The following is a 113,637-nucleotide window of genomic DNA, read 5'->3' on the forward strand; positions in this document are numbered from 1 at the left end:
CCCCGGCTTGCGCCGGGGCAGGGGAAACGGTGGCATCCATGGCGGGTCCCGGGGACACCGGTCAGAACAGCTCGACGGTCCCGGCACCCATGTCCTGCTGGGTCACCGGCTTGTGCGGCGGCGCCTCCCAGGTGCCGCGCATCTCGCGCAGCCGGTGGCCGATGCGCTCCAGTGCCCGGATCATGTCGGCGTCGAAGAAGCCGCCGTTGCGGTGCAGCAGTTCCTGCAGGTCCACGGCCTCGCGGTTGATCGCGTTCAGGCGCTCCAGGTGGGAGTGCACGCCGCCCAGCGCCTGGGTGGCGATGTCCTCGAACTGCAGGGCGCGCACCGCCTCGGCCACGCTGGCGTCGATGTCGCGGCCGCAATCGGAAATCTCGCGCATGCTCTCGCCGAGCGAGCGGTTGATCGCCGCCACCTGGTCGAGCATGGTCGCGGCCTCGGAGCGCGCTTCCCTGGAGCGGTCCATGTCGCGCGAGGCCATGTTGGACACGGTCTCGCGCACCTTGGCGATGGATTCCTTGGAGCTGTGCGCCAGCTTGCGGATCTGCTCGTTGAACGTGGTCGAGCGCTCGGAGAGGTTGCGCACCTCGTCGGCCACCACGGCGAAACCGCGGCCGGCCTCGCCGGCGCGCGCCGCCTCGATCGCGGCGTTCAGCGCCAGCAGGTTGGTCTGGTCGGCGATCGACTTGACGTCCTCGAGCAGCGAGAAGATCCCGTCCAGATGGGTGGCCATCTCGTCGATGTGCGCGACGGTGGTGCCGCTCTGGCCGCTGACCTGCTCCAGCGCCTCGACCAGCTGCTCCATGCGCTGGCTGGCGTGCTGGGCGAAGCGGGCGACGTCGGCGCCGCCGCCGCCGTCCTGTTCGCCGGCCTGGTCGATGATCCGCGCCATCGCCACGCTCTGCTGGCGCGACTTGCGGTTCATCGCCTCGAAGCTGCTGCCCAGGCCGCTCACGGCCTGGCGGATCAGCCCGCGGGCGCGCTCGACCTCCTGCCGCGAGCCCTCGATCTCGGCGCCGACGAACTGGCGCAGGTCGCTCAACAGTTCATCCTGCTCGCGCATCGCCTTGAGGTGTTCGGCGGAAGGGCGGCTCTCGCGCACCACGATCCACCAGGCGAACGCCAGCCAGCTGGCGGTCATCGTCACCAGCACCGCCCAGCGCAGCGGCGCCAGGCCGTCGACCGCGAAGGCGGCGGGCAACAGCAGCGTCAGCACCAGCGGCGCGGCGAGACGGATCAGGATGCGTGGGTACATGGGGGGCTCTCTGCAGATTCTTGATCGCAGTATCGGCCCCACCCCTGCCATCTTTAGGCGCCGGGGACGGCTGTCGCGCGCCTGCGCGGGCTCCTCGCGGGGGGCGTCCGGGGCCTGTGGGCGCGGCGCACCGGGGTCAGGCGAGGCGGCGTTCGATCGCTTCGAGCATGGCGCGCCGCGAGAACAGGAAATCCCACTGGCTGCCGCCGAGCTGACGCCACAGCACCGCCGAACGCATCGCCGCCAGCAGCAGGGCGCGAATCTCGGCCACCACCCCCGGCTGGCCGAGATAGTGCGGGGCGCCTTGGACCATCACCCGCGGCCGCAGATGACTGATGGTCTCCGCGTAGAGCACGCCGAGCGCCTCGAGGACCTCGGGATGGTTGCTGCCCTTGACCTGGGCCTGCGGGGCGACCGCGGCGATCCCCCGGCCGACCGCCTCGACCATGGCGGCCTCGCGCACGAAGCGGCGCTCCAACCGGACCACTGCCAGCGCCAGGCGCGGCAGGGCCTCGTCCTTGCCCTGGCTGGAAAGATGCTCGCGCAGTACGCGCAGCCCCGGGCCGAGCCGCGCGACGCCGCCGTAGACGTCCTCGGTGGACTCGGCGTCGATCCGGAACACGCCGTCGAGCACCGCCTGGGTGGCGTCGCCGGTAGATTGACCGGTCTCGGCGGTGGACCGAACCTGCTGCAGGGACTGCGCCAGCGCCGCCAGCGCCAGCACCCGTTCGTCGAATGGATTGCTCATCCCGGCAGTCTACCTGTTGGCCCGTTCCCGCCGACGGCGGGGGCGTCGGTCCAGTCGATCACCGCGCCGCCGAGACAGACCTCGCCGTCGTAGAGCACCAGCGACTGGCCGGGGGTCACCGCGCGCTGCGGCCTGGCAAATCGCGCCTCGAGCCGGCCGTCGCCGTCCACCACGACCGCGCAGGGCTCGGCGGCCTGGCGATAGCGGCTCTGCGCCGCGCATTCGAAGCGCGCCGCCGGCGCTGCGCCGGCGACCCAGTGGGCCGGCGCGGTGCGGGTCCGCGTCGACATCAGCCAGGCGCTGTCGTGGTCCTGATCGACGAACAGCACGTTGCCCGCCACGTCCTTGCCGACCACGTACCAGGGCGCCTGGGCGAACCCGCGTACCCCGCCCAGCCCCAGGCCCTCGCGCTGGCCGAGGGTGAAATGGAACACCCCGGAGTGCTCGCCGATCGTGCGGCCATCCGCGGTCCGGATCTCGCCGGGGCGGGCCGGCAGGTAGCGGCCGAGGAATTCGCGGAAGTCGCGTTCGCCGATGAAGCAGATCCCGGTGGAATCCTTCTTCGCCGCCGTCGGCAGGCCGGCGCCGCGCGCGAGATCGCGCACCTGCCGCTTGTCCAGCCCGCCGAGCGGGAACACGGTCGCCGCCAGCTGCGCCTGGCCGAGCTGGTGCAGGAAATAGCTCTGGTCCTTGCCGGCGTCGCTGGCACGCAGCAGGCGCCAGCGGCCGCCGGAACGGTCGATGCGCGCGTAGTGTCCGGTGGCGATGCGCTCGGCGCCCAGGTCGCGCGCCGCCTCGAGGAAGTGCGCGAACTTGATCTCGCGGTTGCACAGCACGTCCGGATTGGGGGTGCGGCCGGCGGCGTACTCGGCGATGAAGTGTTCGAACACCCCGCGCCAGTACTCGGCGGAGAAATCCCGGAAGTGGATCGGGATGCCGAGCCGGCCGCAGACCGCCACGGCGTCGCGGCGGTCCTCGTCGGCACGGCAGTCGCCGCTGCCGTCGTCGGCCCAGTTCTGCATGAACAGGCCGGCGACCGATTCGCCGGCGTCGCGCAGCAACAGGGCGGTCACCGACGAGTCGACGCCGCCGGACATGCCCACGATGGTGCGTGCGTTCATGGGGCGGCCGGCAGCAGGGTGGGCGCCATGCGGCCGGCGGGACCGCCGCTCCGCGCGAACGCGCTTGCCCCGCTTGCACGAGAGGAGGGCAGCGGGAACGCGCGCGCGGCCCTCACGCCAGCTGCTGCAGCAGCGCGAGCGGGTGGCGTTGTCCGGCGAGAAAGTCGGCGACCGCCCGCCACACCAGCGGACTGCGATGGCGGGCCTGGGCCTGCTGCAGTTCCTCCGGGGTCATCCAGAGCGCCTGCACGATCCCGGCATCGAGCGCGCGCTGCGGGTCGTGGGACAGCGGCTCGGCGGCGAAGGCGAAGCGCAGGAAGTGGCGGCCGCCGCCGCCACCGTCGGACGCCGCCGGCGCGCGCCACTGGTAGGCGCCGATGAAGGCGGTCAGGCGGACTTCCCAGGCGGTCTCCTCGCGGGTCTCGCGCAGGGCCGCATGCAGCAGGCTCTCGTCCGGCTCCAGGTGCCCGGCCGGCTGGTTGAGCACCAGTGCGCCGCCGACGCGCTCCTCGACGCACAGCAGGCGGCCGTCGCGCACCACCACCGTCGCCACCGTCACGTCGGGCTGCCAGAAACGGCCTTCGCGGTAGCTCATGGTTCAGGGTGCGCCGCGGTCGGCGGCCGGCGGTGCGGCGCAGGGGCGCGCGGGGAGGGGGGCGAGGGCTGCGGCATGGCCGGTTCCGGGGGATGCAGCGTTCTATTCTGGGACCGCCGGCCGCCGTCCGTCCACGAATCCGATGCACCCGCTCCGTATAATCGCGCCATGGCCCGAAAGAACGAAAACGAACGCGACCACGGCGTTGCCGTCGAGACCGGCAAGCCGGAGGTGGCGCGCCCTCCGCTGTACACCGTGGTCCTGCTCAACGACGACTACACGCCGATGGACTTCGTGGTGGATGTGCTGGTGCGCTTTTTCGCCCTGGACATCGAGCGGGCCACCCAGGTGATGCTCCACGTCCACACCCGGGGCAGGGGGGTTTGCGGGATCTTCAGCCGCGAGGTCGCCGAGTCCAAGGTGGCCCAGGTGAACGAATATGCAAGACTCAACCAGCATCCCTTGCTCTGCACGATGGAAAAGGCCTAGAAAGGCGGGCAGGGGCAGCCATGGAAACCGGGCATTCCGGCCCCACCTAGGGCCGTAGGCATACCAGGAGGCATCCGCCCCATGTTCAGCAAGGACCTCGAGTACTCCATCGGCCAGTGCTACAAGCGCGCCCGCGAGGCGCGCGACGAGTTCATGACCGTCGAGCACCTGTTGCTGGCGCTGCTGGAGAACCCCTCGGCCGAGGCGGTGCTCAAGGCCTGCGGCGCCGATTTCCACCGCCTGCGCTCCGACCTGGAGCAGGCCATCGCGACCACCGTCTCCAAGCTCGAGCAAGGCGACAGCCGCGACACCCAGCCGACCCTCGGGTTCCAGCGGGTGCTGCAGCGCGCGGTCTACCACGTGCAGTCCTCGGGCAAGAAGGAGGTCACCGGCGCCAACGTGCTGGTGGCGATCTTCGGCGAGAAGGACTCGCACGCGGTCTACTACCTGAACCAGCAGGACGTGACCCGCCTGGACGTGGTCAACTACCTCTCGCACGGCATCGCCAAGACCGGCGAGGGCGATCCGGCCCCGTCCGCGGACGATGCCGCCGAGGGCCAGGCCGAGGCCGGCGGCGAGGGCAAGGGCGACGCCCTGGCCGAGTACGCCACCGACCTCAACGCGATGGCCCGCGAGGGCCGCATCGACCCGCTGGTCGGCCGCGCCGAGGAGATCGAGCGCACCATCCAGATCCTGTGCCGGCGGCGCAAGAACAACCCGCTCTACGTCGGCGAGGCCGGCGTGGGCAAGACCGCGATCGCCGAGGGCCTGGCCAAGCGCATCGTCGACGGCGAGGTGCCCGAGGTGCTGGCGCACGCGACCATCTACTCGCTCGACCTGGGCGCGCTGGTGGCCGGCACCAAGTACCGCGGCGATTTCGAGAAGCGCCTGAAGGCGGTGCTGGCGGCGATCCGCAAGCACGAGGGCGCGATCCTGTTCATCGACGAAATCCACACCATCATCGGTGCCGGCTCTGCCAGCGGTGGCACGATGGACGCTTCCAACCTGATCAAGCCGGCGCTGGCCTCGGGCGAGCTGCGCTGCATCGGCTCGACCACCTTCCAGGAGTACCGCGGGGTGTTCGAGAAGGACCGCGCGCTGGCGCGGCGCTTCCAGAAGGTCGACATCGTCGAGCCGACCACCGGCGAGACCTACGAGATCCTGCGCGGGCTCAAGCCGCGCTACGAGGCCCACCACGACGTCACCTACGCCGACGAGGCGCTGCTGGCGGCGGTGGACCTGTCGGTCAAGCACATCGCCGACCGGCTGCTGCCCGACAAGGCGATCGACGTGATCGACGAGGCGGGGGCGCGCCAGCGGCTGCTGCCGGACGAGGTACGCAAGAAGCTGATCGACGTGGAGGAGGTCGAGACCATCGTCGCCAAGATGGCCAGGATCCCGGCCAAGCAGGTCAGCGCTTCCGACAAGGACGTGCTCGGCCACCTCGAGCGGAATCTCAAGATGGTGATCTTCGGCCAGGATCCGGCGATCGACACGTTGACCTCGGCGATCAAGCTGGCCCGTTCCGGCCTGGGCAATCCCGACAAGCCGATCGGCAACTTCCTGTTCGCCGGCCCCACCGGCGTGGGCAAGACCGAGGTGACCCGGCAGCTGGCGCTGCAGCTGGGCATCGAGCTGGTGCGCTTCGACATGTCCGAGTACATGGAGCCGCACTCGGTCTCGCGCCTGATCGGGGCGCCCCCCGGCTACGTCGGCTTCGACCAGGGCGGGCTGCTGACCGAGAAGATCGTCAAGACCCCGCACTGCGTGCTGCTGCTCGACGAGGTGGAGAAGGCGCACCCGGACATCTTCAACATCCTGCTGCAGGTGATGGACCGCGGCGTGCTCACCGACACCAACGGGCGCGAGGCGAACTTCCGCAACGTGATCCTGGTGATGACCACGAACGCCGGCGCGGCGCAGGCCGCGCGCCGCACCATCGGCTTCACCCGCCAGGACCACAGCACCGACGCGATGGAGGTGATCCGCAAGAGCTTCACTCCGGAGTTCCGCAACCGCCTGGACGCGATCGTGCAGTTCCAGCCGCTGGCGCTGGAACACATCCTGCGCGTGGTCGACAAGTTCATGATCGAGCTGGAGGCCCAGCTGCACGAGAAGGACGTCACCGTCAGCGCCACCGCGGCAGCGCGAGAATGGCTTGCCCAGCACGGCTTCGACCCGCAGATGGGCGCGCGGCCGATGGCGCGGATCATCCAGGACCGGATCAAGCGCCCGCTGGCGGACGAATTGCTGTTCGGAAAGCTGGTCGGCGGCGGCCGGGTCAGCGTCGACGTCAAGGATGGCGAGCTGGTGGTCGAGGCCCATCCGGAACCGGAGCGGCTGCTGCCGGCGACGGTGGGGTAGCGGCCCGCAGGGCCGCCGGGAATCGAGAATCGGACCCCCGAAAACCAAGATCCCGGGCTGTGCCCGGGATCTTTTTTGCATGCGGGAATCCGGAAGGTCGCGGTCCCGGGGCAGGGCGCCGTGTCGAACCGGCTTCTCCCATTCCCGATTCCCCATTCCCGGCCTTATTTCATCCGGTAAGTGATGCGCCCCTTGGTCAGATCGTAGGGGGTCATTTCCACCTTGACCCGGTCGCCGGTGAGGATGCGGATGTAGTGCTTGCGCATCCTGCCGGAGATATGGGCGATGATCTCGTGGCCGTTCTCCAGCTTCACCCGGAACATCGTGTTCGGGAGTGTCTCGGAAACGGTGCCTTCGAATTCTATGACGTCGTCTTTCGCCATGCGTCCTGATCGGTTGGGGAGGGGGAAAGATTTCCGCCCCCGGAAAAAGCGCGTCATTCTGCCACGCGCGCCCGCGATACGCAAAAGTTCCGTTAAGCAGGGCGGCGCGCGGCGGCCGATGCCGCCAGGTCGGCCGCGGCCAGGGTACCGAACGCGGCGGTCCAGTTCTCCGCGCGCCCGGGCAGGGCGGTCAGCTCCGCCACCGCGGCGAGGAATTCGGGCCGCGGACAGTGCCGCGCGCCGAGCCGCAGCAGGTGCGGGTTCTCGACCTGCGCATCGATCAGCGGCCAGCCCCAGTCGCGCATGCGCGCGGCGAGCCCCGCCAGCGCGGCCCGGGAGCCGCCCGACACGGCGCTGAACATGCTCTCGCCGAAGAACATGCGCCCCACCGCCACGCCGTAGATGCCGCCGACCAGATCCTCGCCGTCGAATACCTCGACGCTGTGGGCATGCCCGAGCCGGTGCAGCGCCCGGTACGCGGCCTGCATCGCCGGGGTGATCCAGGTGCCGTGTTGCCCGGCACGCGGCGCATCGGCGCAGGCCCGGATCACCCGGTCGAAGGCGGTGTCGGCGCGCAGCGCCCAGCCGCTGCCGCGCAGGGCGCGGCGGAACCGCCTGGACAGCCGGACCGTTCCGGTATCGAACACCATGCGCGGATCCGGCGACCACCACAGAATCGGCTGCCCCTGCGAATACCAGGGGAAGATGCCGCGGCGGTAGGCGTTGAGCAGGCGGGTCGGCGAGAGGTCGCCGCCGATCGCGAGCAGCCCGTCGGGCTCGCGCAGCGCCGCCTCCACCGGCGGGAACGCCGCCTCGGGATCGGCGGGCAACAGGGTCGGGAGGGTGCGCATCGCTGGTGTCGAGGGGCGGCGGTCGCGGGCGGTCTGCGGCAAGCATGCCCCATCGCGCTGCGCGCCGGCGCTACGGATTCGGCTCGACGATTCCGGGCTCCCCGTCCCTGAACGGCCCATGGCCGTCGAGCATCGCCTTGTAGGCACGTACGGATTCCGTCTCCTCGGCGCACCAGCGCCGCAGCGCGCCGGAGAAGGCGGGGTCGGCGATCCAGTGCCGGCTGCGGACGAAGGTCGGCAGGAAGCCGCGGGCGAGCTTGTGCTCGCCTTGCGCGCCCGGCTCGAAGCAGCGCAGTCCGTGGCGCAGGCAGTACTCGATGCCCTGGTAGTAGCAGGTCTCGAAATGCAGCCCGGGAATGCCGCGCACCGCGCCCCAGTAGCGGCCGTAGAGGGTGTCGCCACCGCGCAGGCACAGCGCTCCGGCGACGGGACCGCCGTCGAGATCGGCCAGCACCAGCACCAGGGCGCGCGGCATCGCCACCGCCAGGTGGTGCAGGAAATCGAGCGTCAGCGCCGGGGAGTTGCCGTATTCGGCGAAGGTCTGCAGGTAGAAGCCGTGGACCGCGACGAGATCGTCGATGCTCGCCTCGTCGCCGTGCAACACCCGGAATCGCACCCCGGCACGCGCGACCTTCGCGCGCTCCTGGCGGATGTTCTTGCGCCGCTTGTGGGTCATCGCTGCGAGGAAGTCGTCGAAGTCGCGCCAGCCCGGCGCGCTGCGCCAGTGGTACTGCACGTCGATCCGCGCCAGCCAGTCGTCGCCGAACGCGGCGTCCTCGGCGGCGGTGTGGAAGTTGACGTGGGCGGAGGACAGCCCGGCATCGCCGGCGCTCCCGACGATCGCCTCCAGCAGCGCCCGCCGCGAGGCCGCGTCGCGGGCCAGCAGGCGCGGTCCGGTGACCGGGGAGTAGGGCACCGCGCAGAGCCATTTCGGGAAGTACTCGCGACCGTGGCGCGCGTACGCATGGGCCCAGGCGTGATCGAACACGAATTCGCCGTGGGAGTTGTCCTTCAGGTAGCCGGGCGCGGCCGCCACCAGTGCGTCTGCTTCCCAGAGGGCCGGGTGGCGGGGCGTCCAGCCCCAGGCCGGGCGCAGGCACCCGTGGCGCTCCAAGCCCGACAGGAAGGCATGGGACAGGAAGGGATTGCGGCCATCGTGCAGCCCGTCCCAGGCGGCGACGGGGATCTCCTCGAGCGAGTCATGCAGGCGCAGCGTGGGCATCGGGGAGCAGCCGGTAGTCGGGGAGAACACGGCCGCTTATCGCACTCGGCCGTCCGCGCTCGCAGAGCCGAGCCCCTCGGCTGCGCCGGTTCCCGAGCCCCTCGTAGAGCCGAGCTTGCTCGGCTGCGCTGGCTCCGGAGCCAGGAGTAGCGGAGCAAGCTCCGCTCTACGGGGGGGCGGATCGCTTGCCGGCGCGGTCATTCGCCCTTGTCGAGAAACTTCTCGGCGTCCAGCGCCGCCATGCAGCCGAATCCGGCCGAGGTGATCGCCTGGCGGTAGTGCTGGTCGGCGACGTCGCCGGCGGCGAACACGCCCGGCACCGAAGTCTCGGTGGCGCCGCCGCCCAGGCCGGAGCGGATTTCCAGGTAGCCGTTATTCATCGCCAGTTGGCCTTCGAACAGCGAGGTGTTGGGGGTATGGCCGATGGCGACGAAGAAGCCGTGCACCGCGAGTTCGCGGGTGCCGCCGTCCTGCACCGACTCCACCCGCAACCCGGTCACGCCGGCGTCGTCGCCGAGCACCTCGTCGACCACGTGGTGCCAGACCGGCTCGATCTTCCCGGCCTGGATCTTCGCGAACAGCTTGTCCTGCATGATCTTCTCGGCGCGCAGGGTGTCGCGGCGGTGCACCAGGTAGACCTTGCGGGCGATGTTGGACAGGTACAGCGCCTCTTCGACCGCGGTATTGCCCCCGCCCACCACGGCCACGTCGCGGTCCTTGTAGAAGAACCCGTCGCAGGTCGCGCAGGCCGAGACGCCGCGGCCCTTGTAGGCCTCCTCGGACGGCAGCCCCAGGTACTTGGCGGTGGCGCCGGTGGCGATGACCAGGGCGTCGGCGGTGTACTCGCCGTTGTCGCCCTTGAGCCGGAACGGCCGCTGCGACAGGTCGGCGGAGTGGACGTGGTCGAACACCACCTCGGTCTCGAACCGCTCGGCATGGGCCTGCATCCGCGTCATCAGGTCCGGGCCCATCAGGCCGTGCGCGTCGCCGGGCCAGTTGTCGACCTCGGTGGTGGTCATCAGCTGCCCCCCCATCTGCAGGCCGGTGACCACCACCGGGCGGAGGTTGGCGCGGGCGGCGTAGACGGCGGCGGTCCAGCCGGCAGGGCCGGAACCGAGGATCAGCAGGCGGCAGTGCTTGGGGGTGCTCATGTATACTCGCAGGCCATGGAGTCGCGGCGTTTCGAAGCGCATAGCTTGGCGGCGCGACGGCGGCAACACAAGGCGCGCGCGGGATGCGCGGCCGGAACAATCAGTTCGATCCGCGGCCTCCGGCGCAAGCCCGATGCGCGGTCCAGCGGCCCGCGCATCCGATGCGCGGGTTTTTCGTAAGCGTGACGATCGGCGGCCAGCTGCCGCTTCCCGCAAGCCGGAGACAAGTGCGATGCGTATCGGAGTGCCGAAGGAAACCAAGACCCTCGAGGGCCGCGTGGCGCTGGTGCCCGCCGCCGCGGGCGACCTCGTCAACCGTGGCCACGAGGTGTGGCTGGAACGCGGCGCCGGGCTCAAGTCCGGATTCGCCGACGAGGCCTACACCCGGCTCGGGGTGCGGATCGCGCCCGACGCCGCCGCGCTGTACGAGAAGGGCGAACTGATCGTCAAGGTCAAGGAGCCGATCGCCGGCGACCTGCAGCACCTGCGCAAGGATCACCTGCTGTTCTGCTACCTGCATCTGGCGGCCGAACCCGAACTCACCCGCCGGCTGCTCGACATCGGCCTGACCGGCGTCGCGTTCGAGACCGTCGAACTCGAAAGCGGCGACCTGCCGCTGCTGGCGCCGATGTCGATCATCGCCGGCAAGATCGCCGCCCAGGTCGGCACGACGCTGCTGCACCAGCCCAATGGCGGCAAGGGCAAGCTGCTCGGCGGCCTGCCTTCCACCGGCCGCGGCAAGGCGGTGGTGTTCGGCGCGGGCATGGCCGGCGGCGCGTCCGCCGCGCTGCTGGCGGCCGGCGGCGCCAACGTGGTGGTGTTCGAGAAGCGCCAGGACCGCATGGCGCAGATGATGGCGCTGGGCGCCAACGTCACCGCGCTGTATCCGTACGACGACCTGGTCGCGCGCGAGGTCGCCGCCGCCGACCTGGTGATCGGCGCGGTGCTGATCCCGGGCGCGCGGGCGCCGCACGTGCTGACCCGCGAGATGCTCAAGGGGATGGAGGACGGCAGCGTGGTGGCCGACATCTCCATCGACCAGGGCGGCTGCTTCGAGACCTCGCGGCCCACCACCTGGGCCGATCCGACCTACGTGGAGGAGGGCGTGGCCCACTTCTGCGTCACCAACATGCCCGGCTCGGTGCCGCAGACCAGTTCGCAGGCGATCTGCGCCGCGATCCTGCCATGGGTGAGCAAGCTCGCCTCGGGCGAATGGCGCGGCAACCAGGCGCTGGAGCGGGGCATCAACGTCGAGGACGGCCGGCTGGTGCATCCGGCGCTGCAGGACATGGCGCTCTGAACGCGCCGATCATGGCTTCGCCGCCCGTAGAGCGGAGCTTGCTCCGCTACGTGGGCTCCGGAGCCGAGAGCAGCGGAGCAAGCTCCGCTCTACGGGGTGAGGTGGTCGCGGGGATGGGGAAGATCGCTTAAGATCAATCATCTAGGCTGAAGTCCTAAGGTAAAAACGCACGGTGGCACGACCGCTCCAGGAACGCAGCAAGCGACAGCGCGGCACGGCGAAGCAGGCGGCGGCCCCGAACCCGCGCCGGCAGCGGCTGTGGCGCGACATCGCGCTGATCCTGATCGCGCCGCTGCTGCTGTACCTGCTGGCGAGCCTGGTCACCTTCTCGCCGGACGATCCGGGCTGGTCGCGCTCGGGCAGCGTGACCGCGCCGCTCAACAACGTCGGCGGCCCGGTCGGCGCCTGGCTGGCCGACGTGCTGCTGCATCTGTGCGGCTACGTCGCCTATCTGTTGCCGGTGATGCTGGGCGCGATCGCCTGGATCGCGCTGTTCGGCATGGACCAGGACGGCGACGGCAGGGCGGACCTCGGCCCGGCGCTGCGCCTGGTCGGCATCGTCGGCTTCCTGGTCTCGGCCACGGGCCTGCTGGCGCTGCGCGTGCCCAACGCCGTCGACCTGTCGGCGGGCGGCGGCGGCATCCTCGGGCGCCTGGTCGGCAATTCGCTCTACGGCGGCTTCGGCCCGGTGGGGGGCAACCTGTTCCTGCTGGCGCTGCTGCTGGTCTCGATCACCCTGGCCACCGGGCTGTCGTGGCTGGCGGTGATGGATCGCATCGGCCAGGCGGTCCTGCGGTTGCCGGCGCTGCTGCGCCGCGGCAGCAAGCAGGCCGGCGATTGGAAGCGCGCCCGCGACTGGCGCGAGGAGCGCGAGGAGACCCGCAAGGTCGACACCGAACAGCGCTCCAAGCGCGCGCCGGTGCGGATCGAGCCGCCGGCGCCGGCGCAGGTGGAGAAGAGCGACCGCGCGCGCCGCGAGCAGCAGATCCCGCTGTTCCACGTCGGCGACGGCTCGGGGATTCCGCCGCTGGCGCTGCTCGACGACCCGAAACCGCAGCCCAAGGGCTACGACGAGCAGACCCTGGAGACGCTGTCGCGGCAGATCGAGTTCAAGCTCAAGGACTTCCGCATCGAGGCGCAGGTGGTCGGCGCCTACCCGGGACCGGTGATCACCCGCTTCGAGATCGAGCCCGCGCCCGGCATCAAGGTCAGCCAGATCAGCTCGCTGGACAAGGACATCGCCCGCGGCCTGTCGGTGAAGTCGGTGCGCGTGGTCGACGTGATCCCGGGCAAGTCGGTGGTCGGCCTGGAAACGCCCAACACCAAGCGCGAGATGATCTATCTCAGCGAGCTGCTGCGCTCGAAGGAATACGACAAGTCCGGCAGCCCTCTGACCCTGGCGCTGGGCAAGGACATCGCCGGCCGGCCGACGGTGGCCGACCTGGCGCGCATGCCGCATCTGCTGGTGGCCGGCACCACCGGCTCGGGCAAGTCGGTGGCGGTCAACGCCATGGTGCTCAGCCTGCTGTACAAGGCCTCCGCCAAGGACGTGCGGATGCTGATGATCGACCCGAAGATGCTGGAGCTGTCCGTCTACCAGGGCATCCCGCACCTGCTGGCGCCGGTGGTCACCGACATGAAGGAGGCCGCCAACGGCCTGCGCTGGTGCGTGGCGGAGATGGAGCGCCGCTACAAGCTGATGAGCGCGGTGGGCGTGCGCAACCTGGCCGGCTTCAACAAGAAGGTCAAGGACGCCCAGGACAGCGGCCAGCCGCTGCTCGACCCGCTGTTCCGGCCCGAGCCGGACAGCGCCGAGGTGGCGCAGCCGCTGGAGACGCTGCCCTTCATCGTCGTGTTCATCGACGAGTTCGCCGACATGATGATGATCGTCGGCAAGAAAGTGGAGGAGCTGATCGCGCGGCTGGCGCAGAAGGCGCGCGCTGCGGGCATCCACCTGATCCTGGCGACGCAGCGGCCGTCGGTCGACGTGATCACCGGCCTGATCAAGGCCAATATCCCGACCCGCATCGCCTTCCAGGTCAGCTCCAAGATCGACTCGCGCACGATTCTCGACCAGTCCGGCGCCGAGACCCTGCTCGGCCACGGCGACATGCTTTACCTGCCGCCCGGCACCGCGCTGCCCGAGCGCGTGCACGGCGCCTTCGTCTCCGACGAGGAGGTGCACCGCGTGGTCGACCACCTCAAGCAGAGCGGCGGCGGCCCCGACTACATCGAGGGCGTGCTCGAGGAGATGCAGAGCATGGGCGACGGCGTCGTGGTCGGCCCGACCGGCCTGCCGGAGAGCGGCGGCGGGGCGGGGGACGAGTCCGATCCGTTGTACGACGACGCCGTGCGGGTGGTCACCGAGACGCGTCGCGCCTCGATCTCGGGGGTGCAGCGGCGGCTCAAGATCGGCTACAACCGTGCCGCGCGCCTGGTCGAGGCGATGGAGGCCGCGGGCGTGGTCAGTCCACCCGAGCACAACGGCGACCGCAGCGTGCTGGCGCCGCCGCCCCCGAAGTGACCGCCCGCCGCGATTCCGTAGGGGCGCCGTCGATGAGGCGCCGTTCAGCACTGCCTTCGCACACTCGCCGCATCAGAACCGCCGGAGTTCCCCGATGATCCGCATCTCCCGCATCCTCGTCGTGCTCGCCGCGACGTGCTTCGCCGGCAGCGCCTTCGCCGGCGCCCGCGAAGCGCTCGCCAGCTTCACCAGCAACCTCGAGGGCCTGGACGGCCGATTCTCGCAGCAGGTCTACGACGGCCGCGGCCGGGTCAAGGAAAGTTCCAGCGGCCGGGTCGCGCTGTCGGCGCCGCGGCTGTTCCGCTGGGAGTACGTCGAACCCTACCCGCAACTGATCGTCGCCGATGGCCGGCGGGTATGGGTCTACGATCCCGATCTGGAACAGGTGACGGTACAGCCGCAGAGCGCCGAGGAGCAGAACAGCCCGCTCGCAGCGCTGATCGAGCCCGGTCGGCTGGATCGCGACTACCGGGTGGAGGAGTCCGGAACCGCCGACGGCCTGGAATGGTTGGCCGTGGCGCCGAAGGGCGATGCCGAAGCCGGCTTCCAATCCGCGCGCCTGGGCTTCGACGCCACCGGCCTGGCACGGATGGAGGTGGTGGACGCGCTCGGCCAGCGCACCGCCATCGCCTTCAGCGGCTGGAAGAAGAACCCCGACTTCGCCCAAGGCACCTTCACCTATACCCCGCCCGAAGGCGTAGACGTGGTCGGCGACATCTGAGGGAGCCACGCGCGGCCGTCGATGAGCGCCGGCGCTAGAATGCGGCGGTGTCCAGATCCCGGCCCCCGACGAGCGATGGCGACGACCTGCTGAGCGTCGACCGCAGCGCGCTGCGTCCGCTCGCCGAGCGGATGCGCCCGCGCACCCTCGACGAGATGGTCGGCCAGCGCAGGCTGCTGGCGCCCGGTTCGGCGCTGCGGCAGTCGATCGAGTCCGGCCGCGTCCACTCGATGATCCTGTGGGGCCCGCCGGGCTGCGGCAAGACCACCCTGGCGCTGCTGCTGGCGCACTACGCCGACGCCGAGTTCCGCGCCGTCTCCGCGGTGCTCTCGGGGCTGCCCGAGGTGCGCAAGGTCCTGGCCGAGGCCGGGCAGCTGTTCGCGGCCGGGCGTCGCACGGTGCTGTTCGTCGACGAGGTGCATCGCTTCAACAAGACCCAGCAGGACGCGTTCCTGCCGCACATCGAGCGCGGCACGATCCTGTTCGTGGGCGCCACCACCGAGAATCCCTCGTTCGAGCTCAACTCGGCGCTGCTGTCGCGCTGCCGCGTGCACGTGATGGAGGCGGTGTCGGAGGAAGACATCGCCGCGGCGCTGCGCAGCGCGCTCGACGACGGCGAACGCGGCCTGGGCGGCCGCGGACTGCGGATCGACGGCGGCTCGCTGGCGCTGATCGCGCGCGCCGCCGACGGCGACGTGCGCCGCGGCCTGACCTTGCTCGAGATCGCCGCCGAACTCGCCGACGACGGCAGCATCACCCCCGCCACCCTCGAGCAGGTGCTGGCCGACCGCACGCGCCGCTTCGACAAGGGCGGCGAGCAGTTCTACGACCAGATCTCGGCGCTGCACAAATCGGTGCGCAGCTCGCATCCGGACGCGGCGCTGTACTGGCTGGCGCGCATGCTCGACGGCGGCTGCGACCCCGGCTACCTGGCGCGGCGGCTGACGCGGATGGCGATCGAGGACATCGGTCTGGCCGACCCGCGCGCGCTGCAAATGTCGATCGACGCCTGGGACGCCTACGAGCGGCTGGGCAGCCCGGAGGGCGACCTGGCGCTGGGCCAGCTGGCGATCTACCTGGCCAGCACCGCCAAGTCGAATGCCGCCTACGCCGCCTTCAACGCGGCCCGGCGCGATGTGCGCGAGCACGGCACGCTGGAGGTGCCGATGCATCTGCGCAACGCGCCGACCCGGCTGATGAAGCAGCTCGGCTACGGCAAGGGCTACCAGTACGACCACGATGCCGCCGGCGGTGTGGCGCTGGACCAGACCGCGTTCCCGGATGCGCTCGGCGAGCGCATCTACTACGAACCGGTCGAGCGCGGCATGGAGCTGAAGCTCAAGGAGAAGCTGGACCAGCTGCGCCGGGCGCGACGCGAGGCGCAGGCCGGGCCGGACCCCGACACGTGAGCCCGACCTGGTGGGTGCAACTGCTGTGCGTGCTCGGCGGCGGCGCTGTCGGCGGGGTGCTGCGCCACCTGGCGACGGAATGGATCGACCGCCGCGGCGGCGGCGCCTTCCCCTGGGGCACCCTCGGGGTCAACGCGAGCGGCGCATTCGCGGCCGGCTGCCTGCTCGCTGCGCTGGAGGCCGCTCCCGCGCATGCCCGGCTGCTGTGGCTGTGCCTGGGCATCGGGCTGCTCGGCAGCTATACCACGGTGTCCGCCCTGGCCCTGCAGACGCTGCTGCTCGCGCGCGGCGGCGCCCGCGCCAGGGCGGCAGCCTATCTGCTGGCCTCGCTGGGGGCGGGCCTGGCGACCGTGGCTGGCGGCTACTGGCTGGTGGCGGGATGAGCGACGTGTCGCTGCTGGCGGCACTGCGGGTGGGGCTGGGGAGCGCATTGGGGGCAGCGGCGCGCTGGCTGCTGGCGCTCGCGCTTTCGCCCGCCGCTTCGGTGCCGGGATTTCCCTGGGGCACGCTGACCGCGAACGCGACGGGCGCGGCACTGATCGGTGCCTATGCGGCGCTGGCTGCACCGGGGGGGCGCTTCCCGGCCTCGCCGGGGCAGCGGCAGTTCGTGATGGCCGGCTTCTGCGGCGGCTTCACCACCTTCTCCCTGTTCAACACCGAAGTGCTGGCGGCGGCGCAGGCGGGACGGCTTGCGCTGGCCGCGGGAATCGTCGCGGTATCGGTGCCGCTGTGGCTCGCGGGCGTCTGGCTGGGGCACGCGCTGGGGCGGCGAATCGTCACGCGTGGATCCTGATCGCGGCGTTCGGGAACGCGATCGAAGCATCGGCCCCGTGCCGACGATCGGCTCAGCCGATGCTGTCGGCCAGCCCCTGGACACCGGAACTGCGCGCGCAGTGCGCGCAGCAGTACACCGTGTCGCCGTCCTCGACGCCATGGCCGATGACCCGGCAGCCGCAGTGCGCGCACTTCGGCGCGAAAGCCTGGATCGCGCACTCGAAGGAGTCGAACGTGCCGGTGCGTTCGCCCCGGGTCACCTGGAATGCCTTGTCGTAGCGGTTTCCGCACACGTCGCAGGTCGCCATCGGTCGTCTCTCCCGGACTGGTATCGATGGCGAGTGTGGCGCTCGGGGCGCCAGCATGCAGTGAAAGGGAACCCGTTCACCGCCGTCACGAAACCGTGAACGGTGCGACCGGGCGCGGCCGGCGCCGGACCGCATCGCGCACACCGATTCCGGCCGTGCGCCTGTGCGACCCGTCCCGGTTCACGCCGCGACGAGCCGAGCATGCCGATACTCGGAGTCCGCCGCCCATCGGCGTCGTCGACGACTTTCGAGGAGGCTTCCATGAACCTTTTCCACCCACCCGCGCGCTTCCCCCGGCTGCTGCTGGCGCTGGCCGCGGCGACGGTCCTTTCCGCCTGCCAGGGCGATCGCGCCGAGGAACGCGCCGCCGGCGCACCCACGCCCGCCGAGCGCCCGGCCCTCGGCCCGGGCGAGCCGCCCGCAGGGGTCGGCGCCGCGCCGCAAGGCCAGGCAGGGGATGGAAGGGCGACCGTGGTGGCATCGGACACCGAGCCTGCGTACTTGACCGATGCCGCGCGGCAGGCGCTCTACGTGCTCGAGGGCAACGACGACGGCACCCGCTGCGATGCCGAGTGCGAGGAAGCCTGGCCGCCGGTGACCGCCCGCCAGACGCAGCCGACGCCGGGGCCCGGCCTGCAGGCGGACCTGCTGGGCACGATGCCGCGCAGCGACAGCAGCCTGCACGTCACCTATGACGGCAGGCCGCTTTACCGCTACGCCGCCGATGCCGGCGCCGCTCGCACCGCCGGTCATGGCGTCGAGGACCAGTGGGGCAGGTGGGCGCTGGTGTCGGTGCACGGGCCCGCCGTCCCGGAGAGCCAGGACCCGCGCGAGTAACACCGCCGGTCGCTCGCGGGTTCTTCCGCGGTCGCGGAGACGACCGCATGGAGCGGGGCGACGGAGCGGCCGTCGACCGCCGGGGCGGCGCGGCGGACCCCGCGTCGTCCTCCGCGCCGGCCGGGCCGCACGTCGACTTCACGAGTCTGCTGTCATCGTCCGAAGCAGGCCACCGAAGGGAACGGAATGTCCGAACACCTGGACCGGCTGGACCGGTCATCGCGCATCATGCGCTTCGCCTGGCGCCACTATCGTTCCGGCGTGTTCGGCGGCGTGGCCTCGCGCCGGCGTCCCGGCGATGCCGATGCCGCGGCCGCCTTCGTCGACGACCTCGAGCGGCTGGGCCCGACCTTCGTCAAGATCGGCCAGGCGCTTTCCACGCGCACCGACCTGGTCGCGCCCGCCTTCCTCGACGCGCTCAAGCGGATGCAGGACGACGTGCAGCCGCTGCCGTTCGCCGAGCTGCAGCCGGTGCTGGAGGAAGGACTGGGACTGCGCCTGAGCAAGGCGTTCGCGTCGTTCGAAGAGAAGCCGCTGGGCTCGGCGTCGCTGGCGCAGGTGCACCGCGCCGAGCTCCACGACGGCCGCCAGGTCGCGGTGAAGATCCAGCGCCCCGGCGTGGCCGCGACCATCGATACCGACATGGCGGTGCTCGACACCTTCGCCCGCGGCGCCGACCGCTTCACCGCGCTGGGCGAACGGATGCACTTCGCCGACATCGTCGGCGAGATGCAGCGGGCGCTGCTCGCCGAGCTGGACTACCTGGACGAAGCGGAAAGCCTGGAGCGCTTCCGTGCGCGCTTCCGCGTCTATCCGGAGCTGTTCGTGCCGGCCCCGGTCTGGGACTACACCTCGCGCCGGGTGCTGACCATGGAGTACGTGCCGGGCTACAAGGTCACCGAGATCACCGGACTGCAGCGCACCGAGCGTGCGTTCGGCGAACTGGCGACGGCGCTGCTCAAGGGCTACCTGGACCAGGTCTTCGTGCATGGCGAGATCCATGCCGACCCGCACCCTGGGAACGTGCTGCTCACCGACGACGGGCGCCTGGCGCTGCTCGATTTCGGCATGGTGGCCCACGTGCCCCCGCGGCAGCGCGAGCGCCTGCTCAAGCTCGTGCTGGGCGCGGTGGACGGCCGCGGCGAAGACGTGGCGGTGGAGGCGATGGCGATCAGTGCGCGCCTGGAAGGCTTCGACGAGACCCGCTACGTGCACGAGGTCGGCCAGCTGGTGGCGCGCTATGCGGTGCGCTCGGAGCGCCTGGGGCTGTCCGAGGGCCGGCTGCTGCTGGAGATCGCGCGCATCGGCACCGTATGCAGGCTGCGCATGCCGGTGGCCACCACGCTGCTCGGCAAGACCATGCTCAACCTCGAGGCCGTGGCCGGGGCCCTGGATCCTGAGCTCGACGTCAAGCGCGCCGTCGAGGACCACGCCTACGACATCATGCGCCAGCGGCTGCGCTCGTCGCTGTCGCCGCAGCGGCTGGGCATGGAGGCGCTGGAGACGCAGTCGCTGCTGCGCGGCACGCCGCGCAAGGTGTCCGACATCCTCTCGCTGCTGGCCGACAACAAGCTGCGCGTGCAGGTCGGCGGGCTGGAGGAGTCGCACCTGATGGAAAGCCTGCAGAAGATCGCCAACCGCATCTCGACCGGCATCATCACCGCGGCGCTGGTGGTCGGCGCCGCGATGCTGACGCGGGTGGAGACCGGGCGGACCTTGTTCGGCTACCCGGCGTTCGCACTGGTGCTGTTCCTGATCGCCGCCACCCTGGCGATCGTGCTGGTGGTCTCGGCGCTGCTGAGCGACCGCAAGGTGCGCCCGCGCGAGGAGCGCGGGCCGCTGGACTAGGCGCTGCCGGCCCGGGGAGGGCGCAGCCGGCGCACTCACCCGGGCTTTGCGTCCGCCGCGCTAGGGTCCTGGACAGGGCGCCGCCTCGCCCCGGCGCGCGGAGGCCCGCCGCGACCGCAGCGCCCCGAAGTCACCGACCGCTCCAGGAGGATTCCGATCATGGCAAACCTGCTCCGGATCGCCACCGCATTCGCCGCCGGTGCCGCGGCGATGTACTACCTCGATCCGCGCCTCGGCCGCAGCCGTCGCGCACGGCTGCGCGATCGCAGCCTCGCCACCGGCCACGACGCCGAGGCCTATGCCCGCCGCCAGGTGCGGCACGCCGCCAACCACGTCAGGGGCGCCCTCGCCGAAGCGCGCTCCCACCTCGGCGCCCACGTCGTCAGCGACGAGCAACTGCAGGCGCGCATCCGCGCAGAGCTCGGCCACAGGGTCGAACGCCCCCGCGCGATCGAAGTCGCGGTCACCTCCGGCCACGTGCGCCTGCGCGGCGAAGCGCTGGCCGGCGAGATCGAGCCGCTGCTGACGGCGGTGGCGGACATGCCGGGGGTGCACGACGTCGACAACAGGCTCGGCGTGCGGGTGCTCCGGACCGGCTGATCCGGCGGTCCCGGAGCCGCAAAAAAGAAAACGGCCGGCCGCAGGTGCGGCCGGCCGCTGTCGTCGGCGATCCGGATCAGAAGGTGAACAGCACCTTCACCGAACCGTCCACGCTGGCGTCGTCGATATAGCCGATCGCGCCCGGCGTCGAGGCCACCTTGGCCTTGACCGCGGCGTCGTTGGCCACTTCCTCCGGCGCCTTGGCCTTGCCGGTGAACACAAGCCGCGACCAGTACGAGGTCAGTTCCGCACCCGCGCGGCCCAGTACATCCTTGTCGAAGCTGTCGCGCAGGGCGCCGCCGCGCTGGTAGACGACCGAGGCCTGGGCGCCGCCGACGCTGGTCTCGCGACCGAGGAACACCCGGCGCACGGCCTCGGCGTCCATCGCGCCGGCGCCGCTGTCGGCGGCCACCACCACCGAGCCGGCTTCGGCGTCGAACGGGGAGGCGAGGGCGACGGCGAGTCCGAGCGCGGCGATGATCTTGATGTTGGATGTCATGTCGGGCTCCGGATCAGAACGTGAAGACCAGGCCCACCGAGGCCAGGTCGCTTTCGGCACGCGCGCCGGTCTTCGATTCGAAGCGGGTCCAGTCGGCCTTGAACGCGACGTTGGACATGAAGTCCCAGCGCGCGCCGATGCTGGTGTAGGTTTCCTCGTTCCGGGTGCCGGCCACCGCGCCTTCGAGCACCGGGTACAGCGGATTGTCCTGCGGCAACAGGCCGAGGATGTCGCGGCGCGGCTCGCCCTTGCGTTCGCCGTACACCACGTAGGGCATGACCTTGCCGAAGCGGCGACCGGCGCTCACGTACCAGTCGGTCTGCCGGGGCACCAGGGCACCGTCGACCTTGGTGGTGATCCGCTCGCCCACCAGCAGCCAGCCGTTGCGCTCGACCTTGGCGCCGATGCTGCTGAACACGCCCTCGTCGTCGTCCGCGACGATGTTCGCGGCCACCGCATCGAGCCCGTAGGCGGCGAACACGCCGGCCAGCATCTCCAGGTCGTCGATGTGGGCGCTGAAGTCGGAGCGGAACCAGGCCGCGCGCAGCGACAGCCACTCGTCGTACTCCATCTCCCAGGCGAACCCAGCCTGGTTGCGGGTTTCGACCGGCAGCGCGCCGGCGTTGTTGAGCTCGCCGTCGTAGCCGCCGTACTGCACTTGCAGATGCGAGTACCAGCTACCGAAGTTGGCGGCGTGCGAAACGGTCACTCCGTCGAGGGTGTCCAGGCCGAGGTTGTAGACAGCGGTGGGCGGGCGCATCCAGGGGTAGGCGTAGCCCACGTCGAGGAAATCGGAATAGCGGTAGAAGGCCGAGCGCTGGCGGCCGACCTTGGTGGAAAAGCCATGGTCGAGACGAATGTTGGCATAGGCCCAGGCGAGTTCCGCATCGAAGCCGTCGTCGCCGGTGCCGATGATCTGCGCCACCGCCTCGATGCGCTCGCTGATGTCGGCGTTGATCTGCAGGCCGAACAGCGACTCCTCCGCGAAATCGATGTCGGAGTCGTAGTTGCTGCCGGGATAACCGCCGTCGTCGGTGGTCTTGCCGGCCACGACCTGGCCGAACCCGCTGAACCTGACTTCGGCGCTTGCCGGGGCGGCCGCAAGGCCAAGGGCCGCCAGGATGGCGGTTGCGAGAATTTGCTTCACGAATGTCTCCGGACTTGGGGATCGATGCAGCGCACGCGGTGGCTGCGGGGTGACGCCAGCGGCGCTGCACGCAGTAACGGCGCACCGAAACATTTCTTTAACGCAGCATTCGGCCGGCGCGCTCAAGTGGCGCTGGCGGCTGCCGCTAACGGGGCCGGCAGCTCGCGCCTCCCGCAAGCGATCAGCAAAGGTTTCCTCATGACCCGTACGATTCCGCTCGCCCTCGACAGCCTCATCGCGCGTTCCGGCCGGCCGCTGCGCCGCTTGTCCATCCGCGCGAAGGTGATGCTGGTCCCCGTGGCGGCACTGGCCGGGTTCCTGCTCTACGCCGTCTTCAGCGTGATGGTGGCGCAATCGAACGCATCCACGCTCGACCGCTTCGGCAAGCAGCACCTGCCGGTGCTGGACGGCCTGGGCGCGGTGCGCGCCGAAATGACCGCCACCCGCACCCTGTTCGGGCAGGCACTGGGCGACGGCGACGACTTCCTGGTCGAGGAGGCCGTAGAGCGCTCCGCAGCGGTCGGCGCCATTCTCGACTCGCTGCTCGAGGCGGACCCCTCCCTGACGGGCAGGGTGGGGCCGATGCGCGAGCAGTGGCAACGCTACGTCGCGCTCGCCTCCGAGGTGGTGATGGGGCAGATCGAGGGCGCCATCGACATCGCCTCGCTGCAACAGCGCGTCGAGGAGATGAATGCGGGCTACCTCGCCATCGAGCAGGATGCGGGAACGCTGCACGCCGAACGCCGGGAGGAATTCACCGCCGCGCTGCAGAGCGCCTCCGCCTCGGCCAGCCGGGCCGCGATGCTCGGCGTCGCCCTGGTGCTGGTGCTGGCGGTCTGCGTGCTGTTCGCCTCGATCGTGATCGAGCGCGCGATCCGCGGGCCGATCGAGAAGCTGCGGGCCGCGATCCGCGAGGTCACCGCCGGGCGCTTCTCGGTCCAAGTGGAGGCCGAGGGCAGCGATGCCGTGGCGATGATGTGCCGCGACTTCTCCACGCTGCTCGGCAACCTCAACGCCGCGATCTCGGAAACCAACCATGTGCTCGGCGCGGTGGCGCGCGGCGATTTCGGCCAGCGCGTGGGGGCGGACCTGCCGGGCGATCTCGGCGTGCTCAAGCGCGGGGTCAACGCCAGCGCCGAGTCGGTGGCCGGCACCATGGCCGCGCTCGACCGGGTGATGGACGCGATCGCCGCGGGCGATTTCGCCGCGCGCATGGACGAGTCGGTGCAGGGCGAGTCCAGGGCCAAGGTGGACCGGGCCATGGGCGAGCTGCAGGCCGCGTTCGGCGCGCTGCGGCTGACCATGGAGGCCGCCGCCGGCGGCGACTTCGGCCAGCGCATCGAACTGTCGCTGCCGGGCGAGCTCGACGAGCTGAAGCGCGCCGTCAACAGCGCGCTCGGCTCGCTCGACCAGGCGTTCTCGGAGATCCAGGCCACCACCGCGGCGCTGGCCGACGGCGACCTGACCCGCCGCACCCGCGGCGAGTTCGGCGGTTCGCTGGGGGAGGTGACCGGCGCGCTCAACCAGGCCCTCGACACCCTGCAGCATGCGCTCGCCGACGTGGCCCAGGTCGCCGGCGACGTCGGCGCCGGCGCCACCGAGATCGCCAGCGGCAACGCCGATCTCAGCCAGCGCACCGAGCAGCAGGCCGCGGCGCTGGACCAGAGCGCGGCCGCGGTGGAGCGGCTGGCCGGCGCGGTACGCAACGCCGCCGACAACAGCAAGCAGACCCGCGAGATCACCCGCGCCGCCAACGACAAGGCGCAGGAGGGCGCCGACGTGGTGCGCCAGGCCATCGCGGCGATGAACGCGATCACCGACGCCAGTTCGCGCATCGCCGACATCATCGGTCTGATCGACTCGATCGCCTTCCAGACCAATCTGCTCTCGCTCAATGCCGCGGTGGAAGCCGCCAGGGCAGGGGAGCAGGGGCGGGGATTCGCGGTGGTGGCCAACGAGGTGCGGTCGCTGGCCTCGCGCACCGCGGACTCCGCCAAGGAGGTGCGCGGGCTGATCGCCACCGCCGGCAAGCGCATCGCCGAGGGCAATCAGCTGGTCGCCCGCACCGGGCAGTCGCTGGAGGACATGGCCGGTTCCAGCGAGCGGATCGCTGCGCTGGCGTCGGAGGCCTCCGATTCGATCGAGACCCAGGCCCAGGGCCTGCAGCAGGTCAGCCAGGCGATCAGCCAGCTGGAATCTTCGAACCAGCAGAACAGCGCGATGGTCGAGGAAGTGGCCGCCGCCAGCGCCTCGCTCAGCGACCAGGCAGGGCGCCTGCGAGAGGCGGTGTCGCGGTTCCGCGTGGACGACGCCGGGGCGGCACCGACCGCCGCCGCCCCTCGCGGGCGGGCCGCGGAAATCGAGGCGGAGCTGGACGCCGAGTTCGCCTGAGCTCGACCCGGTCGGCCGATGCGGCCGGTGCGACGCTGCTCCATCTCGCCGCGAGGGAAGTCTCCTTCGCGCGACCCGTCTTCGCAGCGGTCGGTCTTTCGATCGTCCGCCTTAGGGAGCGCGCTCGCGCGGCGCTCCGGGAAGGCAGGATGAAGCGGTTCGGCAACGAGGCCGTGCGGAACGCTTCATGCCCGCTGCACCGCAGCCGAGACTCGGCAGGTGGGCGGAGGCAATTCGCGCTCCCGGATTACGCAGGGTCCTTGACCCTGCACCGGAGTAGATGATATTTAGCTTGTTCGCTAATTACATATGCTGCTAAACATGCCCCAGTCACGCGACCCGTTGAGCACGACCCTGGCGGCTCTGGCCGACCCGACCCGGCGCGCCATCCTGGCGCGACTCAGCCGCGGCGCCGCCACCGTAAACGAGCTCGCGGAACCCTTCGACATCTCGCTGCCGTCGGTCTCGCGGCATCTCAAGGTGCTGGAGGGCGCCGGCCTGATCTCGCGCGGACGCGAGGCGCAGTGGCGGCCGTGCAGGCTGGAGGCCGCCCCCCTGAAGCAGGTGGACGGCTGGCTCGTCAGATACCGAAGGTTCTGGCAGGGCAGTTTCGACCGGATGGACGACTACCTGCACGAGATCACCAACGCACCCCCCAAAGGAGGGAAACAATGAGCGAGCTGCGCGACGACGAACTGCTGATCGAGCGCGAATTCGATGCCCCGCTGGCGCTGGTGTTCCGCCTGTGGGCGGACCGGGCGCACGTGATGCGCTGGTGGGGGCCGGAGGAATTCACCACGGTCGAGCTCGACTGGGAGCTCACCCCCGGCCGGCCGTGGCGCGGCGCGATGACTGCGACGCGATTCGGCCTGACGAAATTCGGCGGCACGGTGCTCGAGGTGGAGCCGGAACGGCGCATCGTCTTCACCTTCCAGTGGGACGAGGACTCCGGCCGCGACCGCGACACCGTGGCGACGGTGCGCTTTGCCGAACACGACGGCAGGACCATCCAGACCTTCCACCAGGCGCCATTTTCCAGCGTCGAGGTCCGCGACAGCCATGTCGGCGGCTGGGACTCGCTGTTCAACAAGCAGCAGCTCTACGTCGAGAACTTCGCCGTGGCCGAACGGGCGGGGCTGCACGCATGATCACGCTGACCACCTACGCCTGGGTGCCGGACTTCGCCGCGCCGCTGATGCGGGCATTGCGCGTCCGCTGGGCGCTGGAGGAGGCGGATCTGCCGTACCGGGTGCGCACCGTGGCGCTGGGGCCGGGACAGCGCTCGCCCGAGCATCTGGCGCGCCAGCCGTTCGGCCAGGCGCCGGCGATCGAGGAGGGCGACCTGACGCTGTTCGAAAGCGGCGCGATCGCGCTCCACATCGCGGAACGCAGCCAGGCGCTGCTACCGCGGGACCTGACCGAACGAGCGCGGGCGATCGCCTGGGTGTTCGCGGCGCTCAACACGGTGGAGACCGCGGTGCAGGAGCTGGGCGCCATCGACTTCTTCCACGCCGAAGAACCCTGGGCGCAGCAGCGCAGGCCGCAGGTGGAGGCGCAGGTCCGGGAGCGGCTGGGGCAGCTGGAGGCAGCGCTGGGCGCGCGGGAGCACCTGGAAGGCCGCTTCACCGTCGGTGACCTGATGATGGCCGACGTGCTGCGTATCCTGGACCACAGTGACCTGCTCGATGCGTACCCGACGCTGCAGGCCTACAAGCACCGCTGCGAGGCCCGGCCGGCCTTCCAGCGCGCACTGACCGCGCAGCTGCAGGGATTTCGCGAGGCTGCTTAGCCCGGGCTGCGAGCCCGGTGGGCAGCGGTACACTCGCGGTTCGGGGGTGTCGCATGCGCGATGATCGAGGGGAGTTTCCGTTCTGGTCGATGGTGCTGGCCGTGCTGCTGGCCCTGATCGCGCACGACCTCATTCGCTTGGCGGTCGGCGCATACATGGCTCGCCGAGCCGTGGCCGAGTTCAACCGGCAGGTTCAGTCGACACCAACGCGTCCCGCGCCAGGATCGGCATCATCGGCACAGTCAGCGCCGGCCGAACTCCCAAGGTATCCCGGGCCGGTCAGCGCCCGGGCCTCTGGCGCGGACGTGGCCTGCATCAACGGGACCCAGGCACGCCGCGTTGCCAATGGCTGGGAACAGGAGCCACGGAAACGCTGTCAGGCGTACTCGCCGTGACAGAAGCCGATGCCCCGGATCCCTTCTAGCGCGTCATATACGCATCCAGCGGTGCAATCGAAGCGTCCGGCGTGCCAAGCCGCGAGCCGTGCCGTGGCTCGCGTTCCATGTTCATGACGCAGTCGGGTGGTCGGCTGCGGGCTCGGTCCTACGGCGCCAGCACGTGGCATGGGGGACTCTTTGGGGCGTCGAAATGCGGGCGAGGGACCGGAGCCAGTCGGACGATGAGGGTTTGAACCCCAATCCACAACTTCGCATAATGTACATTATGTAATGCTCGACGAGTCGTCAGGTGCCACATGCTGAGCCAGTCTGTCTGTCGGTAGTACCCAAACTCTGTCGTCTGATCCTTAACCATGACATGAGCCGTAACCGTGTCATTTTCCTACAACCGCTTCTATGTCGATCAACCACTTAGAGCGTACAACCGCCAATGACTGCAGAGCCAGCTCCGGGCGGTATTTCCCTTAACCATGTCGTGCTCCGATACGATGGCGCGTCCCGACAAACCTACAATTGCATCAATCGGCCACTTTGGTACGACGTTGGGGTGGTTCTGGCGGTCTTTGCTGCCTCTTTGGTTCGGTCTGCTTCGCGGCCGCAACTTTGGCTCGACTGCGTGGCTTCCGAGCTGTTGGCCGAGCATCAGAGCGTCGGATTGCCGCCTCAAGCGCCGCGGGTAGATCACCCAACGCGCCCAACTGGCCCTCGAGCGCGTCCGCACGAGCCCGCTGCGCCACGGCATCGCGAGACGCTTCCACCGTCTTCAAGTTGGCTTGGTGAATCTGCTCCCGCAGCGATTTCTCGGCAGCCGCCGCTTGGCGGGAGGCCGCCAGCAGTCGACCCTGCACCTCCTTGGTTTCCTGGCGCGCTCGGTCGATCTCGCTGAGGGCTCGATCCTCGACTGCACGGACATGCAGGCCAAGTGACTCGCGCTCGGCCTGAGCAGCGTCCTGCAACGACTGGTTCCGCGCCTCCAGTGCGTGCCGGGTGGTTCTCCCGTCCAGGCCGGGCTGCTTTGTAAAACGCAACTCACCTTGAGGTGAGGCAGGATTCTCAGTCATTTCCGCCGATATCGATGAAGACGGTCAGTGGAAACCCAGGGCCAGGCTCGTCAGGAGCCCGCTCTAACGGCTCTTCCGGTGGAGAGTTCGCGCCCTCGCCAAACGCTTCCGTCTGAAGCGCATGAGAAAGCGCTTCGCTGCCGCCGCTACCTTCCAGCGGATGCGTGATACTGCCCCTCATCGAAAGACGCGGCCAGTGGTTGTAGAGCCAATGGTTGTAGTGCCATCGGCTGTAAGGCAAGTAATCACTCCTCTCTAGCCCAACAGCAGCGTGGACCGCGGCGAGCTGCAGAGTGGAGAGCTGCATGACTGCACCGGTCGGGTTCGCAGCCGAAGTCGCATGCCCAGTCGTGACTCCACTGGGCTGGGCCATCAGCAGCTCGAACAGCCTGCTCCACTCATCACCTTTCTGGGCGGGGAGCACGACGGGTGCGCCCCTACCGCCGTCAATCACATCGACCAAAGATCCGCAGAGAGATTTGTGCGTAGGCGCAACGATCTTTGAACCCGGCCATCGATCGCGCAAAACCTCCTGCAAGGGTACCTTTGGGTCACGGTGCAAAGTAAGGAACGACCAGTGGAGCGGTCCACCAAAAGCGCCGGACGGAAAAAAACCTATGGATTTTCCGTTCTTGCGCTCGAGCAGATCGAAACCTGGTGTTTGCGATCCAGGTGGCGCCCCCTCGAACAGCTCAATCTCTTTCTTGGATGACGTCCCGCTAAAACTGCTTGTTGGCTTTTCAACTACCTTGGCTTGCAATATCCACATCGACCTGGAGATTACATTGCCTGCCTTCAGGCGCTGCGAAATTACGGCGATATCGGCCAGTTCACGCTGCTTTCCCCCTGTAGGCTTCACATAGATGTGCTTGTCCTGCCACATTGTTCGCAACCGAACTTCTAGCCTCACCTTCGACGACAACCAAGTTGACAGAACATCTAGTGCCTCACAGTTATGTATGCCTCTGAGGTAGTCCAGCTCGTGTGGGACCGTGGTACTGCTCGAATAGGGATCTGTTATCCATTGGTCCAGACCGCGCGACCAGATCCACAAGTCCATCTCCTCTTCCGTACGCATAGCTGGGCCCCCTTTTTGCCAGTAGGAATCGACTTTGTGTTCTACCCTGTCAGGTTAGAAGACGCCACTTCCTACCCCTGATAAACATCCCTAATCGTCACGGCGGCCCGCTCACATGCACGCGAAACCGATGGCTACGTCGCCACCTCATCAGCAGCGTCATTACGACAATACCGAATATCACCAACATCCCTAGCGCGACCAACGCCGTTCCTCGGCCGACTCCAAGTTTCTGCATCAGCAAGTCTAGTTTTCCTTGGGCCATTGCCGGAGGCGGCACTTCCAGCTCCGCATCGATCACTGGCCGCCCCGCAAGGAAGCCGGCTACATGTGCAGCTATGTTCGGGTTGCCCAGCCACAGTTCGTCGTCATGACTGGCGCCGCGCACGAGCAAGTGCGTGGCGGCGCTGAAGCCTGGCACTAGCACCTCCGCGTTCGCCGGCGGTGTGCGGCCATCGAGCGTACCGCTGACGAACAGCGCCGGAACGTCGCTCCGCAGGGGAGCACGGAATGCGTCGCCGAGATCCACGAGTCCCAGGCCCTCGCCGATCATCGGGGAAGGAAAGTTCAGCGCATCGCCGAACAGGCTTTCCTTTGCCTGCGCCTCGGCCGTGGCGCGTCGATGCGGGCTGTGCCCGGATGCCACGTCCATCGCCAGCGGCATGGCGCGGAACTCGCCGAGCTCCTCGCGCACCGCGAGCACCAGGGTTGCCAGCAGGTCGTAGTCCCCCTGTTCGGCGTCACGCAGGAGCAACGGCAGCATCTGCTGGGTAGATCGCCGCCCGAGCGCGGCCGCGATCGCCAGCTGCGCGTCGTAGGCGCCCAGAGCCACTTCCCTGCCCCGGTGCATGACGCTGCGCCCTACTACGGGTTCCTGGCTTAGCCTGGCCAGCATGCGCCGGGGCATCCCGGTCAGGTCTTCGAACCCCTGATCGCGGGCGACGGCGGCGAGGTCCGCCAGCACCGTGTCCGCCGAAAGCGGGAGTTTCAGCGTGTCGTCCGGCCCTTCGACGCCGATCAACACGCCGATCAACACCGCGCGTTCGATGCCCGCACCATGCAGGCGCAGGCTTGCCAGGGCCAGGTGGGTGCCGTAGCTCATGCCCCACAGGCTGATCCGCGGCACGCCAAGCGCGCGCCGCAGGTCTTCGATGTCGGCGGCGCTCTCGGCAGTGGTGTAGGCGGCCAGGTCGACACCCTCCTCCCGCCAATGGGCGATGCATCGGGCGGCCGTGCGGCGCAGCGCCGCCAGCGCAGCTTCGCGGTCCAGTGGCTTGGCGTCATCGAAGCGCTGGATGTATGGGCACGGAGGCTGGCGATCGGACAATCCGGTACCCCGCTGGTCGAACAGCAACACGTCGGTTTCGCGCCGAACCTGGTCGAACACCGGCCAGCGCGGCCCGCGTGCCGTGCTGCCGCCCGATTTCGTGCGCTGCCACCGTTCCTGCCTGGTCAATCTGCGCCATGTCCGGTCCCTCCATGCCGCTTCAGGCAGCCGCTACTGGCTGGTCATGGCGAATGGGAAGGAACTGCCGGTGGGCCGCGCCCATGTCGCCACCATGCGCCGCGAGCTTGCTCTGGGCTAGTCATCGGCCGGCGTCGACGCAGGGGCCGCCTCAGATCGACGAAAGCGTTTCCGATGGCGGTTTAATCCAAGTCACCGTACAGAACGACAATCGCTTTGCGCCCTCCTGATCGACACTGACGTCAAGGAGGCCGACATGCTCATCCTCCCACCGATCCTAGGCCATGAGGAGCGCATGCAGATGACCACCAAGACCCGTCTCGACAGAGAAGCCGGCGGAATGATCGCAGGCGGTGGCATCACGCACAGCGACCTGCGATGACAGACGACTTGGCGCATGTCTCGGAGACACCAATGCGCTAACGAGTGAGGTGCGCGTTGATCGACGGCGATCGCGACCATGCTTCGCGGCGCCCGTCCGACAGCAGGAGAAAGAGCAACGAAATGGCCAAGACATTGGCACTACCCAAAGAGCAGCTGGTCAAGAAAGCACTGACCCAGATGCAAAACAACCTCGCGGACAGCACGTGGACAGATCGGCAAAAACTGGCCCTCACGTGCCGCATCCTGTTCGAGAACGGCCACGACTCCGGTCTGGCCGGGCAGATCACCGCCCGCGGCCCGCAGCCTGGCACCTACTACACCCAGCAACTGGGTCTGGGCTTCGACGAAATCACCGCGGACAATCTGCTGCTGGTGAACGAAGACCTGGAAGTGCTGGAAGGCCACGGCATGGCCAACCCGGCCAATCGTTTCCACAGCTGGGTGTACCGCGCCCGGCCAGACGTGAACTGCATCATTCACACCCACCCGCTCCACATCGCGGCGTTGTCGATGCTGGAAGTACCGCTGCAGATTTCCCATATGGATCTCTGCCCGCTCTACGAAGACTGCGCGTTTCTCCAGGGCTGGCCGGGTGTGCCCGTGGGCAACGAGGAAGGCGACCTGATCGCCGGCGCCCTGGGCGACAAGCGGGCGATCCTGCTTTCGCACCACGGGCAGCTGTCCACTGGCGCTTCCATCGAGGAAGCCTGCGTGATTGCCCTACTGATCGAGCGCGCGGCGAAGCTGCAACTGCTGGCGATGGGTGCGGGAACCATCAAGCCGATCATCCCCAAGCTCGGCCGGGAGGCGCATGACTGGATCGCACGTCCCAAACGCCACGCCGCCGCCTTCAACTACTACACGCGGCGGATCCTGCGGCAACACGCCGATTGCCTGAACTGAATCCAGACCCTTCTTTTACGGAGCGCCACCATGCCCAGTCCCGATATTCACGGCATCATCGGCTACACCATCACACCTTTCACCGCCGATGGCGAGGGCCTCGAACTGGCTGCACTCGGGCGCGCCATCGACCGCCTGATCGACGGCGGCGTGCATGCCATCGCGCCTCTGGGCAGCACCGGCGAAGGCGCTTATCTGAGCGACGCGGAATGGGAGCAGGTCAGCGAATTCAGCATCAAGCGCGTCGCCAAACGCGTGCCGACCATCGTCAGCGTATCCGACCTGACCACCGCCAAGGCAGTGCGCAGGGCCCGTTTCGCCGAAGCCCAGGGCGCCGACGCGGTGATGGTGCTGCCGACGTCCTACTGGAAACTCAGCGAAGCGGAAATCCTGGCCCACTACCGCGCCATCGGCGACAGCATCGGCGTGCCGATCATGCTCTACAACAACCCGGCCACCAGTGGCACCGACATGTCGGTGGACCTGATCCTGCGGATCGTCGGCGCCGTGGAGAACGTGACCATGGTCAAGGAGAGCACTGGCGACATCCAGCGCATGCACCAACTGCAGCATCGCGGCGAGGGACAGGTGCCCTTCTACAACGGCTCCAACCCCTTGGCCCTGGAAGCCTTTGCCGCCGGCGCCAAGGGCTGGTGCACCGCGGCGCCGAACCTCATTCCGCAGCTCAACCTCGACTTGTACGAGGCCGTACGGGCCAACGACTTGAGCAAGGCTCGCGAACTGTTCTATCGCCAGTTGCCGCTGCTGGACTTCATTCTCAAGGGTGGCTTGCCGGCGACGATCAAGGCCGGATTGCGCACCACCGGGCTGGAAGTCGGCGATCCGCGGTTGCCGGTGTTCCCGCTGGACGAGACTGGGCGCGTCAATCTTGAAAAGCTCCTCAAAGCCCTGCGTTGATGCCGTTCCAGGAAATGTCGAGCCTCCTCCTCTGGCACGACTGCTGCTCGCGTCGATCGTGTCAGGGAAGCTGGAGGTCCTTGATCTGCCGGCGGGAGGTGATGTCCAGCTTGTGGAAGATGCTGCGCAGGTGGGCTTCGATCGTGCGGGGGCTCAGGAACAGTTGGGTGCCGACCTCCCGGTTGGTCGCCCCGGTGGCGACCAACCTTGCGATGTGCAGCTCCTGGGCGGTGAGTGCGTCGGTCGGCTGGGCAGTACGTTTGCGCGCGTTCTCCCCGGTGGCCCGCAGTTCGCGGGCGGCACGGTCGGCATAGGCTTCTGTCCCCATTTCCGAGAACAGCTGGTGGGCAGTCCGGAGCTGCTCACGGGCATCCTGGCGGCGGCCTGCGCGGCGTAGCCACTCGCCGTAGACGAGATGGGCGCGGGCGAGATGGGTCGCCATCCGGCAGTTTGCAAGACGCTCGATCGCCTCGCGGTAGTGGTCTTCGGCGTCCGGCCCAGTGGAGGTCAGCGCCCGCGAACGAGCCGCCATTCCGAGTGCCCACTGGGTGCCACTGGCGCTGGCTCGCGAGGTCAACCGGTCCAGCGCGGCAGCGGCCTGCTCCGGTTGGCCAGCACGAACGGCTGCCTCGATCAGCTCGGGCAGCGCAAAGCTGCTATGGGCCAACTCGTCGAACTCGAACAGCGACGTCGCGGCACCAAGGGCGCTGTCATAATTGCCCAGTCCGTTGTGCAGGTAGGCGAGCGAAAGTTCGGTGCTGCTGACGACGAGGCCCTCACCTCGCGCCGTTGCCTCCGCGATCGTTGTCGCGATGAGCTGCGAAGTCTCATGCTGCCTGCCGCGCCAGGCGGCCAGTCCGAGCTTTGAGTTGGGGAGGGGCGGGGCACCTGTTGCCCGCGTGATCGCATCCTGCTCCGCGATCAACTCGGAGGCACGCGCAAGCTCTCCGGTAAGCTCCAACGCCAACGCTAAGGCATTGAGTGCCGCGGGAAGCGTGGGCAGCGCGCCGGCTTCGCGGGCGAGTCGGACCGCGCGGTCGGCCAGCATATAAATCGACTCGTCGTCCCACAGCATGGCACCGACATGGCAGGCGAGCCACAGCCAACGTCCGTGGTCGTTGTCAGAACCGGAGCCGTCGTTGCGCAGCGATGCGAGGGCGCGTTGCAGACTGGGAACGCTCGCCTCGTAGCCTTGTGTATATCGCGCAACCAGTCCGTCCAGCAGGAGATCGACCGGCCGCGGCGGCGTGGGCGATGGCGGCGCGTTCCGCGCAGCCTCGGCCGCCTCCAGCAACGCGCGGCCGGGTGCCAGGCGACCGGCGTGGAAGGATGCCTCGAGTGCATGCAGGTAGGTCTCGCGGGCGAGCGCTGCGTCCAGCGGAGCGAGCGTCCTGGCCGCGTCGAGCAGCGTTCCCGGCGCCTCGCTGCCGCGCGTCAGGTGGAAGGCGATCTGGGCGCGCAGCAGCTGGAGGCGAGCGCGTTGCAGCGGATCCAGCGGCCCTGCCTCCGCGATCGCCAGCAACGCCATGGCGGCTTCGGGTGCACCGGCGTCGTGCCTGGCGTACGCGGCTTCGAGCGCGCGTGTCGCACGACGGCCGGGTTCAGGCGTCAGCATGGCCGCCTGCTCCATGAACGCGGCCGCCGCGGTCAGCCCGCCGCGGGCACGTGCACGTCCGGCCGTGTGCTCCAGTTCCGCGGCGGCTTCCTCGTCGGTGCCCAGCACCGCCTGCGCCCGGTGCCAGGCGCGTCGATCGGGATCGATCCCGGGGTCGGTGACGGCGGCCAGCACCCTGTGCGCCCGGCGCTGGTCGGGCGGGGCCGCGGCCGTGTAGATCGCCGATCGTACGAGCGGATGACGAAACTGCACCCGAGTATCGATCTCCACCAAGCCGGCGGTCTCCGCGGGCGCCAGCGCCTCGCGCGCAATCCCCAGGTGCTCGGCAGCCTGCCAGAGCAATGCCACGTCACCGGTCGGGTCGGCCGCGGCCACCAGCAGCAGCAACTGCGTATCGACAGGCAGGCTGCCCGAGCGCTGCTGGAAGCTGTCCTGGACGCGGCGCGGTACGCTCAGCGCGCTGGGCAACTCGAAACCGCCGGCCAGCAGCGACGGCAGTGCGCTCTTGGGCAGCTCCAGTAGCGCCAGGGGGTTGCCGCGCGCCTCGGCCACGATCCGGTCGCGCACCACGTCGTCGAGCGGTGTGCCGACCGCAGCGGCCAGCAGCGTCCGCGCGTCCTTTTGTCCGAGTCCATCCAGCCGCAGCCCGGGCAAGTCGACGAAGGGGCGAACATCACGATCGGTGGGGTCGCGCAGCGCGAACACCAGCGCGATCCGCTCGGCCACCAGTCGCCGCGCAACGAACGCAAGGACCTGCGCGGATGCCTGGTCCAGCCATTGCGCATCCTCGACAAGGCACAACAGCGGGCCCTCCTCGGCGACCTCGGCCAACAGGTTGAGGGTCGCCAACCCAACCAGGAACCGATCTGGCGCAGCACCGTCGCGTATGCCGAACGCCACGCCCAAGGCGGCCTGCTGCGGGTCCGGCAGCGCAGCAGCCCGGTCCAGCAGCGGTACGCACAGCTGGTGCAGGGCCGCGAACGCAAACTGGGTCTCGGATTCCACGCCGGCCGCGTACTCCGCTCGGAACCCCATTGCCGTCGCGGTGGCGCGGGCATCCTCGAGCAGCGCCGTTTTCCCGATGCCGGCTTCACCGCGAATCACGAGCACACCGCCCTGCCCGGCCTGTGCCCGGGCCAGCACCTGCTCGATCGTCGCGCGCTCATTGCGCCGTCCCAGAAGAGACAACCGTGGTACGCCAGCGCGAGGCCCCATCGAGTCCACCGGTCCAGCTTACCTCGTTGTCAACCCGATTCTAGCCGATCCCAATCCGACCCGGCAGACGGTGGGCGCAGCGCGCACGGGTGGACGTTCCCGCGGGGACAGAACGACCTGGGGCCACGCCGTCCCGGCGCGATCCAAGCGAGCCGAGGCCGGCAGCCCGTCCCTACGTACCAGAACAGTGACCACCGGCGAAGACATAGGGGACTTTCACCGACGCGAACATTCCGCCACTGGCGCGATCCTGACGACATTCCGTTCGCTGGCCAGGGCCGGGTCAGGAGGTGAGAACGGCTGCTCGCGCCGAAATCACTGGCAAGGAGGCAGTGCTTGGATTCATCACTGCTGAAGCGACAACCCGCAACGTACTTTCCTCGACTCGATCCACGACACGGCCACCATCGACCGATCGAGGCATACAAGATAAGGAACCGTCGATGAAGAATCCCAGTCCCCCTACCCTTGCGGAGGATCTTCTGCTTGTGCTGTTCCAACCCGACTCCGGTGCCATCGCCGGCGAGAACACCCTCTACTACGTTCTGGCCGGGGCCGTGCTGGCAGAACTCGCCTTCAATGAAAGCGCGACGACCACAACGACCCCAACCGGCTCCACAAGTGTGGAGGCGGTCGTAGGGAGGGCGCCGTCGGACGAGATTCTGCGCTCGGCGTGGGACTATGCCGCGCAAAAGCCGCGCGCGGTAAAGAGCATGATCGCCGCGATCGGGCCGGCACTCCGCCAGCCCCTTCTGGAGCGACTCATTGCGCGAGGCGACATCCGTGAGCAAAACGGAAAAGTGCTCGGCATGCTCAAGACAACTACCCTCAAGGACGGAGGAAACGGACGCAGGTCCGGCCTCATCGGAGAGGTCCGCAACGTCCTCGTGGACGGTGTGGAACCGACGCCTCGTGTCGCCGCGCTGGCAGCATTGATGTGGGGAAGCGGAACGCTCCACCAGTTCGAACCGGAGATCCCCAGGAGTCCGGTCGTCATCGCGCGCGCCCGGCAACTTGGACGTGGCGCCTGGAGCGCCGAGGGCGCCACCAAACCGGTCGCACGCGCTACAGCCGCGATGATCGGCGCTATCGCAGCCTCCGCGGCCCCCCCGGACAGCGGGCCTGGCTGACGCCCCCGCAACGGTGGCGCACCCGAGACGTGGTCTGTCGACGTTCCCCCTGCGGCGAACGGGGCAGCTGTGCGCCCAGCACTATCGCGACCAACCAAGTCCAAGCCGCGTTTCCCGCGGCGCTCCCGACACCTACACGGCAGCACGGTGAGGACCGGCGGGGACACAGGGACTTCGACCGACGCGAACGTCCCGCCACCTGCGCGATCCTCACTCCGCCATGACCGATTCAATGACTCCCAACGTCGAAACGGCCCGCTCGGCAGAGCAGATCGGTGCACCTGTCGACTACAGCAAGGACCCTGGCGAAGTCGCGGTATTGTTGAACGACGCCAAAGCAGCACTGCGATCCGATCGCGAATTCGCGAGAACCTGCGTCGCGAGGGCGCTGGACCTCCTGCACGAAGACCCTGCTCCCGCCTCCCGTCCGTCCGCTTGTCTCCACGGCGGACTGGCCGGCTGGCAGGTCCGCCATACCGTCGCGTACATCGAGGCACATCTGGAGTCATCGATCCGGATCAAGGATCTCGCTGCGCTCACTCGTCTCAGCGCAAGCCATTTTTCCCGCGCATTCAAGCAAAGCTTCGGCCAGGCGCCGATGACCTACGTCGCTGGCCAGAGGGTTCAGTTGGCGCAGCGGCTGCTGCTGACGACGGAGGACTCGATGTGCCAGATCGCGCTGGCCTGCGGGATGTGCGATCAGGCGCACCTGACTCGAGTGTTCCGTCGCCTCGTCGGCGACACCCCCATGGCTTGGCGCCGGCGACATGCCGACTTGGCCCGCGATGATCAGGAAGCCGATCGCCGCATGGCCGACGGGTAGCGATTCCTTTCATCCTGGACCGTATGCACTCTGCTACTCACGGGTAGATCTATGTGCTGCAGCTGTGCCGCGTGCCTTCCCTTGGACTACTGGCATCAAGCATCGACGAGTTGGGGCGATGTTCCCTGACCGGGGAATGGTCAGACGATGCTTTCGTACAAATCACCGTATGAAAAGGCAATCACTCTTCGCCTCGGCGGTCGACACTGGATGCCAAGGAGAACGACGTTGTCCCCTTCCCATCCCCTGAACCGCGAGGAGTCCAATCGCATGACCACCAAGCCCGGCACCGCCACTTTCCGTAACGGACTTTCTTCGCTTCTTCGTCCCGAAGACTCGGTACTGGTCCTGATCGATCACCAGCCCTACCAGCTCAGCAATCTCAACAGCCACGATCCGCACATGGCCGTCAACAATGCGGCCGGCCTGGCCAAGGCCGCGAAGGTGTTCGACATCCCCACCATCCTGACCAGCGTGATCGAAGATCGCGGCGGCAAGATCTTCCCGCAGATCACCAGCGTGTTTCCCGACCAGGAAGTGATCGACCGCACGTTCATCAACACCTGGGAAGACAAGAAGGTGGTCGACCTGGTCAAGGCAACCGGTCGCAAGCAGCTGATCATCGCCGGCTTGTGGACCGAAGTCTGCGTTGCGATGCCGGCGATCCAGGCCGCTGGCGAAGGCTGGGACGTGACCGCAGTCACCGATGCATCCGGGGCGACGTCGGTCGAAGCCCACAAGGTGGCGATCCAGCGCATGGCCGCGGCCGGCGTGAACCTGATGACCTGGCTGGCGGTGGCTTCCGAGTGGCAGCGGGATTGGGCCCGGTCCGAAACCGCCATGGCGTTGAACGATGTGGTGATCCAGCACGCAGCCGGCAGTGGCATCGCGTTCCTGTGGGAGCAGCAACTGCTCAATACACCAGTGCCGGCCAAGGATTGATCCGGTGGGTGGCGGAGCGTCCTCGGACTCCGCCGCCCCTTCCGCGGAACGCGCTCCGCAACCCGCGATCCGGCAGGTGCAATCCGTGATTGCGCGCCGCGAGCGGCCAGCCTTAACCAGAGGGCATGCATTGCTTCGATTGGCTACGTCGCCTACCGGCATGCGATGGATCGTTGGCGGCCCTCAATACCACCCGGAGAGAGACATGACGATGTCGCTGGATCGCTTTCCCGTCGGAATGAAAATGGACGTCTCCTATCCGGAGTTCCAGGTCAGCCTGACCCTGCTGTCGACGACGCAACTGAAGTTCGAAATCAGGGAAGGGCCGTTCGCGCGGGCCGAGGTCGTGGACATCGACGTCCTGCCGCTCGGCAACGGTCTTTTCGCCGTCAGCTGGCAGGAAAAGAACGGCGCGGCCGTCGCCAGCATCCAGGACCACGATCGGCACCTGGTCCATTCATTCGCAGCGCTGTCCAGCGGCGAGCTACGGCGAATGACCGGAACCTTCACGATCACCAGGCCCTCCGATGTCGCCGGCGACGAGGGCGCGCGCTCCCAGCCGGTCCTGAACGTCGCAAACCACCAGCAAACGGAGACACGACATGGTTGAACTGATCATCGAGCAGCGCCGCCGCAGCCTCGGTGGCGGGATGGAAGTCGGTCGCGTGCTGCCATTCTCGAAGCGCCGCATGGTGGGCCCGTACGTCTTCTTCGACCATATCGGACCCGTGGACGTGCCGGTCGGCGTGGGCCGCGACATCGATGTTCGGCCGCATCCGCACATCGGCCTGTCCACGGTGACCTACCTGTTCTCCGGCGAGATGATGCATCGCGACAGCCTGGGCTACGAACAGGCGATCCGCCCGAAGGAGGTCAACTGGATGACCGCCGGCCGCGGCATCACCCACAGTGAACGATTCGAACACGCACGCGCCCATGGCGATCATCTGCACGGCATCCAGGCCTGGGTCGCGTTGCCGGTCGAGTTCGAGGAAACGGCGCCCGGCTTCTCCCACCACGCCTGCGCCGACCTGCCGCAGTGGAGCGATGGCGGAATACATGGACAGGTCATCGCCGGCAGCGCCTACGGGCTGACTTCCGGCGTCGCCACCCATTCGCCCCAGTTCTACGTACACCTGGACATGGAGCGCGGCGCAACGGCGGAGGTTCCGGGCGGCCATCGCGAGCGTGCGGTGTACATCGCAACCGGCGCGATCGAACTGGGTGGCGTCACCTACGGTGCCGGCAGAATGCTGGTCCTCGGCGGGCGTCCCGCCTGGATACGGGCAGTCGAGCGCTCGTCGGTGATGCTGCTGGGCGGTGAGCCCGTCGGCGAACGCTTCCTCTATTGGAACTTCGTGTCCTCGTCCAGGGATCGGCTCGCGCAGGCCGCGGCGGACTGGAAGGCGGGCCGAATGAAATTGCCCGATGCGGACGACGCCGAGTTCATTCCCCTGCCTGCAGAACCCAACCCGCCTGCGACGGCCATGTCGTGAGCACTCCCTTCTCCGCGTTGCCCTGCTTCCCGTCCCGGAGGCCCTTGATGCCATGGCCCCGAAGCAAGGCATCCATTGACCGAGGAATTGCCATGAGCTTTTCGATGCGTCCCTTCGTCGCCGGCCTGTTGGCCATCTCGCTGCAGCCGGGCAGCGTCGCCCAAGCTAGCTCACCCGCCAAGGAGACCCCGATGACCGTCACCGCCAACACCATCGCCACCCGCGATGGCGTGCAGCTCTACTACAAGGACTGGGGCCCCAAGGATGGCCCAGTCGTCACCTTCAGCCACGGCTGGCCACTGAACTCCGACAGCTGGGAATCGCAGATGCTGTTCCTCGCGAACCACGGCTATCGCGTGGTCGCGCACGACCGTCGCGGACACGGTCGCTCCAGCCAGCCCTGGCATGGCAACGACATGGATCACTACGCCGACGATCTGGCAGCCGTGATCGAAGCGCTCGATCTCGAGGACGTCACCCTGGTCGGATTCTCAACCGGCGGCGGCGAAGTCGCGCGCTACATCGGCCGCCACGGCACCGCGCGTGTGGGCAAGGCGGTGCTGGTGAGCGCGGTGCCGCCACTGATGCTGCGGACCGCGGACAATCCGGGCGGCCTGCCGATCGAGGTCTTCGACGGGATGCGCGAGGACTCGCTCGCGAACCGCTCCAAGCTGTATCTCGACATCGCTTCGGGTCCGTTCTTCGGCTTCAACCGTCCCGGCGCCACGCCCGACCACGGCCTGATCCAGTCGTTCTGGGTGCAAGGCATGCAGGCCGGGCACAAGAACACGTTCGACTCCATCGCGGCGTTCTCGGCGACCGATTTCCGTGCCGACCTGGCGAAGTTCGATGTGCCGACGCTCGTCATCCACGGCGGCGACGACCAGATCGTACCGGTCGACTCGTCCGCTCGCGCGTCCGCCGCGCTGATCAGCGGTGCACGGCTGATTGTCTATCCCGACGGGCCGCATGGGATCGCGGATACCCACAAGGATCGGCTCAACGACGACCTGCTGCGGTTTCTGCAGGAATGACGAAAGCACGGCCTGACAGGGAATGTCGGGCCTCCTCGCATGCGAATTCGTCTCGACGCGCGCCATCCGGGATACCTCATGCCGACCGCCGCCCCTGTCCGGCCAGCGTGCCGTGGGTGAGTGTCGCGGGCCACATGTTCAATCCCCAACCTTCACGGAGAGATACTGAAATGAAAGCGATCGTTCTTACGAAGTTTGGTGGCCCTGAAGGCTTCGAGCTGCAGGACGTGGCGGTTCCGGAAGTGGGTATCGGCGAGCTGCTTGTGCGCGTGATGGCCACTGCCATCAACCCCCTCGACTACCAGATTCGCCGCGGCGACTATCCGGAGCATGTGCCGCTCCCCGCCATCACCGGCCATGACGTCTCGGGCGTGGTTGAAAAGGTGGGCCCCGGGGTCGCTGACTTCAAAGTCGGCGACGAGGTGTTCTATACCCCCAGGATCTTCGATCCGAGAGGGGGTTCCTATGCCGAGTACAACGTCGTTCCGGAAGCATTGGTCACCCACAAGCCTGTGAACCTGTCGCACGAAGAAGCTGCATCCACGACGCTCGTTGGCGGAACGGCCTGGGAAGCCCTCGTGACACGGGCAAAGTTGCTCCCGGCGGAATCCCTGCTGGTTCATGGGGGTGCGGGAGGCGTGGGCTCCATCGCGGTACAAATGGCCAAGGCGATGGGCGCAACGGTCTACACGACCTGCCTGCCCAGGGACCTCGGGTTCGTGCGCGAGCTGGGCGCGGACCACGCCATCGACTTCACCAGCAAGGACTACACGGACGAGATCGCCAGCTTGACGGGCAGCAAGGGGCTGAACGTGGTGCTCGACACGATAGGTGGCATGACGCTGAGTCAATCACCTCACGTACTCGGCGACGGCGGCCGGGTCGTGACGCTTGTGGATCTAGCTACTCCACAGAACCTCCTTGCAGCCTGGGGCGTGAATGCCGAGTACCACTTTGTCTTCACTCGCCAGAACCGGGGCAAGTTGCAGGCTCTCAAGACCCTGCTGGAAAGCGGCCGCGTCCGCCCGGTCATCGGCGCCCGATTCTCGCTTGCGCAAATCCCGGAAGCCCATACCGCCCTGGAGCGACATGAGGTCGACGGCAAGCCGCTCCAGGGAAAAGTGGTGATCTCGGTCTCCTGACTAGCACGCCCGGAACAGTCCCTCCGCCAGGGCCAGCGAGGCATCACCTCGATGACAACCGGGAATACCCGTTCCGAGCACCCCGGCTTTCGCCGTGCATTCAATCGTCACCAGCTTCAAGTACGGCTCAAGGCCAGCGCCGGAAGTCCGTGAAGAGATCGCAGAACACGTGCTTCCGCACTTACCTTCATACCGATAGGAACAAGGATCCATCATGAAAGCTCTCGCGGCAGTCCGGGAATCCGGCTCAGAAACGACGCGTCTCGTCCATCTGGATGTCCCGGCACCCGAAGTCGGAGAGCGCGACGTGCTGGTCAAGGTCAAGGCCGTTGCAGCCAACCCCGTCGATTACAAAGTAAGGGATGGAATGGCGCCTGGCGACAAGCGGATACTTGGCTGGGACGCCACCGGTGTTGTCCACAGCGTTGGGGGCAATGTGCGCGGTTTCAAACCCGGCGACAGGGTCTGGTACGCCGGAAACATCGAACGAGAGGGCGCGTACGCCGAATTCCAGGCGGTCGATGAACGTATCGTCAGCCACATGCCTTCAAGCCTCGGCTTCGAGGAAGCTGCAGCACTTCCGTTGGCCAGCATCACGGCATGGGAGATCCTGTTCGACCGGTTCCGGACCCACTTGACGACGCCAAGTCATCAGAAGTCCATCCTGGTCGTCGGAGGAGCCGGAGGCGTTGGATCGACCATGGTGCAATTGGCTGCCAGGGTCGCGAATCTCAAGGTGATCGCCACGGCGTCCCGCCCGGAGAGTGTCCAGTGGGTGCGTGGATTGGGCGCACACCATGTGATCGACCCGCGCGCCGATTGGCGGGAGCAGCTCAGCGCATTGAACGTGCACGCCGTGGACTACGTGGCAAGCCTGACCGCCAGCGGTGAACACGTGGCCAGGAGCGCGGACATCCTCGCCCCGCAGGGAGCATTCAGCCTGACCGATGATCCTGCCCATCTCGACATCGGGGTCTTCAAGCACAAGAGCATTTCGATCCACTGGGAGCTGATGTTCACCCGCAGCCTGTACGAAACGGATGACCTGCACGAGCAAGGACGCCTGCTTCATCGGGTTGCACAACTCGTGGATGCGGGTGTCCTGAAAAGCACGGTCAACGGCCCGGTGCGCAACCTGGACGCGGGAACCCTGGACGTCACGCATCAAGAGCTTCGCGCAGGAACTGCGATTGGCAAGAGGGTGTTCAACGTTTCACTGGGCTGAGAAAAGCACTCACCAGACCCGATTGCCACTCGCGGCCGTTGTGTCAGGGAAGCTCGACGTCCCTGATCTGCCGGCGGGAGGTGATGTCCAGCTTGTGGAAGATGCTGCGCAGGTGGGCTTCGATCGTACGGTGGCTCAGGAACAACTGGGCGCCGACCTCCCGGTTCGTCGCCCCCGTGGCGACCAACCGGACGATATGCAGCTCCTGGGCGGTGAGTGCGTCCGTCGGCTTGGCTGTGCGTTTCCGCGGTTTCTCCCCGGCGGCCCGCAGCTCGCGGGCGGCACGGCCGGCGAAGGCCTCGGCGCCCATGTCCGAGAGCAGCTGGTGGGCGGTCCGTAGCTGCTCACGGGCATCCCGGCGGCGGCCTTCACGGCGCAGCCACTCGCCGTAGACGAGATGGGCGCGTGCGGTCTCGCCGGCCATCCGGGATTGACCCAGCCGCTCGAGCGCCTCGCGATAGTGCCCTTCGGCGACTGGCCCGGCGCTCGTCAGCGCTCGGCAGCGGGCTGCGAGCCCGAGTGCCCAGGATGTGTTGCAGGCGAGCGCGCGCGAGCCGAGCTGCTCCAGGGCGCCTGCCGCGATGTCTGGTTGGCCAGCACGCACGGCCGCCTCGACCAGCTCCGGCAGGCTGATGTTGGTGAGCCCCAGCTCGTCCGTCTCGCAGGCCCGCCTCGCCGCGGCCTGCGCCTGAGCGTAGTTGCCCAGACCGTTGTGCAGCACGGCCATCGCGTACTGGGCGACCGCGACCTCCGTGTCGCCATCGGGGTCGGAGAGGCGTCGCAGGATGGCTTCGTTCAGCTGGGTAGCCGCGCCAGCATCGCCGCGCCACGCGGCAAGCGCGATGCGGGTATGCGTGAGAGGCACCGAGCCCGTAGCCTCGGCGATCGCCGTGGATTCGGCGGCCAACTCTCCAGCGCGGGTAAGCTCGCCGGCCAGGATCAAGACGTTGGCCAAGGAGCTGAGGGCAGCGTGCAGTGTCAACCAGGCGCCGGTTTCGCGAGCCTGCTGCACGTGACGGCTGGCCATCGCGTGAGCAAGCTCGTCGTCCAGGATCCCAACGGCGTTGCGAGCGGCCAGCCACAGCCAGCGGTCACTCCGGCCCCCGTTCCTCCGGTCCTTGTCCATGTCGTCGCGGAACGCCTCCAACGCGACTTTGAGTGCCGGGACCCCGGCTGCATACCCAGCCGTGAACGTCCTCGCGAGCGCGTCCAAGAGGTGGTCCGAGGGCCGAGGCGGCACGGCGGCGTCGGGAACCTCCCGGGCAGCAGTGGCAACACGGACCGCATCGTGGCCGCCGTTGATCAGGGCAGCGTCAATGGCATCCAGATAAGTGTCGCGGGCGAGCGCAGCATCCAGCGGATCAAGTGTCCTGGCCGCATTGAGCAGTAGCCTCGGCGAGTCGGTCCCGCGAGTGGTATGGAAGGCGATCTGGGCGCGCAGCAACTGGAGGCGAGCGCGTTGCAGCGGATCCAGCGGCCCTGCCTCCGCGGCCGCAAGCAATGCCTTGGCGGCTTCGGATGCGCCGGCGTCGTGCCTGGCGTAAGCGGCTTCGAGTGCGCGCGTCGCACGGCGGCCGGGTTCGGGCGTCAGCATGGCCGCCTGCTCCATGAAAGCGGCCGCCGCGGCCAGCCCGCCGCGGCCTCGTGCACGTCCGGCCGTGCGTTCCAGCTCCGCGGCGGCGTCCTCGTCGGTGCCCGGCACGGCCTGCGCCCGGTGCCAGGCACGACGGTCTGGATCGATCCCGGGGTCGGTGACGGCCGCCAGCACGCGATGTGCGCGGCGCTGATCGGGTAGAATCGCGGCCGCGTAAACCGCCGAGCGCACGAGCGGATGACGAAACCGCACCCGGGTGTCGATCTGCACCAGACCGGCGGTTTCCGCGGGCGCCAGCGCCTCGCGAGCGATCCCCAGGTGCTCGGCGGCCTGCCAGAGCAACGCCACGTCGCCGGTCGGGTCGGCCGCGGCGACCAGCAGCAGCAACTGCGTATCGGCAGGCAGGCCGTCCGAGCGCTGCCGGAAGCTCTCCTCGACTCGGCGCGGAACGCTCAACACGTCGGGCAACTCGAAGCCGCCGGCGAGTTTGGCCGGCAATGTGCTGTGCGGCAATTCCAGTAACGCCAGGGGATTGCCACGGGCCTCGGCGGTAATCCGGTCGCGCACCACGTCGTCGAGCGGCGCGCCGACCGCAGCGGCCAGCAGCGCCCGCGCATCCTGTTGTCCGAGCCCGTCCAGAGGCAGTTCTGGCAATCCGGCGAAGGCGCCAATATCGCGGTCGGCCGGGTCACGCAGTGCGAATGCCAACGCGATCCGCTCGGCGACCAGTCGCCGCGCAACGAACCCAAGGACCTGAGCGGACGCCTGGTCCAGCCATTGCGCATCCTCGACAAGGCACAACAACGGGCCCTCCTCGGCGACTTCGGCCAACAGGTTGAGGGTTGCCAACCCGACCAGGAACCGGTCCGGCGCAGCACCGTCGCGCAGGCCGAACGCCACGCCCAATGCGGTCTGCTGTGGACCGGGCAGCGCCGCTGCCCGGTCCAGCAGCGGTGCGCACAACTGGTGCAGGCCCGAGAACGCGAACTGGGTCTCGGACTCCACTCCGGCCGCGTATTCCGCGCGGAACCCCAATGTCGTCGCGGTGGCGCGGGCATAGTCGAGCAGCGCAGTTTTCCCGATGCCTGCTTCCCCGCGAACCACGAGTACACCACCCTGCCCGACCTGCGCCCGGGCCAGCAACTGCTCGATCGTCGCACGCTCCTTGCGCCGTCCCAGGAGAGACAACCGTGGTGCGCCAGCGCGAGACCGCATCGAGTCCACCGGTTGAGCCTACGTCGTCTTCAACCCGATTCTAGCCGATGCGAACCCGGTCAAGCGGACGCAGGCGCAGCGCGTACGTGTGGACGATCCCGCAGGGGCGAACCATTTGCTGCCACGTCGACGCCGTTTGCGGGGATTCGACCTGCTTCTGCACCGCAGCGAGCCAGCGCAGATGATCGATGCGAAACCGCGTCGATCACCGCCGGCCTGAATGACAGCCACGTCCACGTGATTCGATACGGGTTGAACGATCACTTCTGTTCTCGCAAGCGAATCGGAGGACGTTTCCGGCAGTGGTTCGATCCAAATCACCGTATAGAACGACAATCGCCCTGCTCCCTCCTGCTCGACACTGACGTCAAGGAGGCTGGCCTGCCCATCCTCCCTCCCGTCCAGAGGCATGAGGAGTGCGCCGACATGACTGCCGAAGTGGCCGAGCCCAGTCGCACACGTGTTCATGGCCGGACCCGCCCCCTGCTGGGGTTCATCGTCAACCCGGTCGCGGGAATGGGCGGGAGCGTTGGCCTGAAGGGCACCGATGGGGATGTGATCGTCCACGAAGCCATGCGTCGCGGCGCCCGTCCAATGGCAGGAGAAAGGGCAGCGAGGGCAGTCGACCGGTTGACCGCCTCGTTGTCGCAGGTGGACGTCGTAACCGTCGCCGGACCAATGGGCGAGCAGGTAGTGCGCGACGCCGGGATCGAGCCCAACGTGCTGGAGAGCTCACACCTCGGATCGTCCACCAGCATCGACACGCGAAAGGCCGCCAGAGCCATGGCGGACCAGGGCGTCGACTTGATCCTCTTTGCGGGCGGCGACGGCACCGCGCGCGACATCCTCGGCGCGAGCGGCCATCAGGTACCGATGCTGGGGGTGCCTGCGGGCGTAAAGATGCACTCGGCCGTCTTCGGCACGACGCCCGCCAACGCCGGTCACCTCGCCGCGCTGTTCCTGGTTGGCAGCCCGCGCGCGCTCTTGCGCGATGCCGAAGTCATGGACCTGGACGAGGATGCGATCCGTGCCGGCACCGTCTCGGCACAGCTTTATGGTCATGCGCGGAGCCCATTCGAACGTCGCCTTGTGCAGAACGCAAAGGCAGGCTCGGTCCCCGGCGAAAACGAAACACTTGACGCGGTGGCGCGACGAATGGCCGAGGGCATGCGCGACGGCAGGGTCTACATACTCGGGCCGGGAACGACCACCCGGCGTCTGGCAGACGCACTTGGCATCCCCTCCACGCTGTTGGGTGTCGACGCGGTCCTGGACCGCCAGGCCGTTGGCCTGGATCTCAATGAGCAGGCACTTTTGCGAATCATCGAAGGGCATGAAGCCGAGATCATCGTCAGCGTGCTCGGCGGGCAGGGCAGCCTGTTCGGGCGCGGCAACCAGCAGATCAGCGCCGAGGTCATCCGCAAGGTGGGACGCGACGGGATCAAGGTCCTATCGACTGTCGAGAAGCTGATCAACCTGCCCACCCGGGCGCTGCAGGTCGACACCGGCGACGCCGAGATCGACGCGATGCTCACCGGACACATCCCCGTCATCACCGGTCCGAACCGCACAGCGCTGGTCAAGGTGCGGGCCTGATCAACCAAGGAGCACTCCCTATGAGAAACGTGTCAGCACATCCCTACATGGCCAATTCAGTGCCGGAAATCCAGCAGGCGATGCTGGAGTCGATCGGCGTCGACACTGTCGAGGAACTGTTCGTGCAGATCCCGCAGGACCATCGCCTCACCCGTCCGCTCGACCTGCCGCCGGCGCTGAGCGAGCGCGAACTACGCCGCCATGTCGTCGGGATCCTCGCCAAGAACAGCACCACCGAGGACAACCTGAGTTTCCTCGGTGCGGGCATCTGGCAGCACCATGTGCCGGCCGCCGTCGACGAGATCGTCCGCCGCAACGAGTGGCTCACCTCGATCTTCGGCGAGCCCAGTTCCGATCACGGCCGCAACCAGGCGTGGTTCGAATTCTGCAGCCAGCTCGGCGAGTTGCTCAACCTCGATCTTGTCGCCTTGCCCGTGCGTAGCTGGGGCAGCGCCGCCGGACACGCGATGCGCATGGCCGCGCGGCTGACCGGACGCAACGAGGTGGCGATCGTGCGCGCCATCGATCCGCAACGCTTGTCGGTGATCCGCAACTATTGCGAGCCGCCCGAGATGGCGAACCACATCGCCATCCGCCTCGTCGCCTATGATCCGGCAACCGGCCTGATCGACATGGACGACCTGCGCGCAGCCGTCACCGATCGCACCGCCGCCGTCTACTTCGAAGTGCCGTCCTATCTCGGCGTGGTCGAGCATCAGGCGGCCGAGATTGCCGCCATCGCACGAGCGGCGGGCGCCGAGACGATCGTCGGCGTGGACCCCATCTCGCTCGGCGTACTCGCCGCCCCGGTCGATTATGGCGCGGACCTGGTGGTCGGCACGATCCAGACGCTGGGCGTCCACCTGCACGCCGGCGGCGGCGTCGGCGGATTCATCGCCTCGCGCGACGAGCCGCGCTACGCCGAACAGTATCCCACGCTGTTCATCAGCATCGCGGAAACGCTCGAGCCCGGTGAACACGGCTTTGGCCTGGGGCTGTTTCACCAGACCTCCTACGGCCTGCGCGACAAGGGCAACGACTGGACCGGTCATTCCGTCTACATGTGGGCGATCGCCGCCACCGCCTACATGGCGATGATGGGGCCGCAAGGCTTTGCCGAAGTCGGCAAACTGATCCTCCAGCGCGCCCATCATGCCGCGCAACTGCTGTCCGGGATCAAGGGCGTGCGGGTCACGTTCCCGTCCGGCTTCTTCAAGGAGTTCGTCGTCAATTTCGACGACACCGGCAAGAGCGTCGCCGACATCAACGATGCGCTGCGTGCCAGGGGCATCTTTGGCGGCAAGGATCTTTCCGGCGATTTCCCCGAACTGGGTCAAAGCGCGCTCTATTGCGTGACCGAGATCCACACCCTGTCCGACATCGAGCGCCTTGCTGGCGCCCTGAACGAGGTGGTCTGAAATGAACGAGGAACTCAAGGAATACCATGCGCCGGTCTGGAACGAGCCGGTCATCCACGAGATGGGTCATCCCGGGCGCCGTGGCGTGCTGTTTCCCCAGGCCGAAGATGCGCTACAGGAGCGCATCGGCGACGCCGTCGAGTTGATTCCGAGTGCGCTGCGTCGGAAGGACAAGCCCGCCCTGCCCGAAATGTCGGAGCCCGAAGTCCTCTACCACTATCTGCGGCTGTCGCAACAGACGCTGGGCATGATGGGGATCAGCCTGTTCGGCACCTGCACGATGAAGTACAACCCGCAGATCAACGAGGCGCTGGCATGGCGTCCGGAACTCACCGAGCTCCACCCGCTCCAGCATGAGGACACCATGCAGGGCGCGCTGGAAATCGTGCACAACATGGACATGATCCTGCGCGAAATCTCCGGCATGGACCAGTTCGTGTTCCAGGCCGGTGGCGGTGCCGAAGCGGCCTTTACCAGTTGTGCGGTCATCCGCGCCTATCACGCCTCGCGCGGCGAGCTCGAGCAGCGCAACGAGATCATCACCACGATCGCGACCCACCCGTGCAATCCGTCGACCGCGGACGCCGCCGGGTTCAAGGTGATCACCCTGATGCTCGACGAGAATGGCTATCCGTCGCTCGACTCGCTGAAGGCCGCGGTATCCGATCGCACCGCTGCGATCATGGTCAACAATCCCGACGACATGGGCGTCTACAACCCCGAGATGAAGGAGTGGGTCCGCATCGTCCACGAGGCGGGCGGCCTTGCCTTCTACGACGCCGCCAACCTCAACGGCACGATGTCCAAGCTCCGGGCGCGCGAGATCGGGTTCGATGCCTGCATGTTCATGCTGCACAAGACGTTCGGCGCGCCCAAGAGCGGGGTCGGTGGTCCGGCGACCGGCGCCTATGGCTGCACGGCGGCACTGGCACCGTTCCTCCCCGCGCCGCTGGTGAAGCGGGAGGGCGATCGTTACCGCCTCGACCACGATCGCCCGCAGAGCGTCGGCAAGATCCGGGAGTTCCTGGGCAACGTTCAAGTGGTCCTGAAAGCTTATGCCTGGGCCCGTACGATGGGCGCCGAAGGGATCGCGCAAGCATCCGATATCTCGGTGTTGGGCAACAACTACATGGAAAAGGGTCTGCTCGCGATCCGCGGCGTCACCCGCTCGCATCCCGATGCAAAGCTGCCGCGGCTCGAGATGACGCGCTACTCGCTCGAGACGATGAAAGAGGAAACCGGGGTCAACGTCCATGATGTTTCGAACCGGATGACCGACTTCGGGATCGATCCGTTGTGGACCAGTCACGAACCATGGCTACTGCCCGAACCCTTTACGCCGGAGGCCGGCGAGATGTACGGCAAGGAAGCGCTCGACCGCTGGATCGCGGTGCTCGCACGGGTCTCCGATGAAGCCTATTCGACACCGGAGATCGTCAAGAACTCGCCGCACAATCAGGCCACGCATCGGTTGAAGCCGGGCGAGACCGACGATCCGTCCATACGGGCAATGACATGGCGCGCGTTCCAGAAGAAGCGGGTGCGGACGGAAGGCGTTGAGCCAAGCCGAAGGACCGGACCTACTTGTCGCAGCGCCTGAAAGAGAAGACGTGGGACGCGTCTGAAGTCATGCAAGGCCGCGCGGATCGCCGTAGACAGGCGCGGCTGCCAATGGTCGTCGCATCCGCGCCTGCCGGGTCGCCGCATAGCGACCACCAATCTCCTGGAGGAGGCTTCCGATTGCATTGGCACACGAATGCCATCGCAAGCCAATCCTCCCCTATCCACCAACTAACGGAACGCCCCATGCCTACCGCCACCCCGAGCCCGGCCAAGAGCCTGCTGACCCCGAACGACCACACGTTGATCCTGATCGACCACCAGTCGCAGATGGCGTTCGCCACCAAATCGATCGCCGCAGAAGTGCTGCGCAACAACACCGCGCTGGTCGCCAGGAGCGCAGCGGGCTTCAAGGTCTCCACCATCCTGACCACGGTCGCCGAGAAAAGCTTCTCCGGCCCTATCTTCGACGAGATCACCGAGGCCTTTCCCGGCGCGCCGAAGGTCGACCGTACCTCGATGAACACCTGGGAGGACGCGCGCATCGCCGAGAAGGTCAACGTCTTCGGCAAGCATCGCATCGTGTTCGCCGGGCTCTGGACCAGCGTATGCATCGTCGCTCCTGTCCTGTCGGCGCTCGAGCAGGGCTTCGAGGCCTATGTCATCACCGACGCCAGCGGCGACATCAGCGACGAGGCGCACGAGCGCGCGGTGCAACGCATGGTCCAGGCCGGTGCGCGGCCATTGACCAGCATGCAGTACCTGCTCGAACTCCAGCGGGACTGGGCGCGCACCAGGACCTACGAGCTGACCACCGGCATCGCCCGGGTAAACGGCGGCGCCTACGGCATCGGCATCGCCTACGCCAAGACGATGTTCAATGCCAGCGAAGGCGGGCACTGACCGTTTCCTGACGACAGATGCGCTGCTGCTCGATCACAGGGGAGCCACGCCATGAGCACGCCCGTTCAAGATCCCTCCCGGCGCCGCTTCGTCGGCGCGCTCGCAGCTGGCGCCACCGTCGCCAGCCTGCCCGGCCACGGCCTCACCCCTCCGCAGGAGCGTTCCATGGCGGACCTGATCGTCCACAACGCCAGAATCACCACTCTCGACCGCAAGCGGCCCATGGCGACCGCCATCGCCGTCGCCAAGGGTGTGGTCGTCGCGGTAGGCGACGACGCGACGGTGATGGAGAAGGCCGGCGGCACCGCCTGCGTCATCGATGCCGAAGGCCGCCGCCTCATCCCGGGCCTCAACGACAGCCACACCCACCTCATCCGCGGCGGCCTCAACTACAACCTGGAGCTGCGCTGGGACGGCGTGCGCTCGCTGGCCGATGCCATGGCCATGCTCCGGGCGCAGGTCGCGCGCACGCCGGCGCCGCAATGGGTGCGCGTGATCGGCGGCTTCACCGAGCACCAGTTCGTCGAGAGGCGACTGCCCACTCTGGACGAGATCAACGCAGCCGCTCCGGACACGCCCGTCTTCATCATGCGCCTGTACGACCGCGCCCTGCTCAACCGCGCGGCGCTGCGTGCGGTCGGTTACGACCGTGACACGCCCAACCCGCCGGGCGGCGAGATCCAGCGCGACAAGGCCGGAAACCCGACCGGCCTGCTGCTGGCCAAGCCCAACGCGTTGATCCTGTACGCGACGCTGGCCGCGGGGCCGAAGCTGCCTGTCGAATACCAGGTGAACTCGACCAAACACTTCATGCGCGAGCTCAACCGCCTCGGCGTGACCTCGGTGATCGATGCCGGCGGCGGCTTCCAGAACTACCCGGAGGACTACGGGATCATCCAGGAACTGCATCGGAACGACGAACTGACCGTGCGCATCGCCTACAACCTGTTCACCCAGAACACCGGCGGCGAGCTGACGGACTTCGAGCGCTGGACGCAGATGCTGTCCCCGCGCGAAGGCGACGACATGCTGCGCCACAACGGCGCCGGCGAGATGCTGGTGTTCTCGGCCGCGGATTTCGAACTGTTCCGCGAGCCCCGCCCCGAGCTGGCACCGGGACTGGAACCGGACCTGGAACAGGTAGTCCGCCTGCTGGCCGAACACCGCTGGCCGTTCCGCATCCATGCCACCTACGACGAGAGCATCTCGCGCATCCTCGACGTGTACGAGAAGGTGAACCGCGAGGTGCCGTTCGACGGCCTGCACTGGATCGTCGACCACGCCGAGACCGTCTCCGATCGCAGCATCGAGCGGGTGCGTGCTTTGGGAGGCGGTATCGCCGTGCAGCACCGCATGGTCTACCAGGGCGAGGATTTCGTCGAACGCTACGGGCCCGAAGCCGCGCGCCGCACGCCGCCCATCCGGCGCATGCTCGATGCCGGCGTGCCGGTCGGCGCCGGCACCGACGCCACCCGCGTGGCGAGCTACAACCCGTGGGTGGCGCTGTACTGGCTCAGCACCGGACGCACCATCGGTGGCCTGCAGCTCTACGGCGACGACAATCGCCTCGAGCGCGAAGAAGCCTTGCGCCTGTGGACCCGCGGCAGCGCCTGGTTCTCCACCGAACAGGCGCACAAGGGCGTGCTGGCCGTCGGCCAGTTCGCGGATTTCAGCCTGCTGTCGGCCGACTTCTTCGGCGTGCCCGACGAAGCGATCCTGGACATCACCAGCGTACTGACCGTGGTCGGCGGCAAGGTCGTGCACGGCGACGGCGCATACGAGGCACTGGCGCCGGCACTGCCTGCGCCGATGCCCGACTGGTCACCGGTCCGGCACTTCGGCGGCTATCAGGGCGCCACCCTGGCCCAGGCCTCGGCCGCTTTCGCCGCCGCGCACGGCCATGCGCACGGCGCCGGCTGCAACGTGCACGGACACGGCCATGCCGCGCACCACGCCGCACCAACCGACGATGAGCAGGGCTTCTGGGGCGCGCTGGGTTGCTCGTGCTTCGCATTCTGAGCGCCGCCCTCGCGAATTTCTCCCCCTTCATGCGGCATACGACATCACGATGAACCAGCCTTCCCTCCGATCGAATGCCCCCGCGCCTGGCGCCTGGTCGCCGTTGACCCAGCCCACCTTCCGCATGATGTGGCTGGCCGTGCTGATCGGCAACATCGGCACCTGGATCCACGAGGTCAGCGCCGCCTGGGTGATGGCGGAGAATACCGGCTCGCCCTTGATGGTCGCAGCGGTGCAGGCAGCGACCACCTTGCCGGTGGTGCTGCTGGCCGTGTTCGCCGGCACGCTCGCCGACATCGTGGATCGCCGCAAATACCTGATCCTGGCCCAGCTGTGGATGTTGATCGTCGCCAGCACGCTGGCCCTGCTCGCGCACCTGGACATGCTCGGGCCGTGGACCCTGATCGCATTGACGTTCGCGCTGGGCATCGGCGCGGCGATGGCGATGCCCGCGCAACAGGCGACCGTTCCCGAACTCGTGCCGCGCACCATGCTCGGCCCGGCGGTGGCCCTGTCCTCGCTGAGCATGAACATCGCGCGCGCCGTGGGCCCCGCGCTCGGTGGCCTGATCGTGGCCAGCGCCGGGATCGAATGGGCCTTCGCGATCAATGCCCTGAGCTTCCTCGGCATCATGGTCGTGCTCTTCATTTGGAAGCGCACGCACACAAGGTCCGTGCTGCCGCCCGAATCTTTCGGCGTCGCCCTGCGCGCAGGCCTGCGCTATGCCACCCAGTCCTCGGTGCTGCAGTCGGTGCTGGTCAAGGCCGCCAGCTTCTTCGTGTTCGCCAGCGCGCTGACCGCGCTGCTGCCGATCGTGGTCAACCGCGACCTGCAGGCCAGTGCCGGCACCTACGGCCTGCTGCTGGGATGCATCGGCATCGGCGCGATCAGCGGTGCGGTGCTGCTGCCCAGGCTGCGCGCGAGGATCGCCCCGGACCGTCTGGTGCTGATCGCGACCCTCGTCTACGCAGTCTGCATGCTGGCGCTGGCGCTGCTGCGCAGCATTCCCGTGCTGTACGTCGTCTCGCTGGTCAATGGCTTCGCCTGGATCGCGGTGTTGTCGTCGCTGCAGATCGCCGCCCAGACTTCCGTGCCGGCCTGGGTGCGTGCGCGGGCGCTCGCGCTGTACATCGTGGTGTTCTCCGGCGGCATGGCGATCGGCAGCCTGGGCTGGGGCACGCTCGCCCAGCAGACCAGCACCACCACCGCGCTGCTGGCTGCAGCCACCGGTACCGTGCTGGCCGCGTTCTTCGGCCTGCGTTTCCGGCTGGGGGAGGCGGCCAACATCAATGTCACGCCCTCCGGCCATTGGCCCCAGCCGGTGGTGGTGGACGACATCGACGGCGACCGCGGCCCGGTGCTGGTCACGATCGAATACAGGATCGCGCTGGACCGTCGCGGCGAGTTCCTGCGCCTGATGCACACCCTTGGCCGCAGCCGTCGCCGCGACGGCGCTGTGCAATGGGGCGTCGCCGAGGACACCGAAGCGCCCGGCACCTACCTGGAGTACTTCCTCGATGGCTCCTGGCTGGAACACCTGCGCCAGCACGAGCGGGTGACCGAGGATGAACGCGCATTGCAGGACCAGATCTTGCGGCTGCTCGCCGATCCCGCGCGCACCCCGACGGTACGCCACTTCGTCGGCGGCGCGCCTGGCGCGCCGCTGAGGCAAGCCCCTGCGGCCGGTGTCCACGTCCTGGGATGAGCTGGCGTGTCTGATCGACCTGGCGGCGCCCCGGAATTGCGGTGCCGGTGGCAGGCAGCAGGAACAAGCATGCGCACGGCCTGGCTCGGCATGCCCCTGCTGCTGGCGGTCGACACCGCGCTGGCGCAGTTTCGTCCGCTGCGGTTCGACGACGACTTCAGCGCGCAGCGCCACGCCTGCGCCAAGGACATCCACAGCGCATGCTGGAAGGATCGCCCGCTCGGCGACCATGCGCGCGTCAGCGTCGGCGGCGACCTGCGCTGGCGCTACGAGCATACCGGCCATCCCCGCTACGGCCTGGAGCCCCAGGACCGCTGGGGCGTTTGGATGAACCGCCATTCCGCCTTCGTCGACCTGCGCATCGGCGAACACTGGCGCGGCTTCGCGCAACTGGCCAGTTCGCACGCCAACGGCCGCGTCGCGGGTCCCTCGCCGGTGGACGAGAATCGACTCGATTCGACCAACCTGTTCGTCGAATGGCGATCGGCGACACACGGCAACCGCGGCATCGGAGTGCGAGTCGGCATCCAGGAACTGCAGTTCGGATCCGGGCGCGCCATCGACGCGCGCGAGGGCCCCAACGTCCGGCGCAGCTTCGAGGCCGTCCGCGCCTATGCGACCCGCGGACACTGGCGCGTCGATGCATTCGCCGCAGCCCCGCGGCACAATCGCCCGGGCACCTTCGACGACGGCCGCTCGCAGACCCAGGCGCTGCGCGGCCTCTACGCCACCCGCACCGCAGCGATCACCTCCTGGGACGTCTACGCGCTGCATTTCGAAGACACCCTCGCCCGCTATGTCCAGGGCGTGGCGCACGAGCGCCGATGGACGCTCGGAGCCCGCGTGTTCGGCCGCCGCAATGCCTGGGACTGGAACTGGGAATCCATCGTCCAGGGTGGCCAATTCGGCAACGCCGACATCCGCGCCTGGTCCCTCGCCACCGACACCGGCTACACCTTCGACGACATGCCCGGCCAGCCCCGGCTGGCACTGCTCGTCGCCATCGCCAGCGGCGACAAGGATCCCGACGACGGCCGCCTCGGCACCCTCAATCCGTTCTACCCGCGCGGCAACTACTTCGGCGACGAAGCGACGCTCGGGCCACGCAACTTCTTCAACATCCATCCCGCCCTGAGCGTGCAGCTTTCACCGCAGGTCGCGCTGGACGCCGGCCTCGACTTCTTCTGGCGTCACAGCACCCGCGATGGCGTGTATGCGCCCAACGGCATGCTGATCGGACCCGCTGGCGACAGCCGCGCCCGGTATGTCGCGACCATCGCATCGCTGGGCACCACCTGGACGCCGGCGCCGGGCTGGTCCGCGAGCGCGGTCGTCGCCTACGCGCAGCCTGGCGCGTTCCTGCGCGAGACCGGCGCCGACGATGCGCTGAGCCTGATCAGCCTCACGCTGCAGTACCGGTTCTGAACAGGTCGGGTCAGGGGCATGCCCTGCCCCGGCAAACCCTGCGCCGTTTACCGGCAGCACGTCCATAAATCCATTTGTTTTCATTCATTTGAATAACGTTATTCATCTCATTCCTGAGATACGGTCGCCTGCTTCATCCCGCACTCAGCGTGCCGCCGCGGTCCGGTGCCGGTCCACGCTAGAATCGTCCGACATGTCGCGCCTGTTGCCCCGAGTTCTGCTTTGCCTTGCCCTGATCCTCAACGGTGCGGGGCTTGGCGCGTTCGCAGGCGAGCCGGTGGCCACCAAGGCTGCGGCCCAGGATGCTGGCGCGGCGGCACCTGCGGCGTCGCCGTGCCACGGCGGCGGAGCTCCGAGCAAGACCGCGGATCCGCCGGCGGACACGCCGGCACCGTCCGCTCCCCACGAAGGCCAGCATCCGGGCTGCTGCGACGGAGCCTGCGATTGCGGCTGTGCCCAGCCGCCGCCGGCATTCGCGGCCGGTGATGCCCCCGCAGCCACGGCGGCCGTTTCCACGCCCGATCCACTCGCGCCTCCGGCGCAGCGCGTGGCGCCTCCGCCGCCGCCGTTGATCCGGCCGCCCATCGGCTGAACTGCGTGCCGCCACCGCGGCACGTGCCCGGCAGCCCCGCGACTGCGGCCGCAGCGGCCGGGCCGCACCGGCCCTCGTCGCCGCTGCCAGTCCTTCCGACCCACCTCGCGCCCTCGCCGGGGCCTACGCCGTGCCGGCCCAACCGACCTGGGCATCGGCGGGCCATTGCAGGAGACAGACCATGAACCGCCCAATCGCCGCCCTCGCGGCTTTCGTCCTGACCGCCGCCATTTCCGCCTGTGGCGGCGCCTCGCAGGCCGGCCCCCAGGCCAGCGCCGACGGTACCGGGGCCGCGCAGCCCCCCGCTGCCGGTGCAGCGACTCCCGACCCGCGGCCCGCCGACGCCGCCGCCCTGCCTCGAGTGATCGTGCACAAGGACCCCAACTGCGGTTGCTGCAGTCTCTGGGCCGAGCACATGCGGCGTGACGGCTTCGAGGTCGAGCTGCGCGACGTCGACGACCTGGCCGCGGTCCGCGAGCGTGCCGGAGTGCCGGCCGCCAAGGCGTCCTGCCACACCGCCCTGGTCGGCGACTACTTCGTCGAAGGCCACGTGCCGGCCGCGGACGTGCGGCGGCTGCTGGCCGAACGCCCCGATGCCCTGGGCATCACCGCGCCGGGCATGCCGCTGGGCTCGCCCGGCATGGAGATGCCCAACGGCCGTACCGACGCCTATTCGGTGGAGCTGGTGCACGACGACGGCTCGACCACGGAGTTCGCGCGTCACGGTGAATGAGCGGGCGCGAAGTCTTGACTCTGGACCATGGTCCAGGCTGCAGACTTCGCTCGAGCACTCGCAGGGACCACACCCATGAAGATCGGCCAACTGGCGCAGCGCGCCGACGTTCCCATCGATACCGTGCGCTACTACGAGCGCGCGGGGATCCTGCCGCAGCCCGGCCGGGAGGCTTCCGGCTACCGCAGCTATGGCGACGACGACGTCGCGCGGCTGCGCTTCGTGCGCCGCGCCAAGGCGCTCGGGTTCACCCTGGTCGAGGTCCGCGAGCTGCTGGCGCTGTCGGATCACCGCGGCGACGACATGGGCGAACTGAAGGCGGCAGCGATCGGCAAGCTGGCCGACGTGGAGCGCAGGCTGGAGGAGCTGGCCCGCATCCGCGACGGCCTGCAGGCGCTGATCGCGGCCTGCCCCGGGCACGGCGCGCTGGAGGCCTGCCCGATCCTGGCCGCGCTGGCGGAGGAGGCGGCATGAGCGGTCACGATCATCACCGGCAGGATCGCACCGGCGCCGACGCGGCGCCGAAGCAGGCCTGCCACCACGGCCGCGCATCCGAACCCGCGCCCGCCGACGGCAAGGTGCTCGATCCGGCCTGCGGCATGCAGGTCGACCCGGCCACCAGCCCTCACCACGCCACCCACGAGGGGCAGGAATACCACTTCTGCTCCGCGCGCTGCCGCGAGCGTTTCGTCGCCGAGCCGGCGAAATTCCTGACCGACACGCCCCGCGAACCGGAGCCGGCCCCGCCGGGCACCATCTACATCTGCCCGATGCACCCGGAGATCCGCCAGCAGGGCCCGGGTACCTGCCCGATCTGCGGCATGGCGCTGGAACCGGAGAGCCCGGGCCTCGAGGACGAGGACAACCCCGAGCTGAAGGACTTCTCGCGGCGGTTCTGGTGGACCCTGCCGCTGTCGCTGGTGGTGCTCGGGCTGGCGATGTTCGGACACCTGCTGCCGGGGCTGCCGGTCGCCACCCGCACTTGGCTGGAGCTGGTGCTGAGCACCCCGGTGGTGCTGTGGGCGGGCTGGCCGTTCTTCGAGCGCTGCGTCGCCTCGATCCGCAGCCGCAATCCCAACATGTTCACCCTGATCGGCATCGGCGTGGGGGCAGCCTACGGCTACAGCGTGGTGGCCACGCTCGCCCCGGGCATCTTCCCGGCGTCGTTCCACGAGCACGGCCGGGTCGGCGTGTACTTCGAAGCCGCGGCGGTGATCGTCTCGCTGACCCTGCTCGGCCAGGTGCTGGAGCTGCGCGCGCGCTCGAAGACCTCGGCGGCGATCAAGGGGTTGCTGGGGCTGGCGCCGAAACAGGCGCGCCGCCTCAACGACGACGGCAGCGAGGAAGACGTGCCGCTGACCCATGTGCACGTCGGCGACCGCCTGCGGGTGCGTCCCGGCGAGAAGGTCCCGGTCGACGGCGAGGTGGTCGACGGCCACTCCAGCGTCGACGAATCGATGCTCACCGGCGAGCCGATGCCGGTGTCCAAGGCGGTCGGCGACAGCGTGATCGGCGCGACCCAGAACGGCACCGGCAGCCTGGTGATCCGCGCGGCCAAGGTCGGCTCGGACAGCGTGCTGGCGCAGATCGTGCAGCTGGTGGCGCAGGCGCAGCGCTCGCGCGCGCCGATGCAGCGGATGGCCGACAAGGTCGCGTACTGGTTCGTGCTGGCGGTGCTGGCGGTCGCGGTGGCGACGTTCTTCGTCTGGGGCCTGTTCGGGCCGGAGCCGGCGTGGACCTTCGCCGTGCTCAACGCCGTCTCGGTGCTGATCATCGCCTGCCCCTGCGCGCTGGGCCTGGCCACGCCGATGTCGGTGATGGTGGCCACCGGGCGCGCGGCCCAGGCCGGTGTGCTGTTCCGGGACGCGGAAGCGATCGAGAACCTGCGCCGCATCGACACCCTGGTGGTGGACAAGACCGGCACCCTCACCGAGGGCCGGCCGGCGTTCCGCGAGGCGCTGGCGGTCGAGGGCTTCGACGAGGACGAGGTGCTGCGGCTGGCGGCTGGCCTGGACCAGGTCAGCGAACATCCGCTGGCCGAAGCGATCGTGGCCGAGGCGCGCAGGCGCGGGCTGACGCTCGAGACGCCGGAAGGGTTCGAATCGTCGACCGGCATTGGCGCGCGCGGGAGCGTCGGCGGCCGCAGGGTGGCGATCGGCAATACCGAGCTGATGCGCGAGGAAAACATCGATCCGCAGCCGCTCGCCGACCCGGCCGACGAGCTGCGCCGCCAGGGCGCGAGCGTGATGTTCCTCGCCGTGGACGGCGCCCTGGCCGGGCTGATCGCGGTGGCGGATCCGATCAAGGCCTCGACGCCGGCCGCGATCGCCGCGCTGCGCGACTCCGGGCTGCGCATCGTCATGGCCACCGGCGACGGCGTCATCACCGCCAATGCCGTGGCCCGCACGCTCGGCATCGACGAGGTCCACGGCGAGGTCCGGCCGCAGGACAAGATCGCGCTGGTCGAGCGCCTGCGCCGCGAGGGCCGGCGCGTGGCCATGGCCGGCGACGGCATCAACGACGCCCCTGCCCTGGCCGGCGCCGACGTCGGCATCGCCATGGGCACCGGCACCGACGTGGCCATGTCCAGCGCCCAGGTCACCCTGGTCAAGGGCGACCTGGGCGGGATCGCGCGCGCGCGCGCGATCTCGGGCGCGGCGGTGCGCAACATGAAGCAGAACCTGGGCTTCGCCTTCCTCTACAACGCCCTGGGCGTGCCGATCGCCGCCGGCGTGCTGTATCCGCTCACCGGCCTGCTGCTGAGCCCGATGATCGCCGCGCTGGCGATGAGCCTGAGTTCGGTCTCGGTCGTGGGCAATGCCCTGCGCCTCGGCGCTGGCCCCTCCACACCCTCCGCTTCCGGAACGACACCAGCCACATGACCTCCAGATTCCCTCCCGTCCCGCGTTCCGCCATGCCCCCGGCGGATCCCGCGCGCCGGCGCTTCGTCACCGGGCTCGCCGCGGCCGGCTCGCTGGCCCTGCTCGGGCCTTCGCCGGGCCATGGCCGCACGCCGCCGCGCCCCCAGGCCGAGCTGCGCGGCACCGAGTTCGATCTTTCGATCGGCGCGTCGATGGTCAACTTCACCGGCCGCGAGCGGCCGGCGATCACCGTCAACGGCACCCTGCCGGCACCGCTGCTGCGCTTCCGCGAGGGCGACACGGTCACGTTGCGGGTGAGCAACCGGCTGCGCGACTACAGTTCGATCCACTGGCACGGCATTCTGCTGCCGGCCAACATGGACGGCGTGCCGGGGCTGAGTTTCGACGGCATCGCCCCGGGCGAGACCTTCGTGTACCGCTTCCGCCTGGTGCAGTCCGGCACCTACTGGTACCACAGCCACTCCGCGTTCCAGGAGCAGGCCGGCCTCTACGGACCGATGATCGTCGACCCGGCCGGCGCCCTGCCCTACGCCTACGACCGCGAGCACGTGGTGCTGCTGTCGGACTGGACCGATCTCGAACCCGCCGCGCTGTTCCGCCGGCTCAAGCAGTTCGCCGAGTACGACAACTACTACAAGCCGACCGTCGGCGACTTCATCGCCGATGCGCGCCGCGACGGGCTGGCCGCCACCCTCGCCGACCGCGCCGCCTGGGGGCGGATGCGGATGACCCCGACCGACATCTCCGACGTCAACGCCCACACCTATACGTACCTGTGCAACGGCGTCACGCCCGACGACAACTGGACCGCCACCTTCCGCCCCGGCGAGAAGGTGCTGCTGCGCTTCATCAACGCCTCGGCGATGACCTACTTCGACGTCCGTATTCCAGGCCTGAAGATGACCGTGGTCGCCGCCGACGGCCAGCCGATCCACCCGGTCAGCGTCGACGAGTTCCGCATCGCCGTGGCCGAGACCTTCGACGTGATCGTCGAACCGCGCGGCCAGGACGCCTGGACCATCTTCGCCCAGGACATGGGCCGCACCGGCTATGCGCGCGCCACCCTGGCGGTACGCGAGGGGCTGCGGGCGCCGGTGCCGCCGGTCGACCCGCGCCCGCTGCTGACGATGGATGACATGGGACATGGAGGACACGGCGCCCACGGCGCGGATGCGCCGGAGGGTGGCTGCGGCGCGGCGATGAAGGGCATGGAGGGCGGCTGCGGCGCGGCGATGGGCCACGGCGGGCACGGGGCGCACGCCGGCGTGGCGCACGGTGGCGATCACGACGCGTCCGGTGACGGGCATGGCGGGTCCGCCGGCATGCAGGCGCATCCGCCCAGCGAGCGCGGCAACCCGCTGGTCGACATGCAGACCATGACCCCCGCGCCGAAGCTCGACGACCCCGGCATCGGCCTGCGCGGCAACGGCCGCCGGGTGCTGACCTACGGCGACATGCGCAGCCTGTTCGACGATCCCGACGGCCGCGAGCCCGGCCGCACCCTGGAACTGCATCTGACCGGGCACATGGAGAAGTTCGCCTGGTCCTTCGACGGCATGAAGTTCAACGATGCCGCACCGCTGCGGCTCAACTACGGCGAGCGCATGCGCATCACCCTGGTCAACGACACCATGATGACCCACCCCATCCACCTGCACGGAATGTGGAGCGACCTCGAGGACGAGCAGGGACGGTTCCAGGTGCGCAAGCACACCGTCGACATGCCGCCCGGCACCCGCCGCAGCTACCGCGTGCGCGCCGACGCGCTCGGGCGCTGGGCCTATCACTGCCATCTGCTCTACCACATGGAAGCCGGGATGATGCGGGAAGTGAGGGTGGAGGAATGAACGCCCTTCCCCTTCCCTTCGCCCTCGCCCTCGCTCTGGCCGCAGCGCCGGGCGCGCACGCCCAGGAGCACGCGGCGCGGCAGGCGCACGATCACGCCGCGGGCCAGCGCGACGACGACAACCAACGGCGCCCGGCCCCGGACACGGAAACGGACCCCCACGCGGGCCATGAGCGGTCCCAGCCTGACCCACATGCGGGCCATGGCCGCTCCCGGCCGGACTCGCATGCGGACCATGGCCGGCCTCAGCCTGACCCACATGCCGGTCATCGGCAGCCGCACGGTGATCCGCATGCCGGCCACGACGAGCCTCAGACGGATCCGCATGCCGGCCATGGCCAACCTCAAGCGGACCCGCACGCCGGCCATGACCAGCCCCAAGCGGACCCGCATGCTGGCCATCGCCAGCCCCGGACGGATCCGCAACCCGACGACAGTCAGCCGCGATCCGTCACCCCGGTCCCGCCGCTGACCGACGCCGACCGCGCAGCCGCGTTTCCCGAGCTGCACATGCACATGGAACACCCGGACGGTCCGTTCTCGCGGGTGTTGTTCAACCGCTTCGAGTGGCAGGACGCCGACGAGGGCAGCGCCCAGGCCTGGGAAATGTCCGCCTGGCTGGGCGGCGATCTCAACCGCGTGTGGCTGCGCAGCGAAGGCGAGCGCGAGGGCGGCAGCACCCATTCGGCCGACATCGAGCTGCTGTACGGCCGCAGCATCGGCCCGTGGTGGGACGTGGTCGCGGGCGTGCGCCAGGAGTTCCAGCCGGGGCCGGCGCGGACCTGGGCAGCGGTCGGGGTGCAGGGGCTGGCGCCGTACCGCTTCGAGGTCCAGGCCACGGCCCTGTTCGGCGCGGCCGGGCGCACCGCGGCGGCGGTGGAGGTCGAGTATGAGATGCTGCTGACCAACCGCCTGATCCTGCAGCCGCTATTGGAGATCGAGTTTCACGGGCGCGACGACCGCGCACGGGGAATCGGATCGGGATTGTCCAGCATCGAGGGCGGACTGCGGCTGCGCTACGAGATCAGCCGGCGCTTTGCGCCCTATCTCGGAGTGACCCGCGAGCGCGCCATCGGCCGCACCGCCGACCTGCGCCGCGGCGCCGGCGCGGACATCGACGAGACGCGCCTGGTCGCCGGCGTGCGTTGGTGGTTCTGACAGTCACGTCCGCCACGCGCGAAACATGTTGCGCTCAGCGCGGCGCGACACTACAATTTCGCGCTTTCCAGCTCCGTGGGGCCATAGCTCAGCTGGGAGAGCGCCTGCATGGCATGCAGGAGGTCGGCGGTTCGATCCCGCCTGGCTCCACCACGGTTTCCGTCCCAGGCCGGCCGGCAATCGCATCGCGACACTGCGTCCCCATCGTCTAGAGGCCTAGGACACCACCCTTTCACGGTGGCGACCGGGGTTCGAATCCCCGTGGGGACGCCATTTTTCTTCGAGACGCGCGTCGATGCCCCGCACCGGGCGTCGCCCGGCGCAGTGCACCCCGTTCACGGAACGCGAATCTTCCGCCTGCTTCAATCGTCGCCTTCCCGAGGCGGCGCCGCCCGCGGCACCGCGCATCGCCGGAGCCCCATGGATTCAAGCGAACCGCGGCCGGCCGCCGCCCTGCCCCGCCCGACCCTGCGCGCGCGCGAGGCGTTCGCCATCACCATCGGTATCGTCGTGGGCGCGGGGATCTTCCGCACGCCTTCCCTGGTCGCCGGCGCTTCCGCCAGCGAGGCGGCGATGCTGGCCGCGTGGGCCTTCGGCGGCGTGCTGTCGATCGTCGGCGCGCTCTGCTACGCCGAACTCGCCACCACCTATCCCCAGGCCGGCGGCGACTACAGCTACCTGCGTCGCGCCTATGGCGCACGGCCGGCGTTCCTCTATGCCTGGGCGCGGCTGGCGGTGATCCAGACCGGTTCGGTGGCGGTGCTGACCTACGTGATCGGCGACTACCTGGCGCAGCTGACCGGCCTCGGGGGCTGGTCGTCGCCGGCGTTCGCCGCGGCGGCGGTGCTGTTGCTCACCTGGCTGAACTGGTTGGGGGTCCGCCAGGGCACCCGCACCCAGAACTGGCTCACCGTGATCGAGATCGCCGGCATCTGCGCGATCGTCGCGGCGGCGCTGCTGATGACCCCCGCGGGCGCCCGCCCGCCGGCCCCGCCCGGCGGCGACAGCCAGTTCGGCCTGATCCTGGTGTTCGTGCTGCTCACCTACGGGGGCTGGAACGAAGCGGTCTACGTCACCGCCGAAGTCAGGGATGCACGGCGCTGGATGCCGCGCATCCTGTGCCTGAGCCTGATCGCGATCGCCGCCCTGTACCTGCTGGTCAACCTGGCGTACCTGCGGGTGCTGGGGCTGCAGGGAATGGCGGACTCGGAGGCGGTGGCCGCCGACGCCATGCGCGTACTGTTCGGCGGCAGCGGCGCGGTGTTCATGAGCGCCCTGGTGGTGGCCGCGGCGCTGACCTCGGCCAACGCCACGATGATCACCGGCGCGCGCAGCGTCTATGCCGTGGGCCGCGACTTTCCCGCCCTGGCCTTCGCCGGGCGCTGGGACGAGCGCAGCGGCTCGCCACGCACCGCGATGCTGGTGCAGGGCGGGCTGGCGCTGCTGCTGGTCGGCCTGGGCGCGGTGGCGCGCGACGGGTTCCGCACCGCGGTCGAGTACACGGCGCCGGTCTTCTGGCTGTTCTTCCTGCTGGTGGGCGTGTCGCTGTTCGTGCTGCGCAGGCGCGACCCCGGCCTGCCGCGGCCGTTCCGCGTGCCGCTGTATCCGCTGCTGCCGCTGGTGTTCTGCGCCACCAGCGCGTACCTGCTCTACTCGAGCCTGGCCTACACCGGCATCGGCGCCCTGGTCGGCGTCGGCGTGCTGGCCGCGGGCGGGATCGTGCTGCTGTACATTCGTCCACTCAGCCAACCACGGGAGTCGTCCCCATGAGCATCCCCAAGCCGCTCGCCTTCCTGCTGCTGTGCCTGCCGATGGCCGCCTGCGGAGAGAGCGCCGTCAACGCCTACCAGCCGGCGACGGCGCAGTCCGCTCCGGCCCAGGAGGAGACGGCGGCCGAGGTCCAGGCCGAACCGGCCGAGAGCGGCCCCGGCGCGCCCTACGGCGAGGACGACTCCCGCCCGCGCCGCGAACCCGACGTCATCTACGTCCCCACCCCGCAGCCGGTGGTGGACCGGATGCTGGAGCTGGCCGGCGTCGAGGAGGGCGACGTGCTCTACGACCTCGGCTCCGGCGATGGCCGCATTCCCGTCACCGCGGCGAAGAAGTACGGCATCCGCGCGATCGGCATCGACATCAATCCGGTGCGCATTCGCGAAGCCAACGAGAACGCCGAGCAGGCCGGGGTGACCGACCTGGTGACCTTCCGCGAGGAGGACCTGTTCGAGGCCGACATCAGCGAGGCCAGCGTGGTCACCCTGTATCTGCTGCAGAGCCTCAACGTGAAGCTGCGCCCCAAGCTGCTGAGCGAGCTGAAGCCGGGCACCCGCATCGTCAGCCACGCCTTCGACATGGCCGGCGAGTGGGAGCCGGAGCATACCGAGCAGGTCGAGCACAACACGATCTACATGTGGACGGTGCCCGAACGCTGAGCCAGCGGCGCGATCGGCCGCTCAGTCCTGAGCCAGCGCCCGCACGGCCGGCACGTCGGTGCCGGCATCCCGCGACAGCGTCGCTACGCCGTGGCCGCGCTCGGCCAGGTACTGCAGCCACTTGCCCAGGAAGGTGTTCATCCGCATCCGGTGCCCCACCACCTCGGCCGGCGGCGGGAACATGCCGATGACGTCCTGCCAGCGGCGCCCGACGTAGCAATGGGTGGCCTCGACCTGGCGGGCGTCCCGGTACAGGCGCAGCCAGGCCGACGGGTCGGGCTCGCCGGTCAGCGGATCCTGCATGGCGTAGGTCAGGCGCAACTCGGTGGTGTAGCGGTGCTGGGCGATCACGTCCAGGCGCACGTCGAGGCCGTCGCCGCAGCGGGACACGTAGCAGCCCGGCGCCAGGTCGGCCGGACCGAACAACCGGGTCAGGCGCTCGTGGTTCTCGGCATACAGGGCCATCAGCCAGCCGAAACGGCTGAGCCTGGGGATGCGTGCGGAACGGGTAGCGACCTGCTGCGTCATGACCCGATGCTACACGCTCGATCGCGCGTTCGGCAGGATTGACGCCCGCGCCGGCGCGGCATAACGTTCAGATTCCTGGCCGCCGTTCCGGCTTCCGCGGCGGTTCAGAACATCCCGCGGTTGATGCCCAGCTCCTCGAGGATGCGGCTGGCGATTTCCTCGATCGAGGCGTGCGTGGTGCTGAGCATCGGGACACGCTCCATTCGCAGCAGGGTCTCGGCCGCGCTCACTTCGCGCCGGCAGGTTTCCAGCTCGGCGTAGCGCGAGTTCGGGCGTCGCTCCTGGCGGATCTGGTGCAGGCGCGGCGCGTCGATGGTGAGGCCATACAGCTTGCGTCGGTGCGCACGCAGCCGCGGCGGCAGCCGGTCCGACTCCAGGTCCTCCTCGGTCAGCGGGTAGTTGGCCGCACGGATGCCGTAGTGCAACGCCAGATACACGCAGGTCGGCGTCTTGCCGGCGCGCGAGACCGCGACCAGGATCACGTCGGCCTCGTCGTAGTTGATCGCCATCCCGTCGTCGTGGGTCAGCGCGAAGTTCATCGCATTGATACGGCGGTGATAGACCTCGAAATCGACCATTCCGTGGGCCTGTCCCACCCGCGACTGCCGGGGCGCGCCGAGCTCCTCCTCGAGCGGCGCGATGAACGGCGCGAACACGTCCAGCATGAGCGCGCCGCTCTCGGCGAGAATGCGATTGAGCTCGGGATCGACGCAGGAATTGACCACCACCGGGCGCACCCCATGGCTGGCCCCCGCGCGGACGATCTCCTCCACTGCCTGCCGTGCCTTGTCCGGCGTGTCCACGAACGGGATGCGGTCGGTGACGAAGCGGAAGCCGGAGAACTGGGTCAGCAGGCTGTGACCGATGGTCTCGGCGGTGATGCCGGTGCCGTCGGAGACGTAGAACACCGGGCGGGCGGCGGGCGGCTGGGGCTCGTCGGACATGCGTTGGGGCGTTCGTGACGGGAGGGTTGCTAAAATAGCGGTTTCCGCCGGGCCCCGCCCGGCGTCCGCCTATCGCCATCCTCCGGAGCCTCCCCCTTGAGCGCCAACATCCTCTGGCTGCACGACCTGCGACTGAACGACCTGGCCCAGGTCGGCGGCAAGAACTCCTCGCTCGGCGAGATGATCGGCAACCTGTCGCAGCTCGGCGTCTCGGTGCCCGGCGGCTTCGCCACCACCGCCGACGCCTTCCGCGCGTTCATCGCCCACAACGATCTCGAAAAACGCATCTTCGACCGCCTGGCCACGCTCGACGTCGAGGACGTGCGGGCGCTGACCGCCGCGGGCAAGGAGATCCGCGGCTGGGTGATCGAGGCACCGTTGCAGCCGGATCTCGACGCCGGCATCCGCGAGGCCTACGCCGAACTGTGCGCCGAGAACGGCGGCGGCGAGGTGGCGGTGGCGGTGCGCTCCTCGGCCACCGCCGAGGACCTGCCCGACGCCAGCTTCGCCGGGCAGCAGGAGACCTTCCTCAACGTGGCCGGCGCCGACGAGGTGCTGCTGCGGGTCAAGGAGGTGTTCGCCTCGCTGTACAACGATCGCGCCATCGCCTATCGCGTGCACCATGGGTTCAAGCACGAGGACGTGTTCCTCTCGGCGGGCGTGCAGCTGATGGTGCGCTCGGACGTCGGCGCCTCCGGGGTGCTGTTCACGCTCGACACCGAATCCGGCTTCCGCGACGTGGTGTTCATCACCGCCAGCTACGGCCTCGGCGAGAACGTGGTCCAGGGTGCGGTGAATCCCGACGAGTTCTACGTCTACAAGCCGACCCTGCGCCAGGGCCGGCCGGCGATCCTGCGGCGCGGGATGGGCAGCAAGCAGATCCGCATGGTGTATTCGGACGCGCCGGGCGAGCGGGTGCGCAACGAGGACACGCCTGCGGAACTGTGCCGCCGCTTCTCGATCTCCGACGAGGACGTGCACGAACTCGCCAGGCAGGCGCTGACCATCGAGGAGCACTACCAGCGCCCGATGGACATCGAATGGGCCAAGGACGGCGTCAGCGGCAAGCTGTACATCGTCCAGGCGCGGCCGGAAACGGTGAAGTCGCGCGGCAAGGCCACCCAGATCGAGCGCTACGCGCTGGAGGCGCGCGGCGAGGTCATCGCCGAGGGGCGCGCCATCGGCCACAAGATCGGCAGCGGCGTGGCGCGCGTGGTGCGCACGCTGGAAGACATGAACAAGGTGCAGGCGGGCGACGTGCTGATCGCCGACATGACCGATCCCGACTGGGAACCGGTGATGAAGCGCTCCGCGGCCATCGTCACCAACCGCGGCGGCCGCACCTGCCACGCCGCCATCATCGCCCGCGAGCTCGGCGTGCCCGCAGTGGTCGGTACCGGCAACGCGCTCGAGGCGATCGCCGACGGCCGCGAGGTCACGGTGAGCTGCGCCGAGGGCGACACCGGCTTCATCTATTCCGGCGCCCTGCCCTTCGAGCGCACCACCACCGACCTGACCTCGATGCCCGAGGCGCCGCTGAAGATCATGATGAACGTCGCCAACCCCGAGCGCGCGTTCGACTTCGGCCAGCTGCCCAACGCCGGCATCGGCCTGGCGCGGCTGGAGATGATCATCGCCTCGCACATCGGCGTGCACCCCAAGGCGCTGCTGGAGTACGACCGCCAGGACGACGAGGTGAAGCGCCAGATCGACGAGCGCAGCGCAGGATACGCCAGCCCGGTACGTTTCTACGTCGACCGCCTGGCGGAGGGCATCGCCACCCTGACCGCCTCGGTGGCGCCGAACCCGGTGATCGTGCGCCTGTCGGACTTCAAGTCCAACGAGTACGCCAACCTGATCGGCGGCCGCCGCTACGAGCCGGAGGAAGAGAACCCGATGATCGGCTTCCGCGGCGCCAGCCGCTACGTCGATCCGTCGTTCGCCGACGCCTTCGCCCTGGAGTGCGAGGCGGTGCGCAAGGTGCGCGACATCATGGGGCTGGACAACCTGTGGGTGATGATCCCGTTCGTGCGCACCCTCGACGAGGGCCGGCGCGTGGTCGAGGCGCTGGAGAAGAACGGCCTGCGCCAGGGCCAGCACGCCGAGGGCCAGCAGCCGTTGAAGATCATCATGATGTGCGAGCTGCCGTCCAACGCGCTGCTGGCGGACGAGTTCCTGGAGATCTTCGACGGCTTCTCGATCGGCTCCAACGACCTGACCCAGCTCACCCTGGGCCTCGACCGCGATTCCAGCGTGGTCGCGCACCTGTTCGACGAGCGCGACCCGGCGGTCAAGAAGCTGCTGTCGATGGCGATCAAGAGCGCCCGCGCCAAGGGCAAGTACGTCGGCATCTGCGGCCAGGGGCCCAGCGACCATCCCGACCTGGCGGAATGGCTGATGCAGGAGGGCATCGAATCGGTGTCGCTCAATCCCGATACCGTGGTCGACACCTGGCTGCGGCTGGCGAAGAGCAAGGCGGCAGGATGATCCGCGCCACGCCCCGCTAACGCGCGCGCCGCTAGATTTTCCCACGATCGAGCGGCCCCCCGGGCGCCGCGAATACGGAGGAACGGATGGAGAACGGGTTGGTGGCCGCGGTGCGGGAAGGCGCGTGGATGGACCTGGTGACCTATTGGGGCCTGCGGATGCTGGCGGCCCTGGTGGTGTTCTACATCGGCGTGCACCTGGCGCGCTGGCTGTCGGCGGCGCTCGAACGCGGCATGACCCGCAGCCGCATCGAGTCGACCGCGGCGATGTTCCTGCGCAGGGTCGTCTACGTCACTCTGCTGGTGGTGCTGGCGCTGGCGGTGCTGCAGGCGGTCTTCGGAATCGCCATGACCTCGATGGTCGCGGTGCTCGGTGCCGCCGGCCTGGCCGTCGGCCTGGCGCTGAAGGACTCGCTGGCCAACGTCGCCTCCGGGGTGATGCTGGTCTCGCTGCGGCCGTTCCGGGTCGGCGACATCGTCACCATCAACGGCGTCACCGGTGCGGTCGAGTCGGTCAGCATCTTCCAGACCCGCCTGCGCGGGGCGGACAACCAGACCATCACCCTGCCCAACGCCCTGATCACCGGGGACTCGATCATCAACCTCACGCCGGACGTGCGGCGCCGGATCGAGCTGGTGATCGGCATCGCCTACGACGCGGACATCGACCTGGCGCGCGGCATCGCCATGGAGATCATGCAGTCGGACGAGCGCGTCCTGGCCGAGCCGCCGCCCGACGTGCTGCTCTACGCGCTGGCCGACAGCTCGGTGAACCTCGGCATCCGCTGCCACGTCGCCAACCCGGACTGGTTCGTCACCAAGTGCGAGCTGACCGAGCGGATCAAGAAGGCTTTCGACCGGCATGGCATCGCGATCCCGTTCCCGCAGCGCGACGTGCACATGTACCACCATGGCGGCGCGGCCGCGCCGCCGGCGCTCCCCTCCCCCGGGAACGCAGGCGATGGCGATGCGGCGGTCGGACTGGACGATCCGGAGCACCAGCCGCTGGCCGACCCGAAATAGCGCGCAAGCGCCCGCAGCACGGACATGCCGCGTGCGCATGCCGATGCCGGGCATCGGCGGCAATGTCGCGGGTGACGGCGCCGCTACAGCGGCGCGAACGCGCCCATGCCGTCGCGGTAGTGGCGCAGTTCCGCGATGGAGTCGCGCACGTCGCTCAGCGCGGTATGCGCGGCCTGCTTGTGCACGCCTGCGAGCAGCGACGGCGCCCAGCGCCGCGCCAGTTCCTTGAGCGTGCTGACATCGAGGTTGCGGTAGTGGAAGTAGCGTTCCAGCTCCGGCATCTGCCGATGCAGAAAACGTCGATCCTGGCAGATCGAGTTGCCGCACATCGGCGAAGCCTTCTCGGGCACCCACTGACGCAGGAACACGAGGGTGCGGCGCTCGGCCTCGGCCATCGCCACCCCCTCCTCGAGCACGCGCCGCCACAGGCCCGACTTGCCGTGCTGGTTGCGGTTCCAGTCGTCCATCGCCTCCAGCACCGACAGCGGATGCGCGATGGCGAGTTCCGGCCCCTCGGCAAGGATGCGCAGTTGCGAATCCGTCACCACGGTGGCGATCTCGAGGATCGAATCGCGGTCGGTGTCCAGGCCGGTCATTTCCAGGTCGATCCAGACCAGCCTGCCGTCGTCGGCGTCGGGTTGATGCAGGTACATGCTCGCGATCGTTTCCGGGAGCGCGCATCATAGCGCAGCCTCCTCTCGCCGCCGCCGCCATGCTCACCAGCTCAGCCCTTCCCCACCACGCCATCCTGACCGCGATGCTGGCACCGGCGTTCTTCCTGACCGCCACCGCGGCCCTGCTCACCTCGGCCAACAGCCGCCTGGCGCGCGTGATCGATCGCGCGCGGTCGCTGCTGGGCGAACTGGCCGAGGCCGGCGACCCCGCCGAGCGCGCCGTTCTGGAGCAGCGCATCGCCCTGCAGCGGCGGCGCAGCGGCATCATCCTGCGCGGCAGCCAGCTGTTGTACGTGGCGATCAGCTGCTTCGTCGGCACCAGTCTCTCGCTGGCCGGCGACTCCCTGGTCGGCCACCGCCTGGTTCACATGCCGACGCTGCTGGCGGCGCTCGGCGTGCTGGCGCTGTTCGCCGCCAGCCTGCTGCTGGCGCGCGAGTCGGCGCTGGCGGTGCACGCGATCAACGTGGAGATGGACGACGGCCACCGCCGCGCCAGCAGGCCGCGCGCCGCGTCCTGAGCGCGGCGCCGCCCGGGGTCAGGGCCCCGGCTTGCCGCGCTTGCGCCGGAAGTAGCCGGTCAGCATCGCCCCGGCCTCTTCCGCCAGCACGCCGCCGACCACCCCGACCCGGTGGTTGTGGCGCGGATCGGCGAGCAGGTCGAACACGCTGCCGGCGGCCCCGGTCTTGGGGTCGCTGGCGGCATGCACCAGGCGGGCGATGCGCGCGTGCACCATCGCCATGGCGCACATCGCGCACGGCTCGAGAGTGACGTACAGGGTGCAGCCGACCAGGCGGTGGTTGCCGAGCGCGCGGCCGGCCGCGCGCATCGCCACAATCTCCGCGTGGGCACTGGGATCGCGCTCGCCGATGTTCCGGTTCCACCCCTCCCCCACCGGCTGGCCGGCCGCATCCACCACCACCGCGCCGACCGGGATCTCGTCCTCCTCGCGTTCGGCACGCGCGGCCAGCGCGAGCGCATGGCGCATCCAGCGCACGTCGACGGGCTCGGACATCGATTCGGGGGCTCCGCTGAAGGTTCCCGAATTCTAGCCTGCTGCGTCGCGCGCGCCCCGGCCGCGCCACATCCGCGGCAGCGCGCCGCCGCGCCCCGATGCCGGATCGCTGGTCGGCACCGGGACCGCGGCGATCCGCTCGAGCATCGCCGGCGTGGCGGCGCTGGTGCACAGGTCCCAGCGCTGCCCCGCCGGATACGCGCCGACCACGAGAAAGTCGTCGCTGGCCGCCTCCCGGCAGTGGCCGGTCCCCGCCGGCAGCACCAGCGCGTCTCCGGCTTCGATCTCCACGACTTCTCCACCGGGTCCTCCCAGCATCACGCGCGCCGACCCCGCCGCGACGCCGAGGACCTCGTGCGCGGTGGAGTGATAGTGGTGATAGGCGAAGATGCCGTCGCGCCACCCCGCCGGCCAGCGATGGCGGCCGAACCTGCGCTCGAAGGCGATCGCCGTGGCGTCCGTGCCGCGCGACGGCTCGACCTGCCGGTACAGCAGCGCCGGCAGGCGGGGGTTGTTGGGCACCCAGCCATTCGGCGCGAGGTGCAGGGCTCGGGGATCGGGCATGGCGGTCTCCGGTTTGACTCCCGAAGCATGCGCCCGGGCGCGTGCACTGCCCGTCCATGCGGAAGCCGCCCTGCGCGCGGTCCGCATCGCCCGACCGATGCCGCACCGGCGATCTAGTTTCGAATGCCTGGCACCCATTCCTCCGAAGCCGACCAACGTCAAAGCGGGAGCCGTGCTGGGGGGGGTTGCGGAGAGCTGCACATGGATGTGCAGCGGCCCTGAGTCCGGCCATGGATGGCCGGACCGAAGGGCGGAGCAACACCCCCGGCACGGCTCACGCCCCGCACAGCCAACCGAAGGCGCTATCCCATCCTCCAAGCGCGCAGCCCGCTCGCTTACTCCCACTCGATGGTGGCCGGGGGCTTGCCACTGATGTCATAAACTACACGAGAAATTCCGCGCAATTCATTGATTATTCTATTAGAAACCTTGCCGAGGAACTCGTACGGCAGGTGCGCCCAGTGCGCCGTCATGAAATCCACGGTCTCCACAGCCCGCAGCGCGATCACCCACTCGTAGGCGCGCGCATCGCCCACCACGCCCACGGACTTGACCGGCAGGAACACCGCGAACGCCTGGCTGGTCTTCGCGTACAGCCCGCTGCGCATCAGCTCCTCGATGAAGATCGCATCCGCGCGCGCCAGCAGTTCCGCATACTCCCGCCGCACCTCGCCGAGGATCCGCACCCCCAGCCCCGGACCGGGGAACGGGTGCCGATAGACCATCTTCTCGGGCAGCCCCAGCTCCACGCCGAGCCGCCGCACCTCGTCCTTGAACAGCTCGCGCAGCGGCTCCACCAGCCCCAGCTTCATGTGCTCGGGCAGGCCGCCGACGTTGTGGTGGCTCTTGATCACGTGCGCCTTGCCGGTCCTGCTGCCGGCCGACTCGATCACGTCCGGATAGATCGTGCCCTGCGCCAGCCACTTCGCGTTCGCCAGTCGGCCCGCCTCCTCGTCGAAGATCTCCACGAACAGGTTGCCGATGATCTTGCGCTTGGCCTCCGGGTCGGAAACCCCGGCCAGCGCCTGGAAATAGCGATCGGCGGCATCCACGCGGACCACCTTCACGCCGAGATGCTCGGCGAAGGTCGACATCACCTGGTCGCCCTCCTGCCAGCGCAGCAGGCCGGTGTCGACGAACACGCAGGTCAGCTGCTCGCCGATGGCCTTGTGCAGCAGCGCCGCGACCACCGACGAATCGACCCCGCCGGACAGCCCCAGGATCACCTCGTCGCTGCCGACCTGTTCGCGCACCCGCGCGATCTGGTCGTCGATGATGTTGGCCGGCGTCCACAGCGTGCGGCAGCCGCAGATGTCGGTGACGAAGCGCGTCAGCAGGGTCAGCCCCTGCTTGGTGTGGGTGACCTCGGGATGGAACTGCACCCCGTACCAGCGCCGCTCGTCGTTGGCGAACGCGGCCACCGGCACGCGGTCGGTGCTGGCGGTGACGGTGAAGTCGGGAGGCGCCACGGAGACGTGGTCGCCGTGGCTCATCCATACGTCCAGGCGCGGCGGCGAGCCCGGGTGGTCGGCCAGTCCTGCCAGCAGGCGGTCCTGGGCGACACGCGCCACCTCGGCGTGGCCGTACTCGCGCTGGTCGGCGGCTTCGGTCTCGCCGCCGAGCTGCTTGGCCATCGTCTGCATGCCGTAGCAGATGCCGAGCAGTGGCAGACCGCAGTCGAACACCTCCTGCGGCGCCCGCGGGGAACCTTCGACGGTGGTCGACTCGGGTCCGCCGGAGAGGATGATGCCTTTGGCGCCGAAGCCGGCGATCTCGGCCGGATCGTGGTCCCAGGCCCAGACCTCGCAGTACACCCCGATCTCGCGGATGCGCCGGGCGATCAGCTGGGTGTACTGCGCGCCGAAATCGAGGATGAGGATCTTGTCGCTGTGCAGGTCCATAGGGCCGGGAATCGGGAATGGGGAGTCGGGAGTCGGGAACGGGGAGTCGGGAACGAGGAGTCGGGAACGGGAAGAATCTGGCCGACGATCGGGAAGAGGCGGTACGCACGGGCCAGTCGGGCGTGGGATCGCGCCTTGCGGCTATTCCCGATTCCCCATTCCCGATTCCCGCCTGTCAGCCCATCCGGTAGTTCGGCGGCTCCTTGGTGATCTGCACGTCGTGGACGTGGCTCTCGCGCTGCCCGGCGCCGGTGATCTTGACGAACTGCGGCTTGGTGCGCATGTCCTCGATGGTCGCGCAACCAAGGTAGCCCATGGTCGCACGCAGGCCACCGGCCAGCTGGTGGACCACGCCGCTGAGCGGGCCGCGGTAGGGCACCCGGCCCTCGATGCCCTCGGGCACGAGCTTGTCGGCATCGCTCGAATCCTGGAAGTAGCGATCCTTGGAGCCCTGTTCCATCGCGCCCAGGCTGCCCATGCCGCGGTAGCTCTTGTAGCTGCGGCCCTGGAACAGCTCGGTCTGGCCGGGCGACTCCTCGGTGCCGGCGAACAGGCCGCCGATCATCACCGTCGACGCGCCGGCCGCCAGCGCCTTGCCGATGTCGCCCGAGTAGCGGATGCCCCCGTCGGCGATCAGCGGGATGCGGTCCTGCAGGGCCTCGGCCACCAGGTCGATGGCGGTGACCTGCGGCACGCCGACGCCAGCGACCACGCGGGTAGTGCAGATCGAACCCGGCCCGATCCCGACCTTGACCGCGTCGGCACCGGCGTCCATCAGCGCCAGCGCGGCGTCGCCGCTGACGATGTTGCCGCCGACCACCTGCACCTGCGGGAACGTCTTCTTGGTCCAGGCGACGCGGTCGATGACGCCCTGGGCGTGGCCGTGGGCGGTGTCGACGATGAGCACGTCCACGCCGGCGGCCACCAGCGCTTCGATGCGCCGCTCGGTGTCGCCGCCGGCGCCGACCGCGGCGCCGACCAGCAGCTGCTCGTCGGCGTCCTTGGCGGCGTTGGGGTTGTCGCGGGCCTTCTGGATGTCCTTGACGGTGATCAGCCCGCGCAGCTCGAAGCCGTCGTTGACCACCAGCACCTTTTCGATGCGGTGCTTGTGCAGCAGTCCGAGGACTTCGTCGTCGCTGGCGCCTTCGCCCACGGTGACCAGCTTGTCCTTGCGGGTCATGATGTTGCGCACCGGGTCCTCGAGGCGGGTCTCGAAGCGCATGTCGCGGCCTGTGACGATTCCGACCAGGTGCCCACCATCGACCACGGGAACGCCGGAGATGTTGCGGGCACGGGTGAGCTTGAGGACTTCGCCGATGGTGGTGTCGGGGCCGACGGTGACCGGTTCGCGGATCACCCCGGCCTCGAAGTTCTTGACCCGGGCGACCTCGGCAGCCTGGCGTTCGACCGACATGTTCTTGTGGAGGATGCCGATGCCGCCGAGCTGGGCCATGGCGATGGCCAGGCGGGCCTCGGTGACGGTGTCCATGGCGGCCGAGACGATCGGCAGGTTGAGCCGCAGGTCGCGGGTCAGGCGGCAGGCCAGGGAGACGTCCTTGGGCAGGACCGTGGAATGGGCGGGGACGAGGGAAACGTCGTCGTAGGTGAGCGCTTCGGCCAGGATGCGCAGCATGGGCGGTCCGGTGAGGGGAAGCACGTCATTGTACCGCGATTGCGGGCGCGCACGCGGCCTTGGGGGCGCTGCGGCGCTGGAAACATGGGGCGGCTGGCTCCTCGGGGTTGGCGCTCAACTGCTTCTCCGCGCCTGCGTAAAACACGAAAAGCTACCGGGAAGGTGTCCGGGGGGCGGCCTGCAGAATTCGCGGGCCGGTGCACAAGGGGTTTCTGGGTCCGTCCGGTGCGCGTAGGCGCTCCCTACCCTTGCAGGCCGTCCGCGGCCTCCGCGGCCTCGAAGGTGTTCTGCATCAGGGTGGCCACCGTCATCGGGCCGACGCCGCCGGGGACCGGGGTGATCCAGCTGGCGCGCTGCGCGGCCTCGACGAAGCCGACGTCTCCGACCAGGCGGCCGTCGTCGAGGCGGTTGATGCCGACGTCGATCACCACCGCGCCGGGCTTGACCCACTCGCCCGGGATCAGCGCCGGCCGGCCGGCCGCCACCACCAGGATGTCGGCCTCGCCGACGTGCCGCCGCAGCACCTCGGCGGGAGTGAACTTGTGGCAGCTGGTCACGGTGCAGCCGGCGATCAGCAGTTCGAGCGCCATCGGCCGGCCGACGTGGTTGCTGACGCCGACGATGGTCGCGCTCTGGCCGCGCACCGGGCGGTCGGTCCAGGCCAGCAGCGTGGTGATCCCGCGCGGGGTGCAGGGGCGCAGGCCGAACTGGCGCAGCGCCAGGTGGCCGACGTTCTCGGGATGGAAGCCGTCGACGTCCTTGCGCGGATCGATGCGGTGGATCAGGCGGGTGGCGTCGGCGATGCCCGGCAGCGGCAGCTGGACCAGGATCCCGTGCACGGCGGGGTCGGCGTTGAGGCGGTCGATCAGCGCCAGCAGCGCGTCCTCGCCGGTGCCGGCGGGCAGGTCGACGTCCAGGGCGCGGATGCCCACCTTCTCCGCCGCGCGGCGCTTGTTGCGCACGTAGGACTGCGAGGCGGGGTCCTCCCCGACCAGCACCACGGCAAGGCCCGGGCGCGAGCGGCCGGCGGCCACGCGCGCGTCCACGCGTACCCGCAATTCGGCGAGCAGCGCATCGGCGATGCGCCTGCCATCGAGGATGCGGGCCGGATTCGGAGCGGGATCGGTCATGGCGCGACGGAGGAATCGGGAAGCGCATTGTCCCCGATTCGGCCACGCCCTTGCAGCCGCGATCCCCGCGCGCGATCCTCGCGGCTCGTTTCAAGGGAGAAACGGGGCCGATGGCAGCCCCGGCGCGCCGATGACCCAGACCACGGACACCACAGAAATCGAAGCCGCGGCGTTCCGCCGCCTGCTCGCGCACCTGATGCAGGAGCGTCCCGACGTACAGAACATCGACCTGATGATCCTGGCCGGGTTCTGCCGCAACTGCCTGGCCGACTGGTACCGCGACGCTGCCGCCGGGCTGGGGGTGGAGATGAGCCGCGATCAGGCCCGGGCGGCGGTCTACGGCAAGCCCTTTGCGGAGTGGAAGGCGGAGCATCAGAAGCCGGCCACGCCGGAGCAGCTGGCGGCGTTCGAGGCGGCGCGGCACGCCCATCCGCAGGACGGCTGAGGTGGCGAAGACGGCGCTGGCGCTGCTGGGCGTCGCCGCCCTTGCGTGGCTCGCCGTCTGCGTGCTGCTGTACCTGCAGCAGCGCAGCCTGGTGTACTACCCGCAGTTCACCCGCAGCGATCCGGCGGAGACCGATTTTTCGCTCGATCGCGGCGATGCGGTACTGCGCGGGTGGATCGTCAACCCCGGCCGCGGCGACGCGCTGCTGTATTTCGGCGGCAACGCCGAGCGCGTCGAAGACAATCGCGACGCGCTTGCGGACTGGGCGCCCGCGCGCACCGGCTACCTGCCCGCCTACCGCGGCTACGGCGCCAGCGATGGCACCCCGGGCGAGGCCTTGCTGCTGGCGGACGCGCTGGCGCTCTACGACCTGGTGCGCCAACGCCACCCCGAGGGAGGCATCGCGGTGGTCGGCCGCAGCCTCGGCAGCGCCGTGGCCGCCCACGTCGCCGCGCACCGGGACGTGGAGCGGCTGGCGCTGGTCACTCCCTTCGACAGCATGGTCGAGGTGGCGCGCGGCCACTACCCGTGGCTGCCGGTGCGCTGGCTGATGCGAGAGCGCTACGACACGGCGTCGCTGTTGCCGCGCCACGAGGGGCCGGTGCTGGTGCTGCGCGCGGGTGCGGACACCGTGGTCCCGCCGCGGCACGCGGACCGGCTGGTCGCGGCCCAGCCCCGGCAGCCCATGGTGCGGAACTTCCCCGGCGCCGGACACAACGACATCCACCTGCACCCGGGCTACGACGAGGCGATCGCCGGCTTCCTGCGCTGATGTCCGGTCGCGGCGCGGCTGGACGCGGTGCTCAGCCGCCGGCGCAGAACGCGGCGTAGTCGATATAGCCGGGGAACGCGCGTCCGGGCGCGCATAGCGGACAGTCCGGGTCGGGGCCGAGGCGGGTCTCGCGGAAGCGCATCGCCAGCGCGTCGAAATGCAGCAGGCGCCCGCTGAGCGGCACGCCGATCCCGAGCAGCAGCTTGATCGCCTCGGTGGCCTGGATCAGCCCGATCACGCCCGGCAGCACCCCCAGGACACCCGCCTCGGCGCAGTTCGGCGCCGCCTCCGGCGGCGGCGGTTCCGGGAACAGGCAGCGGTAGCACGGCGCCTCGCCGCGCCGGCGGCCGGCATCGAACACGCTCGCCTGGCCCTCGAAACGGTGCACCGCGCCGTACACCAGCGGGATGGCCAGTTTCACGCACGCGTCGTTGAGCAGGTAGCGCGCCGGAAGGTTGTCGGCGCCGTCGACGACCAGGTCGGCACCATCGAGCAGCGCTTCGACGTTGGCGCTGGTGACCCGTTCGCGCACCGCCTCGACGGTGGTGCGGGGATTGAGCGCCGTCAGCGTGGCCGCGGCGGAAGCCACCTTGGCGGTGCCGATGCGATTCTCGGCGTGCAGGATCTGGCGCTGCAGGTTGCTGCGTTCGACGTCGTCGTCGTCGGCGATCCGCAGCGTGCCGACGCCGGCGGCGGCGAGATAGTAGGCCGCGGGCGAGCCGAGACCGCCGGCGCCGATCAGCAGCACCCGCGCCCGCTGCAGTCGCCGCTGCCCTTCCAGGCCGACCTCGGGCAGGCGCAGATGGCGCGAATAGCGGTCGTGCAGGTCCGGGTCGTAGTCCGCCTCCGGCGGCGTCATGGGCAGGCCCTGCGCCTGCCAGGCGCTGGTGCCGCCTGCGACCGAGACGACCTCGGAATAGCCCTGTGCGGCGAGCGACCTGGCCGCCTGCAGCGAGCGCCCGCCGACCTGGCAGATCAGCATCAACGGCTCGTCGCGCGCCGGCGCGTGGCGATCGGGCGCGCGCTCGAGTTCCGCCCGCTCCACCCCTCGCGCGCCCTGCGCCATGCCGCCCATGCGTTCGTGTTCCTCGCGCACGTCGACCAGGCGCACGCCGCCGGCCAGCCGCCGGTAGGCCTCGCGCGGAGAGATTTCCCGGATCGCCATGCGGCGATTATCGCGCGATCGGGCATCGCCCGAACGAAACGCTGCGGTCCACCCACATGCCCCCGTAGAGCCGAGCTTGCTCGGCTGCGTTGGCTTGGCTGCGTAGGCTCCGGAGCCGGGAGCAGCGGAGCAAGCTCCGCTCTACGTGGGGGCGCGCGCGTCGACACCGCCTGTGAGGTGAGCCAGCCCGGGCCGGCTCCGGCCGTCAATACGGAAGCACTTCCACCGCGGCGTCGGCCGGGTACTCGCGCTCGCCCTCGGCGAGCAGGATCAGCGCGTCCGAGTCGGCCGCCGCGCGCATGCGGTGCGAGCCGTCGGCCGGGTCCGGCTGCACCCGCAGCACGCCGTCCTCGCCCCCCTGCAGCCGTCCACGCAGGAACTCGAGACGCTCGTGGCGCTTGCGCCACGGGGCGGTCAGGCGCGCGTGCAGCCGCGGACGCGCGGCGCGTCCCTGCAGGCCATCGACCAGGCGCCGTCCCAACGCCAGCCAGGTCGCCAGCACCGAGACCGGGTTGCCGGGCAGGCACAGGAACAGCGCGTCGCCGAGCCGGCCGCCCGAGGCCAGCAGTACCGGCATGCCGGGCTTCATGCGTACCTTCCAGAACGCGATCTCGCCGAGTTCGCGCAGCAGCGCCGGCAAGTGGTCCTTCTCCCCCGCCGAGACGCCGCCGCAGGTGACCACCAGGTCGAAGGCATGGCCGGCATGGCGGAGCGCGGACTCGATCTGTCCCGGGACGTCCGGCAGGGTCGGCCAGGCGACCGGATCGAGCCCGGCGCCGCGCATCAACCCCATCAGCTGCTCGCGATTGGAGTTGTAGAGCTGGCCCGGCCGCAGCGGCAGCCCCGGCTCGACCAGCTCGTCGCCGGTGGTGAACACCGCCACCGTCGGCGGCCGCCGCACCGGCAGTTCGGTCAGCCCCTGCGCCGCGCACAGCGCGATCCGCGCAGGAGTCAATACGTCGCCGGCCTGCGCCAGGGCATCGCCGGCACCGGCGTCCTCGCCGGCGCGGCGCACGTGACGGCCGACTTCCGGCGCCTCGCGCACGCGGACGCGGCCGTCCTCGACCCGGGCGTTCTCCTTCATGACCACGGTATCGGCACCCGCCGGCAGCGGCGCGCCGGTGGTGATCCGCACGCACTCCCCCGGCCCGACGCGCAGGTCCAGTGCCGCCCCGGCGAACTGCTCGCCTGCCAGCCGCAGCCCGCCGGCGCCGGCGGTGGCCAGATCGGCGTGGCGCAGCGCGAAGCCGTCCATCGCCGCGTTGTCGAACGGCGGCTGCGCCAGCGTCGCCATCACCGGCTCGGCCAGCACGCGTCCGTGGGCGCGCTGCAGGGCGGTGCGCTCGGCCGGAAGCAGGTGCGCGGCGGCCAAGGCGTCGACGATCTCGCAGGCCTCGGCGTAGGCGATTCGGGTGGGGAAGCCGCTCATGGCGGCTCCACGCCCGCGGCGGCCAGATCGGCCGGGGTGTTCAGATTGCCGAGGCGCACACCGACCAGGCGCAGCGGCGCCATGCCGAGCCGGCGCTGCAGCGCGTGCACGGCAAGCTGCCCGGACGCCATGGCGGCGGCGAGCTCCGGGCGCAGCGGAGCCAACCGCCACAGCGCGGCCAGCGGCTGCGGGCCGTCGTCGTCGACCAGATAGGCGCCCCGCTCTCCGGCGGCGGCGAGGCGCTGCGCGAGCCCGTCGGGGACATCGACGACATCCACCGGCATGGTCAGCAGCCAGTCGCCAGAGCAGGCCCGGACGAGCGCGTCGAGACCGGCGAGCGGCCCGGCGCCGGCGACGCGGTCCGCCACCGCCTCCAGCCCGCGCGCGGCGTAGCGACCGAGCTGGCGATTGGCGCTGACCAGCACCACCCGCGCTCCCGGGAACGCCGCCGCCAGGCGCTGTACCTGGGCGATCCCGTCGCGCCGCAGCCAGGCCTTGTCGGCCCCGCCCAGGCGCGAAGCCTGCCCGCCGGCGAGGATGCCGAGATCGAATGGGTACTGGACGGCCGCGCCGGTCATGGCGCCATCGTAGCCGCCGTCGCGCAACGGCGTGAACCGCGCGGCGGCGCGGCTCACTTGCCGCGCTTGACGTGACGGATCAGCCGGCGGCGCTTCTCGACCTGGCGCTCGGTGAGGACGTTCTTGCGGTCCTTGTACGGGTTCTCGGTTTCCTTGAACACGAACCGGACCGGCGTGCCGACCAGCTTGAAACGCTTGCGGAAGAAGTTCTCGAGATAGCGGCGATAGCTGTCGGACAGCGTGCGCAGGCGCGATCCGTGGACCACGAAAGTCGGCGGGTTGCTGCCACCGGGATGCGCGAACCGCAGCTTGGCGACGTGGCCGCGCACCGCCGGCGGCGGGCTCGCCGCGTAGGCGGCTTCCAGCGCGCGGGTCGCCTCGGAAGTGCCGAACTCGCGGGTGGCCGAGGCGTGGGCGCGATGGATCGCGCGGAACAGCTCGCGCAGGCCCGAGCCGTGCAGCGCGCTGATGCGCACCGCCTCGGCCCATTGCACGAAGACCATCTTGCGCGACAGCAGCGCCTCGGTCTGCTCGCGCTGGTAGGTGCTCAGCCCGTCCCACTTGTTCACCGCGATCACCAGCGCGCGGCCGGCATCGAGCACCGCGCCGAGCACGCTGGCGTCCTGGTCGGTGACGCCTTCGCTGGCATCCAGCAGCACCACGGCGACCTGGCACTGCTCGATGGCCTGCAGGGTCTTGATCACCGAAAACTTCTCCACCGCCTCCTCGACCCGGGCGCGGCGGCGGATGCCGGCGGTGTCGATCAGGCGGTAGCGGCGCCCGTCGCGGTCCAGGTCCACCGCGATCGAATCGCGGGTGGTGCCGGGAACCTCGGAGGCGATCATCCGCTCCTCGCCGAGCAGGCGATTGACCAGGGTCGACTTGCCGACGTTCGGCCGGCCGATGAAGGCCACGCGGATGCGCCCCGGATCCTCTTCGGGCTCCTCCGCATCGCTCTCGGCGGGCAGGCGCTCGAGGATGTCGTCGAGCAGCACGTCGAGTCCCTGGCGGTGCGCCGAGGAGACCGCCAGCGCGTCGTCGAAGCCGTAGCGCGCGAACTCGGCCATCGCCGCGCGGGTGTCGATGCCGTCGGTCTTGTTGACCACCAGCAGCACCGGGCGGTCGCGCTTGCGCAGCCACTGCACGAGCTCGTCGTCGACCGCCGAGGGGCCCTCGCGGCCGTCGACCACGAACAACACCAGGTCCGCCTCCTCGGCCGCGGCGCGCGCTTGGCGCGCGGTCGCGCCGGCCAGGCCGGACGCCTCAAGGTGGGTGTTCTCGCCGGCGATGCCGCCTGTGTCGACCAGCAGGAACGGACGATCCGGCTGCAGCCGGCAGACGCCGTAGTGGCGGTCGCGGGTCACCCCGGGCTCATCGTGCACCAGCGCATCGCGGCCGCGGGTAAGCGCGTTGAACAGCGTCGACTTGCCGACGTTCGGGCGGCCGACCAGGGCGACGATTGGAAGCATGGGAAAACCCGGGCCGGCGGCCGGCTACTGGCCCAGCCGGTAGGCGCTCAGGTCGCCCTTGACGTTCTGCACGACCAGGATGCCGTCGGCCACCACGGGGGAACCCTTGATCGCGGCGCGGCCGGCGCGGACGCGTGCGGCCAGCTCTCCGTTTTCCAGCCGCAGCCAGTGCACGTAGCCGTCGAGATCGCCGACCACGGCGTGCCCGTCGTGCACCGCCGCCGAACTCAGGCCGCGCCGCGCCAGCGCGTCCTGCTGCCACAGCGCGGTGCCGCCGTTCTTGTCCAGCGCCCAGACCGTGCCTGCCGGATCGGCCACCACCAGGCGGTCGGCGGCGAGCCCGACGCGGCCCGAGCCGCCGCGGTCGCTGGCCCACAGCGGCCGTCCGCTGGGTGCCTCGATCGCCATGGTCTGGCGCTTGTAGCTGCTGGCGTAGAGCACCACGTCGTCCAGCACCGGGCTGCCGTCCACGTCGGCCATGCGCTCCAGGTCGGTGCGCCCGTCCGGCTCGCCCACGGCCTGGTCCCAGATCGGCCGGCCGTCGGCGAGGCCGATGGCGATCACCGTGCCGTCGTCGTTGCCCACGAAGACATAGCCCGGTCCCAGCACCGGTGCGTCGTTGCCGCGCACGGTCAGTGCCGGCAGGTCGCGCACCCAGAACCAGCGGCGCTCGCCGCTGGCGGCGTCGAAGGCGCTCACATGGCCGTCGTTGGAGCGCACCACGACCAGGCCCTGGCCGATGGCCGGGGCGGCGATCACCTCGTTGCCGACCTTGGCGCGCCAGCGCTCGGCACCGCTCGCCGCATCCAGGGCCAGCACGTCGCCTTCCAGGCTACCGGCCACCACCAGTCCGTCGCCGACCCCGGGACCGCCCGACAGCGGCAGGTCGGAATCGTGATGCCAGACGGTGGCGCCGGTCTGCAGGTCGAACGCGCGCACCCCACCGGTCAGCGCCGCCGCGTAGACCCGGCCGTCGGCGACGGCCGGCGACTGCCCCGCGCCGATACGCCGCTCGCCCTTGCCGGCGCCTGCGGTCCAGATGCGGTCGACCGTGGCCGACGGGACGAAGTCGGCCAGCGCGGCCGGATCGGTCGTGTTCACCTCGTCGTCGTCGCCGCCGAACCAGCCGCGGATGGTGCTGCAGCCGGAGATCGCGAGCACGCACAACAGCGCGGCGGCGGTGCGCAGCATCGGGGAACGCGGCTGGGGCTTGGCTGGATTCATCAAATGGTCTCGGGCTGGGGCGGCGTGCCGCCGGCTTGGGTGAGCTTGAGTTCGAGCAGGCGCCGCTGCGGGGCATTCGCGTCGAGCCCGCGCAGCGCCTCGGCATAGGCCTCGCGCGCCTGGTCGCGGCGGTCCAGGGCGAACCGGGCATCGCCCAGCGCCTCGAGTCCGCCGACGTCCCCGGCCCCGGCCAGCAGCTCCGTGGCCTCCTCGGCGCGGCCGGCATCGATCAGCAGCCGCGCCAGGCGCTGGCGGCGCACCGCGTCGAATGCCGGGTCGGCCCCGTCCGCGGCCTGCTCCAGGGTGACGATCGCCGCGTCGCGGTCGCCCGCCTCGAGTTCCGCCTTGGCCAGGTCGAGGGCGACCAGCGTGCCGTAGGCGCCGTCGCGCAGCGCCGCGGCGCGGGTTCTGCCCTGGTCCAGCTGCCCGGCCCGGATGCTGGCCAGCGCCGCCTGGTAGCTTTCTCCGACCTGCATCCGCTCAGCCAGCTGCTGGCGCTGCCACCACTGCCAGCCGCCGATGATCGCCAGGCCCAGCGCCACGCCTGCGAGCAGCCCGAGGCCGTTGCGGCGCAGCCAGTCGCGGACCCGCTCGCCCTGTTCGTGTTCGTCCAGAAGTTCGATCGCCATACCGTCTCTCGCCCGCCGCCGGGCGCGGGCCTGTCATGGGAAACGGGCCCTGGCGGGCCCGTGTCTGCGTGTCGCTACCCGCGGGGCGGGCGGTGCCGGAGCGTCACTCGGACGCCGGTGCGAGCGAACCGTCAGAGGATACCGTAAAGCGCGCGACGTTCGCTCGCTGGTAGGGGGCCATATCCTGAACGCGCCCGTACTGGCGAACCTCCACGGCATCGGCATTGCCGAGCAGGATCCGCCCGACCTCGCCCGGCGCGTAGCTGCGGCGCTCCCCCGCCCTGACCAGCGCCTGCTCGACGGCGCTGCCGTCGGCAGCGCGCACCTCGACCCAGCTGTCGCCGCTGAACCGCAGCGACAGCGCCGGCTGGGCGGACTGCAGCTGGGCGGCCGGCTTGCGGCTCTGGATCGGCGTCATCGATGCCACGAAGGGGCGCTGGCGCGGCTGCGGCCGGGACTGGCCCGCATCCGCCGCCGTTTCGGCCGGAGCGGCGTCGGCGCCGGGCGCGATCTCCAGCGAGGCGGTCTCGGGCTGCCCGACCTCGACGTGCTGGCGGGTCACCATCCACACCGGGACCGCGATCGCCGCGGTGATCACCACGTAGACCAGCCGGCGCGCGGCCTGCTCGGCGAACCGCTGCAGCGGCGAGACGAAAGTGCGCGGCGCCAGCTGCGGCGGTTCGATCGGCGCCGCCGTCCGTGCCCCCATCAGCGCCTCGGTCGGCAGGCCGAGCGCCCGGGCATAGCTGCGCAACTGCCCGCGAACGAAGACCGGCGCCCCCAGCCGGCTCCAATCCTCGGCCTCGAGCGATTCGACGACGCGGACCGGAACGCGCATCCTCGACGCCACTTCGGCGACGGTCAGGCCGGCATCGGAACGCGCCTGACGAAGGCGATCGCCGCTCCCGTGCTCGGGCATGCCTGCATTCGCTGCAGATGTCATGGTCGACTGCTTTCCCCGGGTTGTGCTGACAACGCCTGCGGGAACTCCCTCCCCAGGCGTCGACGGTAGCGTTCGGCGGCTGCCCTGTCGCCGAGCCTGTCCTCGATCTGTGACGCAATTAGAAGAACGTCCGCGGTGGGAGGCGCCGCGGCGAGGCGGCGCTCGGAAAACGCGCGTGCTTCCAGATAATTGCCCCTACGGTACTTGTATTGCGCCATGGCTGACAACGCCACCGCGTTGGCCGGCTGCAGCCGCAGGGCCGCCCGCAGGTCGCGCTCGATGCGATCGGGCTGGCCGGCAGCCTCCGCGCAGGCGCCGGCGTTGGCCAGCGCGCCGGCCGGCTCCGAATAGCCCGGGGTCGCCAGCGCGCGGTCCAGATACGTCATGCCCTCGGCGGGGCGGCCGTTGGCGCACAGCCAGGCGCCGTAGTTCTCCTGGGCGCCACCGATGTGCGGAGCCGTCGAGGCGGCACGCGCATAGAGTTCGCCGGCCTGGGCGTCGCGTCCGCGGTGGGACTCGATCACCGCCATCAGGGTCAGGGCGTTGAAGTTGTCGGGGTCGTGCCTGAGCGCCGCGCGCAGTTCGCGCTCCGCGGTGTCGACATCGCCGTTGCGCAGCGCCTGGGCGCCGCGCGCCACCTGCAGGCGCGTTTCCGTGCGCTGCCGGCTCTGCGGCGTTCCCCGGAAATCGTAGCGCGGGGCGACCTGTTCGGAGTCGCCTCGCTTGGCGCTGGGCTTGACGAAGGACATCCGCGAACAGGCCGCGCTCGACAGCGCCAACACGACTGCCAGCGCGATGACGCTATGCCGCGGCATCGACCCCGCCCTGCTCCGCCAACCGCTTGCGGAACTCGGCCTGGCGCCGCGTCCGATCGGCCACCTGGCCCTTGAGCTGTCCGCAGGCGGCATCGATATCGTCGCCGCGGGTGCGCCGCACCATGGTCAGCACCCCGGCATCCAGCAGGAGTTTCTGGAAGGCGCGGATGTCGGTCTCGGGCGAGCGTTCGAAGCGGGTGCCCGGGAACGGATTGAACGGGATCAGATTGACCTTGGCGGCGTCCTTCGCCTGCATCGCGTTGCCGAACGCGCGCATCAGCCGCGCCAGCTGCCGGGCGTGGACGGGCTGGTCGTTGACGCCCTTCATCAAGGTGTACTCGAAGGTGATCGAGGTGCCGCGGCGCCGGCGCGCATAGCGTTCGCAGGCCGCCATCAGCTCGACCACCGGGTACTTGCGGTTGAGCGGCACCAGGCTGCTGCGCAGCTCGTCGTCGGCGGCGTGCAGCGAAACCGCCAACGAGACGTCGCTTTCCTCGCCGAGCCGGTCGATCATCGGCACCATGCCGGCGGTCGACAGGGTGACGCGCTTGTTGGCCAGGCCATAGCCGAGGTCGTCGCGCATCACGCTCATCGCCGCGACCACGTTGTCGAAGTTCATCAGCGGCTCGCCCATGCCCATCATCACCACGTTGGTGAGCTTGCGCTCGCGGTGCGGGACGTTGCCCAGGTGCCTGGCCGCCACCCACACCTGGCCGATGATCTCGGCGACCGAGAGGTTGCGGTTGAAGCCCTGGGTGGCGGTGGAGCAGAACTGGCAGTTCAGCGCGCAGCCGACCTGCGACGACACGCACAGCGTGCCGCGGCCCTTGTCGGGGATGAATACCGTCTCGATGGCGTTGCTGCCGTCCATCGCCAGCAGCCACTTGTGTGTGCCGTCGGCGGATGGCTTTTCGAACTGTACCTGCGGCACCCGGACTTCGGCATGCGCCTCGAGCTTGGCGCGCAGCGCCTTGCCAAGGTCGGTCATGTCGTCGAACGAGGTGACGTGGCGGTGGTGGATCCACTTCATCACCTGGTGGGCGCGAAAGCGCTTCTCGCCGAGAGTCTCGACGAAGAAGCGCTCCAGCCCCTCGCGATCCAGATCGAGCAGGTTCTGCCGCGCAGCGGCGGGAGCGCCCGCCACCGGGCGCTCGCCCGGTGCGGAGGTCTGCGGCTGGCGGTCGCTGCTGCTCATGATCGTTCCGCGCTCAGCGCGGACAGATCTCGCCGTCGGCGAAGAAGTAGGAAATCTCCTGCGCGGCGGTCTCGGCGCCGTCGGAACCGTGCACGGCGTTGGCGTCGATGGATTCGGCGAAATCGGCGCGGATGGTGCCCGCCGCGGCCTCCTTCGGATTGGTGGCGCCCATCAGGTCGCGGTTCTTCGCGATCGCGTCCTCGCCCTCGAGCGCCTGGATCATCACCGGGCCGCTGATCATGAACTCCACCAGCGCGCCGAAGAACGGGCGCTCGCGGTGCACGGCGTAGAAGCCCTCGGCCTCCTCGCGCGACAGGTGCTTCATCTTCGCTGCGACGATGTGCAGGCCCGCCTTTTCGAAACGGGTATAGATCTCGCCGATGACGTTCTTGGCAACGGCATCGGGCTTGATGATCGACAGGGTGCGCTCCAGCGCCATGGGGTGTCTCCGGTCAGGCGGACCGCGATGGAGCGGTCCAGGTTAACATGGAAAAACCCGCGATGTGGCGCGGGTTTAGCCGAACTGGCTGGGACAGATTCTAACTGATTGGCGGGAGTCCTTGAAACCGGTCCCGGGGTAGCGGCCGGTTTGACCGCGGACCCGATCCGCCCTAGCATCAAACAAGCGTTTGATTCAGCCTGCAGGACGGTCCATGCCCGCCACCCAGTTCTCCACCAAGGAGCGCATCCTCGGCGCCGCCGAGGAGCTCTTCGCCCAGCAGGGCTTCAGCGGGACGTCGCTGCGCCAGGTCACCACCCGTGCCGACGTCAACATCGCCGCGGTGAACTACCACTTCGGCAGCAAGGAGAACCTGGTCAACGAGGTCTTCCGCCGGCGCATGGACGACATGAGTACGCAGCGGCTGTCGATGCTGCGCAGCGCCCGGGAGCAGCACCCGGGGGCTCTGGAGCCGGTGCTGGCCGCCTTCGTGGAGCCGGCCCTCGCGCTGGCCGGCGACCGCAACGGCGGCGGCGCCTTCATCCGCGTGATCGCGCGCGCCTACGCCGAGAAGAACGACGGCCTGCGCGCCTTCCTGTCCGAGCGCTACGGCCACGTGCAGCGCGACTTCGCCCGTGCCCTGGGCGCGTGCCTGCCCGGCCTGTCGAAGGAGGAGCTGTACTGGCGGCTCGACTTCCTGGCCGGGGCGCTGACCTACGCCATGGCCGATTTCGGCCTGATCAAGCGGCCGCACGGGGTCGACGAGGACACCCACCGCCGTCGCGCCGCCAGCGAGCTGATCCGCTTCGCTGCCGCCGGGATGCGCGCCTGACCCGCAGCCGCCTTCAAAAAACAATCGATACCAATCAAGGAGTTCCTGGACATGTCTGAGAAACTGCTCGTACGGCGCGCCGCCGTCCTCGGCGCCGGGGTGATGGGGGCGCAGATCGCAGCCCACCTCGCCAACGCCGGCGTCGACACGGTGCTGTTCGATCTGGCCGCGAAGGAGGGCGATCCGGACGGCGTGGTGACCAGGGCGATCGGCAACCTCGGCAAGCTCAGTCCAGCGCCGCTGGCCAGCAAGGCGCTGGCCGCGGCGATCACCCCCGCCAACTACGACACCGGCCTGGAACTGCTCCGCGGCTGCGACCTGATCGTCGAGGCCATCGCCGAGCGCATGGACTGGAAGCAGGACCTCTACCGGAAGATCGCCCCGTACGTGACCGACCATGCGGTGCTGGCCACCAACACCTCCGGCCTGGGCATCGACAAGCTCGCCGACGTGTTGCCGGAACGGCTGCGCCACCGCTTTTGCGGCGTGCACTTCTTCAACCCGCCGCGCTACATGCACCTGGCCGAGCTGATCCCGGCGCGCAGCACCGACAAGGCGGTGCTGCAAGGCCTGGAGACGTTCCTCACCACCCAGCTGGGCAAGGGCGTGGTGTACGCGCGCGACACCCCCAACTTCATCGGCAATCGCATCGGCGTGTTCTCGATCCTGGCGACCATCCACCACACGGAAGCCTTCGGGCTCGGCTTCGACGAGGTCGACGCGCTGACCGGCCCGCTGATCGGCCGGCCGAAGTCGGCCACCTACCGCACCTCGGACGTGGTCGGCCTGGACACCATGGCGCACGTGATCGGAACCATGGCCGACACCCTGCCGGACGATCCCTGGCACGGGTACTTCAAGACCCCGCAGTGGCTGCAGGCGCTGATCGACAAGGGCGCGCTGGGGCAGAAGGCGGGCGCCGGCATCTTCCGCAAGGCCGGCAAGGAGATCCAGGTGCTCGACCTGGAGAAGCAGGACTACCGCCCCGCCGACCCGGCCGCGGCCCCGGAAGTCGTGGACATCCTCAAGACCAGGGACCCGGCGGAAAAATTCCGCAGGCTGCGCGAGAGCGAGCATCCGCAGGCCCGGTTCCTGTGGGCCGTGTTCCGCGACCTGTTCCACTACAGCGCCTATCACCTGGCGGACATCGCCGAGACCGCCCGGGACGTCGATCTCGCCATCCGCTGGGGCTACGGCTGGTCGCTGGGGCCGTTCGAGAGCTGGCAGGCCGCGGGCTGGAAGCAGGTGGCGGACTGGATCGCCGAGGACATCGCCGGCGGCAAGGCGATGAGCGACGCGCGCCTGCCCGCCTGGGTCCTCGACGGGCGCGACGGCGTGCACGGCAAGGACGGCAGCTACAGTCCTTCGCGCGACGCCGCCGTGCCGCGATCGGAACTGGCCGTATACGCGCGCCAGCGTTTTCCGGACCCGCTGCTGGGCGAATCGTTCGCGCCGGGCGAGACCCTGTTCGAGAACGACGGCATTCGCCTGTGGACCGACGGCGACGGCATCGGCGTGGCTTCCTTCAAGACCAAGCTGCACACGGTCAGCGATCAGGTACTCGACGGCCTGCAGGAGGCGGTGGCGATCGCCGAGCGCGACCTGCGCGGCCTGGTGATCTGGCAGCCGAAGGAGCCGTTCTCGGCGGGCGCCGACCTCGCCGGCGCGCTCGGGCTGCTGCAGGCCGGCAAGGTCGACGCGTTCGAGGCGATGGTCGCCAACTTCCAGGCCACCAGCCAGCGCATCAAGTATTCGCTGGTGCCGGTGGTCGCCGCCGTGCGCGGGATGGCGCTGGGCGGCGGCTGCGAATTCCAGATGCACGCGGCGCGCACCGTCGCCGGACTGGAAAGCTACATCGGCCTGGTCGAGGCCGGCGTTGGCCTGCTTCCGGCGGGCGGCGGCCTGAAGGAGCTGGCGCTGCGCGCGGCGCAGGCCGCGGGCCCCGACGGCGACGTCTTCGCCGAACTCAAGAACGTCTTCGAGACGGTGGCCATGGGCAAGGTCTCGAAGTCGGCGATGGAGGCAAGGGAACTCGGTCTGATGCGCGCCGGAGATTCGATCGTCTTCCACCCGCACGAACTGCTGCACGTCGCCCGCCAGCAGGCGCTGGCGCTGGCCGAAAGCGGCTACCGGCCGCCACTCCCAGCGCGCGCCATCCCGGTGGCCGGCGACGTGGGCATCGCCACGTTCAAGATGATGCTGGTCAATATGCTGGAGGGCCGCTTCGTTTCGCCGCACGACTACGAGATCGCCACCCGCATCGCCACCGTGCTCTGCGGCGGCGAGATCGATCGCGGCGCCACGGTCGACGAGGACTGGCTGCTGCGTCTGGAGCGCGAGCACTTCGTCGCGCTGGCGCAGATGCCCAAGACCCAGGAGCGCATCGCCCACATGCTCAAGACGGGCAAGCCGCTTAGGAACTGAGAATCGGGAATGGGGCATCGGGAATTGGTCGAAGCAGTTCCCTCCCCTTCCCTCTCCCCCGCCAAGAAATGTTCTGCCGCGAATGAAGAACTACGGGACCGGGTGAATCGCTGTTGCGATTCCCCATTCCCGACCCCCCATTCCCGGCTTTCGGAGAAAGCCCCATGAAACAGATCCAGGACGCCTACATCGTCGCCGCCACCCGCACCCCGGTGGGGAAGGCGCCGCGCGGCGTGTTCCGCAACACCCGCCCCGACGACATGCTCGCGCATGTCCTCAAGTCCGTGGTCGCCCAGGCGCCCGGCATCGACGTCGGCCGCATCGAGGACGCGGTGATCGGCTGCGCGATGCCGGAGGGCGAACAGGGCATGAACGTGGCGCGCATCGGCGTGCTGCTGGCTGGCCTGCCGAACACCGTGGCTGCGCAGACCATCAACCGCTTCTGCTCTTCCGGGCTGCAGGCGGTGGCGCTCGCGGCCGACCAGATCCGCCTCGGCAACGCCGACCTGGTGCTGGCCGGCGGCACCGAGAGCATGAGCATGGTGCCGATGATGGGCAACAAGGTGGCGCTCAGTCCGCAGGTGTTCGAGCGCGACGAGAACGTCGCCATCGCCTACGGCATGGGCATCACCGCGGAAAAGGTCGCCGAGGAGTGGAAGGTATCGCGCGAGGACCAGGACGCGTTCGCGCTGGCTTCGCACCGCAAGGCCATCGCCGCCATCGAGGCCGGCGAGTTCGCCGACGAGATCAGCCCCTACGAGGTGATGTCGCGGGTCCCGGACCTGGCGGGAAATACCGTACAGCTGCGCCGGCGGCGGGTCGATACCGACGAGGGCCCGCGCCAGGATTCCTCGATCGAGGGACTGGCGCGGTTGCGCCCGGTGTTCCGCAACGGCCAGTTCGGCGGCACCGTCACCGCCGGCAACTCGTCGCAGATGAGCGATGGCGCAGGCGCGATACTGCTGGCCTCTGAGCAGGCGGTGAAGGACTACGGGCTCACTCCCCTTGCCCGCTTCGTCAGCTTCGCGGTGGCCGGGGTGCGGCCCGAGGTGATGGGCATCGGCCCGATCGCGGCGATTCCGAAGGCGCTCAGGCAGGCCGGCCTGAGCAAGGACCAGATCGACTGGATCGAGCTCAACGAAGCCTTCGCCGCGCAGGCGCTGGCGGTGATCCGCGACTCGGACCTCGATCCGGACAAGGTGAACCCGCTGGGCGGCGCGATCGCCCTGGGCCATCCGCTCGGCGCCACCGGCGCGGTGCGCACCGCCACGATCGTCCACGGCCTGCGCCGGCGCAAACAGAAGTACGGCCTGGTGACGATGTGCATCGGCACCGGCATGGGCGCCGCCGGCGTGTTCGAGGCGCTGTAGCGCCGGAGGCGGCACCGGCTGCCGCGCCGCAGGCGTCGGCAGCCGGTGTCAGTGCGCGAGCAACGCCGTCAGCGCACCCTTGGCGCGAACTCGGAGCGGCTTGCGTCCCAGATGATCCGGATGCCGCTCACCTGCCCCTCCTCGCCGCGGACGAACTCGAAGTCCGTGGCCGCCTCCTTCATGAAGAAGCGCGTTTGCGATGCCGGATGGAACGTGGTGGCCGGCGTACCCTCGGCCGTGGCGATCAGCCGTCCTTCGGACGCGGCAATGGAGATCAGCAGCGACGCCGACGGCACCCGGTATTCGCCGACGTACTCGCGCAGGACCCGGTCCGGCACCTCCACCGTCGTCCGCAAATCACTGTCGGCCGCGCCGCCTGCCGCAGCCGCGGCCGTGCCATCGTCCACGCGCAACGCCTCCAGCCATGCCCGCGCACGCTCCTGGTCGAAGGCGCTGACGAGCCTCCTGTCCTGCTCCCCGGCCGGATCGAGCAGCAAGGCGGTCAGCCGCACTGCACGCTCCGCGGTCACGGTTCCGTTCACCATCCCCAGCGCGAACGGCTCGATCGCCGCCGAAGCCTCCGCCCTGTCGCGAGAATCGAGCGGCGACCGCTGTAGCAGCGCCGCATCGGCGGCGTGCATCAGCATGGCCATGAACGACGGCGAACCGGAGACCATCTGCAGGAGCTGCTCGAGCTGCGCACCGGAGACCGACTGCAGGTAGCGCCACACCTCCATGTCCCGTTCCCGCAGCCACGCCGCGCCACCCGGCACCGCCGCCTCGATGATCGGGCGCATCGCCAGTTCGCCGTTGGAGCCGTTGCTCAGGATCACCAGACCATCGCGCGATGCGGGGCGGGCCAGCACGAAGCTGCGCACCCCCGGCTCGCGGCCGTCGTGCCAGAGGGTGGCCGCGCCGTCGGCCCGCACCAGCTTCCAGCCCAGGCCGAAACTTTCGACCGGCGCCGCATGGACCGCCTGCGGGCGCTGCATGTCGGCGAACAGTTCGCGGGGAAGGCCCGCGCCTGCCACCACCCAGGCAACGAAGCGGCTGTAGTCGCCGACTGTACTAAACATGTTCGCGGCGGCATTGGCTTCGCGGGCCCTGGCATGCGCCATGTCCAGGGGCTTGCCGGCCTCGTCGAAGCCGGTGGCCAGGCGTCCCTCCCAGCGCTCGTCCCAACCGAACGAACTGTCGTCCATGCCCGCCGGCGCGAGTACGGCCTCCTCGATCAGCGCCTCCATCGACTGACCGGTGGCGCCTTCGAGCGCGCGCCGCAGGTATTCGTATCCTTCGCCGGAATATTCGTGCCGGGCGCCGGGAGCGAAGGCGAATTGCAGATCGCCACGGCCGCGCCAGTTCGGAAAACCGGTCTGATGACTGAGCGCGAGGCGCGGCGTCAGCGCGTGCCGGCGTGGATCCTCGGCGATGTCCGGGTCGACCCAGAACGGCGAAAGGTCCGCATCGAGATCGATGCGTCCGTTGGCGGCCAGTTGGAGCGTCAGCATCCCGAACACGGGCTTTGTGAGCGAGGCGACGTTGAATACCGTGCGCCCGTCCGCATCGATCCCCGGGCTGGCCTCGCCGTAGACGCGAGTCCAGGCGAGCTTGCCGTCCTCGATGCGTGCGACGGCCACGGCGGGCACCCGGGCGCGGCGGAGAATCCCCGGGACGGCCTCGTCCAGCGCGGTCGCCGCTGGTGGCGGCGCAGCGTCCGCACAGCCGTACAGGCTGGAGATGGCCATCACCCCGATCAGAGCGGCGGTCGCGATGCGGTATTTCATGTCTCGTTCTCCTTGTGTCTTGAAAAAGGGCCGGACTGCGGCAGGCACGGCAGCCCGCGGTAGGCCAGGCCCACCGTGAGTCCGGAAAATTTCGGAAGGCTCCGCGAGCGCGGAACGGCGATCAGCCCGTCGGAGGCCGCCGCAGGAAGTGATAGGCGAGCGACCCGATCCCCGCCGCGGCGAACAGCAGCCCGAAGGCGGCCGGGTCCTCCACGCCGAGACTGAAGAGGTCCACGGCACCGAAGCCCGCGCCCATCGCCACCAGCACCAGGCCCCAGCGCAACGAGGACTGCCGCCGGAACTCGTCGTCGGCCGCCACCAGCGAGCGCACCAGGTCCTCGGTGGCGTGCGTCTCCGCCAGGCGGCGGCGCAGCCGCGCCTCCACTACGATGCGGATGACGACGACGATGCAGGCGGCCAGGAAGAACGGGATCAGGATGGCCAGGATGTCGAACATGGACGGACTCCGATGTGGCTGCGCAGGGCGGCCGATGCAGGGATGGAGTCCATCACCGGCCCCCTGGTTGCACGTGCCGGACAGGCAACGATCGCCGGGGCGCGGCACCGACCAGTGCAACCGCCGCGGCGCCCGTGGCGTCTGTCCTCGACATGGGTGAGGACAGACAGGTCGTTGCCGCCGCGCTTTCCCGGCGGCCGGGAGCATTCGAGGCGCTGGTCAGGCGCCACGAGCGTCTCGTCTGGCACCTGGTGTACCGCATGGTGCAGCACCCCGAGGAAACCCGCGAGCTCTGTCAGGAGGTCTACCTGCGGGTGCACCAGCAGCTGCACCAGTTCCGCTTCGAAAGCGCGCTGTCCACATGGATCGGCCGCATCGCGTTCGGCGTCGCCAGCCGCCACCTGCGCAGGCGGCGTATCCCGCTGGTGGACCTGGGCCACGACGAGGCGGGCAGCGCCCTGGAAGGCATCGCCGACGAGTACGACCTCCAGGCACGGCACGAGCGCGACGACATGGCCGCCCATCTGGAGCACGCCGTCGCCGCACTGCCGCCGCTGCAGCGGACGGTCGTGACCCTCTACCATCTCGACGAACTGGGCATCGGAGAGATCGCGCGCATCACCGGGATGCCCGCCGGCACGATCAAGAGCCATCTGTTTCGGGCCAGGCTCAGACTACGTCAGGAACTTCGGGAATCAGCGGGAGATCACCTATGAACCGCACCACGGAGCTCGAAGCGCGGCTGCAGGCCGCTGCCGAGCGCGCGTCCGCAACGGGCCGGACCGTCCCGGACCTCCGGCAGGAGGACGTCGATGCCTACCGAAGGCTCTATCGCGCCGTCCACGACCTGCCGCTGCCCGAGCCGCCTGCCTCCTTCGCGGCCGAGATGGCACGCATCGTGGAGGACCACGAGGAGCAGGCAGGGGCGGAGATCTGGACCCTGCGGATAACGGCGGCGGCCGCCGCGCTCTGTCTCGTATCTCTGACACCGGTGCTGGCGACGGCGGCCGGCGCCTTCACGGAGGCGGCGGGCGGACTGCCCTGGCCGCTGATGCTGGCCGCCCTTGCCGCCGCGCTCGTGGCGGGAACGCTCGACCGGACCGGGAGTCGGCAACCCGCCGCGGCCGCGCCCTGAGCAGCGCGGGGCGCCTGCCCGAGGCCGCACTGCGGCCTCATTCGATCTCGCGCACGCCCAGTTCGTCCAAGGCGCTCTGCATCATCTTCGCCGCGGCCTCGCTCAGCTTCTCGTGGTCGAGCGCATAGCGGATCGTCGCCTCGATCAGGCCGATATGGGTGCCGCAGTCGAAACGCGTGCCGCGGAACCGGTAGGCGTTGACCGGACGCTCCTCGAGCAGGCGGGCGATGGCGTCGGTGAGCTGGATCTCGCCGCCGGCGCCGGGCGCCGTGGACTGGAGCAGGTCGAAGATGCGCGGGTCGAGCACATAGCGGCCGACCACGGCCAGCGTGCTCGGCGCGTCCTCCGGGCTCGGCTTCTCGACCATGCCGCGGATACGGCCCTGGCGGTCCGAGAAGCCTTCGGTATCGACGATGCCGTAGCTGGCGGTCTTGTCGCGGGGCACGTCCTGCACCGCGATCATGCTGGCGCCTGAGGCCTCCGCGGCGTCGGCCATCTGCTTGAGGGCGCCGTCGCCGCGGTTCCAGATCAGGTCGTCGGGGAGGATCACCGCGAACGGCTCATCGCCGACCACCGGCTTGGCACAGAGCACGGCGTGGCCGAGGCCGAGCGCCTCGGCCTGGGTCACGAAGACTGCACGCACATGGCGCGGTAGCGGGTTGCGCATCAGCTCCAGGAGCTCGAGCTTGCCGGACTTCGCCAGCTTGTCCTCGAGCTCGTAGGCCTTGTCGAAATAATCCGCGACCGCGTGCTTGTAGCGGTTGGTGACGAAGACCAGGGTGTCGCAGCCCGCCTCGATGGCCTCGTCGACGGCGTACTGGATCAGCGGCCGGTCGACGATCGGCAGCATCTCCTTGGGCACCGTCTTGGTGGCGGGAAGAAAGCGGGTGCCGAGCCCCGCCACGGGAAAAACCGCTGTCCGGATGCGTCGTTTCATGGATCTCCGTCAAGTCCTGCGGGCGTGCCTGGCCGGGAACGACACCACGGTCGCGGCGGCCTGCTCTCCCGGGTCCTGCTGCGGCAGGAACTCCGGAACCGTCTCGCGCAGTACGCCGGCCATGGTGTCCAGGTCGTAGGTGGCGATCGCCTCGCGCAGCGCTGCGGTGGCGTCCAATACCTGCGCGGTCACGATCTCGCGCGCTTCCGCCTGCAGGATCTTCGGATGCGCGGTCGGGCGGTAGCGCTCCTCGGCGTGGAAAAGAGTCTCGTGCAGCTTCTCGCCGGGCCGCAGCCCGGTGTAGACGATGGCCACGTCGCGCTCGGGATGCTTGCCCGCCAGGCGGATCATCTGCTCGGCGAGCAGCCTGATCGAGACCGGTTCGCCCATGTCCAGCGTGTAGATCGCATGGCGCGAGCCGATGGCCGCGGCCTGCAGGATCAGCTGACAGGATTCGGGAATGGTCATGAAGTAGCGGGTGACCTCGGGGTCGGTCACGGTGACCGGGCCTCCGCTGCGGATCTGTTCGCGGAACAAGGGCACCACGCTGCCCGCCGAATCGAGCACGTTGCCGAAGCGCACCGTCACGAAGCGGGTCGACTGCGGGTCCGACTTCACCTGGCAGACCATCTCCGCGAGCCGCTTGGTGGCGCCGAGCACGTTGACCGGATCGACCGCCTTGTCCGTGGAGATGAGTACGAACGTGGCCACGCCCGCCGCCTGCGTCTCGCTCGCCACGGTCTCGGTGGCCAGCACGTTGTTGCGGACCGCCTCGCGCATCTGCCCCTCGAGCACCGGCACCTGCTTGTAGGCCGCCGCATGGAAGACCGCCTCCGGCGACGACAGCGCCAGCGCATGGCGGATCACCGCGGGGTCGCCGCAGTCGCCGAGCACGGGCACGCACTGGATCTGCGGAAAGTCGCGGCGCATCTGCGCCTCGATGGTGCTCAGCGCGAGCTCGTCCATCTCCACCACCGCGATCTGGCGGGCGCCATGGCGCGCGCACTGGCGGCAGAGTTCGGAACCGATCGAGCCCCCGCCGCCGGTCACCAGCACGCTGCGGCCGCCCAGCCAGCCACGGATCGACTTCCAGTCCGGCGTCACGGGCTGACGGCCGAGCAGGTCCTCGATCGCGACTTCCTTCAGCTCGCCGGGCAGCGAGCGGCCCTCGAGCAGGTCGTCGAGCCGCGGCACGGTGCGGAACGGCAGGCCGGTTTCCTCGCAGGCGGCGACCACGTGGCGCATCGCCGCGGCATCGAGCGAGGGCATGGCGATGATGAGCAGCCTGGCCGCCGTCTCCGGCGCGATCCGAGCCACGTCCTTCACCCGCCCCAGCACCGGCACCCCCTGCAGGTGGCTGCCGTGGAGCTTGGCCGCATCGTCGAGGAAGCCGACCACCTGGTACGCGCCGGCCCTGCGCAGGTCCCGCAACAGCGCCTCGCCCGCCTGCCCGGCGCCGAGGATCAGCACGCGCACCGCGGTGTGGTCGGTACGGCTGAGGCTGTAGTCCTTCCAGCTGCGGTACAGCAGCCGCGGCATTCCCAGCAGCGCGGTCAGCACCACCGGGTACAGCACCAGCACCGTGCGCGGCACCTGGTCGAGGCGGTTGTACAGAAACAACGCGAGCACGATCGCGAACAGCCCGAACAGGCTGGCCTTCAGGATGTTCACCAGGTCGGGCATGCTGGCGAAACGCCACACCCCCCGATACAGGCCCACGCGCCACAGCACCAGCCCCTGGGCGGCGAGGATCAGGGCGAACTCCACCGACCACCACGGCACCGGCTCGGCGAACGGCTGCATCGACAGCCGGAACTGGTGCAGGCCGATCCAGCACAGCCAGACCATGAACAGATCGTGCCCGACGATGGCCGCACGGGGCATCGCGACGGCGGCACGGTCCTTCCAGCGCTTCATTCTTGTGATCGTTCCTTGCCCGGAGGGGGAGAGCCGGCGCGCAGGATAACCCATGCCCCGCCCGCCCCCAGACCCCATGCCGTCGCCAGGGCAATGATATAGGCCGCGTCGAGCCCACGGGCGGCGAGCATGGTCAGCACCGCGGCTCCGCCCCAGGCCGCATAGGCGAGCGTGACGGGCGGATGCCGGCCGATGCGGCGGGCCCAGCACTGGTAGGCGTGCTGCACATGCGGTCTCCACCATGCTTCTCCGCGGAGCATGCGCGTACCCAGCGTGAGCGCCGCATCAACGAGGAAGGCCGACAGCGGCAGCAGCAACAGCGTCCAGGACATCGGGCCGTCGAGCCGGGGAGCGATCAGCAGGCAGATCCAGGCCAGCGCCAGGCCCAGCGCACCGCTGCCCACGTCGCCCAGGAAGATCGCCGCACGCGGAAAGTTGAACGGCAGGAACCCCGCGCACGCCGCTGCGAGGCTGAATGCCAGCAGAACCGCGGCCCCGCCACCGAGGCCGAGCAAGGCGAGCAGGCCGTAGCCGAGCGCGGCGATCGCGCACTGGCTTGCCGCCAGCCCATCGATGCCGTCCATGAAGTTCCAGACGTTGACCAGTACCACCGTGGCCGCGAATCCAGCCGCCGCGACCGGCAAACCGTGGCCGGAACGGAGGGCGGCGCCGGCGAGCAACAGGCCGGCGACGGCATGCACCGCGAGGCGGAGCCAGGCGGACAGGGCGCGATGATCGTCGATCCAGCCGACTGCGGCGACCAGCAGCAGTGCGGCGCTCCCGGCCAGCAACAGCGCGCGCTCGGCGGGAAACCACCAGGCCAGCAGCAGCGCTCCCGCCAGCAGGCAGGCGACGATGGCGATCCCGCCGCCCCGCGGCGTGGCGACGCTGTGGCTGCGTCGCTCGCCGGGTTGGTCGAGCAGGCGGCGACGCAGAGCATAGCGGCGCGCCAGCCAGGTGCCGAACGCGGCCAGCGCCAGCTGCGCCGCACCCCACGCAAGGATCAGCACCGGCGATGGGAGCACGGATGCCGGCGTCATCCGGCCCGCGTCTCGTCCGCAGCGTGGCCCTGGGGTGCCCTACACCACCGCATAGTTCAGCAACGGCTTGATCGAGCCCCATTCCTTGCAGCTCGGGCATTGCCAATGGTGGCTGCGCGCGCCGAATCCGCAGCGCCCGCAGCGGTAGCTGGGATTGCGCACGAGCAGCTGGTCGGTGATGTGGCTGAGATCGTGCAGGGTGCGGGCCGGATCCGCGCCGGCGTCGGCCAGGGTGAGTTCGATCAGCGCGGCCTCGCCGCGCACCGAGGGGCGGTCCTTGAGTTGCTCGGCCAGGTAGGCGCGGGCCTCGCCGACGCCCTGTTCGGCCTCGATCAGCCGCGCGAGCGCAAGGACCGGCGCGATCCCGCGGTAGTGCTCGGTCATCTCGGCCAGGAAGGCGCGCGCCCCCGGGCCGTCGCCAATGCGCGCATAGGCTGCGAGCAGCGACGGCAGGATCTCGGGCAGGAAGTCGGTGTCGTGGCGCGCGGCGCGTTCGAACGCGCGGATCGCCGCGGCGTCGTTGCCCGCCTCCCCCTCGATCCGCCCTTCCAGGATGCCGGCGCGCACCGAGGTCGAGTCGGCCGCGTAGGCGCGGGCGACCGCGGCGCGGGCGCCGGCGACGTCGCCGGCCGAGCGCAGGCGCTCGGCGAGCTCGCATTCGAAGTGTCCGATCAGCTTGCCCATCGGCTCGCCCGTGGCGTCCTCGAAGCGCGTCGCGTTCTCGATCGCCTTCGGCCAGTCGCGCTCGGCCTGGTAGATGCTGATCAGGTGGCGCAGCGCCTGCGGCGCACGCTGGTCGAGCGCCGCCAGGTCGGTGAACACCGTCTCGGCGCGGTCCAACAGCCCCGATCGCATATAGTCCTCGCCCAGCGCGAGCAGCGCCTGCACCTTCTGCTGGTCGTTCAGGTCGGGACGCTGCACCAGGCCCTGGTGCAGGCGGATCGCGCGGTCGACCTCGCCGCGGCGGCGGAACAGGTGCCCGAGCGCCACCTGGGTCTCGAACGTTTCCTTGTCCAGCTCGGCGATGTGCAGGAACAGCTCGATCGCCTTGTCGGGCTGCTCGTTGAGCAGGTAGTTGAGGCCGCGGAAGTACGTCGTCGACAGGCGGCTGACCTGGGTGTCGCTATGCCGTTCGCCGCCGCGACGGCCGATCACCCAGCCGCTGAGCGCGGCGATCGGCAGCAGCAGGAAGAACCAGAACCACTCGGTGACGAAAGCCATCGGCTCAGACTCCATGCCCAGGATCGGCGTCGGGCGGCGCGGCGGTTGAGGAAGGCGGAGCCTGCGCGCGGCGCAGGCGCTGCCGCAGCGGCAGCACCACCGAGACCGCCAGGATCATCCCGCCGGTCAGCACGCCGCACAGCAGCGCCACCAGCAGGACGACGCCGAGCGTGGCGTGCAGGACGACGAACCCCAAATCGAGCGCGACCGCCTGCGGGTTCAGTGCCCCGACCAGCACGCCGATGGCGATGCACAGCAGGGCGACGAGGAATCGTAGCGGTCGCATGATCGGTTCAGCTTACCCCGGACCGACGGCTGCAAGCGCGCTCAGTCGTCCGCCGGAAGAGGAACTACGTCGCTGACGCGTTCGCGCAGCTCCTTGCCTGGCTTGAAGTGCGGGACGTGCTTGCCCGGCAGCGCCACCGCATCCCCGGTCTTCGGGTTGCGGCCAGTGCGCGGCGGGCGGTAGTGCAGCGAAAAGCTGCCGAAACCGCGGATCTCGATGCGCTCGCCGTGGGCCAGCGAGCCGCCCATCATCTCCAGCAGCGACTTCACCGCCAGGTCGACGTCGTCGGCCTTGAGGTGGGCCTGCCGCTCGGCGAGGATCTCGATCAGTTCCGACTTGGTCATGGGCACCGGTTTCCGCATCAGGAAGGCGGCCGGCGGCCCGGTCCATACCGGGCCGCCGACGCGCGCACTCACTCGGACTTGTTGCCTTCCAGCTGCTCGCGCAGCAGCGCGCCGAGCTTGGTGGTGCCACTGGAGGCCTCAGCCGCGACCTTGTTGTACTCGGCCAGGGTCTGGGCGCTCTCGGCCTCGTCCTTGGCCTTGATCGACAGCTGCAGGGTGCGGCCCTTGCGATCCATGCCCACGAACTTGGCCTCGATGGTGTCGCCGACCTTGAGGTGCTGGCTGGCGTCCTCGACGCGCTGGTCGCTGATGTCGCGGGCGGCCACGTAGCCTTCCACGCCCTCGGCGATGTCGACCATGGCGCCCTTGGCATCGACCTCGCGCACGGTGCCGCTGACCTTCGAGCCCTTCGGATGCGAAGCCATGAACTGGCCGAACGGATCCTGCTCCATCTGCTTGACGCCGAGGCTGATGCGTTCGCGCTCCGGATCGACGGCCAGCACCACTGCCTGCAGGGTGTCGCCCTTCTTGAGGTTGCGGGCCACGTCGTCGCCGCTGGTGTTCCAGCTCATGTCCGACAGGTGGATCAGGCCGTCGATGCCGCCGTCCAGGCCGATGAACACGCCGAAGTCGGTGATCGACTTGATCTGGCCTTCGACCTTGTCGCCCTTCTTGTGGATCGCGGCGAAGGTCTCCCAAGGATTGGACGTGACCTGCTTCATGCCCAGCGAGATGCGGCGGCGCTCCTCGTCCACGTCCAGCACCATGACCTCGACCTCGTCGCCGACCTGCACGACCTTCTGCGGGTTGACGTTCTTGTTGGTCCAGTCCATCTCGGACACGTGCACCAGGCCCTCGACGCCCGGCTCGATCTCGACGAACGCGCCGTAGTCGGTGACGTTGCTGACCTTGCCGAACACGCGGGTGTTGGACGGATAGCGGCGGGCGATGTTGTCCCACGGATCCTCGCCCAGCTGCTTCAGGCCCAGGCTGACGCGGTTGCGCTCGCGGTCGTACTTGAGCACGCGCACTTCCAGCTCGTCGCCCACGTTCACCACCTCGGACGGATGGCGCACGCGCTTCCAGGCCATGTCGGTGATGTGCAGCAGTCCGTCGATGCCGCCCAGGTCCACGAACGCGCCGTAGTCGGTGAGGTTCTTGACCACGCCCTTGAGCACCGCGCCCTCGACCAGCTTCTCGAGCAGCTGCTCGCGCTCTTCCGAATGTTCGCTCTCGACCACCGCGCGGCGCGAGACCACCACGTTGTTGCGCTTGCGGTCCAGCTTGATGAGCTTGAACTCGAGTTCCTTGCCTTCCAGGTACACCGGGTCGCGGACCGGGCGCACGTCGACCAGCGAGCCCGGCAGGAATGCGCGGACGTCCTTGATGTCGACCGTGAAGCCGCCCTTGACCTTGCCGCTGATACGGCCGGTGACGGTTTCGTTCTTCTCGAGCGCTTCTTCGAGCTCGTCCCACACCATGGCGCGCTTGGCCTTCTCGCGCGACAGCACGGTTTCGCCGAAGCCGTTCTCCAGCGCGTCCAGCGCCACCTTGACGGTGTCGCCCTCGGCGATGTCGATCTCGCCGTCGTCGTTGCGGAACTGCTCGATCGGGACGATGCCCTCGGACTTGAGGCCGGCGTTGATCACCACCACGTCGGTGCGTACCTGCACCACGATACCGGTGACGATGGAGCCCGGCTTCAGCTTGGCCAGGTTGCCCTGGCTCTGTTCGAACAGTTCGGCGAATGATTCGGTCATTGTCTGGTTACTCGGTTGATGACACAGACCGCGGCGGCGCGAGATGGAACTTCGGCTGCGCGCGGCGGTCCACCCGTTGGTCGGCCGTTGCGGGATGCGTATGGCCGTGAGTGTTGGGAGGTGAAACGGAATCCGCCGGCGGACCGACGGGGCTGTTCTGCCGACCGGACAACCATGGCCGCCTGCGGCGGCTACGGATGCATCAGTGCGAGGACGCGCTCGACGACCGTATCGATCCCCAGTCCGGTGGTGTCGATGCGGACGGCGTCGTCGGCCGGCCGCAGCGGCGCCACCGCGCGACTGGCGTCACGGGCGTCGCGGGCGAGAATCTCGCGCAGCAGACCGTCCAATGTAACCGAAACCCCCTTGTCCTTCAACTGCTTATAGCGTCTTTCCGCGCGCTCCTCGGCGCTCGCCGTCAGGAACACCTTGCGACGGGCATCGGGGAAGATCACCGTGCCCATGTCGCGCCCGTCCGCGACCAGCCCCGGCGGCCTGCGAAAGGCGCGCTGGCGGTCACGCAGCGCCGCCCGCACCTCCGGAATGGCGGCGATGGCGGATGCGGCGGCCCCGGCGGTTTCGGTGCGCAGTTCATCGGTGGCGTCGACGCCGTTGACCACCACCCGCGGCTCCCCGGCGGCGTCCGGGCGGAAGCCGATGTCGGTGTCGAAGGCGCAACGGACCAGCGCCGCAGGATCGGCCAGGTCCAGGTCCGCCCAGCCCGCCGCCACCCCGATGGCGCGGTACAGGGCGCCGGAATCCAGGTAGTGCCAGCCCAGGCGCGCGGCCACGGCGCGGCTGATGGTGCCCTTTCCTGAGCCCGAGGGGCCATCGATGGTCAGCACGGGGATCTCGGGGGTCTCGGGCATCGGGGGGCCTGGCTCGTGGTCGGGAGGCGCCATTATCCGGACTCGGCGGCCACCGCGACGCGTCTCTCGTCCGGGCGATGCCCGTGCTTGCCCGGGGTAGCTCGGGCCCTGTATCATCGCCGGTTTGATTCCGCCATAACCGCTCCGAGGTTCCGTCATGAAGGTCCTGTCCTCCCTGAAGTCGGCGAAGGCCCGTCACCGCGACTGCAAGGTCGTTCGTCGTCGCGGCAAGGTCTTCGTGATCTGCAAGTCCAACCCGCGGTTCAAGGCCCGCCAGCGCTGAGGCGCCGGCGGGGCCGCGGCCGGCGCTTCCAGCCGCCCGCACCAGGACGGGGCCGCAGCGATGCGGCCCCGTTCTCGGTTCTGGTGCTCCGTTTTGCGACATCCCGCCGCTTCTCGCGGCCCCGCAACGGCTGCAGCCGCGCGGATTCTGCTTACAATCGGCCGTCCAAACGAGGAGCCGTGCCATGAAACGTCCTGTCCTTGCCCTGCCCCTGCTGGCCCTGCTGGCGGTCGCCGGGACCGCATCGGCCGACATCCTGCTGATCGACCGCGCCCAAGCGCAGCCCGAGGGTGCCCTGCCCGCGCGCGGCATGCGCATGGCGGACGTCGAGGCGCGCTTCGGCGCCCCCGCCCAGAGGCTGGACCCCCGCGGCGGCCAGAAGCGGCAATGGCCGACCATCAACCGCTGGGTGTATCCGGCCTTCACCGTGTACTTCGAGCGCGACCGGGTGGTCGATGCGGTGGTCAACCGCGCGGCCGGCAACGAGGTCGGCCCGAAGCCGGCGATCCGCTGACCCGCATGCCCTCGCCCGCCCTGGCGGTTCCGCCGACCGGCCGATGACCGGAACCGCATTGCGCTTCCCCGCGGAGTGGGAATCCCAGTCCGCGATCCTGCTGGCATGGCCGCACGCGGAGACCGACTGGGCCGACCGGCTCGGCGAGGTCGAGGAGAGTTACATCGCCCTGGTGGCGGCGATCACCCGCTACCAGCCGGCGCTGATCTGCGTCGCCGACGCCGACGTCGAGGCCTATGCCCGGGCGCGGCTCGCCTCGGCCCGGGTCGACATGGCGCGGGTGCGCTTCCTCGGGCTCGACTACGACGATACCTGGCTGCGCGACTCCGGCCCGGTCACCCTGGAGGACGGCGGCGGCTTCCGGATGCTCGACTTCCGCTTCACCGGCTGGGGCGGCAAGTTCGAGGCCGGCCGCGACGATCGCCTGGCCGGACGCCTGCATGAACTTCCGGAGTTTTCTGGGAATGATCTGCAATCAATTGATTTTGCACTGGAAGGTGGGGCCATCGAGACCGATGGCCAGGGGACGCTGCTGACGACCTGGCGCTGTCTCCACGAGCGTCACCCAGGTCTCGGCCGTGGTGAACTGGAGGAGCGGCTGCGCGAGTGGCTGGCGCAGGAGCGGGTGCTGTGGCTCGATCGCGGCTACCTCGAGGGCGACGACACCGACGCCCACATCGACACCCTGGCCCGCTTCGCGGCCGCCGATGCCATCGTCCACCAGGCCTGCGACGATCCGGACGATGCGCACCACGCCGAACTCGCGGCAATGGCCGCGGAACTGGCCGCGCTGCGCGACCGCCAGGGCCGGCCCTATCGCCTGTTCCCGCTGCCATGGCCACGACCGATCCACGACGGCGCGCGGCGGTTGGCGGCCTCGTACGCCAACTTCCTCATCGTCAACGATGCGGTGCTGATGCCAGCCTACGACGACCCGGCCGATGCCGAGGCACGGGCCGTGCTGCAGCGCGCGTTCCCGGCCCGGGAGATCGTGCCGGTGCCCTGCCGTGCGCTGATCTGGCAGAACGGCAGCCTCCACTGCCTGACCATGCAGTTGCCGGCCGGCAGCGTCGCGCTCTGACCCGTTGCGCGGGGCCGGCGTTTCCGCGCCGGACACGCCGCCGCGCGTAGACTTGCGCTCCACCCCCTCGAGCCTGCGTCGCATGAAGCACAAGCGTCTTTCGGTCGCCCTGGTCCAGGAACGCAACCACGGCAGCGCCGACGCCAACCTGGCGGTGATCGGCGAGCGCGTGGCGGCGGCGGCGGCGGCCGGCGCGCGCCTGGTGCTGCTGCAGGAGTTGCACAACGGCGCCTATTTCTGCCAGCACGAGAGCGTCGACGAGTTCGACCTGGCCGAGCCGATCCCGGGGCCCAGCACCGAGCGGCTCTCGACGCTGGCGCGCGAACACGGCGTGGTGCTGGTGGCCTCGCTCTTCGAGCGCCGCGCCGCCGGCCTCTACCACAACACCGCCGTGGTCTTCGAGGCCGACGGCACGATCGCCGGGCGCTACCGCAAGATGCACATCCCGGACGACCCGGGGTTCTACGAGAAGTTCTACTTCACCCCGGGCGACCTCGGTTTCACCCCGGTGGACACCTCGGTCGGCCGCCTCGGCGTGCTGGTGTGCTGGGACCAGTGGTACCCGGAAGGCGCACGGCTGATGGCGCTGGCGGGCGCGGAACTACTGCTGTACCCGACCGCGATCGGCTGGGATCCGGGCGACGACGACGCGGAAAAACAGCGCCAGCGCGATGCCTGGATCCTCAGCCACCGGGGCCACGCGGTGGCCAACGGCCTGCCCGTGCTCTCCTGCAACCGGGTCGGCCACGAACCCTCGCCGCTGGGCGCGGCCGGGATCGACTTCTGGGGCAACAGCCACGTGCTGGGCCCGCAGGGCGAGTTCATCGCCGAGGCAGGCGGCGACCCCGAAGTGCTGCTGGCGGACGTCGACCTGGCGCGCAGCGAGCACGTGCGCCGGATCTGGCCATTCCTGCGCGACCGCCGCATCGACGCCTACGCGGACCTGCAGCGCCGCTACATCGACTGAGCCCCCGCCCGGGGCCGACCGCGCGTACCGATCGCTGCCGGGCCCGCCACGGGTCGAACGATCGGATGCGATGCCGACCGGCGGCACTTGACCCGAACGAACGGTCGTGCTTTTATCCGGCCATGGTCGCCACCGCCACCGCCACCAAGGGCGCCGCCACCCGCGAGATCATCCTCGCGCGCGCCTTCGAGCTCGCTTCGGCCAACGGCCTCGAGGGCCTGACCATCGGCAGCCTCGCCGACCAGGTCGGCATGTCGAAAAGCGGCGTCTTCGCCCACTTCGGTTCCCGCGAGGATCTGCAGTTGGCGGTGCTCGAACTGGCCGGCAGGCGCTTCGTCGACGCCGTGCTGATGCCTGCGCTCAAGGCGCGGCGTGGCCTCCCGCGGCTGCGCGCGATCATGCGCAACTGGCTCGAATGGGGCCGCACCACCGTCGGCGGCTGTGTTCTCCTGGGCGCCGTGGGCGAATACGACGACCGGCCCGGCGTGTTGCGGGACCACGTGATCCGGCAACAGCAGCAGTGGCGCGCTGAGATCGCGCACGCGGTGCGGCTGGCGGTCGACAGCGGCGAACTCGAGGCGAGGACCGACCCCGAGCAAATGTCGTTCGAGTTGTACTCGATCGCTCTGATCGTGCATTTCGATTCCGGGCTGTTCGGCCATGCCCCGGCCCACGCGCGCGGCGAAGAGGCGTTACGCCGCCTGCTGCGCGCCTATGGCGCCAGGGACACCGGCGCTCCCGTCCCCTCCGATCCCTGAGGCGATCGTGCACTCGACGCCGCTTCGATCTCCCCAAAAAAAAAGCACGATCGTTCGAACTATCAGGAGCCCCGCGCATGAACAGCGTTTCGCCCCCGGCCGTCGCCGACAGCGCCACGCCGCCCCCGACGATTCCGTGGATCCCCGACGACTGGCGCACCGCACTGCTGCGTAGCGCGATGCGCGCACTCTGCCTGGCATCGCCGCGCGCTGCGGAACGGCTGGTCATGCGGATCTGGTTCACTCCACCGCGCCTGCCGCTGCGGCCCGAGGGCGCGGCCTTCCTGGCGGGCGGCGAACGGCTGCCGCTGCGCGTGCACGGGCGCCGGGTGGCGGCCTGGTCCTGGGGCGCCGAGCGCGATCCCGCGGTCGTGCTGATGCACGGATGGGGCGGGCGCGCCGCCCAGCTGCGCGCCTTCGTGCCGCCGCTGCTTGCGCGCGGCCTGCGCGTGGTGGCGTTCGACGCCCCCGCCCACGGCGGGTCCGCGCCCAGCCGGCTCGGCGGCCGCCGGGTGAGTTTCCTCGAGTTCGCAGCCGCGCTGCGCGAGGCCGAGGCCGCGGCCGGACCGTTCAGCGGGATGATCGCGCACTCCAGCGGCTGCACCGCGGCCACGCTTGCGGTCCGCGACGGCTGGACGCCGCCGCCGCGGATGGTCTTCATCGCGCCGTTCGTGAACCCGCAGCGCTACATGGCGCCGTTCGCCTCGGCGCTCGGCATCAGCACGGCGGTGATGGAGCGCTTCCGGGCGCGGGTAGAACGCGAATTCGGGCGTCCGTGGAGCGATTTCGAGATCATGCACCTTCCGCAGGCGCACGCGCTGCCCGCGCTGCTGGTGGTCCACGACCGCGACGATGCGGAAGTTCCGATCGACGACAGCGAAGCGCTGGCCGCGCGATGGCCGCAGGCGCTGCTGCATCGGACCGCCGGGCTGGGCCATCGCCGCCTGCTCCGGGATCCGTCGGTGGTGGCGGCGGCCGTGGACGCCGTCGCGGCGGAGGCGCAGGCGGTCCGCGGTGCCCGTGCCGTGCCGGCGGACGGACGCGACGAGCTCGACCGCTACTTCGCCGCCCTGGAACGCACGCGCTGACCGCGCTCGGCGGGGCCGCCCGGGTTTGCCGGCGGCGTCGCCAGCCTCTATGCTGCGGCGCCGTTGTCGCCGCGCACGCGGCCGTCCCGCCCGTCCCGGGCGGGTCCCCGCCCCCGGCTCCCGAACCCCATGACCGAACCCCGGAACGACGGCCTGCACGGCCAGCCGCATGCCATCGTCGAACGCGACGGCGTGCGCTATACCCTTCTCGGCACCGCCCACGTCTCCCGCGCCAGCGTCGACGCGGTGCGCGCCGCGATCGCCAGCGACCGCTTCCATGCGGTCGCCATCGAGCTCGATCCGGCACGGATGCAGGCACTCACCCAGCCCGACGCGCTGGCGCGGATGGACCTGGTCAAGGTGCTCCGCGAAGGCAAGGCGGCGCTGTTCGCCGCGCACCTGGCCCTGGCGGCCTACCAGCGGCGCCTTGCCGAGCAGTTGGGCGTCGAACCCGGCGCCGAACTGAAGGCCGCGGCGCAGGACGCGCAGGCGCGCGGGCTGCCACTGCACCTGATCGACCGCGACGTCGGCCTCACCTTCAAGCGCGCCTCGCAACGGCTGGGCTGGTGGGGGCGCGCCAAGCTCGGCGGCGGTCTGTTCGCGGGCATGTTCTTCGACGAGGAGCTCGGCGAGCAGGAAATCGAGAAGCTCAAGGAAGGCGACATGCTCGAGGCGGCATTCGGCGAGTTCGCGGCCGACACGCCGGCGCTGTACGACACCGTCATCGCCGAGCGCGACCGCTACATGGGCGCGCGCCTGCGCGAGAGCGCTCCCTCGCCGGTCGACCGCGAAGCGGATCCGTACGAGGTCCTGGCGGTGGTCGGCGCCGGGCACCTGCAGGGGCTGGCGCGGCACCTGCGCGAGGACGCGGACCCACCGGCGGAGGTGCGCGCCGGGCTGGAATCGGTGAAGCCCAAGTCCTCGGTCCCCTGGTTCACCCTGTTCCTCGCGACCTTCCTGCTCGGCGGGTTCGCCTGGGGCTTCTGGCGCGGTGGTTTCGATGTCGGCACCGAGCTGATGCTGCAATGGGTGCTGGTCACCGGTGGGCTCGGGGCGATCGGCTGCGCCGTCGCCGGCGGGCATCCGCTGAGCATCCTCGCCGCCTTCGTCGCCTCCCCGCTCACGCCGCTGCACCCGGCGCTCGCATCCGGCACGGTGAGCGCGCTGGTGGAAGCTTCGCTGCGTAAGCCGACCTATGCCGACTTCATGGCCTTGCGCGACGATGCGCAGAGCTACCGGGGCTGGTGGCGCAATCGGGTCTCGCGGGTGCTGCTGAACTTCTTCCTGACCAGCCTGGGTACCGCCATCGGGGTCTGGACCGGGGGCCTGCGGATGCTCGGCAAGCTGATCGGCTGAGCCGCCGGCGGCGTGACCGGCGGCACCGTCATCCTGCCGGCAGCCCATCCTCGGGGGCCGCCTCGCCGGTCTGCGCCGGTGCGCCCCGCGCGCGCCGCAGCAGCCGCGAGGTACCGTTGCTCATGTCGTCGAGCATCGCGTAGATCGTCGGCAGGAACAGCAGGCTGACCACGGTCGAGAACGCCAGGCCGCCGGCCACCGCGCGCGCCATCGGCGAGTACGCCAGGCCGCCGAGCACCACGGTGCCGCTCAGCGAGATCGGGACCATCGCCAGGATCGCCGTGCCCATGGTCATCAGGATCGGGCGCAGGCGCTCGCGGCTGCCTTCGACGAGCGCGTCGGTACGGCTCATGCCGCGCCGGCGCAGGTTGTTGATGTGCTCGACCATGACGATGCCGTTGTTCACCACCACGCCCATCAGCACCAGGATGCCGATGAAGGCCATGATGGTGAAGGAGGTCCCGGTGATCCAGAACAGCCAGAACACCCCGAAGATCGAGAACAGCACGCAGCTCATGATCGCCGAGGGGAACAGCAGCGACTCGAACACCGCCGCCATCACCACGTAGATCATCAGCAGCGCCAGCACCAGGTTGATCATCATCTGCTGCATCGCCTGCTCGTCGTCCTCGAAGCCGCTGCCGGAGAAGCTGTAGCCGTAGCCGGCCGGGAACGCGATGGTGTCGAGGGTCTCCTCCAGCGCCTTGCGCGCGTCGGGCATGGTGGTCTCGCCTTCGAGATTGGCCTGGACGGTGAGCGTGGTCTGGCGGTCGGTGCGGCTGATCCGGTTGGCGGCGCCGATCACGGCGATGTCGACCATCGCCAGCAGCGGCACGCTGCGCCCGTCCGGGGTGCGCACCATGAAGGTGGCGATATCCTCGGCGCCGTAGCTCTCCGCGCCCTCGAAGCGCGCCCAGACGGGCACTTCGCTCTCGCCGCGGCGGAACTCGCGCAGCTGGCTGCCGCGCAGCGCCAGGCCGACGAACCCGGCGACCTGTTCCGCATTGAACCCGAACGCCGCCGCGCGCTCGCGGTCGACGCGTACGGTCAGCTCGTCGTTGCGATCGCCCGTGTCCAGGCGGACGTCGCGCAGTTCGGGCCGGCGTTCTAGGATCGGCATGATGTCGTCGCCCAGTTCGCGCAGCTGCTGGGCGCTGTCGCCGACCAGCTGCACCTGCACGTTCTGTCCCATGCCACCGCCACCGCCGCCCTGGTTGCCGTCCTCGACCCCGATCTCGGCACGGGCGGATTTCGGCAGCGCCTTGCTGATCGCCTCGCCCAGCGGCCCGGTATCCTTCACCCCCTCCTCGAAGGTCAGCATCGTCCCCGCGCCGCCCTGCTCCGAGAACCAGGAATAGATCTGGGTGATGCGGAACTCCTCGCGGCGCTCGTCCAGGAGGTTCTCGATGCGCGCCACCTCCTCCGACATCTGCGCCTTGGTGTAGCTGCCCTTCCAATGGTAGTAGACGTGCAGCTCGCCGCTGCTGCCGCCGCCGAACATGTCGAACTTGGTCCGCGTCATCGGCACCACGCTGACCGCGACGATCAGCAGGATGCCGACCACGCTCCAGCCGCGATGCTCGAGCGTCCAGCGCAGTATCCGCGCATAGCGGCCCTGCATGCGCGGGATCAGGCCGTCCGACCTGCTGACCGCGGGAGGCGTCTTCATCCGCGACGACAGCATCGGGATCAGGCTCACCGCGACCAGCCACGAGGCCAGCAGCGACACCGAGATGGTGATCGCGATCTGCGCCATGAAGATGCTGATGTTGTTGGTTTCGCCCAGCAGGTTGGGCAGGAACACGATGCAGTGGCACACGGTCCCGGCCGAAAGCGCGATGGCGACGTGCCTGGTCCCGACGATGGACGCGTACCAGGGCCGGTCCGGATAGCGTTCGCGCTCCTGGTAGATGCTCTCCACCACCACCACCGCGTTGTCCACCAGCATGCCGACCGCCAGCAGCAGGCCCATCAGGGTGAGTACG

At 69.4% G+C, this 113,637-nt stretch carries 105 protein-coding genes, 2 tRNA genes and 1 pseudogene (1 of these 108 cut by a window edge); 63 read left to right on the plus strand and 45 right to left on the minus strand.

The genetic code is table 11. The annotated features are described in order from the left end of the window. Positions 1-61 precede the first annotated feature (61 nt). From H0E84_RS16230 to H0E84_RS16245, 4 genes are all read right to left on the minus strand, one after another. Positions 62-1,255 (minus strand): methyl-accepting chemotaxis protein, encoded by a 1,194-nt coding sequence (locus H0E84_RS16230; protein WP_180679690.1) that lies wholly within the window; start codon positions 1,253-1,255, stop codon positions 62-64. A 136-nt stretch (positions 1,256-1,391) separates the two neighbouring features. Next, complete coding sequence (hflD, locus tag H0E84_RS16235) at positions 1,392-2,003, minus strand: high frequency lysogenization protein HflD (protein ID WP_180679691.1); 612 nt, start codon at positions 2,001-2,003, stop codon at positions 1,392-1,394. After that, positions 2,000-3,124, minus strand: coding sequence for a tRNA 2-thiouridine(34) synthase MnmA (gene mnmA, locus H0E84_RS16240; protein ID WP_180679692.1), 1,125 nt, complete (start codon positions 3,122-3,124; stop codon positions 2,000-2,002). Before mnmA ends, hflD begins: the two co-directional genes overlap by 4 nt. A gap of 112 nt (positions 3,125-3,236) precedes the next feature. Further along, the gene (locus H0E84_RS16245; RefSeq protein ID WP_180679693.1) at positions 3,237-3,719 is read right to left on the minus strand and encodes an NUDIX hydrolase; all 483 of its coding nucleotides are present in this window, start codon (positions 3,717-3,719) and stop codon (positions 3,237-3,239) included. A 168-nt stretch (positions 3,720-3,887) separates the two neighbouring features. Between H0E84_RS16245 and clpS the strand changes: the two genes are divergently transcribed. Continuing rightward, positions 3,888-4,208: an ATP-dependent Clp protease adapter ClpS gene (gene clpS / locus H0E84_RS16250; RefSeq protein ID WP_180679694.1), complete on the plus strand. Its 321-nt coding sequence runs from the start codon at positions 3,888-3,890 to the stop codon at positions 4,206-4,208. 81 nt (positions 4,209-4,289) lie between these two features. Continuing rightward, positions 4,290-6,572, plus strand: a complete 2,283-nt coding sequence (gene clpA / locus H0E84_RS16255) for an ATP-dependent Clp protease ATP-binding subunit ClpA (RefSeq protein WP_180679695.1) — start codon at positions 4,290-4,292, stop codon at positions 6,570-6,572. 164 nt (positions 6,573-6,736) lie between these two features. On the opposite strand, the gene infA is transcribed toward clpA, so the two are convergent. From infA to trxB, 4 genes are all read right to left on the minus strand, one after another. Then, the gene (gene infA, locus H0E84_RS16260; RefSeq protein WP_095209467.1) at positions 6,737-6,955 is read right to left on the minus strand and encodes a translation initiation factor IF-1; all 219 of its coding nucleotides are present in this window, start codon (positions 6,953-6,955) and stop codon (positions 6,737-6,739) included. Positions 6,956-7,047: 92 nt separating this feature from the next. Further along, positions 7,048-7,806, minus strand: a complete 759-nt coding sequence (gene aat, locus H0E84_RS16265; RefSeq protein ID WP_180679696.1) for a leucyl/phenylalanyl-tRNA--protein transferase — start codon at positions 7,804-7,806, stop codon at positions 7,048-7,050. Positions 7,807-7,876: 70 nt separating this feature from the next. After that, complete coding sequence (locus H0E84_RS16270) at positions 7,877-9,028, minus strand: GNAT family N-acetyltransferase (RefSeq protein ID WP_180679697.1); 1,152 nt, start codon at positions 9,026-9,028, stop codon at positions 7,877-7,879. A 197-nt stretch (positions 9,029-9,225) separates the two neighbouring features. Next, the gene (gene trxB, locus H0E84_RS16275; protein WP_180679698.1) at positions 9,226-10,179 is read right to left on the minus strand and encodes a thioredoxin-disulfide reductase; all 954 of its coding nucleotides are present in this window, start codon (positions 10,177-10,179) and stop codon (positions 9,226-9,228) included. Between the two features lie 232 nt (positions 10,180-10,411). On the opposite strand from trxB, the gene H0E84_RS16280 reads away from it, so the two are divergent. The 6 genes from H0E84_RS16280 to H0E84_RS16305 all read left to right on the plus strand — a co-directional run bounded on the left by H0E84_RS16280 (position 10,412) and on the right by H0E84_RS16305 (position 16,926). Further along, the gene (locus tag H0E84_RS16280) at positions 10,412-11,479 is read left to right on the plus strand and encodes an alanine dehydrogenase (protein WP_180679699.1); all 1,068 of its coding nucleotides are present in this window, start codon (positions 10,412-10,414) and stop codon (positions 11,477-11,479) included. 172 nt (positions 11,480-11,651) lie between these two features. Further along, positions 11,652-14,003, plus strand: coding sequence for a DNA translocase FtsK 4TM domain-containing protein (locus H0E84_RS16285; RefSeq protein ID WP_180679700.1), 2,352 nt, complete (start codon positions 11,652-11,654; stop codon positions 14,001-14,003). Between the two features lie 94 nt (positions 14,004-14,097). Further along, positions 14,098-14,724, plus strand: coding sequence for an outer membrane lipoprotein periplasmic chaperone LolA (gene lolA, locus H0E84_RS16290; protein ID WP_180679701.1), 627 nt, complete (start codon positions 14,098-14,100; stop codon positions 14,722-14,724). 47 nt (positions 14,725-14,771) lie between these two features. Continuing rightward, entirely contained in the window at positions 14,772-16,133 is a 1,362-nt protein-coding gene (locus H0E84_RS16295; RefSeq protein WP_180679702.1) for an AAA family ATPase, read from the plus strand. Then, complete coding sequence (locus H0E84_RS16300) at positions 16,130-16,516, plus strand: CrcB family protein (RefSeq protein WP_180679703.1); 387 nt, start codon at positions 16,130-16,132, stop codon at positions 16,514-16,516. Before H0E84_RS16295 ends, H0E84_RS16300 begins: the two co-directional genes overlap by 4 nt. Next, positions 16,513-16,926, plus strand: coding sequence for a CrcB family protein (locus H0E84_RS16305; RefSeq protein WP_180679704.1), 414 nt, complete (start codon positions 16,513-16,515; stop codon positions 16,924-16,926). Before H0E84_RS16300 ends, H0E84_RS16305 begins: the two co-directional genes overlap by 4 nt. Positions 16,927-16,978: 52 nt before the next feature. Here the strand turns inward: H0E84_RS16305 and H0E84_RS16310 are convergent, their stop codons facing one another. After that, complete coding sequence (locus H0E84_RS16310; RefSeq protein WP_180679705.1) at positions 16,979-17,215, minus strand: hypothetical protein; 237 nt, start codon at positions 17,213-17,215, stop codon at positions 16,979-16,981. Positions 17,216-17,476: 261 nt separating this feature from the next. Here H0E84_RS16310 and H0E84_RS16315 point away from each other — a divergent pair, with 261 nt between their 5' ends. The 3 genes from H0E84_RS16315 (at position 17,477) to H0E84_RS16325 (ending at position 20,500) form a co-directional block, all read left to right on the plus strand. Next, positions 17,477-18,052: a COG4315 family predicted lipoprotein gene (locus H0E84_RS16315; RefSeq protein ID WP_180679706.1), complete on the plus strand. Its 576-nt coding sequence runs from the start codon at positions 17,477-17,479 to the stop codon at positions 18,050-18,052. A gap of 186 nt (positions 18,053-18,238) precedes the next feature. Continuing rightward, a complete protein-coding gene (locus H0E84_RS16320) occupies positions 18,239-19,900 on the plus strand; it encodes an ABC1 kinase family protein (RefSeq protein WP_180679707.1) in 1,662 nt (553 codons plus the stop codon). A gap of 159 nt (positions 19,901-20,059) precedes the next feature. Continuing rightward, on the plus strand, positions 20,060-20,500 hold the full coding sequence (locus tag H0E84_RS16325; RefSeq protein WP_180679708.1) for a BON domain-containing protein: 441 nt from the start codon (positions 20,060-20,062) through the stop codon (positions 20,498-20,500). 76 nt (positions 20,501-20,576) lie between these two features. On the opposite strand, the gene H0E84_RS16330 is transcribed toward H0E84_RS16325, so the two are convergent. Next, a complete protein-coding gene (locus H0E84_RS16330) occupies positions 20,577-20,999 on the minus strand; it encodes a type 2 periplasmic-binding domain-containing protein (RefSeq protein ID WP_180679709.1) in 423 nt (140 codons plus the stop codon). Between the two features lie 13 nt (positions 21,000-21,012). Then, a complete protein-coding gene (locus tag H0E84_RS16335) occupies positions 21,013-22,146 on the minus strand; it encodes a porin (RefSeq protein WP_180679710.1) in 1,134 nt (377 codons plus the stop codon). Positions 22,147-22,344: 198 nt separating this feature from the next. Here H0E84_RS16335 and H0E84_RS16340 point away from each other — a divergent pair, with 198 nt between their 5' ends. The 6 genes from H0E84_RS16340 (at position 22,345) to H0E84_RS16365 (ending at position 27,650) form a co-directional block, all read left to right on the plus strand. Then, positions 22,345-24,537 carry a methyl-accepting chemotaxis protein gene (locus tag H0E84_RS16340; protein WP_180679711.1) on the plus strand — a complete coding sequence of 731 codons (2,193 nt, stop codon included), beginning with the start codon at positions 22,345-22,347 and terminating at the stop codon, positions 24,535-24,537. Between the two features lie 321 nt (positions 24,538-24,858). Next, positions 24,859-25,212 carry an ArsR/SmtB family transcription factor gene (locus H0E84_RS16345; RefSeq protein ID WP_180679712.1) on the plus strand — a complete coding sequence of 118 codons (354 nt, stop codon included), beginning with the start codon at positions 24,859-24,861 and terminating at the stop codon, positions 25,210-25,212. Continuing rightward, entirely contained in the window at positions 25,209-25,685 is a 477-nt protein-coding gene (locus H0E84_RS16350) for an SRPBCC family protein (RefSeq protein ID WP_180679713.1), read from the plus strand. Before H0E84_RS16345 ends, H0E84_RS16350 begins: the two co-directional genes overlap by 4 nt. Then, positions 25,682-26,326 carry a glutathione S-transferase family protein gene (locus tag H0E84_RS16355; protein ID WP_180679714.1) on the plus strand — a complete coding sequence of 215 codons (645 nt, stop codon included), beginning with the start codon at positions 25,682-25,684 and terminating at the stop codon, positions 26,324-26,326. The genes H0E84_RS16350 and H0E84_RS16355 overlap by 4 nt, the downstream gene beginning before the upstream one ends. Positions 26,327-26,379: 53 nt before the next feature. After that, a complete protein-coding gene (locus tag H0E84_RS16360; RefSeq protein ID WP_180679715.1) occupies positions 26,380-26,721 on the plus strand; it encodes a hypothetical protein in 342 nt (113 codons plus the stop codon). Positions 26,722-27,500: 779 nt separating this feature from the next. After that, a complete protein-coding gene (locus H0E84_RS16365; RefSeq protein ID WP_180679716.1) occupies positions 27,501-27,650 on the plus strand; it encodes a hypothetical protein in 150 nt (49 codons plus the stop codon). Positions 27,651-27,777: 127 nt separating this feature from the next. Here H0E84_RS16365 and H0E84_RS16370 read toward each other — a convergent pair whose 3' ends face one another. Further along, the gene (locus tag H0E84_RS16370; protein ID WP_180679717.1) at positions 27,778-28,668 is read right to left on the minus strand and encodes a hypothetical protein; all 891 of its coding nucleotides are present in this window, start codon (positions 28,666-28,668) and stop codon (positions 27,778-27,780) included. Between the two features lie 292 nt (positions 28,669-28,960). After that, complete coding sequence (locus tag H0E84_RS16375; RefSeq protein ID WP_257644261.1) at positions 28,961-30,319, minus strand: alpha/beta hydrolase; 1,359 nt, start codon at positions 30,317-30,319, stop codon at positions 28,961-28,963. Between H0E84_RS16375 and H0E84_RS16380 the strand changes: the two genes are divergently transcribed. From H0E84_RS16380 to H0E84_RS16390, 4 genes are all read left to right on the plus strand, one after another. Further along, entirely contained in the window at positions 30,291-30,449 is a 159-nt protein-coding gene (locus H0E84_RS16380; protein WP_345776334.1) for a LytTR family DNA-binding domain-containing protein, read from the plus strand. The two genes, H0E84_RS16375 and H0E84_RS16380, sit on opposite strands and share 29 nt — an antisense overlap. A 135-nt stretch (positions 30,450-30,584) precedes the next feature. Further along, positions 30,585-30,710: a hypothetical protein gene (locus H0E84_RS20560; RefSeq protein ID WP_257644262.1), complete on the plus strand. Its 126-nt coding sequence runs from the start codon at positions 30,585-30,587 to the stop codon at positions 30,708-30,710. Positions 30,711-30,766: 56 nt separating this feature from the next. Beyond that, positions 30,767-31,615, plus strand: coding sequence for an aldolase (locus H0E84_RS16385; RefSeq protein WP_219339790.1), 849 nt, complete (start codon positions 30,767-30,769; stop codon positions 31,613-31,615). Between the two features lie 30 nt (positions 31,616-31,645). Then, positions 31,646-32,533, plus strand: a complete 888-nt coding sequence (locus H0E84_RS16390; RefSeq protein ID WP_180679718.1) for a dihydrodipicolinate synthase family protein — start codon at positions 31,646-31,648, stop codon at positions 32,531-32,533. Positions 32,534-32,594: 61 nt separating this feature from the next. Here the strand turns inward: H0E84_RS16390 and H0E84_RS16395 are convergent, their stop codons facing one another. Then, positions 32,595-35,336, minus strand: coding sequence for an ATP-binding protein (locus H0E84_RS16395; protein WP_219339791.1), 2,742 nt, complete (start codon positions 35,334-35,336; stop codon positions 32,595-32,597). Positions 35,337-35,806: 470 nt separating this feature from the next. Between H0E84_RS16395 and H0E84_RS16400 the strand changes: the two genes are divergently transcribed. The 8 genes from H0E84_RS16400 (at position 35,807) to H0E84_RS16435 (ending at position 43,155) form a co-directional block, all read left to right on the plus strand. Further along, entirely contained in the window at positions 35,807-36,493 is a 687-nt protein-coding gene (locus H0E84_RS16400) for a GOLPH3/VPS74 family protein (protein ID WP_180679720.1), read from the plus strand. A 232-nt stretch (positions 36,494-36,725) separates the two neighbouring features. Continuing rightward, positions 36,726-37,316, plus strand: a complete 591-nt coding sequence (locus H0E84_RS16405; RefSeq protein ID WP_180679721.1) for a helix-turn-helix domain-containing protein — start codon at positions 36,726-36,728, stop codon at positions 37,314-37,316. Between the two features lie 270 nt (positions 37,317-37,586). After that, positions 37,587-38,258, plus strand: a complete 672-nt coding sequence (locus H0E84_RS16410; RefSeq protein ID WP_180679722.1) for a hydrolase — start codon at positions 37,587-37,589, stop codon at positions 38,256-38,258. A 205-nt stretch (positions 38,259-38,463) separates the two neighbouring features. Further along, positions 38,464-38,868: a MoaF-related domain-containing protein gene (locus H0E84_RS16415; protein ID WP_180679723.1), complete on the plus strand. Its 405-nt coding sequence runs from the start codon at positions 38,464-38,466 to the stop codon at positions 38,866-38,868. After that, a complete protein-coding gene (locus tag H0E84_RS16420; protein ID WP_180679724.1) occupies positions 38,861-39,754 on the plus strand; it encodes a pirin family protein in 894 nt (297 codons plus the stop codon). The genes H0E84_RS16415 and H0E84_RS16420 overlap by 8 nt, the downstream gene beginning before the upstream one ends. A 104-nt stretch (positions 39,755-39,858) precedes the next feature. After that, entirely contained in the window at positions 39,859-40,788 is a 930-nt protein-coding gene (locus tag H0E84_RS16425; RefSeq protein ID WP_257644263.1) for an alpha/beta fold hydrolase, read from the plus strand. A 170-nt stretch (positions 40,789-40,958) separates the two neighbouring features. After that, positions 40,959-41,930: a zinc-dependent alcohol dehydrogenase family protein gene (locus tag H0E84_RS16430; protein WP_180679725.1), complete on the plus strand. Its 972-nt coding sequence runs from the start codon at positions 40,959-40,961 to the stop codon at positions 41,928-41,930. A gap of 214 nt (positions 41,931-42,144) precedes the next feature. After that, positions 42,145-43,155 (plus strand): zinc-binding alcohol dehydrogenase family protein, encoded by a 1,011-nt coding sequence (locus tag H0E84_RS16435; protein WP_180679726.1) that lies wholly within the window; start codon positions 42,145-42,147, stop codon positions 43,153-43,155. Between the two features lie 43 nt (positions 43,156-43,198). Here H0E84_RS16435 and H0E84_RS16440 read toward each other — a convergent pair whose 3' ends face one another. Then, positions 43,199-45,937, minus strand: coding sequence for an ATP-binding protein (locus H0E84_RS16440; protein WP_219339792.1), 2,739 nt, complete (start codon positions 45,935-45,937; stop codon positions 43,199-43,201). Between the two features lie 453 nt (positions 45,938-46,390). Here H0E84_RS16440 and H0E84_RS16445 point away from each other — a divergent pair, with 453 nt between their 5' ends. From H0E84_RS16445 to H0E84_RS16500, 12 genes are all read left to right on the plus strand, one after another. After that, positions 46,391-47,560: an ATP-NAD kinase family protein gene (locus tag H0E84_RS16445; protein ID WP_180679727.1), complete on the plus strand. Its 1,170-nt coding sequence runs from the start codon at positions 46,391-46,393 to the stop codon at positions 47,558-47,560. Between the two features lie 47 nt (positions 47,561-47,607). Next, positions 47,608-48,978, plus strand: coding sequence for an aminomethyl-transferring glycine dehydrogenase subunit GcvPA (gene gcvPA / locus H0E84_RS16450; RefSeq protein ID WP_219339793.1), 1,371 nt, complete (start codon positions 47,608-47,610; stop codon positions 48,976-48,978). A gap of 1 nt (position 48,979) precedes the next feature. Next, complete coding sequence (gene gcvPB / locus H0E84_RS16455) at positions 48,980-50,578, plus strand: aminomethyl-transferring glycine dehydrogenase subunit GcvPB (RefSeq protein ID WP_180679729.1); 1,599 nt, start codon at positions 48,980-48,982, stop codon at positions 50,576-50,578. A 206-nt stretch (positions 50,579-50,784) separates the two neighbouring features. Then, positions 50,785-51,441, plus strand: coding sequence for a hydrolase (locus H0E84_RS16460; RefSeq protein ID WP_180679730.1), 657 nt, complete (start codon positions 50,785-50,787; stop codon positions 51,439-51,441). Positions 51,442-51,606: 165 nt separating this feature from the next. Next, positions 51,607-53,460, plus strand: coding sequence for an amidohydrolase (locus H0E84_RS16465; RefSeq protein WP_180679803.1), 1,854 nt, complete (start codon positions 51,607-51,609; stop codon positions 53,458-53,460). A 49-nt stretch (positions 53,461-53,509) separates the two neighbouring features. Continuing rightward, entirely contained in the window at positions 53,510-55,165 is a 1,656-nt protein-coding gene (locus H0E84_RS16470) for an MFS transporter (protein ID WP_180679731.1), read from the plus strand. Between the two features lie 69 nt (positions 55,166-55,234). After that, on the plus strand, positions 55,235-56,590 hold the full coding sequence (locus H0E84_RS16475) for an alginate export family protein (protein WP_180679732.1): 1,356 nt from the start codon (positions 55,235-55,237) through the stop codon (positions 56,588-56,590). A 193-nt stretch (positions 56,591-56,783) separates the two neighbouring features. Beyond that, positions 56,784-57,182 (plus strand): CopL family metal-binding regulatory protein, encoded by a 399-nt coding sequence (locus H0E84_RS16480; protein WP_180679733.1) that lies wholly within the window; start codon positions 56,784-56,786, stop codon positions 57,180-57,182. 181 nt (positions 57,183-57,363) lie between these two features. Beyond that, a complete protein-coding gene (locus H0E84_RS20565) occupies positions 57,364-57,915 on the plus strand; it encodes a DUF411 domain-containing protein (protein WP_257644264.1) in 552 nt (183 codons plus the stop codon). A 75-nt stretch (positions 57,916-57,990) separates the two neighbouring features. Further along, positions 57,991-58,389: a heavy metal-responsive transcriptional regulator gene (locus H0E84_RS16490; protein ID WP_180679734.1), complete on the plus strand. Its 399-nt coding sequence runs from the start codon at positions 57,991-57,993 to the stop codon at positions 58,387-58,389. Then, positions 58,386-60,797: a heavy metal translocating P-type ATPase gene (locus H0E84_RS16495; protein ID WP_180679735.1), complete on the plus strand. Its 2,412-nt coding sequence runs from the start codon at positions 58,386-58,388 to the stop codon at positions 60,795-60,797. Before H0E84_RS16490 ends, H0E84_RS16495 begins: the two co-directional genes overlap by 4 nt. 32 nt (positions 60,798-60,829) lie before the next feature. Next, entirely contained in the window at positions 60,830-62,644 is a 1,815-nt protein-coding gene (locus H0E84_RS16500; protein ID WP_425600499.1) for a copper resistance system multicopper oxidase, read from the plus strand. Here the strand turns inward: H0E84_RS16500 and H0E84_RS20695 are convergent. After that, on the minus strand, positions 62,596-63,168 hold the full coding sequence (locus H0E84_RS20695; protein ID WP_307774164.1) for a hypothetical protein: 573 nt from the start codon (positions 63,166-63,168) through the stop codon (positions 62,596-62,598). The two genes, H0E84_RS16500 and H0E84_RS20695, sit on opposite strands and share 49 nt — an antisense overlap. Here H0E84_RS20695 and H0E84_RS20700 point away from each other — a divergent pair. From H0E84_RS20700 to H0E84_RS16525, 5 genes are all read left to right on the plus strand, one after another. Beyond that, entirely contained in the window at positions 63,154-63,801 is a 648-nt protein-coding gene (locus H0E84_RS20700) for a copper resistance protein B (RefSeq protein ID WP_307774165.1), read from the plus strand. The two genes, H0E84_RS20695 and H0E84_RS20700, sit on opposite strands and share 15 nt — an antisense overlap. Before the next feature lie 77 nt (positions 63,802-63,878). Beyond that, positions 63,879-63,954: transfer RNA gene (locus H0E84_RS16510), tRNA-Ala, on the plus strand. Between the two features lie 44 nt (positions 63,955-63,998). Further along, positions 63,999-64,074 (plus strand) — tRNA-Glu (locus H0E84_RS16515). Between the two features lie 147 nt (positions 64,075-64,221). Continuing rightward, on the plus strand, positions 64,222-65,571 hold the full coding sequence (locus H0E84_RS16520; protein WP_180679738.1) for an APC family permease: 1,350 nt from the start codon (positions 64,222-64,224) through the stop codon (positions 65,569-65,571). Continuing rightward, positions 65,568-66,230, plus strand: coding sequence for an SAM-dependent methyltransferase (locus H0E84_RS16525; protein ID WP_180679739.1), 663 nt, complete (start codon positions 65,568-65,570; stop codon positions 66,228-66,230). Before H0E84_RS16520 ends, H0E84_RS16525 begins: the two co-directional genes overlap by 4 nt. Positions 66,231-66,251: 21 nt before the next feature. Here the strand turns inward: H0E84_RS16525 and H0E84_RS16530 are convergent, their stop codons facing one another. Beyond that, positions 66,252-66,758, minus strand: a complete 507-nt coding sequence (locus tag H0E84_RS16530; protein WP_180679740.1) for a DUF1249 domain-containing protein — start codon at positions 66,756-66,758, stop codon at positions 66,252-66,254. Positions 66,759-66,862: 104 nt separating this feature from the next. Beyond that, on the minus strand, positions 66,863-67,702 hold the full coding sequence (ppsR, locus tag H0E84_RS16535) for a posphoenolpyruvate synthetase regulatory kinase/phosphorylase PpsR (protein WP_180679741.1): 840 nt from the start codon (positions 67,700-67,702) through the stop codon (positions 66,863-66,865). Between the two features lie 96 nt (positions 67,703-67,798). Between ppsR and ppsA the strand changes: the two genes are divergently transcribed. Further along, positions 67,799-70,189 carry a phosphoenolpyruvate synthase gene (gene ppsA / locus H0E84_RS16540; protein WP_180679742.1) on the plus strand — a complete coding sequence of 797 codons (2,391 nt, stop codon included), beginning with the start codon at positions 67,799-67,801 and terminating at the stop codon, positions 70,187-70,189. An 86-nt stretch (positions 70,190-70,275) separates the two neighbouring features. After that, entirely contained in the window at positions 70,276-71,211 is a 936-nt protein-coding gene (locus tag H0E84_RS16545; protein ID WP_180679743.1) for a mechanosensitive ion channel family protein, read from the plus strand. A gap of 83 nt (positions 71,212-71,294) precedes the next feature. On the opposite strand, the gene orn is transcribed toward H0E84_RS16545, so the two are convergent. Then, positions 71,295-71,864: an oligoribonuclease gene (orn, locus tag H0E84_RS16550; RefSeq protein ID WP_180679744.1), complete on the minus strand. Its 570-nt coding sequence runs from the start codon at positions 71,862-71,864 to the stop codon at positions 71,295-71,297. Between the two features lie 59 nt (positions 71,865-71,923). Between orn and H0E84_RS16555 the strand changes: the two genes are divergently transcribed. Then, a complete protein-coding gene (locus H0E84_RS16555) occupies positions 71,924-72,403 on the plus strand; it encodes a DUF2721 domain-containing protein (RefSeq protein ID WP_180679745.1) in 480 nt (159 codons plus the stop codon). A gap of 18 nt (positions 72,404-72,421) precedes the next feature. Here the strand turns inward: H0E84_RS16555 and tadA are convergent, their stop codons facing one another. The 5 genes from tadA to folD all read right to left on the minus strand — a co-directional run bounded on the left by tadA (position 72,422) and on the right by folD (position 78,126). Further along, positions 72,422-72,898 (minus strand): tRNA adenosine(34) deaminase TadA, encoded by a 477-nt coding sequence (gene tadA, locus H0E84_RS16560; RefSeq protein ID WP_180679746.1) that lies wholly within the window; start codon positions 72,896-72,898, stop codon positions 72,422-72,424. Positions 72,899-72,931: 33 nt separating this feature from the next. Further along, positions 72,932-73,462, minus strand: a complete 531-nt coding sequence (locus H0E84_RS16565; RefSeq protein ID WP_219339794.1) for a cupin domain-containing protein — start codon at positions 73,460-73,462, stop codon at positions 72,932-72,934. Between the two features lie 335 nt (positions 73,463-73,797). Then, complete coding sequence (gene guaA, locus H0E84_RS16570) at positions 73,798-75,363, minus strand: glutamine-hydrolyzing GMP synthase (protein WP_180679748.1); 1,566 nt, start codon at positions 75,361-75,363, stop codon at positions 73,798-73,800. Positions 75,364-75,538: 175 nt separating this feature from the next. Beyond that, on the minus strand, positions 75,539-76,996 hold the full coding sequence (gene guaB / locus H0E84_RS16575; protein ID WP_180679749.1) for an IMP dehydrogenase: 1,458 nt from the start codon (positions 76,994-76,996) through the stop codon (positions 75,539-75,541). Positions 76,997-77,238: 242 nt separating this feature from the next. Further along, entirely contained in the window at positions 77,239-78,126 is an 888-nt protein-coding gene (gene folD, locus H0E84_RS16580) for a bifunctional methylenetetrahydrofolate dehydrogenase/methenyltetrahydrofolate cyclohydrolase FolD (RefSeq protein WP_180679750.1), read from the minus strand. Positions 78,127-78,256: 130 nt separating this feature from the next. On the opposite strand from folD, the gene H0E84_RS16585 reads away from it, so the two are divergent. Beyond that, positions 78,257-78,571 carry a DUF1244 domain-containing protein gene (locus tag H0E84_RS16585; RefSeq protein WP_180679751.1) on the plus strand — a complete coding sequence of 105 codons (315 nt, stop codon included), beginning with the start codon at positions 78,257-78,259 and terminating at the stop codon, positions 78,569-78,571. Position 78,572: 1 nt separating this feature from the next. Next, on the plus strand, positions 78,573-79,343 hold the full coding sequence (locus H0E84_RS16590; protein WP_180679752.1) for an alpha/beta hydrolase family protein: 771 nt from the start codon (positions 78,573-78,575) through the stop codon (positions 79,341-79,343). Between the two features lie 31 nt (positions 79,344-79,374). On the opposite strand, the pseudogene moeB reads toward H0E84_RS16590, so the two are convergent. From moeB to ndk, 10 genes and pseudogenes are all read right to left on the minus strand, one after another. Beyond that, a pseudogene (gene moeB / locus H0E84_RS16595) lies at positions 79,375-80,523 on the minus strand (molybdopterin-synthase adenylyltransferase MoeB); the annotation flags it as partial. A 190-nt stretch (positions 80,524-80,713) separates the two neighbouring features. Continuing rightward, a complete protein-coding gene (locus tag H0E84_RS16600) occupies positions 80,714-81,937 on the minus strand; it encodes a molybdopterin molybdotransferase MoeA (protein WP_180679754.1) in 1,224 nt (407 codons plus the stop codon). Continuing rightward, positions 81,934-82,572 (minus strand): molybdenum cofactor guanylyltransferase, encoded by a 639-nt coding sequence (gene mobA / locus H0E84_RS16605; protein WP_345776335.1) that lies wholly within the window; start codon positions 82,570-82,572, stop codon positions 81,934-81,936. Before mobA ends, H0E84_RS16600 begins: the two co-directional genes overlap by 4 nt. Then, positions 82,569-83,984 (minus strand): ribosome biogenesis GTPase Der, encoded by a 1,416-nt coding sequence (gene der / locus H0E84_RS16610; protein WP_180679756.1) that lies wholly within the window; start codon positions 83,982-83,984, stop codon positions 82,569-82,571. The genes mobA and der overlap by 4 nt, the downstream gene beginning before the upstream one ends. Positions 83,985-84,008: 24 nt before the next feature. Then, the gene (gene bamB / locus H0E84_RS16615; protein ID WP_425600500.1) at positions 84,009-85,208 is read right to left on the minus strand and encodes an outer membrane protein assembly factor BamB; all 1,200 of its coding nucleotides are present in this window, start codon (positions 85,206-85,208) and stop codon (positions 84,009-84,011) included. After that, positions 85,208-85,837: a YfgM family protein gene (locus H0E84_RS16620; RefSeq protein ID WP_180679757.1), complete on the minus strand. Its 630-nt coding sequence runs from the start codon at positions 85,835-85,837 to the stop codon at positions 85,208-85,210. The genes bamB and H0E84_RS16620 overlap by 1 nt, the downstream gene beginning before the upstream one ends. 103 nt (positions 85,838-85,940) lie before the next feature. Next, positions 85,941-86,780: a helix-turn-helix domain-containing protein gene (locus tag H0E84_RS16625; RefSeq protein ID WP_180679758.1), complete on the minus strand. Its 840-nt coding sequence runs from the start codon at positions 86,778-86,780 to the stop codon at positions 85,941-85,943. Further along, positions 86,777-87,595 (minus strand): type IV pilus biogenesis/stability protein PilW, encoded by an 819-nt coding sequence (gene pilW / locus H0E84_RS16630; RefSeq protein ID WP_180679759.1) that lies wholly within the window; start codon positions 87,593-87,595, stop codon positions 86,777-86,779. The genes H0E84_RS16625 and pilW overlap by 4 nt, the downstream gene beginning before the upstream one ends. Next, positions 87,582-88,790: a dual-specificity RNA methyltransferase RlmN gene (gene rlmN, locus H0E84_RS16635; protein WP_180679760.1), complete on the minus strand. Its 1,209-nt coding sequence runs from the start codon at positions 88,788-88,790 to the stop codon at positions 87,582-87,584. The genes pilW and rlmN overlap by 14 nt, the downstream gene beginning before the upstream one ends. Before the next feature lie 13 nt (positions 88,791-88,803). Continuing rightward, on the minus strand, positions 88,804-89,229 hold the full coding sequence (gene ndk, locus H0E84_RS16640; RefSeq protein WP_180679761.1) for a nucleoside-diphosphate kinase: 426 nt from the start codon (positions 89,227-89,229) through the stop codon (positions 88,804-88,806). 214 nt (positions 89,230-89,443) lie between these two features. On the opposite strand from ndk, the gene H0E84_RS16645 reads away from it, so the two are divergent. The 3 genes from H0E84_RS16645 (at position 89,444) to H0E84_RS16655 (ending at position 93,855) form a co-directional block, all read left to right on the plus strand. Then, positions 89,444-90,061, plus strand: a complete 618-nt coding sequence (locus H0E84_RS16645) for a TetR/AcrR family transcriptional regulator (RefSeq protein ID WP_180679762.1) — start codon at positions 89,444-89,446, stop codon at positions 90,059-90,061. 51 nt (positions 90,062-90,112) lie between these two features. Further along, a complete protein-coding gene (locus H0E84_RS16650) occupies positions 90,113-92,485 on the plus strand; it encodes a 3-hydroxyacyl-CoA dehydrogenase/enoyl-CoA hydratase family protein (RefSeq protein ID WP_180679763.1) in 2,373 nt (790 codons plus the stop codon). A gap of 164 nt (positions 92,486-92,649) precedes the next feature. Beyond that, positions 92,650-93,855 (plus strand): acetyl-CoA C-acyltransferase, encoded by a 1,206-nt coding sequence (locus H0E84_RS16655; RefSeq protein WP_180679764.1) that lies wholly within the window; start codon positions 92,650-92,652, stop codon positions 93,853-93,855. A gap of 68 nt (positions 93,856-93,923) precedes the next feature. Here the strand turns inward: H0E84_RS16655 and H0E84_RS16660 are convergent, their stop codons facing one another. Together H0E84_RS16660 and H0E84_RS16665 are read right to left on the minus strand one after the other, a co-directional pair. Beyond that, complete coding sequence (locus H0E84_RS16660) at positions 93,924-95,639, minus strand: serine hydrolase (RefSeq protein ID WP_219339795.1); 1,716 nt, start codon at positions 95,637-95,639, stop codon at positions 93,924-93,926. 121 nt (positions 95,640-95,760) lie between these two features. Then, a complete protein-coding gene (locus H0E84_RS16665; protein ID WP_180679766.1) occupies positions 95,761-96,096 on the minus strand; it encodes a DUF6249 domain-containing protein in 336 nt (111 codons plus the stop codon). A 152-nt stretch (positions 96,097-96,248) separates the two neighbouring features. Here H0E84_RS16665 and H0E84_RS16670 point away from each other — a divergent pair, with 152 nt between their 5' ends. Next, positions 96,249-96,812, plus strand: coding sequence for an RNA polymerase sigma factor (locus H0E84_RS16670; protein WP_180679767.1), 564 nt, complete (start codon positions 96,249-96,251; stop codon positions 96,810-96,812). Beyond that, positions 96,809-97,231, plus strand: a complete 423-nt coding sequence (locus tag H0E84_RS16675) for a hypothetical protein (protein WP_180679768.1) — start codon at positions 96,809-96,811, stop codon at positions 97,229-97,231. Before H0E84_RS16670 ends, H0E84_RS16675 begins: the two co-directional genes overlap by 4 nt. Positions 97,232-97,268: 37 nt before the next feature. On the opposite strand, the gene galU is transcribed toward H0E84_RS16675, so the two are convergent. The 8 genes from galU to cmk form a co-directional block, all read right to left on the minus strand. After that, positions 97,269-98,168 carry a UTP--glucose-1-phosphate uridylyltransferase GalU gene (gene galU / locus H0E84_RS16680; RefSeq protein WP_180679769.1) on the minus strand — a complete coding sequence of 300 codons (900 nt, stop codon included), beginning with the start codon at positions 98,166-98,168 and terminating at the stop codon, positions 97,269-97,271. Between the two features lie 9 nt (positions 98,169-98,177). Continuing rightward, positions 98,178-100,085, minus strand: coding sequence for a polysaccharide biosynthesis protein (locus tag H0E84_RS16685; protein WP_180679770.1), 1,908 nt, complete (start codon positions 100,083-100,085; stop codon positions 98,178-98,180). Continuing rightward, positions 100,082-101,092, minus strand: coding sequence for an MraY family glycosyltransferase (locus tag H0E84_RS16690; protein ID WP_425600501.1), 1,011 nt, complete (start codon positions 101,090-101,092; stop codon positions 100,082-100,084). Before H0E84_RS16690 ends, H0E84_RS16685 begins: the two co-directional genes overlap by 4 nt. Before the next feature lie 72 nt (positions 101,093-101,164). Next, positions 101,165-102,346, minus strand: coding sequence for a lipopolysaccharide assembly protein LapB (gene lapB, locus H0E84_RS16695; RefSeq protein ID WP_180679772.1), 1,182 nt, complete (start codon positions 102,344-102,346; stop codon positions 101,165-101,167). Between the two features lie 4 nt (positions 102,347-102,350). Further along, entirely contained in the window at positions 102,351-102,632 is a 282-nt protein-coding gene (locus tag H0E84_RS16700; protein ID WP_180679773.1) for a lipopolysaccharide assembly protein LapA domain-containing protein, read from the minus strand. A gap of 41 nt (positions 102,633-102,673) precedes the next feature. Further along, positions 102,674-102,976, minus strand: coding sequence for an integration host factor subunit beta (locus H0E84_RS16705; RefSeq protein ID WP_180679774.1), 303 nt, complete (start codon positions 102,974-102,976; stop codon positions 102,674-102,676). Positions 102,977-103,044: 68 nt separating this feature from the next. After that, positions 103,045-104,736 carry a 30S ribosomal protein S1 gene (rpsA, locus tag H0E84_RS16710; RefSeq protein WP_180679775.1) on the minus strand — a complete coding sequence of 564 codons (1,692 nt, stop codon included), beginning with the start codon at positions 104,734-104,736 and terminating at the stop codon, positions 103,045-103,047. A 191-nt stretch (positions 104,737-104,927) separates the two neighbouring features. Then, positions 104,928-105,605, minus strand: a complete 678-nt coding sequence (gene cmk / locus H0E84_RS16715) for a (d)CMP kinase (RefSeq protein ID WP_180679776.1) — start codon at positions 105,603-105,605, stop codon at positions 104,928-104,930. A 157-nt stretch (positions 105,606-105,762) separates the two neighbouring features. On the opposite strand from cmk, the gene ykgO reads away from it, so the two are divergent. The 7 genes from ykgO to H0E84_RS16750 all read left to right on the plus strand — a co-directional run bounded on the left by ykgO (position 105,763) and on the right by H0E84_RS16750 (position 111,652). Continuing rightward, positions 105,763-105,888, plus strand: coding sequence for a type B 50S ribosomal protein L36 (gene ykgO, locus H0E84_RS16720; protein ID WP_010342887.1), 126 nt, complete (start codon positions 105,763-105,765; stop codon positions 105,886-105,888). A 184-nt stretch (positions 105,889-106,072) separates the two neighbouring features. After that, positions 106,073-106,402, plus strand: coding sequence for a hypothetical protein (locus H0E84_RS16725; protein WP_180679777.1), 330 nt, complete (start codon positions 106,073-106,075; stop codon positions 106,400-106,402). A gap of 43 nt (positions 106,403-106,445) precedes the next feature. Beyond that, positions 106,446-107,483, plus strand: coding sequence for an agmatine deiminase family protein (locus H0E84_RS16730; protein WP_180679778.1), 1,038 nt, complete (start codon positions 106,446-106,448; stop codon positions 107,481-107,483). An 82-nt stretch (positions 107,484-107,565) separates the two neighbouring features. Continuing rightward, entirely contained in the window at positions 107,566-108,450 is an 885-nt protein-coding gene (locus H0E84_RS16735; protein ID WP_180679779.1) for a carbon-nitrogen hydrolase, read from the plus strand. A gap of 122 nt (positions 108,451-108,572) precedes the next feature. After that, positions 108,573-109,208: a TetR/AcrR family transcriptional regulator gene (locus H0E84_RS16740; protein ID WP_180679780.1), complete on the plus strand. Its 636-nt coding sequence runs from the start codon at positions 108,573-108,575 to the stop codon at positions 109,206-109,208. Between the two features lie 77 nt (positions 109,209-109,285). Continuing rightward, positions 109,286-110,296, plus strand: a complete 1,011-nt coding sequence (locus H0E84_RS16745) for an alpha/beta hydrolase (RefSeq protein ID WP_180679781.1) — start codon at positions 109,286-109,288, stop codon at positions 110,294-110,296. A gap of 129 nt (positions 110,297-110,425) precedes the next feature. Continuing rightward, positions 110,426-111,652, plus strand: a complete 1,227-nt coding sequence (locus H0E84_RS16750) for a TraB/GumN family protein (RefSeq protein ID WP_180679782.1) — start codon at positions 110,426-110,428, stop codon at positions 111,650-111,652. A gap of 28 nt (positions 111,653-111,680) precedes the next feature. On the opposite strand, the gene H0E84_RS16755 is transcribed toward H0E84_RS16750, so the two are convergent. Continuing rightward, on the minus strand, positions 111,681-113,637 hold the 3' portion of the coding sequence (locus H0E84_RS16755; RefSeq protein WP_180679783.1) for an efflux RND transporter permease subunit. 1,145 nt of this gene lie beyond the right edge of the window; the window shows 1,957 of its 3,102 coding nt (coding positions 1,146-3,102); the start codon falls outside the window, past its right edge — the gene reads right to left on this strand; it ends in the stop codon at positions 111,681-111,683.

Source organism: Luteimonas salinisoli (genome assembly GCF_013425525.1).
Classification (GTDB): Bacteria; Pseudomonadota; Gammaproteobacteria; order Xanthomonadales; family Xanthomonadaceae; genus Luteimonas; species Luteimonas salinisoli.

Coding starts and splice junctions, on each gene's coding strand:
- ndk (WP_180679761.1), bottom strand. CDS start 89,229: ATGGCGCTGGAGCGCACCCTGTCGATCATCAAGCCCGATGCCGTTGCC.
- H0E84_RS16390 (WP_180679718.1), top strand. CDS start 31,646: ATGCCCAGTCCCGATATTCACGGCATCATCGGCTACACCATCACACCT.
- H0E84_RS16645 (WP_180679762.1), top strand. CDS start 89,444: ATGCCCGCCACCCAGTTCTCCACCAAGGAGCGCATCCTCGGCGCCGCC.
- H0E84_RS16685 (WP_180679770.1), bottom strand. CDS start 100,085: ATGAAGCGCTGGAAGGACCGTGCCGCCGTCGCGATGCCCCGTGCGGCC.
- H0E84_RS16520 (WP_180679738.1), top strand. CDS start 64,222: ATGGATTCAAGCGAACCGCGGCCGGCCGCCGCCCTGCCCCGCCCGACC.
- H0E84_RS16665 (WP_180679766.1), bottom strand. CDS start 96,096: ATGTTCGACATCCTGGCCATCCTGATCCCGTTCTTCCTGGCCGCCTGC.
- lapB (WP_180679772.1), bottom strand. CDS start 102,346: ATGGCTTTCGTCACCGAGTGGTTCTGGTTCTTCCTGCTGCTGCCGATC.
- gcvPB (WP_180679729.1), top strand. CDS start 48,980: ATGAACGAGGAACTCAAGGAATACCATGCGCCGGTCTGGAACGAGCCG.
- aat (WP_180679696.1), bottom strand. CDS start 7,806: ATGCGCACCCTCCCGACCCTGTTGCCCGCCGATCCCGAGGCGGCGTTC.
- H0E84_RS16675 (WP_180679768.1), top strand. CDS start 96,809: ATGAACCGCACCACGGAGCTCGAAGCGCGGCTGCAGGCCGCTGCCGAG.
- H0E84_RS16400 (WP_180679720.1), top strand. CDS start 35,807: ATGAAGAATCCCAGTCCCCCTACCCTTGCGGAGGATCTTCTGCTTGTG.
- H0E84_RS16305 (WP_180679704.1), top strand. CDS start 16,513: ATGAGCGACGTGTCGCTGCTGGCGGCACTGCGGGTGGGGCTGGGGAGC.
- lolA (WP_180679701.1), top strand. CDS start 14,098: ATGATCCGCATCTCCCGCATCCTCGTCGTGCTCGCCGCGACGTGCTTC.
- H0E84_RS16325 (WP_180679708.1), top strand. CDS start 20,060: ATGGCAAACCTGCTCCGGATCGCCACCGCATTCGCCGCCGGTGCCGCG.
- H0E84_RS16750 (WP_180679782.1), top strand. CDS start 110,426: ATGACCGAACCCCGGAACGACGGCCTGCACGGCCAGCCGCATGCCATC.
- H0E84_RS16600 (WP_180679754.1), bottom strand. CDS start 81,937: ATGAGCGGCTTCCCCACCCGAATCGCCTACGCCGAGGCCTGCGAGATC.
- H0E84_RS16270 (WP_180679697.1), bottom strand. CDS start 9,028: ATGCCCACGCTGCGCCTGCATGACTCGCTCGAGGAGATCCCCGTCGCC.
- H0E84_RS16320 (WP_180679707.1), top strand. CDS start 18,239: ATGTCCGAACACCTGGACCGGCTGGACCGGTCATCGCGCATCATGCGC.
- H0E84_RS20700 (WP_307774165.1), top strand. CDS start 63,154: ATGCACATGGAACACCCGGACGGTCCGTTCTCGCGGGTGTTGTTCAAC.
- H0E84_RS16355 (WP_180679714.1), top strand. CDS start 25,682: ATGATCACGCTGACCACCTACGCCTGGGTGCCGGACTTCGCCGCGCCG.
- H0E84_RS16650 (WP_180679763.1), top strand. CDS start 90,113: ATGTCTGAGAAACTGCTCGTACGGCGCGCCGCCGTCCTCGGCGCCGGG.
- H0E84_RS16445 (WP_180679727.1), top strand. CDS start 46,391: ATGACTGCCGAAGTGGCCGAGCCCAGTCGCACACGTGTTCATGGCCGG.
- rlmN (WP_180679760.1), bottom strand. CDS start 88,790: ATGAGCAGCAGCGACCGCCAGCCGCAGACCTCCGCACCGGGCGAGCGC.
- H0E84_RS16495 (WP_180679735.1), top strand. CDS start 58,386: ATGAGCGGTCACGATCATCACCGGCAGGATCGCACCGGCGCCGACGCG.
- hflD (WP_180679691.1), bottom strand. CDS start 2,003: ATGAGCAATCCATTCGACGAACGGGTGCTGGCGCTGGCGGCGCTGGCG.
- H0E84_RS16490 (WP_180679734.1), top strand. CDS start 57,991: ATGAAGATCGGCCAACTGGCGCAGCGCGCCGACGTTCCCATCGATACC.
- H0E84_RS16280 (WP_180679699.1), top strand. CDS start 10,412: ATGCGTATCGGAGTGCCGAAGGAAACCAAGACCCTCGAGGGCCGCGTG.
- H0E84_RS16625 (WP_180679758.1), bottom strand. CDS start 86,780: ATGACATCTGCAGCGAATGCAGGCATGCCCGAGCACGGGAGCGGCGAT.
- H0E84_RS16700 (WP_180679773.1), bottom strand. CDS start 102,632: ATGCGACCGCTACGATTCCTCGTCGCCCTGCTGTGCATCGCCATCGGC.
- H0E84_RS16480 (WP_180679733.1), top strand. CDS start 56,784: ATGTCGCGCCTGTTGCCCCGAGTTCTGCTTTGCCTTGCCCTGATCCTC.
- H0E84_RS16230 (WP_180679690.1), bottom strand. CDS start 1,255: ATGTACCCACGCATCCTGATCCGTCTCGCCGCGCCGCTGGTGCTGACG.
- H0E84_RS20565 (WP_257644264.1), top strand. CDS start 57,364: ATGAACCGCCCAATCGCCGCCCTCGCGGCTTTCGTCCTGACCGCCGCC.
- H0E84_RS16430 (WP_180679725.1), top strand. CDS start 40,959: ATGAAAGCGATCGTTCTTACGAAGTTTGGTGGCCCTGAAGGCTTCGAG.
- clpA (WP_180679695.1), top strand. CDS start 4,290: ATGTTCAGCAAGGACCTCGAGTACTCCATCGGCCAGTGCTACAAGCGC.
- H0E84_RS16530 (WP_180679740.1), bottom strand. CDS start 66,758: ATGACGCAGCAGGTCGCTACCCGTTCCGCACGCATCCCCAGGCTCAGC.
- H0E84_RS16655 (WP_180679764.1), top strand. CDS start 92,650: ATGAAACAGATCCAGGACGCCTACATCGTCGCCGCCACCCGCACCCCG.
- guaB (WP_180679749.1), bottom strand. CDS start 76,996: ATGCTGCGCATCCTGGCCGAAGCGCTCACCTACGACGACGTTTCCCTC.
- trxB (WP_180679698.1), bottom strand. CDS start 10,179: ATGAGCACCCCCAAGCACTGCCGCCTGCTGATCCTCGGTTCCGGCCCT.
- gcvPA (WP_219339793.1), top strand. CDS start 47,608: ATGGCCAATTCAGTGCCGGAAATCCAGCAGGCGATGCTGGAGTCGATC.
- H0E84_RS16360 (WP_180679715.1), top strand. CDS start 26,380: ATGCGCGATGATCGAGGGGAGTTTCCGTTCTGGTCGATGGTGCTGGCC.
- H0E84_RS16330 (WP_180679709.1), bottom strand. CDS start 20,999: ATGACATCCAACATCAAGATCATCGCCGCGCTCGGACTCGCCGTCGCC.
- H0E84_RS16370 (WP_180679717.1), bottom strand. CDS start 28,668: ATGTGGCAGGACAAGCACATCTATGTGAAGCCTACAGGGGGAAAGCAG.
- H0E84_RS16405 (WP_180679721.1), top strand. CDS start 36,726: ATGACTCCCAACGTCGAAACGGCCCGCTCGGCAGAGCAGATCGGTGCA.
- H0E84_RS16735 (WP_180679779.1), top strand. CDS start 107,566: ATGAAGCACAAGCGTCTTTCGGTCGCCCTGGTCCAGGAACGCAACCAC.
- H0E84_RS16410 (WP_180679722.1), top strand. CDS start 37,587: ATGACCACCAAGCCCGGCACCGCCACTTTCCGTAACGGACTTTCTTCG.
- tadA (WP_180679746.1), bottom strand. CDS start 72,898: ATGTCCGAGCCCGTCGACGTGCGCTGGATGCGCCATGCGCTCGCGCTG.
- infA (WP_095209467.1), bottom strand. CDS start 6,955: ATGGCGAAAGACGACGTCATAGAATTCGAAGGCACCGTTTCCGAGACA.
- clpS (WP_180679694.1), top strand. CDS start 3,888: ATGGCCCGAAAGAACGAAAACGAACGCGACCACGGCGTTGCCGTCGAG.
- H0E84_RS16345 (WP_180679712.1), top strand. CDS start 24,859: ATGCCCCAGTCACGCGACCCGTTGAGCACGACCCTGGCGGCTCTGGCC.
- H0E84_RS16350 (WP_180679713.1), top strand. CDS start 25,209: ATGAGCGAGCTGCGCGACGACGAACTGCTGATCGAGCGCGAATTCGAT.
- H0E84_RS16555 (WP_180679745.1), top strand. CDS start 71,924: ATGCTCACCAGCTCAGCCCTTCCCCACCACGCCATCCTGACCGCGATG.
- H0E84_RS16460 (WP_180679730.1), top strand. CDS start 50,785: ATGCCTACCGCCACCCCGAGCCCGGCCAAGAGCCTGCTGACCCCGAAC.
- bamB (WP_425600500.1), bottom strand. CDS start 85,208: ATGAATCCAGCCAAGCCCCAGCCGCGTTCCCCGATGCTGCGCACCGCC.
- H0E84_RS16545 (WP_180679743.1), top strand. CDS start 70,276: ATGGAGAACGGGTTGGTGGCCGCGGTGCGGGAAGGCGCGTGGATGGAC.
- H0E84_RS16435 (WP_180679726.1), top strand. CDS start 42,145: ATGAAAGCTCTCGCGGCAGTCCGGGAATCCGGCTCAGAAACGACGCGT.
- H0E84_RS16740 (WP_180679780.1), top strand. CDS start 108,573: ATGGTCGCCACCGCCACCGCCACCAAGGGCGCCGCCACCCGCGAGATC.
- folD (WP_180679750.1), bottom strand. CDS start 78,126: ATGACCGATCCCGCTCCGAATCCGGCCCGCATCCTCGATGGCAGGCGC.
- H0E84_RS16725 (WP_180679777.1), top strand. CDS start 106,073: ATGAAACGTCCTGTCCTTGCCCTGCCCCTGCTGGCCCTGCTGGCGGTC.
- H0E84_RS16585 (WP_180679751.1), top strand. CDS start 78,257: ATGACCCAGACCACGGACACCACAGAAATCGAAGCCGCGGCGTTCCGC.
- H0E84_RS16475 (WP_180679732.1), top strand. CDS start 55,235: ATGCGCACGGCCTGGCTCGGCATGCCCCTGCTGCTGGCGGTCGACACC.
- H0E84_RS16420 (WP_180679724.1), top strand. CDS start 38,861: ATGGTTGAACTGATCATCGAGCAGCGCCGCCGCAGCCTCGGTGGCGGG.
- H0E84_RS16660 (WP_219339795.1), bottom strand. CDS start 95,639: ATGAAATACCGCATCGCGACCGCCGCTCTGATCGGGGTGATGGCCATC.
- H0E84_RS16745 (WP_180679781.1), top strand. CDS start 109,286: ATGAACAGCGTTTCGCCCCCGGCCGTCGCCGACAGCGCCACGCCGCCC.
- H0E84_RS16705 (WP_180679774.1), bottom strand. CDS start 102,976: ATGACCAAGTCGGAACTGATCGAGATCCTCGCCGAGCGGCAGGCCCAC.
- cmk (WP_180679776.1), bottom strand. CDS start 105,605: ATGCCCGAGACCCCCGAGATCCCCGTGCTGACCATCGATGGCCCCTCG.
- rpsA (WP_180679775.1), bottom strand. CDS start 104,736: ATGACCGAATCATTCGCCGAACTGTTCGAACAGAGCCAGGGCAACCTG.
- H0E84_RS16245 (WP_180679693.1), bottom strand. CDS start 3,719: ATGAGCTACCGCGAAGGCCGTTTCTGGCAGCCCGACGTGACGGTGGCG.
- H0E84_RS16310 (WP_180679705.1), bottom strand. CDS start 17,215: ATGGCGACCTGCGACGTGTGCGGAAACCGCTACGACAAGGCATTCCAG.
- H0E84_RS16415 (WP_180679723.1), top strand. CDS start 38,464: ATGACGATGTCGCTGGATCGCTTTCCCGTCGGAATGAAAATGGACGTC.
- ykgO (WP_010342887.1), top strand. CDS start 105,763: ATGAAGGTCCTGTCCTCCCTGAAGTCGGCGAAGGCCCGTCACCGCGAC.
- mnmA (WP_180679692.1), bottom strand. CDS start 3,124: ATGAACGCACGCACCATCGTGGGCATGTCCGGCGGCGTCGACTCGTCG.
- guaA (WP_180679748.1), bottom strand. CDS start 75,363: ATGGACCTGCACAGCGACAAGATCCTCATCCTCGATTTCGGCGCGCAG.
- H0E84_RS16620 (WP_180679757.1), bottom strand. CDS start 85,837: ATGGCGATCGAACTTCTGGACGAACACGAACAGGGCGAGCGGGTCCGC.
- der (WP_180679756.1), bottom strand. CDS start 83,984: ATGCTTCCAATCGTCGCCCTGGTCGGCCGCCCGAACGTCGGCAAGTCG.
- H0E84_RS16565 (WP_219339794.1), bottom strand. CDS start 73,462: ATGCCCGATCCCCGAGCCCTGCACCTCGCGCCGAATGGCTGGGTGCCC.
- orn (WP_180679744.1), bottom strand. CDS start 71,864: ATGTACCTGCATCAACCCGACGCCGACGACGGCAGGCTGGTCTGGATC.
- galU (WP_180679769.1), bottom strand. CDS start 98,168: ATGAAACGACGCATCCGGACAGCGGTTTTTCCCGTGGCGGGGCTCGGC.
- H0E84_RS16525 (WP_180679739.1), top strand. CDS start 65,568: ATGAGCATCCCCAAGCCGCTCGCCTTCCTGCTGCTGTGCCTGCCGATG.
- H0E84_RS16425 (WP_257644263.1), top strand. CDS start 39,859: ATGCGTCCCTTCGTCGCCGGCCTGTTGGCCATCTCGCTGCAGCCGGGC.
- H0E84_RS16500 (WP_425600499.1), top strand. CDS start 60,830: ATGCCCCCGGCGGATCCCGCGCGCCGGCGCTTCGTCACCGGGCTCGCC.
- H0E84_RS20560 (WP_257644262.1), top strand. CDS start 30,585: ATGCTCATCCTCCCACCGATCCTAGGCCATGAGGAGCGCATGCAGATG.
- H0E84_RS16465 (WP_180679803.1), top strand. CDS start 51,607: ATGGCGGACCTGATCGTCCACAACGCCAGAATCACCACTCTCGACCGC.
- H0E84_RS16470 (WP_180679731.1), top strand. CDS start 53,510: ATGAACCAGCCTTCCCTCCGATCGAATGCCCCCGCGCCTGGCGCCTGG.
- H0E84_RS16340 (WP_180679711.1), top strand. CDS start 22,345: ATGACCCGTACGATTCCGCTCGCCCTCGACAGCCTCATCGCGCGTTCC.
- H0E84_RS16730 (WP_180679778.1), top strand. CDS start 106,446: ATGACCGGAACCGCATTGCGCTTCCCCGCGGAGTGGGAATCCCAGTCC.
- H0E84_RS16670 (WP_180679767.1), top strand. CDS start 96,249: ATGGGTGAGGACAGACAGGTCGTTGCCGCCGCGCTTTCCCGGCGGCCG.
- H0E84_RS16315 (WP_180679706.1), top strand. CDS start 17,477: ATGAACCTTTTCCACCCACCCGCGCGCTTCCCCCGGCTGCTGCTGGCG.
- ppsR (WP_180679741.1), bottom strand. CDS start 67,702: ATGTCCGACGAGCCCCAGCCGCCCGCCGCCCGCCCGGTGTTCTACGTC.
- pilW (WP_180679759.1), bottom strand. CDS start 87,595: ATGCCGCGGCATAGCGTCATCGCGCTGGCAGTCGTGTTGGCGCTGTCG.